General features: G+C 65.8%; 104 protein-coding genes and 5 tRNA genes. 53 read left to right on the forward strand and 56 right to left on the reverse strand.

What is annotated here, in order from left to right; genetic code table 11:
• The 7 genes from ACM14_RS12910 to ACM14_RS12940 form a co-directional block, all read right to left on the reverse strand.
• Positions 1–940: DUF1800 family protein (locus tag ACM14_RS12910; RefSeq protein WP_065346346.1), on the reverse strand; the 940-nt coding region annotated here is incomplete at its 3' end.
• A 57-nt stretch (positions 941–997) separates the two neighbouring features.
• Positions 998–1,555 carry a periplasmic heavy metal sensor gene (locus ACM14_RS12915; protein WP_254662048.1) on the reverse strand — a complete coding sequence of 186 codons (558 nt, stop codon included), beginning with the start codon at positions 1,553–1,555 and terminating at the stop codon, positions 998–1,000.
• Between the two features lie 2 nt (positions 1,556–1,557).
• Complete coding sequence (locus ACM14_RS12920) at positions 1,558–2,085, reverse strand: hypothetical protein (RefSeq protein ID WP_065346348.1); 528 nt, start codon at positions 2,083–2,085, stop codon at positions 1,558–1,560.
• A complete protein-coding gene (locus ACM14_RS12925; protein ID WP_065346349.1) occupies positions 2,082–2,696 on the reverse strand; it encodes an RNA polymerase sigma factor in 615 nt (204 codons plus the stop codon). The genes ACM14_RS12920 and ACM14_RS12925 overlap by 4 nt, the downstream gene beginning before the upstream one ends.
• A 42-nt stretch (positions 2,697–2,738) precedes the next feature.
• Positions 2,739–2,993, reverse strand: coding sequence for a hypothetical protein (locus ACM14_RS12930; RefSeq protein WP_043821406.1), 255 nt, complete (start codon positions 2,991–2,993; stop codon positions 2,739–2,741).
• Between the two features lie 209 nt (positions 2,994–3,202).
• Positions 3,203–3,276 (reverse strand) — tRNA-Gly (locus ACM14_RS12935).
• A 1,179-nt stretch (positions 3,277–4,455) separates the two neighbouring features.
• On the reverse strand, positions 4,456–4,707 hold the full coding sequence (locus ACM14_RS12940) for a DUF333 domain-containing protein (protein ID WP_013802146.1): 252 nt from the start codon (positions 4,705–4,707) through the stop codon (positions 4,456–4,458).
• A gap of 134 nt (positions 4,708–4,841) precedes the next feature.
• Here ACM14_RS12940 and ACM14_RS12945 point away from each other — a divergent pair, with 134 nt between their 5' ends.
• Both ACM14_RS12945 and ACM14_RS12955 read left to right on the forward strand, forming a co-directional pair.
• Positions 4,842–5,129 carry an H-NS histone family protein gene (locus ACM14_RS12945; protein WP_012205896.1) on the forward strand — a complete coding sequence of 96 codons (288 nt, stop codon included), beginning with the start codon at positions 4,842–4,844 and terminating at the stop codon, positions 5,127–5,129.
• Between the two features lie 1,024 nt (positions 5,130–6,153).
• Positions 6,154–6,942 (forward strand): class I SAM-dependent methyltransferase, encoded by a 789-nt coding sequence (locus ACM14_RS12955; RefSeq protein ID WP_065346351.1) that lies wholly within the window; start codon positions 6,154–6,156, stop codon positions 6,940–6,942.
• Positions 6,943–7,013: 71 nt separating this feature from the next.
• On the opposite strand, the gene ACM14_RS12960 is transcribed toward ACM14_RS12955, so the two are convergent.
• The 4 genes from ACM14_RS12960 to ACM14_RS12975 form a co-directional block, all read right to left on the reverse strand.
• A complete protein-coding gene (locus ACM14_RS12960) occupies positions 7,014–7,295 on the reverse strand; it encodes a hypothetical protein (RefSeq protein WP_065346352.1) in 282 nt (93 codons plus the stop codon).
• Between the two features lie 151 nt (positions 7,296–7,446).
• Positions 7,447–7,713, reverse strand: a complete 267-nt coding sequence (locus tag ACM14_RS12965; protein WP_065346353.1) for a hypothetical protein — start codon at positions 7,711–7,713, stop codon at positions 7,447–7,449.
• Complete coding sequence (locus ACM14_RS12970; RefSeq protein ID WP_225613976.1) at positions 7,710–7,892, reverse strand: hypothetical protein; 183 nt, start codon at positions 7,890–7,892, stop codon at positions 7,710–7,712. The genes ACM14_RS12965 and ACM14_RS12970 overlap by 4 nt, the downstream gene beginning before the upstream one ends.
• A 161-nt stretch (positions 7,893–8,053) precedes the next feature.
• Positions 8,054–8,464: a hypothetical protein gene (locus ACM14_RS12975; protein ID WP_013802153.1), complete on the reverse strand. Its 411-nt coding sequence runs from the start codon at positions 8,462–8,464 to the stop codon at positions 8,054–8,056.
• Between the two features lie 820 nt (positions 8,465–9,284).
• Here ACM14_RS12975 and ACM14_RS12985 point away from each other — a divergent pair.
• Positions 9,285–10,469, forward strand: a complete 1,185-nt coding sequence (locus ACM14_RS12985; RefSeq protein WP_065346394.1) for a heme A synthase — start codon at positions 9,285–9,287, stop codon at positions 10,467–10,469.
• Entirely contained in the window at positions 10,466–11,371 is a 906-nt protein-coding gene (gene cyoE, locus ACM14_RS12990; protein WP_012205889.1) for a heme o synthase, read from the forward strand. The genes ACM14_RS12985 and cyoE overlap by 4 nt, the downstream gene beginning before the upstream one ends.
• Positions 11,372–11,443: 72 nt before the next feature.
• Here the strand turns inward: cyoE and ACM14_RS12995 are convergent, their stop codons facing one another.
• The 7 genes from ACM14_RS12995 to cyoA form a co-directional block, all read right to left on the reverse strand.
• Positions 11,444–11,980, reverse strand: coding sequence for a response regulator transcription factor (locus ACM14_RS12995; RefSeq protein WP_013802156.1), 537 nt, complete (start codon positions 11,978–11,980; stop codon positions 11,444–11,446).
• Positions 11,981–12,009: 29 nt separating this feature from the next.
• A complete protein-coding gene (locus ACM14_RS13000) occupies positions 12,010–13,311 on the reverse strand; it encodes an ATP-binding protein (protein WP_013802157.1) in 1,302 nt (433 codons plus the stop codon).
• A 137-nt stretch (positions 13,312–13,448) separates the two neighbouring features.
• Positions 13,449–14,162, reverse strand: coding sequence for an SURF1 family protein (locus ACM14_RS13005; protein ID WP_065346354.1), 714 nt, complete (start codon positions 14,160–14,162; stop codon positions 13,449–13,451).
• A gap of 71 nt (positions 14,163–14,233) precedes the next feature.
• Positions 14,234–14,674, reverse strand: a complete 441-nt coding sequence (gene cyoD, locus ACM14_RS13010) for a cytochrome o ubiquinol oxidase subunit IV (RefSeq protein WP_065346355.1) — start codon at positions 14,672–14,674, stop codon at positions 14,234–14,236.
• On the reverse strand, positions 14,675–15,307 hold the full coding sequence (gene cyoC, locus ACM14_RS13015; protein ID WP_012205884.1) for a cytochrome o ubiquinol oxidase subunit III: 633 nt from the start codon (positions 15,305–15,307) through the stop codon (positions 14,675–14,677).
• Positions 15,300–17,306, reverse strand: a complete 2,007-nt coding sequence (gene cyoB, locus ACM14_RS13020) for a cytochrome o ubiquinol oxidase subunit I (RefSeq protein WP_013802159.1) — start codon at positions 17,304–17,306, stop codon at positions 15,300–15,302. The genes cyoC and cyoB overlap by 8 nt, the downstream gene beginning before the upstream one ends.
• A 66-nt stretch (positions 17,307–17,372) precedes the next feature.
• A complete protein-coding gene (cyoA, locus tag ACM14_RS13025; protein ID WP_012205882.1) occupies positions 17,373–18,419 on the reverse strand; it encodes a ubiquinol oxidase subunit II in 1,047 nt (348 codons plus the stop codon).
• 298 nt (positions 18,420–18,717) lie between these two features.
• Here cyoA and ACM14_RS13030 point away from each other — a divergent pair, with 298 nt between their 5' ends.
• On the forward strand, positions 18,718–20,055 hold the full coding sequence (locus ACM14_RS13030; RefSeq protein WP_013802160.1) for an MFS transporter: 1,338 nt from the start codon (positions 18,718–18,720) through the stop codon (positions 20,053–20,055).
• 56 nt (positions 20,056–20,111) lie between these two features.
• Here ACM14_RS13030 and ACM14_RS13035 read toward each other — a convergent pair whose 3' ends face one another.
• The gene (locus ACM14_RS13035; protein WP_065346356.1) at positions 20,112–20,453 is read right to left on the reverse strand and encodes a hypothetical protein; all 342 of its coding nucleotides are present in this window, start codon (positions 20,451–20,453) and stop codon (positions 20,112–20,114) included.
• Between the two features lie 393 nt (positions 20,454–20,846).
• Here ACM14_RS13035 and alaS point away from each other — a divergent pair, with 393 nt between their 5' ends.
• The 3 genes from alaS (at position 20,847) to ACM14_RS13055 (ending at position 25,911) form a co-directional block, all read left to right on the forward strand.
• Positions 20,847–23,471: an alanine--tRNA ligase gene (gene alaS, locus ACM14_RS13045; protein ID WP_065346358.1), complete on the forward strand. Its 2,625-nt coding sequence runs from the start codon at positions 20,847–20,849 to the stop codon at positions 23,469–23,471.
• 88 nt (positions 23,472–23,559) lie between these two features.
• A complete protein-coding gene (locus ACM14_RS13050) occupies positions 23,560–24,651 on the forward strand; it encodes an ABC transporter substrate-binding protein (RefSeq protein ID WP_065346359.1) in 1,092 nt (363 codons plus the stop codon).
• Between the two features lie 9 nt (positions 24,652–24,660).
• Positions 24,661–25,911, forward strand: coding sequence for a sensor domain-containing diguanylate cyclase (locus tag ACM14_RS13055; protein ID WP_065346360.1), 1,251 nt, complete (start codon positions 24,661–24,663; stop codon positions 25,909–25,911).
• Between the two features lie 22 nt (positions 25,912–25,933).
• Here ACM14_RS13055 and ACM14_RS13060 read toward each other — a convergent pair whose 3' ends face one another.
• From ACM14_RS13060 to ACM14_RS13080, 5 genes are all read right to left on the reverse strand, one after another.
• The gene (locus tag ACM14_RS13060; protein WP_013802165.1) at positions 25,934–26,956 is read right to left on the reverse strand and encodes a GGDEF domain-containing protein; all 1,023 of its coding nucleotides are present in this window, start codon (positions 26,954–26,956) and stop codon (positions 25,934–25,936) included.
• A gap of 34 nt (positions 26,957–26,990) precedes the next feature.
• Positions 26,991–27,770, reverse strand: coding sequence for a tRNA (guanosine(46)-N7)-methyltransferase TrmB (gene trmB, locus ACM14_RS13065; protein ID WP_065346361.1), 780 nt, complete (start codon positions 27,768–27,770; stop codon positions 26,991–26,993).
• A gap of 40 nt (positions 27,771–27,810) precedes the next feature.
• Positions 27,811–28,749: a tRNA glutamyl-Q(34) synthetase GluQRS gene (gene gluQRS, locus ACM14_RS13070; protein ID WP_065346362.1), complete on the reverse strand. Its 939-nt coding sequence runs from the start codon at positions 28,747–28,749 to the stop codon at positions 27,811–27,813.
• Between the two features lie 55 nt (positions 28,750–28,804).
• A complete protein-coding gene (locus ACM14_RS13075) occupies positions 28,805–29,932 on the reverse strand; it encodes an NAD(P)/FAD-dependent oxidoreductase (RefSeq protein ID WP_065346363.1) in 1,128 nt (375 codons plus the stop codon).
• A 134-nt stretch (positions 29,933–30,066) separates the two neighbouring features.
• Positions 30,067–31,005 carry a LysR family transcriptional regulator gene (locus ACM14_RS13080; RefSeq protein ID WP_065346364.1) on the reverse strand — a complete coding sequence of 313 codons (939 nt, stop codon included), beginning with the start codon at positions 31,003–31,005 and terminating at the stop codon, positions 30,067–30,069.
• 133 nt (positions 31,006–31,138) lie between these two features.
• Here ACM14_RS13080 and ACM14_RS13085 point away from each other — a divergent pair, with 133 nt between their 5' ends.
• The 3 genes from ACM14_RS13085 to ACM14_RS13095 all read left to right on the forward strand — a co-directional run bounded on the left by ACM14_RS13085 (position 31,139) and on the right by ACM14_RS13095 (position 33,022).
• Positions 31,139–31,840, forward strand: a complete 702-nt coding sequence (locus ACM14_RS13085; RefSeq protein WP_034394356.1) for a pirin family protein — start codon at positions 31,139–31,141, stop codon at positions 31,838–31,840.
• 44 nt (positions 31,841–31,884) lie between these two features.
• Positions 31,885–32,292, forward strand: coding sequence for a DoxX family protein (locus ACM14_RS13090; RefSeq protein WP_012205870.1), 408 nt, complete (start codon positions 31,885–31,887; stop codon positions 32,290–32,292).
• Positions 32,293–32,452: 160 nt separating this feature from the next.
• Complete coding sequence (locus ACM14_RS13095; protein ID WP_034394353.1) at positions 32,453–33,022, forward strand: flavodoxin family protein; 570 nt, start codon at positions 32,453–32,455, stop codon at positions 33,020–33,022.
• A gap of 20 nt (positions 33,023–33,042) precedes the next feature.
• On the opposite strand, the gene ACM14_RS13100 is transcribed toward ACM14_RS13095, so the two are convergent.
• From ACM14_RS13100 to ACM14_RS13115, 4 genes are all read right to left on the reverse strand, one after another.
• Entirely contained in the window at positions 33,043–34,383 is a 1,341-nt protein-coding gene (locus tag ACM14_RS13100) for an FAD-binding oxidoreductase (RefSeq protein WP_065346365.1), read from the reverse strand.
• Positions 34,380–35,135: an amino acid ABC transporter ATP-binding protein gene (locus tag ACM14_RS13105; RefSeq protein ID WP_063325444.1), complete on the reverse strand. Its 756-nt coding sequence runs from the start codon at positions 35,133–35,135 to the stop codon at positions 34,380–34,382. Before ACM14_RS13105 ends, ACM14_RS13100 begins: the two co-directional genes overlap by 4 nt.
• Positions 35,132–35,797 carry an ectoine/hydroxyectoine ABC transporter permease subunit EhuD gene (ehuD, locus tag ACM14_RS13110; protein ID WP_016451664.1) on the reverse strand — a complete coding sequence of 222 codons (666 nt, stop codon included), beginning with the start codon at positions 35,795–35,797 and terminating at the stop codon, positions 35,132–35,134. The genes ACM14_RS13105 and ehuD overlap by 4 nt, the downstream gene beginning before the upstream one ends.
• 87 nt (positions 35,798–35,884) lie before the next feature.
• A complete protein-coding gene (locus ACM14_RS13115) occupies positions 35,885–36,658 on the reverse strand; it encodes an ABC transporter substrate-binding protein (RefSeq protein WP_065346366.1) in 774 nt (257 codons plus the stop codon).
• A 235-nt stretch (positions 36,659–36,893) separates the two neighbouring features.
• On the opposite strand from ACM14_RS13115, the gene ACM14_RS13120 reads away from it, so the two are divergent.
• The gene (locus tag ACM14_RS13120) at positions 36,894–37,673 is read left to right on the forward strand and encodes an IclR family transcriptional regulator (protein ID WP_065346367.1); all 780 of its coding nucleotides are present in this window, start codon (positions 36,894–36,896) and stop codon (positions 37,671–37,673) included.
• Positions 37,674–37,773: 100 nt separating this feature from the next.
• On the opposite strand, the gene ACM14_RS13125 is transcribed toward ACM14_RS13120, so the two are convergent.
• From ACM14_RS13125 to ACM14_RS13140, 4 genes are all read right to left on the reverse strand, one after another.
• Positions 37,774–38,547, reverse strand: coding sequence for a sulfurtransferase (locus ACM14_RS13125; RefSeq protein WP_065346368.1), 774 nt, complete (start codon positions 38,545–38,547; stop codon positions 37,774–37,776).
• A gap of 65 nt (positions 38,548–38,612) precedes the next feature.
• Positions 38,613–39,482, reverse strand: a complete 870-nt coding sequence (locus ACM14_RS13130; RefSeq protein ID WP_013802173.1) for a MinD/ParA family protein — start codon at positions 39,480–39,482, stop codon at positions 38,613–38,615.
• A complete protein-coding gene (locus ACM14_RS13135) occupies positions 39,469–40,332 on the reverse strand; it encodes a GGDEF domain-containing protein (RefSeq protein ID WP_013802174.1) in 864 nt (287 codons plus the stop codon). Before ACM14_RS13135 ends, ACM14_RS13130 begins: the two co-directional genes overlap by 14 nt.
• The gene (locus ACM14_RS13140) at positions 40,283–42,028 is read right to left on the reverse strand and encodes a SulP family inorganic anion transporter (protein ID WP_065346369.1); all 1,746 of its coding nucleotides are present in this window, start codon (positions 42,026–42,028) and stop codon (positions 40,283–40,285) included. Before ACM14_RS13140 ends, ACM14_RS13135 begins: the two co-directional genes overlap by 50 nt.
• 150 nt (positions 42,029–42,178) lie before the next feature.
• Between ACM14_RS13140 and ACM14_RS13145 the strand changes: the two genes are divergently transcribed.
• From ACM14_RS13145 to ACM14_RS30630, 5 genes are all read left to right on the forward strand, one after another.
• Entirely contained in the window at positions 42,179–42,649 is a 471-nt protein-coding gene (locus ACM14_RS13145) for a BON domain-containing protein (RefSeq protein WP_013802176.1), read from the forward strand.
• Between the two features lie 100 nt (positions 42,650–42,749).
• Positions 42,750–43,979, forward strand: coding sequence for a PLP-dependent transferase (locus ACM14_RS13150; protein WP_065346395.1), 1,230 nt, complete (start codon positions 42,750–42,752; stop codon positions 43,977–43,979).
• Positions 43,980–44,077: 98 nt separating this feature from the next.
• Positions 44,078–45,829: an alkaline phosphatase gene (locus ACM14_RS13155; protein ID WP_065346370.1), complete on the forward strand. Its 1,752-nt coding sequence runs from the start codon at positions 44,078–44,080 to the stop codon at positions 45,827–45,829.
• Positions 45,830–45,941: 112 nt separating this feature from the next.
• Positions 45,942–46,751 (forward strand): DUF2189 domain-containing protein, encoded by an 810-nt coding sequence (locus tag ACM14_RS13160; protein ID WP_065346371.1) that lies wholly within the window; start codon positions 45,942–45,944, stop codon positions 46,749–46,751.
• Positions 46,752–46,815: 64 nt separating this feature from the next.
• Complete coding sequence (locus ACM14_RS30630) at positions 46,816–47,001, forward strand: hypothetical protein (protein ID WP_084027362.1); 186 nt, start codon at positions 46,816–46,818, stop codon at positions 46,999–47,001.
• 19 nt (positions 47,002–47,020) lie between these two features.
• Here the strand turns inward: ACM14_RS30630 and ACM14_RS13165 are convergent, their stop codons facing one another.
• Positions 47,021–47,686 carry an arylesterase gene (locus ACM14_RS13165; RefSeq protein ID WP_034398647.1) on the reverse strand — a complete coding sequence of 222 codons (666 nt, stop codon included), beginning with the start codon at positions 47,684–47,686 and terminating at the stop codon, positions 47,021–47,023.
• A 16-nt stretch (positions 47,687–47,702) separates the two neighbouring features.
• Here ACM14_RS13165 and ACM14_RS13170 point away from each other — a divergent pair, with 16 nt between their 5' ends.
• Positions 47,703–48,413 carry an ABC transporter ATP-binding protein gene (locus ACM14_RS13170; protein WP_013802182.1) on the forward strand — a complete coding sequence of 237 codons (711 nt, stop codon included), beginning with the start codon at positions 47,703–47,705 and terminating at the stop codon, positions 48,411–48,413.
• Between the two features lie 25 nt (positions 48,414–48,438).
• Here ACM14_RS13170 and sstT read toward each other — a convergent pair whose 3' ends face one another.
• A complete protein-coding gene (sstT, locus tag ACM14_RS13175) occupies positions 48,439–49,662 on the reverse strand; it encodes a serine/threonine transporter SstT (RefSeq protein ID WP_013802183.1) in 1,224 nt (407 codons plus the stop codon).
• A gap of 217 nt (positions 49,663–49,879) precedes the next feature.
• Here sstT and rlmB point away from each other — a divergent pair, with 217 nt between their 5' ends.
• Positions 49,880–50,671, forward strand: coding sequence for a 23S rRNA (guanosine(2251)-2'-O)-methyltransferase RlmB (gene rlmB, locus ACM14_RS13180; protein ID WP_012205857.1), 792 nt, complete (start codon positions 49,880–49,882; stop codon positions 50,669–50,671).
• On the opposite strand, the gene ACM14_RS13185 is transcribed toward rlmB, so the two are convergent.
• The 5 genes from ACM14_RS13185 to ACM14_RS13205 all read right to left on the reverse strand — a co-directional run bounded on the left by ACM14_RS13185 (position 50,668) and on the right by ACM14_RS13205 (position 53,005).
• Positions 50,668–51,069 carry a DUF1428 domain-containing protein gene (locus tag ACM14_RS13185; protein WP_034394298.1) on the reverse strand — a complete coding sequence of 134 codons (402 nt, stop codon included), beginning with the start codon at positions 51,067–51,069 and terminating at the stop codon, positions 50,668–50,670. The two genes, rlmB and ACM14_RS13185, sit on opposite strands and share 4 nt — an antisense overlap.
• Positions 51,070–51,094: 25 nt before the next feature.
• Positions 51,095–51,571, reverse strand: a complete 477-nt coding sequence (locus ACM14_RS13190) for an SRPBCC family protein (protein WP_065346372.1) — start codon at positions 51,569–51,571, stop codon at positions 51,095–51,097.
• Positions 51,572–51,579: 8 nt separating this feature from the next.
• A complete protein-coding gene (locus tag ACM14_RS13195; protein WP_013802186.1) occupies positions 51,580–51,963 on the reverse strand; it encodes a VOC family protein in 384 nt (127 codons plus the stop codon).
• 47 nt (positions 51,964–52,010) lie between these two features.
• Positions 52,011–52,433 (reverse strand): VOC family protein, encoded by a 423-nt coding sequence (locus ACM14_RS13200; RefSeq protein ID WP_034394280.1) that lies wholly within the window; start codon positions 52,431–52,433, stop codon positions 52,011–52,013.
• Between the two features lie 68 nt (positions 52,434–52,501).
• Entirely contained in the window at positions 52,502–53,005 is a 504-nt protein-coding gene (locus tag ACM14_RS13205; RefSeq protein WP_065346373.1) for a VOC family protein, read from the reverse strand.
• Between the two features lie 222 nt (positions 53,006–53,227).
• Between ACM14_RS13205 and ACM14_RS13210 the strand changes: the two genes are divergently transcribed.
• Complete coding sequence (locus tag ACM14_RS13210; protein WP_065346374.1) at positions 53,228–53,866, forward strand: TetR/AcrR family transcriptional regulator; 639 nt, start codon at positions 53,228–53,230, stop codon at positions 53,864–53,866.
• 55 nt (positions 53,867–53,921) lie between these two features.
• On the forward strand, positions 53,922–54,710 hold the full coding sequence (locus ACM14_RS13215; RefSeq protein WP_013802190.1) for an NAD-dependent deacylase: 789 nt from the start codon (positions 53,922–53,924) through the stop codon (positions 54,708–54,710).
• A 44-nt stretch (positions 54,711–54,754) separates the two neighbouring features.
• On the opposite strand, the gene ACM14_RS13220 is transcribed toward ACM14_RS13215, so the two are convergent.
• The 3 genes from ACM14_RS13220 to ACM14_RS13230 are packed head-to-tail and all read right to left on the reverse strand — an operon-like array spanning position 54,755 to position 56,998.
• Positions 54,755–55,735, reverse strand: a complete 981-nt coding sequence (locus ACM14_RS13220) for an aldo/keto reductase (protein ID WP_013802191.1) — start codon at positions 55,733–55,735, stop codon at positions 54,755–54,757.
• 46 nt (positions 55,736–55,781) lie between these two features.
• Positions 55,782–56,390 carry a chromate transporter gene (locus tag ACM14_RS13225; RefSeq protein ID WP_065346375.1) on the reverse strand — a complete coding sequence of 203 codons (609 nt, stop codon included), beginning with the start codon at positions 56,388–56,390 and terminating at the stop codon, positions 55,782–55,784.
• Positions 56,387–56,998, reverse strand: coding sequence for a chromate transporter (locus ACM14_RS13230; RefSeq protein ID WP_065346376.1), 612 nt, complete (start codon positions 56,996–56,998; stop codon positions 56,387–56,389). The genes ACM14_RS13225 and ACM14_RS13230 overlap by 4 nt, the downstream gene beginning before the upstream one ends.
• A 297-nt stretch (positions 56,999–57,295) precedes the next feature.
• Between ACM14_RS13230 and ACM14_RS13235 the strand changes: the two genes are divergently transcribed.
• Positions 57,296–59,110 carry an ABC transporter ATP-binding protein/permease gene (locus ACM14_RS13235; RefSeq protein WP_065346377.1) on the forward strand — a complete coding sequence of 605 codons (1,815 nt, stop codon included), beginning with the start codon at positions 57,296–57,298 and terminating at the stop codon, positions 59,108–59,110.
• Between the two features lie 28 nt (positions 59,111–59,138).
• On the opposite strand, the gene ACM14_RS13240 is transcribed toward ACM14_RS13235, so the two are convergent.
• Together ACM14_RS13240 and ACM14_RS13245 are read right to left on the reverse strand one after the other, a co-directional pair.
• The gene (locus ACM14_RS13240) at positions 59,139–60,563 is read right to left on the reverse strand and encodes a dihydrolipoyl dehydrogenase (protein WP_065346378.1); all 1,425 of its coding nucleotides are present in this window, start codon (positions 60,561–60,563) and stop codon (positions 59,139–59,141) included.
• Positions 60,564–60,800: 237 nt separating this feature from the next.
• Complete coding sequence (locus ACM14_RS13245; protein ID WP_065346379.1) at positions 60,801–61,295, reverse strand: hypothetical protein; 495 nt, start codon at positions 61,293–61,295, stop codon at positions 60,801–60,803.
• A gap of 294 nt (positions 61,296–61,589) precedes the next feature.
• Here ACM14_RS13245 and ACM14_RS13250 point away from each other — a divergent pair, with 294 nt between their 5' ends.
• From ACM14_RS13250 to ACM14_RS31530, 3 genes are read left to right on the forward strand one after another with little or no spacing between them, the layout of a single operon-like run.
• Complete coding sequence (locus ACM14_RS13250) at positions 61,590–62,804, forward strand: HAF family protein (protein ID WP_046239844.1); 1,215 nt, start codon at positions 61,590–61,592, stop codon at positions 62,802–62,804.
• Positions 62,805–62,844: 40 nt separating this feature from the next.
• Entirely contained in the window at positions 62,845–63,108 is a 264-nt protein-coding gene (locus ACM14_RS31525) for a hypothetical protein (protein WP_139093417.1), read from the forward strand.
• A gap of 13 nt (positions 63,109–63,121) precedes the next feature.
• Positions 63,122–63,304 (forward strand): hypothetical protein, encoded by a 183-nt coding sequence (locus ACM14_RS31530; protein ID WP_139093418.1) that lies wholly within the window; start codon positions 63,122–63,124, stop codon positions 63,302–63,304.
• A 349-nt stretch (positions 63,305–63,653) separates the two neighbouring features.
• Here ACM14_RS31530 and ACM14_RS13255 read toward each other — a convergent pair whose 3' ends face one another.
• Positions 63,654–64,604 (reverse strand): LysR family transcriptional regulator, encoded by a 951-nt coding sequence (locus ACM14_RS13255; protein ID WP_065346380.1) that lies wholly within the window; start codon positions 64,602–64,604, stop codon positions 63,654–63,656.
• Positions 64,605–64,738: 134 nt separating this feature from the next.
• Between ACM14_RS13255 and ACM14_RS13260 the strand changes: the two genes are divergently transcribed.
• A complete protein-coding gene (locus ACM14_RS13260; RefSeq protein ID WP_065346396.1) occupies positions 64,739–65,722 on the forward strand; it encodes a tripartite tricarboxylate transporter substrate binding protein in 984 nt (327 codons plus the stop codon).
• 10 nt (positions 65,723–65,732) lie between these two features.
• Positions 65,733–66,911, forward strand: a complete 1,179-nt coding sequence (locus ACM14_RS13265; RefSeq protein WP_065346397.1) for a M20 aminoacylase family protein — start codon at positions 65,733–65,735, stop codon at positions 66,909–66,911.
• A 21-nt stretch (positions 66,912–66,932) separates the two neighbouring features.
• On the opposite strand, the gene ACM14_RS13270 is transcribed toward ACM14_RS13265, so the two are convergent.
• Positions 66,933–67,532 (reverse strand): YigZ family protein, encoded by a 600-nt coding sequence (locus ACM14_RS13270; RefSeq protein WP_013802201.1) that lies wholly within the window; start codon positions 67,530–67,532, stop codon positions 66,933–66,935.
• Positions 67,533–67,728: 196 nt separating this feature from the next.
• On the opposite strand from ACM14_RS13270, the gene ACM14_RS32060 reads away from it, so the two are divergent.
• The 6 genes from ACM14_RS32060 to ACM14_RS13295 all read left to right on the forward strand — a co-directional run bounded on the left by ACM14_RS32060 (position 67,729) and on the right by ACM14_RS13295 (position 74,707).
• Positions 67,729–67,899, forward strand: a complete 171-nt coding sequence (locus ACM14_RS32060) for a hypothetical protein (RefSeq protein WP_012205835.1) — start codon at positions 67,729–67,731, stop codon at positions 67,897–67,899.
• A gap of 236 nt (positions 67,900–68,135) precedes the next feature.
• Positions 68,136–69,002, forward strand: coding sequence for a helix-turn-helix transcriptional regulator (locus tag ACM14_RS13275; RefSeq protein WP_065346381.1), 867 nt, complete (start codon positions 68,136–68,138; stop codon positions 69,000–69,002).
• Positions 69,003–69,103: 101 nt separating this feature from the next.
• Positions 69,104–70,840 (forward strand): FAD-dependent monooxygenase, encoded by a 1,737-nt coding sequence (locus ACM14_RS13280; protein ID WP_065346382.1) that lies wholly within the window; start codon positions 69,104–69,106, stop codon positions 70,838–70,840.
• Positions 70,837–71,076, forward strand: coding sequence for a DUF2783 domain-containing protein (locus ACM14_RS13285; protein ID WP_065346383.1), 240 nt, complete (start codon positions 70,837–70,839; stop codon positions 71,074–71,076). The genes ACM14_RS13280 and ACM14_RS13285 overlap by 4 nt, the downstream gene beginning before the upstream one ends.
• 67 nt (positions 71,077–71,143) lie before the next feature.
• Positions 71,144–72,136, forward strand: a complete 993-nt coding sequence (locus ACM14_RS13290) for an AraC family transcriptional regulator (protein ID WP_043822934.1) — start codon at positions 71,144–71,146, stop codon at positions 72,134–72,136.
• 75 nt (positions 72,137–72,211) lie between these two features.
• Positions 72,212–74,707: a YgiQ family radical SAM protein gene (locus ACM14_RS13295; protein WP_013802206.1), complete on the forward strand. Its 2,496-nt coding sequence runs from the start codon at positions 72,212–72,214 to the stop codon at positions 74,705–74,707.
• A gap of 13 nt (positions 74,708–74,720) precedes the next feature.
• Here ACM14_RS13295 and ACM14_RS13300 read toward each other — a convergent pair whose 3' ends face one another.
• From ACM14_RS13300 to ACM14_RS13310, 3 genes are all read right to left on the reverse strand, one after another.
• The gene (locus ACM14_RS13300) at positions 74,721–77,183 is read right to left on the reverse strand and encodes an EAL domain-containing protein (protein ID WP_013802207.1); all 2,463 of its coding nucleotides are present in this window, start codon (positions 77,181–77,183) and stop codon (positions 74,721–74,723) included.
• A 332-nt stretch (positions 77,184–77,515) separates the two neighbouring features.
• On the reverse strand, positions 77,516–78,514 hold the full coding sequence (locus ACM14_RS13305; protein WP_065346384.1) for a CoA transferase: 999 nt from the start codon (positions 78,512–78,514) through the stop codon (positions 77,516–77,518).
• A 192-nt stretch (positions 78,515–78,706) separates the two neighbouring features.
• Positions 78,707–79,903 carry an amino acid aminotransferase gene (locus ACM14_RS13310; RefSeq protein ID WP_012205827.1) on the reverse strand — a complete coding sequence of 399 codons (1,197 nt, stop codon included), beginning with the start codon at positions 79,901–79,903 and terminating at the stop codon, positions 78,707–78,709.
• A 128-nt stretch (positions 79,904–80,031) separates the two neighbouring features.
• On the opposite strand from ACM14_RS13310, the gene uvrB reads away from it, so the two are divergent.
• The 17 genes from uvrB to ACM14_RS13395 all read left to right on the forward strand — a co-directional run bounded on the left by uvrB (position 80,032) and on the right by ACM14_RS13395 (position 91,713).
• Positions 80,032–82,119 carry an excinuclease ABC subunit UvrB gene (gene uvrB / locus ACM14_RS13315; protein WP_065346385.1) on the forward strand — a complete coding sequence of 696 codons (2,088 nt, stop codon included), beginning with the start codon at positions 80,032–80,034 and terminating at the stop codon, positions 82,117–82,119.
• A 225-nt stretch (positions 82,120–82,344) separates the two neighbouring features.
• On the forward strand, positions 82,345–82,881 hold the full coding sequence (gene iscR, locus ACM14_RS13320) for a Fe-S cluster assembly transcriptional regulator IscR (RefSeq protein WP_012205825.1): 537 nt from the start codon (positions 82,345–82,347) through the stop codon (positions 82,879–82,881).
• Positions 82,882–83,016: 135 nt separating this feature from the next.
• On the forward strand, positions 83,017–84,237 hold the full coding sequence (locus ACM14_RS13325) for an IscS subfamily cysteine desulfurase (RefSeq protein WP_012205824.1): 1,221 nt from the start codon (positions 83,017–83,019) through the stop codon (positions 84,235–84,237).
• A gap of 43 nt (positions 84,238–84,280) precedes the next feature.
• Positions 84,281–84,679 carry a Fe-S cluster assembly scaffold IscU gene (gene iscU, locus ACM14_RS13330; RefSeq protein WP_012205823.1) on the forward strand — a complete coding sequence of 133 codons (399 nt, stop codon included), beginning with the start codon at positions 84,281–84,283 and terminating at the stop codon, positions 84,677–84,679.
• 1 nt (position 84,680) lies between these two features.
• Positions 84,681–85,004: an iron-sulfur cluster assembly protein IscA gene (gene iscA, locus ACM14_RS13335; protein WP_012205822.1), complete on the forward strand. Its 324-nt coding sequence runs from the start codon at positions 84,681–84,683 to the stop codon at positions 85,002–85,004.
• A gap of 117 nt (positions 85,005–85,121) precedes the next feature.
• Positions 85,122–85,640 carry a Fe-S protein assembly co-chaperone HscB gene (hscB, locus tag ACM14_RS13340; protein WP_065346386.1) on the forward strand — a complete coding sequence of 173 codons (519 nt, stop codon included), beginning with the start codon at positions 85,122–85,124 and terminating at the stop codon, positions 85,638–85,640.
• Positions 85,641–85,724: 84 nt separating this feature from the next.
• Positions 85,725–87,593, forward strand: coding sequence for a Fe-S protein assembly chaperone HscA (gene hscA / locus ACM14_RS13345; protein ID WP_063325423.1), 1,869 nt, complete (start codon positions 85,725–85,727; stop codon positions 87,591–87,593).
• 25 nt (positions 87,594–87,618) lie between these two features.
• Positions 87,619–87,957, forward strand: coding sequence for an ISC system 2Fe-2S type ferredoxin (gene fdx / locus ACM14_RS13350; protein ID WP_013802212.1), 339 nt, complete (start codon positions 87,619–87,621; stop codon positions 87,955–87,957).
• Between the two features lie 10 nt (positions 87,958–87,967).
• Entirely contained in the window at positions 87,968–88,684 is a 717-nt protein-coding gene (dnaQ, locus tag ACM14_RS13355; RefSeq protein WP_034394212.1) for a DNA polymerase III subunit epsilon, read from the forward strand.
• Between the two features lie 42 nt (positions 88,685–88,726).
• Positions 88,727–88,801 (forward strand) — tRNA-Val (locus ACM14_RS13360).
• Positions 88,802–88,838: 37 nt separating this feature from the next.
• Positions 88,839–88,913, forward strand: a tRNA-Val gene (locus tag ACM14_RS13365).
• A gap of 37 nt (positions 88,914–88,950) precedes the next feature.
• Positions 88,951–89,025 (forward strand) — tRNA-Val (locus ACM14_RS13370).
• A gap of 37 nt (positions 89,026–89,062) precedes the next feature.
• A tRNA-Val gene (locus ACM14_RS13375) sits at positions 89,063–89,137 on the forward strand.
• Positions 89,138–89,296: 159 nt separating this feature from the next.
• Positions 89,297–90,397 carry an NAD(P)/FAD-dependent oxidoreductase gene (locus tag ACM14_RS13380; protein ID WP_065346387.1) on the forward strand — a complete coding sequence of 367 codons (1,101 nt, stop codon included), beginning with the start codon at positions 89,297–89,299 and terminating at the stop codon, positions 90,395–90,397.
• A gap of 202 nt (positions 90,398–90,599) precedes the next feature.
• Entirely contained in the window at positions 90,600–90,911 is a 312-nt protein-coding gene (locus ACM14_RS13385) for a DUF883 domain-containing protein (protein ID WP_012205816.1), read from the forward strand.
• An 8-nt stretch (positions 90,912–90,919) separates the two neighbouring features.
• Positions 90,920–91,339 carry a phage holin family protein gene (locus ACM14_RS13390; protein ID WP_012205815.1) on the forward strand — a complete coding sequence of 140 codons (420 nt, stop codon included), beginning with the start codon at positions 90,920–90,922 and terminating at the stop codon, positions 91,337–91,339.
• Positions 91,340–91,341: 2 nt separating this feature from the next.
• Positions 91,342–91,713, forward strand: a complete 372-nt coding sequence (locus ACM14_RS13395; protein WP_065346388.1) for a hypothetical protein — start codon at positions 91,342–91,344, stop codon at positions 91,711–91,713.
• A 153-nt stretch (positions 91,714–91,866) separates the two neighbouring features.
• Here ACM14_RS13395 and ACM14_RS13400 read toward each other — a convergent pair whose 3' ends face one another.
• Entirely contained in the window at positions 91,867–92,913 is a 1,047-nt protein-coding gene (locus ACM14_RS13400; protein WP_065346389.1) for a quinone-dependent dihydroorotate dehydrogenase, read from the reverse strand.
• Between the two features lie 34 nt (positions 92,914–92,947).
• Here ACM14_RS13400 and rpiA point away from each other — a divergent pair, with 34 nt between their 5' ends.
• Entirely contained in the window at positions 92,948–93,640 is a 693-nt protein-coding gene (rpiA, locus tag ACM14_RS13405; protein WP_065346390.1) for a ribose-5-phosphate isomerase RpiA, read from the forward strand.
• A gap of 21 nt (positions 93,641–93,661) precedes the next feature.
• On the opposite strand, the gene ACM14_RS13410 is transcribed toward rpiA, so the two are convergent.
• From ACM14_RS13410 to ACM14_RS13435, 6 genes are all read right to left on the reverse strand, one after another.
• Positions 93,662–94,036, reverse strand: a complete 375-nt coding sequence (locus ACM14_RS13410; RefSeq protein WP_228676900.1) for a hypothetical protein — start codon at positions 94,034–94,036, stop codon at positions 93,662–93,664.
• Between the two features lie 40 nt (positions 94,037–94,076).
• Positions 94,077–94,772 (reverse strand): glutaredoxin family protein, encoded by a 696-nt coding sequence (locus ACM14_RS13415; RefSeq protein WP_065346391.1) that lies wholly within the window; start codon positions 94,770–94,772, stop codon positions 94,077–94,079.
• Between the two features lie 207 nt (positions 94,773–94,979).
• Entirely contained in the window at positions 94,980–97,028 is a 2,049-nt protein-coding gene (locus ACM14_RS13420) for a M3 family metallopeptidase (RefSeq protein WP_065346392.1), read from the reverse strand.
• Between the two features lie 75 nt (positions 97,029–97,103).
• Positions 97,104–97,958 carry a bifunctional methylenetetrahydrofolate dehydrogenase/methenyltetrahydrofolate cyclohydrolase FolD gene (folD, locus tag ACM14_RS13425; protein WP_065346393.1) on the reverse strand — a complete coding sequence of 285 codons (855 nt, stop codon included), beginning with the start codon at positions 97,956–97,958 and terminating at the stop codon, positions 97,104–97,106.
• A gap of 84 nt (positions 97,959–98,042) precedes the next feature.
• Positions 98,043–98,693 (reverse strand): response regulator transcription factor, encoded by a 651-nt coding sequence (locus ACM14_RS13430; RefSeq protein WP_012205807.1) that lies wholly within the window; start codon positions 98,691–98,693, stop codon positions 98,043–98,045.
• Positions 98,690–101,263 (reverse strand): PAS domain-containing sensor histidine kinase, encoded by a 2,574-nt coding sequence (locus ACM14_RS13435; RefSeq protein WP_012205806.1) that lies wholly within the window; start codon positions 101,261–101,263, stop codon positions 98,690–98,692. The genes ACM14_RS13430 and ACM14_RS13435 overlap by 4 nt, the downstream gene beginning before the upstream one ends.
• A gap of 320 nt (positions 101,264–101,583) precedes the next feature.
• Between ACM14_RS13435 and aceE the strand changes: the two genes are divergently transcribed.
• On the forward strand, positions 101,584–104,301 hold the full coding sequence (aceE, locus tag ACM14_RS13440; RefSeq protein ID WP_043820506.1) for a pyruvate dehydrogenase (acetyl-transferring), homodimeric type: 2,718 nt from the start codon (positions 101,584–101,586) through the stop codon (positions 104,299–104,301).
• A gap of 19 nt (positions 104,302–104,320) precedes the next feature.
• The coding region (locus ACM14_RS13445) for a biotin/lipoyl-containing protein (RefSeq protein WP_302621868.1) at positions 104,321–104,586 on the forward strand (266 nt) is incomplete at its 3' end.

Below are 104,586 nucleotides of genomic sequence, written 5' to 3' on the forward strand. Positions count from 1 at the left end.
CCCCGCCGCTGCGCTGGTAGGCGGCCGCAAGGCGCTGCACCAGCGCGGGCGGCGGATCGTCGGCGACGAAGTGCCGTGCCAGCTTGGTCGCGACATGGAGCGCGGTAGAGGGGGAGGCCGCCAGGTCGCGCAGGATGGCCAGCGCCTGCTCCTGCCCGCCTGCGGCATAGCTGCGGCCCAGCAGGCGGCGCGGTCCGGGCTCGTGCAATGCCGGGCGGTACTGGAAGCCGGCGCTGGCGGCCGGGCTGCCTGCGTCATTGCCCAGGCTCCAGCCGGTGAGCGCGCGGGCGAACTCGGTCACGTCCTGCTGGGTGTAGCCGCTGCGCACGCCCAGGGTGTGCAGCTCCATGATTTCCCGCGCCAGGTTTTCGTTCAGGCCGCGTGTCTTGTCCGGGTTGCGCCGGGCGGCGCGCTGTGCAGCGGGGCTGGCGGGTCCCACCGACTGGGCCTGGTCCAGATAGACGAGCATGGCCGGGTGGCGCACGGCGGCAAGCAACAGGTCCTCGAATCGGCCCAGCACGTGCGGGCGTATGGCCTCGGCCTCGTAGGCGCCGGCCAGGTCGAGCACCACAGGCTTTTCCACCGAGACCGCGAAGTGGTTCGACCAGAAGTGCACCAGGCGTTCCACAAACGGCGCGGGTGTGTCGATGGCGCTGGCCAGGCGCGCGTTCACTGCGTCCAGGTAGCCGCTGCGTGCGCCACGGCGCAACTGCTGGCGGGCGGCGGCGCGCTGGTCTTCAGGCAGGCTGCGCAGCTCGCGCTGCCGGGACTGGTAGTCGGACAGCAGCGCGTCCGTGTCCGCGTGACCGGCCCAGGCAGGGGGCTGTGGCTGGTAGCGCGCGAACTGGTCCAGCAGCCAGCGCTGCGGGTCGGCGGGCAGTGCTTCGTCGGGGCGGGCGCCCAGGCCGAAGCGGTTCAGGGCGATGGCGGCAGAATTCATGGCTTCACCTCGAAAAATCGCGGGCGGGGCGGGCGTGGCAGGCGTGTCCTGTGCTCCTCAGCGCCTGGCCGGAGATGCGGGCACATGGAAGGGGCCTTGCTGCGCTGCCAGCCCCTGCACCAGTGTCTGTCGCTCGGCCGGCGTGAGCTGGGCCGCGAAGTCAACCACGTGCGCCTCCACGCGCTCACGCACCGCCGTGTCGGCGGCCCGGGTGCGTGCCAATGCAGCCTCGACGGCAGCGCGATCGAACTGCGGCGCAGCCATCAGTCGAACCACCTCGGCGCGGCCTTCGCGGCTGCCTTGGGTCAGCGCAGCAGCCTCGCGCCGCACTTCACGCAGTCCTGTGCGGAAAGCCTGGCGCCGCTCGGGCGGCAGGCCGTCTGCGGCAAAGCGCAGTCCGCGCGCAGTGGCCGGGGAGCTGCCTGCCGGTGCTCCGGTGGGGGTTCCTGTCTGCGTGGACGTGGCTACCGACCTGGCCTCGGCCTGGTGCGCCCACCAGCGCCAGGTGCCACCGGCAATGCCGCCCACCAGAAACAGATTCAGCAGGGCAGAGGCCCACAGCCAGCGGCGCAGGTGCGTCGTGCGGGGGGCATCGCCGATGGGGGATTCGTTCATCGTCATTCCTCGCTTCCTTCCACCAAGGCGCTGCCCGTGTCGAAGGCGGTGCCGGGCCACCAGCCGCCTTCGGACTGTGCCGGCCGGGCCGTGGGCAAGGCTGTGCCTATCAGCAAGGCCACGGCCAGGGCGCCTGCGGCCACACCGGCCAGGCCCGCACCGGCGATGCTGGCGCCGGACCACCAGCCATGCCAGGGCTTGCGGCCGCTGGCGCGCACCGGCCGTGCGGGCGCGGTACCACGGGGCTGCGGCCATGCATGCGGCGATGGTTGGCCTGGCGCAGTCGCCAGGCCTGGGCGCGCTTGCAAGCCGGCCAGCACCGCGCTTGCCAGCGCTGCGCTGGGGGGCGCGACGGCATGGCTGCCCAGCAGCGTGTCGAGTTCATTTGCACGGGCGAGCAAGGCCTGGGCCGCAGGCGCAAAGGCCGGCTGTTCCATCAGCGCGCGTGCCGCAGCCTGCTCCTGTGCCGGCCAGCGCCGCAGGTCGGCGCCCCAGGCGTCGGCCAATAGTTCAAAGCGTTCTGGCGTCATGGCGGTGATCCTCCAGGGTCTGCGGGTGCGGGTGCAGCGATTGCGCTCGTGCTTGCGTCCTGCAGGCGGGCGCGCAAGCTGCGCCGCGCACGGGCCAGCAGGCTTTCCAGGGCATCCACGGAGACGCCCAAGAGTGCTGCCGCCTCGGTCTGGGGCAGCGCCTGGTAGTAGTGCAGCACCAGCGCCTCGCGCTGGCGCGGTGGCAGTGCATCCAGGGCTGCGGCGACCCGGGCGCTGTGCTGCGCGTGGTCCAGCTGCTGCTCCGGTGTGGGCCCGGGGTCGGCGAAGGCGGCGGCTTCGGCGTGCTCGTCCAGCGCTTCTTCGCGCCGCACCGCGCGCCGGCGGAGCCGGTCGCGGCACAGGTTGAGCACCACCTCATGCAGCCAGGTGTCAAAGCGGGCCTGCCCCGGCCGCCAGTGGCCCACTTGCTGCCAGGCGCGCACCAGGCCTTCCTGCGCCACCTCTTCAGCCTCGGCCCGGTTGCCCAGCAGGCGCTGGGCCAGACCCAGCATGCGTGGCAGCTTGCGCTCCACCAGTTCGCGGGCGGCCTGCGGCTCACCGCGGGCCAGTCTCGCCAGCAGGTCGGCATCCGGGTCATCGATTTCAGCCAAAGGGCATCGGTGTAGTGGCGGGGTCAGCCAGTGTCGCGCGGCTCAACGCCAGCCGCGATGCCAGCCGTAGACCGGATGGTGCCAGCCCCAGCCGTAGCGCGGGTGGTATTGCCATACGAAGCCGACGCTGGGCATCGGATAGGCAGGCGCCACATAGGCGACGCCCGGCGGCACCACATAGGGTCCAGGCGCAACAGGCGCTACCACGCAGCCGGCCAGCGCGGCCAGGCTGCCGGCGGCAAGCGCCAGCGCAAGCGGACGGACGGCGCGGCGAACAGTCAAACGCAATGAGGACATGAAAGACTCCTGCATCGGCCACACCAGGTGGCCTTATTGCGTTCAACGCGCGGGCAGCACAGATCCGTCGCGGGGGAGCGAAAAAATGTCGCGGAGAAAAGCGGGGGAGAGGTCGGAGGCGGGAGAGATCGGGCCCGCGCGGAAGGCGGTCCGTGGGATATCAGTGGCGGATGTGTATCCGGGACTGATGGACTTTGCTCCAGGAAATCTGGAGCGGGCGAAGGGAATCGAACCCTCATCATGAGCTTGGGAAGCTCAGGTCCTGCCATTGAACGACGCCCGCTTCTACTGGTGGATCAGCATCTTACGCGATGCCGGCATTTGACCCAATGCGGAGCGGTCCGCATCTTCAACATCCTGTCCTTCATGCCGCACCAGCACAAGCCTGTGCTTGGTCGCCTGAACCTTGGCGCCGCTGGCACTTCGCTGTGCGCACCCGATGTATGCCCACCTTGCATCTCTACAAAGCGGGCCAAAGCCGCAAGCGGCCCCCACAGAAAAGAAGCCTGCCAGCGGTGCTGCGAGCTTGTGAATGCCTGCGAAGTGCAGGCACGGGGAAGAAAAAGTCCGGTGCCCTTTTCAGGGCATGCCTATGAATTCCAGGAGGAGAACCATGAGTCAACCATAGGCCCGGCTGTTAACCGCATTTCAGCTCGTGACCGGGAACATCGGCCCTGCCAGCGTGGAGATGTACAGCGAGATGAGGGTCACGACGGACCAGAAAAATGTGAGGAAAATATGTCGCATCACAATCCCCTTCAAGTCATTGAACAAGTGCGCGAACCGCCCGAATGCAAGCCTTCGCAAAACGTCGCAAGGGGCTGCGAGATCTGGTGCTGCGCAACTGAATGAGCTGGTAGCTGCCCCTTACCGGAAAGGCATCCAGGAGACTCCGGTGGTAGCGGGCATCAGGGTCCGGATTGAAAGACTCACTCGGTACGACTTGACTCATGCTTATCTCCATCAGCAGGGCATTGCGGGTCTCGGGACTGACGCTATTTCAACTGCTTGTGAGGCTTCCCTGTGCGAGCCAAGTAAGGGTGCTCATGTAGGTCGAGCATGCCCCGTATGTATGAGTTCTTTCGACACGGTGTCCGCTTGGAGCTGCGGCCGTTGAAGGGGCAACGAAAAGGGCCCGCAAGCGGCGAAGCTGCGGGCCCTGGAAGAAAAATGCCGATGCCGTGGTGGCGTGCCTGGGGAAGGGATTTGAGAGGGAGGGAGGAGAAAGCTCCCAGGCTCGGCGGAATCCGTTGCTGGCCAGTATGCAGACCTTTTCTGAAGGAAAGCTTTACGTCGTGTAAAGAAGTTGCAGGTCTGCTGTGTGATGCAGTTGGGCCGTAGCTTGACGGCGGCCGTGTTCGCGCCTGCTCCGAGCGTATGGCTGTGCATTTGCGCTGTGCATCCGCGCAGTGACGGCGGGGCGTTAACGGCTTGCGTCTGATTCGTGCAGAGCACTATCCCACTACTTGGCCGGATGGTCCTTGCGGTACAGCGTCCACTCTTCCATTTCCGTGCCGTTCGGCAGCACGCAGATGCCTTCCTGGCCCTGGGGCGTCTTCTCCATCCGGACTTGTCCGCCGATTTCACCGCAATAGACCGATGCGGGATTGGCCATGCCCACGGAGGGTGCCAGCTTCTGTTGGGCGCATGCGCTGAGTGCCAGTGCCACCAGGGCCACCAGCGCGATTCCTGAGAGTTCCAGTGCTTTGTTCATTGCGCCACTCTATACCTCTGGAGGTTGAGAGTGTTGTTGCGTCCGCAACCTTCGGTTTGCGATGCAAAGGTATGTCAGCGCGGCATTTTGTGCATAGAATGCTGACTCGCTAGCATACAACCCAAGAAAAGTCCATGACACCTGATTACAAGACGCTCCTGCAGCAAAAGGCAGAGATCGAAGCACGCATTGCCGAAGTCCTGAAAGCCGAAAAAGGCGGGGCCATCGCCAAGGTTCGCGAGCTCGTCCAGCAATTCCAATTGACCCAGGAAGATGTGTTCAGCACGGGCAAGCGCAAGTCGCCCGTCGGTGCAGGCGTGCCCAAGTACCGTGATCCGTCCACTGGCGCAACGTGGACCGGCCGGGGCAAGCCTCCTGCGTGGATCAAGGATGCAGTGGACCGTACTGCCTTCGAAATCTGACCAACAGCCCGCACCCGCGGGCTTTGTCTTTTCTGGCCACTTGCGCTCAGTGGGCCCACGGCAGTTCACAAGCGTCACCTTGCGCCAAGGCCGACGCTCTTGTCATGCTCTGCGCTGATCGCCTTAGCTGTGCTTGTCCGACAGGGCCGGTCCCGGGCGGCGACCATGCTTGAGGCCATGAACAAACCTACTCCCAATACCCCGGGCCAAGTGCCCACCTCGTCGTCCCGCAACCGGTTCGCTACCAAGCGAACCATGTACATCGTTGCCGCTATCGTGGCTGTGGCACTGGTGATCATGTTTGTGCCCTGGTAGGCGCGCATCGACGTCCCGCTCCCGCGCCGCTCATGTCCGCAGGGGCATGAGAAAGCCCGCCATCTGGCGGGCTTTCGTTTTGGGGAATCGCTTGCCTCAGTGCGCGTGGTGCGCCGTGGGTGCTTGCGCCGGGGGGAGTTGGGCCAACTTCTGCGAGCAGTCGCTGCACACATGCCACGCGTGGAATTGGCGGGCTCCTGTGGCGGGTTTTTCCCGTTCGCACTGGATGCAGAAGACGGCGGGGGCCAGGTCCATGAGCCGGATCGGCTCTCGGCCTTTCTTGGGACTACGCATAGCTCTCCTTCAAAGTGTTGCTCCTCGGTATCCATTGGGCGCCGGGTTGGGAAAGGCCGGTCGTCAGCGGGCGCGCCATGGCGCAGCAGAAGCCAGCGCCATCGAGGGTGCGTATTCAACTTACAGCCAAGCCGTCTCACGGTTGTGACTTCCGCATGACCGTGTGGGGAACGCGCCGCAGTGGTTTGACAGTGCAATTTGCGCAGTCTTAGAATTTGCCTCTTCCATCCCTGCGACCGTTGCGAGCCTGACATGAACCTGTGACGCCTTCGGACCCTTGTCCGACCGATCCTCCCTAAGCCCATTCCCGGCCCACGGCGGACGCCCGCGTCACCACCTGCATGCCCGTTGACTGCTCCGCGTTTTCTGAACGCAACCTCGCGTCGCCGTGCGGCCTCTTTATGAAAGAGCGCCCATGACAGAACCCATCGATATCCTTGCCCACAACACCGCTGCCTGGAACCTGCAGGCAGCGAAAGACTGCGACTGGTCGCGCCCGGTCGACAGCGCTGAAATAGCCCGGGCCCGTGCCGGAAGCTGGCAGGCGCGGCTCACGCCCGGCCCCTTGCCAGCGGGCTGGCTGGATGATGTGCGCGGCCTGCGCATCCTCTGCCTTGCCGGCGGCGGCGGCCAGCAGGGGCCCATTCTTGCGGCGGCGGGCGCGCAGGTCACCGTGTTCGATGCCTCTGCCGGGCAGCTTGCACAGGACCGCCATGTAGCGCAGCGCGAAGACCTTGCGCTGACCTGCGTGCAGGGCGACATGCGGGATCTGGGCGTTTTTGCAGATGCCGGCTTCGACGTGATCTTTCACCCCATCTCCAACCTCTACGTGCCTGATGTGCGGCCCGTATGGCGTGAATGCGCGCGGGTGCTCGCGAAGGGTGGGCGCCTTCTGTCCAGCTTCTGGAATCCGGTGGTCTTCGTGGAGGACCGCGACCCCGCGTTGCGCGAGCAAGGGCTCATGCAGCCTGCGCGGCGCCTTCCGTATTCCGATGTGTTGGATTTGCCGCCCGCAGCGCTTGATGCCAAGCGGGAGCGCAATGAGGCGCTGGTGTTCGGCCATACGCTGGCCGATCAGATCGGCGGCCAGCTGGATGCGGGGTTGGTGCTGACGGGCTTTCATGAAGACTGGCAGCCCCATGCCCGTTTTGTGATCGAGAAGTTCGTGCCGACCTTCATTGCGACACGTTCGGTGAAACTCTGAAGGTACTGCGGCCTGGCCTTGACGCCCTCAGGTCGCCCTCAGGTCGGCCTTAGGTCGCCCTTAGGTCGCCCTTAGGTGCGCAAGGCCGGCGTCCAGGTCTGTTGCTGGGCGGGTTCGGTCACGGGCTGCGCCGGCTTCGGTCGGGGAGCCGGGCCCTTGGCCTGGGACGATGGCTGGGCCTGCCGTGCTTGCTCGGCGCCGGATTTGGCCAGCAGCATCATCACGGCCATGCAGACCAGCGTCAGCATGAGCACCACGCAGATGGGGCCCAGATCCACGGAGGCGATGTCCAGCCCCTTCAGCGACTGCCAGCGTTCTGAGCGTACTTCCAGTGGTTCTTCGGGATCGGCCATGGCACCTCCACTGCGTTGAGTGTGGACACATGCTAGGCGTAAGTGAGCATGCAAACAATATGGGGACTTCGCCAGGATGTGAGGGTATACAGCAGCACCGGCCCGGTTGGCTTCACGCTTGAAGGCTCTTTCCGCTGCTGCCGTGTGACAGCTACTTGACCCACATCAACTGCACCGCCACGGCCAGGGCGATGGCCAGCAGCCCCAGCAGCACGGCCACTGCCACGACGGTGACCACCCTGCGGCGCTTTGCCTTGCGGGGGTTGCGCAAACGGGGCGGGGTGGGAGGGGGTTGCGTGGCATCCAGAGCCGCAATTCTTGCCAGCCAGTCTTCGGCGGTGGGCAAGGTGGAGGTGGGCGATGCGCAGGGTGAGGCGGGGGGCGATGCGGGTGGTGAGACGGGCTTGCCACGGTTCATGGCCCCAGCTCCTGACGCATCTCTTCAAGCACCTGCACGGCGCCCTGGATCATGGCCAGCCTGTGCTGCAGCGCAGCCTTTTGGGCCTGCAGCCGGTCCAACTGCTCGGCGACCAGCGCCTCGTCGGCCCGCAGCTTCTTCAGCCGCTCCTGTATGGCCTCCATTTCCGGGGCGCTCATCTGCCAATCCTCCAGCATCGAAGGGCGCGGAGCGTGGCCCGGACCCTTCTCACAATTCACACGAATGCCGGCAATTATCTGTGCGCCTTAGTGATTGGCTATGAATGAATTGACATAGATTGTCATCGACCGGCGCAGAAGGCCGAAGGCTGTGCAGTTGTTCAAAGCAGCCAGGTCCTGTTGGGCCGGTTGCCGTCGATTTCCACAAGTCCTGCGTCCTGCAGTATGGGCAGGATGTAGGTGATCACCACGGCTGCGTTGTCGTTGGCCTGTTTGGCCGCAAAGCCCAGAAAGCCGGGCCGGTGCTGGCTGGAGGCCACGATGCAGGGCCGCTCGGCGCCGTGATGCTCCTGGGCCAGATGGCGCAGCACGGCGCCGAAGGCTTCCCGCCTTATGCGCACCGTGTTGCCCTTGTGCGTTCTGACTTCCAGGCCGCTGTCGCTGCGGCGGATGACAGTGAAGGACGCGGTGCGTCCCTTGTCGGGCGTCTTCAGGGGCTTGTCCTGGGCGATGCCGTCCCAGAAGGCATTGAAATCGTTGTTGGAGAGCACGCGCACGAAAAAGAGGTCCATTGCCTGGAGGTTTTCTTGGACGTGGAGTCTCCCTGGCTTCGACTGGCCGAAGATGAGCAAATCTGAGCAGTGCCGCTCAATGTGCGAGAAATTTGAGGAAGATCCGGCCTTGCCGCGTTCTGACCTCGGTCCCTTCGATAAAGCCCATCAGTCTGGCCGAACCGTCCATGGAGTACAGCGCCGGTCCATCGATGCGGTAGATGGGCCTGGTCCCGCAACGGACGAATTCATCGCCTTCGACACGCCCGATTTCGTTTCCGTGCCCATCAAGCACAGTCCACGAGCCTCCTGCAATCATGGCCTCACCCGGTAGTTGCCGGTCCCCAAGTGAAACCACCAATCTAAGGAAGGCGAGGTGTCTGAATCTGAGCGAATCTGAGCAGTCGTGTAAAGCTGGGCCGCCGACGCCTTGGGCAGGGTCCTGTGGAAATTCGTGTGCGCCAGGCCCAAGCCGCATCGCACCGGCCAAAAGAAGCTGGCTGCGATCTAGGGGCACTGCATGCGTGGGCGATTGAGCGGTTCGCAGCCAAGTAGAATTGTTTCATATCAAAGACATGCTGCTCTGAAAGTTGCAGCGACCGGGCCCGCTTGGCGGGCCTTGTGCATGGGGCGCGGTCCCGCAGCCGGTATCTGGGTGCATGTCCTGATTCTCTGTAGGCCCGGCCTGCGATCCAATCTCGCGCATGGGGCTGAGCCTTCTCGTCAAATTGCTCTCATTTATGAAGATCTGCTGTCGCCAACCGGATGCGCCTGCGGCATTGCCTTTCGGCTTGCCCGGGGACCATGCCGTGTGGTGCACGCCGCGCTGCGGAGGGCGGGCGTGAGCGAACAGGCGCTGTACGATCTGGCCCCCGTTCTGGAGCTGATGCTGCTGGGCCTGTTGCTGGCGCTGGGCCCCCTGGCCTGGGTGTGGGTGCGCAACCGCAGCGGCGGCTCGCTCAAGCGGCTGCAGGCGCTGTCGGTGCTCACGCTGTTCCTGACTTTCGATCTGGTGCTGTTCGGCGCCTTCACCCGCCTGACCGATTCCGGCCTGGGCTGCCCCGACTGGCCGGGCTGCTATGGCAGCGCCAGCCCCATGGGCGCCCGCGCGCAGATTGCCGAGGCCCAGGCCGCCATGCCCACCGGGCCGGTGACGCATGGCAAGGCATGGATAGAGATGGTCCACCGCTATCTGGCCACCACCGTGGGCGTGCTCATCATCGCCATGACCATCATGGCCTGGCGGCGCGCGCGGCGCCTGGGCAGGGCGGGTGGCGCAGGGGCCGAGGGCACAGGCGGTGCCCTGAGTCCGTGGTGGCCCACGCTGGCGCTGTTCTGGGTCTGTCTGCAGGGCGCCTTTGGCGCCTGGACCGTGACCATGAAGCTTTTCCCGGCCATCGTGACCCTGCACCTGCTGGGCGGCACGGGGCTGCTGGCCTTGCTGTGCGTGCCCGCCGTGGGGTTGAGCCGTGCTGCGCGCCAGCAAAGGGCGACCGTGATTTCGCCCGCGCTGCGCGCGGGGCTGTGGCTGGGCCTTGCGCTGCTGGTGCTGCAGGTGGCGCTGGGCGGCTGGGTCAGCACCAACTATGCGGTGCTGGCCTGCAGCAGTTTCCCGACCTGCCAGGGCAGCTGGTGGCCGGCCATGGATTTTTCGCAGGCGCTGCAGATCTGGCGGCCGCTGGGCCTGCTGCAGGACGGCAGCAACATCAGCTTTGCGGGCCTCACGGCCATCCACTATCTGCACCGCCTGGCGGCCTATGTGGTGGTGGCTGCGCTGGCCGGGCTGTGGTGGCGTTTGGGTGAAGTGCCCGCACTGGCGTCGCAGCGCCGCGTGCTGGGTGCGTTCTTGGTACTGCAGGTGCTGACAGGCCTGTCGAACGTGGTGCTCGATTGGCCGCTGGTGGCCGCGGTGCTGCATACGGGCGGCGCAGCTGCGCTGGTGACCGTGATTGTTTGGTGCCTGGCGGCCAGCCGCCCGGGCGCACTGCGGGACGGTCTGCCGGTTGCCCGTGGAGAGATTGCATGAGTAAACAAGCTTCCCTGAGTGTCGAGCCCTCGCGCTGGACACAGTTCTATGCCCTGACCAAGCCGCGTGTGGTGCAGCTGATCGTGTTCTGCGCACTGATCGGCATGGTGCTGGCCGTGCCCGGCTGGCCCAACGCCGACCAGTGGCTGCACATGGCGCTGGCCTGCCTGGGCATCTGGCTGGTGGCGGGCGCGGCTGCCGCCTTCAACTGCCTGGTGGAGCGCCATATCGATGCGCGCATGAAGCGCACCTCCTGGCGGCCCACGGCACGGGGCGAGCTGAGCAGCCAGCAGGCGCTGGCCTTCTCGGCCATCCTGTGCACGCTGGGCGCGCTGGTGCTGCTGCTGTGCACCAACCCGCTGACCATGTGGCTGACGCTGGCCACCTTCGTGGGCTATGCCGTGATCTACACGGTGATCCTCAAGCCTGCCACGCCGCAGAACATCGTGATCGGCGGCGCCTCCGGTGCCATGCCGCCCGTGCTGGGCTGGGCCGCGATGACGGGCCAGGTCGGTCCCGAGGCGCTGATCCTGTTCCTCATCATCTTCCTGTGGACGCCGCCCCATTTCTGGGCGCTGGCGCTGTACCGCGTGGAAGACTACCGCCAGTCCGGCCTGCCCATGCTGCCCGTGACGCATGGCAGCGAGTACACGCGGCTGCAGATCCTGCTGTACACGGTGATCCTGTTTGCGGCCTGCATGCTGCCCTTCATGTACGGCATGAGTTCCTGGCTGTACCTGGTGGTGGCCGTGGTGCTGAGCGTGGGCTTCTGTGCCTATGCCTTTGCACTGTGGCGCAATTACTCGGACCAGCTGTCGCGCAAGACATTCCGCTTCTCGCTGATCCACCTGAGCGTGCTGTTCCTGGCGCTGCTGATCGATCACTACCTCTGGCTGGGCTGATGGCCTGAGGGCCATGGCCGCGCAATGACAAACCGGGCCCTTGAGGCCCGGTTTGTCTTGGTGCCTGCCGCCTTACTTGATCTGCCGCTTTTCCAGCTTGCGCGCCAGCGTGCGCCGGTGCATGCCCAGGCGGCGGGCGGCTTCGGAGATGTTGAAATCGCTCTCGGCGAGGGTTTCGTGGATGTGTTCCCACTCCAGCGTCTTGATGGAGGTGGGGTTGCGTGACAGTTCCACGTCGGTGCGGCCTTCGAGGCGGCCGAAGGCGGCCTCGATATCGTCGGTGTTGGAGGGCTTGGCCAGATAGTGGCATGCGCCTAGCTTGACCGCCTCCACGGCCGTTGCAATGCTGGCATAGCCTGTGAGCACGACGATCAGCGCCTCGGGGCTGTGCTGGTGCAGCATCTGCACGCAGCTCAGGCCCGACGCGTTGCCCGCCAGCTTGAGGTCCATGACGGCGTACTGCGGCGAGTGCGTCTGCAGCAGCTCGCGCACTTCCTCGGCGCTGGCGGCCTGCAGCACGCGGTAGCCACGCCGCTCGAACGAGCGCGTCAGCGTGCGCGCAAAGGTCGCATCGTCTTCAACCAGCAGCAGGAGGCGGGAGCTGTCCATGGGCGATTCGGGTTCCTGTGGGCGCCGCTTCAGGCGCCGGGTTCAATGGCAATCGATGACAGGGGCAGGCGGATCTCCACCTCACTGCCCCGCGGCGGGGTGTTCCTCACCTGAACGCGTCCGCCCAGCGAGCGCGCCACGTTGAGCACCAGGAACAGGCCCAGCCCCCGGCCCGGGCGCTCCGTCTTGGTGGAGATATGGCGCTGGCCCAGCTGTTCCAGCACGGCGGGTGCAAAGCCCGGTCCCTTGTCGCGCACGGTGATGCACAGCATGCCAGTGCGCACGGCCAGGTGCAGCGCCACATGGCGGGGGGAGGCTTCGGCCGCATTGTCGAGCACATTGCAAACCATTTGCTGCAACGCGGTATCGGAAAGAATGGGGAAGTCCTCGTCGGCCTGGACATAGTCGAAATGCTCCACGGCGTGGCGTGACTGCCAGTGCGCGACCACGCCGTCCATGAAGGCGCGCAGCGTGGTGGCCTGTGGCGCATCGGCGCGGGTCTCGCCGGCCGACATGAGCACACTGGAGACGATGGACTTGCAGCGCAGCAGCTGCTGCTGCATTTCCTGCAGGTCGGCCAGCAGGTCGGGGTCTTGCGTGATGGCGGGCATGCGCTGCCAGTCGCCCAGGATGACGGACATGGTGGACAGCGGCGTGCCCAGCTCGTGCGCCGCGCCCGTGGCCAGCAGGCCCATGCGCACGATGTGCTCCTCTTCGCTGGCACGCTGGCGCATGTTGGCCAGCCGTGCGTCACGCCGGCGCAGGTTGGAGACGATGCGGCGCAGGAAGACGACCAGCAGCACCGTGGTCAGCCCGAAGCTGATCAGAATGCCGCTCACGTACAGGCCGGGCAGCCCGTCCGGTCCCGCCGCGCCAATGGGCAGGGGCCAGTGCACGATGGCCAGCACCAGGGTGCACAGCGAGGTGCTGGCAACGATGATCCAGGCGTGCACGGGCCGCAGCAGCACGGCGCCCAGAATGCCCTGCAGCAGGAACAGATAGATGAAAGGATTGCTGGCGCCGCCGCTCAAATACAGCTGTATGGCCAGGGCGAGCACGTCGGCCAGCAGGGCCAGGAACAGGTTGCGCGCCGAGATCTGGCGGCGGTGGCTGCGGTACCAGTAGATGTAGCCAAGATTGGTGAAGACGCTGGCCATCAGCACCAGAGCCATGGCCGGCAGCGGCAGGGTGATGCCGAAGCCGTAGTGCACCAGGGAGATGGTGATCACCTGCCCGACCACGGCAAACCAGCGCAGCTGTATCAGCAGCTGCATGTTCTGGCGTTCGGTGGTGCGCTCGACGCGGAACAGGGACTCTGAAGGCGAATTCACGCGGGCGATTGTGCGCTACCGCAGGCAGCCGTGGCGCGGCAGGGTCTTGTAGAGGACTGGCGTAAAAAAGGCCACCGATGTCATCGGTGGCCTTGTTGCCTGGAGCGACGGCTTTGCGGCTCTACGGCTCTACGGCTTTACGGCTTGCTGCTTGCCTGCCGGTCATTGCGCCTGACCAGCCAGGCCGCGCCGACCACCATCAGCGCCAGCCCGTACCAGGTCAGCGCATAGACCAGGTGGCTGTTGGGGAAGCGGATCACGGTCATGCCCGGGCGCGGCCAGGTGCCGTCTGCCACGGGCTGGCCCGGCAGGCCTGCGTCGATGAAGTAGGGGGCTGCATGGTCCAGGCCCTGGGCCTGTGCAATGGCCGCCACATCGCGCGAGAACCAGCGCTGCTGCGCGGGATCGTTCTCGCGCAGGAAGCCGCCGCGCGGCTCGCTGATGCGCAGCAGGCCGGCCACCGTCACCGGGTCCTGGGGCGCCTGTGCGGGCTGATCCTGCCAGCGCGCGCGCTGCGCTGTGGGAATGAAGCCCCGGTTCACCAGCACCTGGTTGCCGTCGTCCATCTGCAGCGGCGTCAGCACCCAGAAGCCGGCACCCAATTCGGTCACGGCCTGGGTCAGCACGGTCTTGCCGGCCAGCCAGTGGCCGCTGGCCTGCACGGCGCGGTACTCGTGGTCGGCGGCCGTGATCTGCGGCCATTCGGCGGGCGGGGGCAGGGCAGCGGGCGCGGCGTGCACGCGCTGGTCCACACGCTCTATCAAGTCCAGCTTCCAGGCACGGCGCTGGACCTGCCAGCTGCCCAGGAAGATGAAGCCCAAAAACAAGGCGATGCCCACCGAGATGAGCATCGCCTGAGCGAGTGGGCCACGCCGGCGCGATGCGCCGGCGTGGCTGGAGGGCCCGGAGTTTCCGGATGCGGTCAAGGCGTGACCGAGGCCGGAGCCGTCTGCGCGGCAGGGTCGGCCGGCATGGTGTGCTGGGGCATCATGTTGGTGTTCATGTGGAACATGACCCACAGGGTGCCCGCAATGCCGATGGCCACGAAGACCACGGTGAAGATGGTGGACAGCAGGGTCCAGCCGCCTTCGATCTTGCCGTTCATGTGCAGGAAGAAGACCATGTGGACCAGGATCTGCACCACGGCGAAGCCGCCGAGCACCATCACGGCCGTTGCACGGTCCGAGATGACATTGCTCATCACCAGCCAGAACGGAATGGCCGTCAGGATGATCGAGAGCACGAAGCCCCACATATAGCCCGAGAACGTGCTGTGCGGGCCTGCGTCGTGGTGGTGATCGTCATGGCCGTGCTGGTCGTGGTGACCGTGGCCATGGCCGGCGTGGATGTCGTGTGCAGCCATTTACAGCACCCCCATCAGGTAAACAAAAGTGAAGACGCCGATCCAGACCACGTCCAAGAAGTGCCAGAACATCGACAGGCACATCAGGCGGCGGTTGTTCTCGTGCGTCAGGCCGTGCTTGTTGATCTGGATCATCAGCGTGACCAGCCAGATCAGGCCGAAGCTCACGTGCAGGCCGTGGGTGCCCACGAGCGTGAAGAACGAGGACAGGAAGGCGCTGCGCTGCGGGCCTGCGCCCTCGTGCAGCAGGTGGGAGAACTCATAGAGTTCCAGGCCCAGGAAGCACAGGCCGAACAGGCCGGTGATGGCCAGCCACAGCTGGGTGCCGCCCAGCTTGCCCTGCTGCTTTTGCAGCATGGCGAAGCCGAAGGTGATGGACGACAGCAGCAGGAAGGCCGTGTTCATCGCCACCAGGGGCAGGTCGAACAGCTGGGCGCCCGTGGGGCCTGCAGCGTAGTTGCGGCCCAGCACGCCATAGGTGGCGAACAGCGCTGCAAAGATCAGGCAGTCGCTCATCAGGTAGAGCCAGAAGCCCAGAGCGGTGCCGTTTTCGGGATGGGGCTCCTCGGCGAGGTGGTACTCGCGCGGGGCCAGGGCGGCAGCGCCGCCTGCGGTGTAACGGGTATCAGACATGACGTGCCAGCTGTTGTGTGCGCAGTTCTTCCGTGGCCGCGACTTCTGCGGCGGGGATGTAGTAGTCGCGCTTGTAGTTGAACGTGTGGATGATCGACGCCAGCACGGTGGCGGCGAACGACGCAATGGCCAGGGGCCACATGTGCCAGATCATCGCGAAGCCGAAGACCGTGGACAGCGCGGCGATCACGACGCCGGCGCCGGTGTTGGACGGCATGTGGACGGGCTTGAAGCCGGTCAGCGGACGCTGGTAGCCGTGCTTCTTCATGTCCCACCAGGCATCGATCTCATGCACCACGGGCGTGAAGGCGAAGTTGTACTGGGGAGGGGGCGAGGAGGTGGCCCACTCCAGCGTGCGGCCTTCCCATGGGTCGCCGGTCACGTCACGCAGCTGGTCGCGCTTGAAGTAGCTGACCACCAGCTGGATCAGGAAGCTGCCGATGCCCAGTGCCACCAGGCCGGCGCCCAGGGCGGCGATCACGAACCAGATCTGCAGCGAGGGGTCCTCGAAGTGGTTGGCACGGCGTGTCACGCCCATCAGGCCCAGCACGTACAGCGGTGTGAAGGCGACCCAGAAGCCGACCAGCCAGAACCAGAACGAGCACTTGCCCCAGAACTCGTCGAGCTTGTAGCCGAAGGCCTTGGGGAACCAGAAGTTGATGCCGGCGAACACGCCGAACACCACGCCGCCGATGATCACGTTGTGGAAGTGGGCGATCAGGAACAGGCTGTTGTGCAGCACGAAGTCGGCCGGGGGAACGGCCAGCAGCACGCCGGTCATGCCGCCGATGGCGAACGTGCACATGAAGCCCACGGTCCACAGCATCGGCACCGTGAAGCGGATGCGGCCGCGGTACATGGTGAACAGCCAGTTGAAGATCTTGGCGCCCGTCGGGATCGAGATGATCATCGTCGTGATGCCGAAGAAGGTGTTCACGCTGGCGCCGGAGCCCATGGTGAAGAAGTGGTGCAGCCAGACCAGGTAGGACAGGATGGTGATACACACCGTCGCGTACACCATGGAGGTGTAGCCGAACAGGCGCTTGCGGCTGAAGGTCGAGACGATCTCCGAGAAGATGCCGAAGCAGGGCAGGATCAGGATGTAGACCTCGGGGTGGCCCCAGATCCAGATCAGGTTCACGTACAGCATGGGGTTGCCGCCCAGCTCGTTCGTGAAGAAGTTCGTGCCGACATAGCGGTCCAGCGACATCAGCACCAGGGCTGCGGTCAGGATGGGGAACGAGGCCACGATCAGCGCGTTGGTGCACAGGGCGGTCCAGGTGAAGACGGGCATCTTCATCAGGTTCATGCCGGGTGCGCGCATCTTGATGATGGTCACGATCAGGTTGATGCCTGACAGCGTGGTGCCGACGCCGGCCACCTGCAATCCCCAGATGTAGTAGTCAAGCCCGACCCCGGGGTTCTGCGCCCCCAGGTTGGACAGTGCCAGCCAGCCGGAGGTGGAGAACTCGCCCAGGAACAGCGAGATCATCACCAGCACGGCGCCGCCCGTGGTCATCCAGAAGCTGAAGTTGTTCAGGAACGGGAAGGACACGTCGCGGGCGCCGATCTGCAGCGGCACCAGATAGTTCATCAGGCCGGTCACGAAGGGCATGGCCACGAAGAAGATCATGATCACGCCGTGGGCCGTGAAGATCTGGTCGTAGTGGTGCGGAGGCAGGTAGCCCAGGTTGTCGCCGAAGGCCATGGCCTGCTGCAGGCGCATCATCAGCGCGTCGGCAAAGCCGCGCAGCAGCATGACCAGACCGAGGATCATGTACATGATGCCGATCTTCTTGTGGTCGATGCTGCACAGCCAGTCGCGCCACAGCGGGCCCCACAGGCGGAACTTGGTGAGCAGGCCCAGTACGGCAAGGCCGCCGAGCACCACGGCGATGAAGGTCGCCAGCACGATGGGCTCATGCGCCATCGGGATGGAGTCCCAAGTGATGCGTCCCAGCAGCCAGTGGGCCTGTGCCGGGGAGGTATGTTCAGACATATCGAGTCTCTTAGGTCGTGATGGGAGCGGGCGGCGGTCTGGCCGTCGTCCGCGTCCGCTAACTGCTTATTGCTGCGCAGCGGCTGCGGAGCCGTCGCGCTGGTCCAGGAAGGCCACGACGCGGTCGGCGTTTTGCACCGTGCACACATCCTGGGGCAGGTTCATGCCCACGGCCTTGAGATAGGCTTCGCCGCCGGCAGCGTCGATGGCCATCATGTGATGCATGCACATCTTGCCTTCTTCGACACAGCGGTTGAGCACCTTGTCGTACAGGCCTTCGTCCACCGTGGCGAAGCGCTCGACCGGGTTGCGCTCGCTGGGCTTGACCAGGTTCAGGTAGGTATCGCGCGTCAGGGCCTTGCCTTCGGACTTGGCCTTGGCAACCCACTGATCGAACTCTTCGTTGCTCAGGCCATGGAACTTGAACGTCATGCCCGAGAAGCCGGCGCCGCTGTAGTGCGATGCCAGGCCGTGGAACACGCCGGGCTTGTTGATCACGGCGTTCAGCTCGGTCTGCATGCCGGGCATGGCATAGATCATGCCGGCCAGGTCAGGCACGTAGAAGGAGTTCATCGTCGAGGTGGCGGTCAGCTTGAAGTGGATGGGACGATCCACGGGAGCGGCCAGCTCGTTGACGGTGGCGATGCCTTTTTCAGGGATGAAGAACAGCCACTTCCAGTCCATGGCCACGACCTGCACCTCCAGCGGCTTGACATCGGTGCTCAGCGGCTTGGTGGCCGAGACGCGGTCCAGCGGACGGTAGGGGTCCAGCTTGTGGGTGCTGATCCAGGTGATGGCGCCCAGCGCGATGATGATCATCAGCGGCACGGACCAGATCACCAGCTCCAGCGTGGTGGAGTGGTGCCATTCGGGGTCGTAGTGGGCCTCGGTGTTCGACTGGCGGTATTTCCAGGCGAAAAGCAGCGTGAGGATGATCACCGGGATGATGATGATCAGCATCAGCAAGGTGGCCGTGACCACCAGGTTGCCTTGCTGCGCGGCGATGTCGCCGGCGGGGTTGAGCACGACGGCTTTGCTGCAGCCAGTGAGACTGGCTGTCAAAGCGGCCGCGGTGAGCCACGCAGGCCCACGGAGTTCCTTGATTTTTAGCATGCTAGGGGCGCAACAAGAGCGCGTTTACATAGAAACGCGGATTACAAGATCCGGGCAAATGTATTACGAAGTATAAATTTGTCCATTGGACATTTTGTCCAACGTCAAGGAGAACCCGGGAACTTTCTGCTACCTGGGCGGGTGCACGGCAGGCGCCTGGCGGTCCGGAGGCCGCATTTTCGCGTCGCGCGCAGCAGGACAAACACCGAGGCCGGTCGAGGTGGAAACCGCCTTGCGCCAGATCAAGCGAGGGCGTAGAACAGAGCTGTCAGTGAGACGAGACAAGGAGCATCCATCTATGAGCGGCCTCGACACAACTGCAAGCTTCCCCGGCGGAAGCTATGAGAGCAAAGAATCTCTGTCCCGCGCCGACACCCACGAAGATGTCACGCCCAACGAAATCGCCGTCGGCGTGATCATCGGGCGATCCTCGGAGTACTTCGACTTCTTCGTGTTCGGCATCGCCTGCGTGCTGGTCTTCCCGGCACTGCTGTTTCCCTACCTTTCCAAGCTCGACGGCACGCTGATGTCGTTCGCCATCTTCTCGCTGGCCTTCGTGGCCCGGCCGCTGGGCACGGCGCTGTCCATGGCCGTGCAGCGGCGCTGGGGGCGGGCGACCAAGCTGACGCTGGCGCTGTTTCTGCTGGGCGTGTGCACCGTGGGCATGGCCTTCCTGCCCAGCTACCAGCAGGCGGGGGTGAATGCCATCATCGTGCTGGCGCTGCTGCGCATAGGCCAGGGCATTGCGCTGGGCGGCTCGTGGGACGGCCTGCCGTCGCTGCTGGCCATGTCGGCGCCCAAGAACCGGCGCGGCTGGTATTCGATGATGGGCCAGTTGGGCGCGCCGCTGGGCTTCGTGCTCGCGGCAGGGCTGTTTGCCTTCATCTACGCCCATGTGGGAGCCGACGAGTTCCTCAGCTGGGGCTGGCGCTATCCCTTCTGCGTGGCCTTTGCCATCAACGTCGTGGCACTGTTCGCCCGGCTGCGCCTGGTCGTGGGCCAGTCCTACACCGAACTGCTGCAGCAGCGTGAGCTGGAGCCCATGGGCGTGCTGCCGCTGATGCGCGACGAGGGACGCAACGTGGTGATCGGCGCGTTTGCCGCCCTGGCCAGCTTTGCGCTGTTCCACCTGGTGACCATCTTCCCGCTGTCCTGGATCTCGCTGTACTCGGACCAGTCGGTGACCCATGTGCTCGGGGTGCAGATCGTGGGCGCCTTCTGTGCGGCTGCCGCCATCATGGTCTCGGGCTGGCTGGCCGACCGTGTGGGCCGGCGCAACACGCTGGGCACCATGGCCTGCCTGATCGGCATCTTCAGCTTCCTGGCGCCCTGGCTGCTGGGCAGCGGAACGATGGGGAACAACGTGTTCATCATCGTCGGCTTCATCCTGCTGGGCCTGTCCTATGGCCAGGCGGCCGGCACGGTGACGTCCAACTTCCCCTCGCGCTATCGCTACACGGGTGCCGCGTTGTCCTCGGACATGGCCTGGCTGGTGGGCGCGGCATTCGCTCCGCTGGTGGCCCTGGGCGTGTCCTCGCGCTTCGGACTGGTGGCGCTGGGGATCTATCTGCTGTCGGGTGCGCTGTGCACGCTGGCGGCACTGGGCATCAACCGCGCCATCGAGACGCGCGACTGAACGGGCGCAGCAAATCAAAGGCCGGCTCTGCCGGCCTTTTTCGTTGTGACTTCGCCTCAGGGGTTTTCACCGTAGCGCTGCTTGAAGTCGAATTCGAGCCTGTCGCAGTCCTGCACCGATTCAAACTGCTGCGTCTTGCGCTCGGCCTCTGGCCGCGCGGTTTCCTTGCGGCAGATCTTGATGGTTTCGCGCTCCACCCAGCGCGCCTCGCCTTCGGGCGTGGACAGCAACTGGCCAGCCAGCATGAGCACAGCGAAGAAGGCCACGGGCAGGCCGATGAGCCAGGGCACGATGCGGCTTTTTGGCGGCTTGGGCGGTTTGGTCGGACCGGATCCGTTGGCGCTGGCAGCGGGGGACGGTTCGCTGGAATGGGGCTCGGGTGTCTGTGGTTGCGCCATGGTGTGCTTGCTGTGGTTCCGGCTGGCGATTATCCAGGGCGCCCATCGCGCGCAGTCTGAGCGGGATCAGGGAACGGCGAGATCGCCTGTGCTAGCCATCTCCCCCATCTCCTGCACCAGCCATTTCTCCAGCGCAAGAATGTCGGCCCTGCGGCCCGGATGGGGCGCCACCCACCGCTGCAGTCGCCGCGGACCGGCCAGTGACCGGCTGGAGATCGTGCTCAAGGGCGGGCAGATGGGAGGAGAGGCCTTCTTTGGCCACGTGCGTGATGGAGGCTAGGCAGGGCTCGCTGCCGCAACCATGGGGCAAACCTATAATGCGCGTTGGTCCCGACGGGACACCCTCCCGCCAGGGACAGCGCCCCGCGTGCGCGCTCCGAACTCCTAGACACCATGAGCACACCCACTTTCACCGTTGCCGACATTCGCAAGAGCTTTCTGGACTTTTTCGCATCCAAGGGCCACACCATCGTGGAGTCGAGCCCCCTGGTGCCCGGCAACGATCCGACGCTGATGTTCACCAACTCGGGCATGGTCCAGTTCAAGGACGTGTTCCTGGGCACCGACAAGCGCCCCTACAAGCGCGCCACCTCGGTGCAGACCTGCCTGCGCGCAGGCGGCAAGCACAACGATCTGGAAAACGTGGGCTACACGGCCCGCCACCACACCTTCTTCGAGATGCTGGGCAACTGGTCCTTCGGCGACTACTTCAAGCGCGAGTCGCTCAAGTGGGCCTGGGAGCTGCTGACCGAGGTCTACAAGCTGCCCAAGGAACGCCTGCTGGCCACGGTCTACGCCGAGGACGACGAGGCCTATGACATCTGGACCAAGGAAATCGGCCTGCCGCCCGAGCGCGTGATCCGCATCGGCGACAACAAGGGCGGCCGCTACAAGAGCGACAACTTCTGGATGATGGCCGACACCGGCCCCTGCGGCCCCTGCTCGGAAATCTTCTACGACCACGGCGCGCATGTGGCCGGCGGCCCTCCGGGCAGCCCTGACGAAGACGGCGACCGCTTCATCGAAATCTGGAACAACGTGTTCATGCAGTTCGACATGGACGAGCAGGGCAACGTCAAGCCGCTGCCCGCGCCCTGCGTGGACACCGGCATGGGCCTGGAGCGCCTGGCCGCCATCCTGCAGCATGTGCACAGCAACTACGAGATCGACCTGTTCCAGGCGCTGATCAAGGCCGCTGCGCGCGAGACGCACATCGCCGACATCGAGACCCCCTCGCTCAAGGTGATCGCCGACCACATCCGCGCCACCGCCTTCCTGGTGGCCGACGGCGTGATTCCCTCCAACGAAGGCCGCGGCTACGTGCAGCGCCGCATCGTGCGCCGCGCCATCCGCCACGGCTACAAGCTGGGCCAGAAGACCCCGTTCTTCCACAAGCTGGTCAAGGACCTGGTGGCCGTGATGGGCGATGCCTATCCCAAGATCCGCGAGCAGGAAGCGCGCATCACCGAAGTGCTGCGGGTCGAGGAAGAGCGCTTCTTCGAGACCCTGGCCAACGGCATGGAAATCCTGGACGCTGCGCTGGCCGGTGGCGCCAAGGTGCTGCCCGGCGACGTGGCCTTCAAGCTGCACGACACCTATGGCTTCCCCCTGGACCTGACCAACGACGTCTGCCGCGAGCGCGGCCTGAGCGTGGACGAGGCGGGCTTCCAGACCGCCATGGAAGAGCAGAAGAACAAGGCCCGCGCAGCAGGCAAGTTCAAGATGGACCGCGCCCTGGAATACACGGGCGATGCCAATGCCTTCACGGGCTACCAGAAGCTGGCCGAGGCCGCCAAGGTGGTGGCACTGTATGCCGAAGGCAGCGCCGTGCAGGAACTCAAGGCCGGCCAGAGCGGCGTGGTCGTGCTCGACACCACGCCTTTCTACGCCGAGTCCGGCGGCCAGGTGGGCGACCAGGGTGTGATCAGCACTGCGGGCGCACGCTTCGCGGTCGAGGACACGCTCAAGATCAAGGCCGATGTGTTCGGCCACCACGGCGTGCTGGAGTCCGGCAGCCTCAAGGTGGGCGATGCCGTGCAGGCCGAGGTGGACACGCAGCTGCGTGCGGCCACCATGCGCAACCACTCGGTCACGCACATCATGCACAAGGCCCTGCGCGAAGTGCTGGGCGATCACGTGCAGCAAAAGGGCTCGCTGGTCAACGCCGAGCGCACGCGCTTCGACTTTGCCCATAACCAGCCCGTGACCGCTGAAGAGATCCGCGAGATCGAACGCCGCGTGAACGCCGAGATCCTGGCCAACACGCCCACCGATGCGCGCGTGATGGACATCGAATCGGCCAAGGCCACGGGCGCCATGATGCTGTTCGGCGAGAAGTACGGCGACTCCGTGCGCGTGCTGGACATCGGCAGCAGCCGCGAGCTGTGCGGTGGCACCCACGTGCAGCGCACGGGCGACATCGGCCTGTTCAAGGTGGTGGGCGAAGGCGGCGTGGCCGCTGGCGTGCGCCGCATCGAGGCGGTGACCGGCGAGAACGCGCTGGCCTACCTGCAATCGCTGGAATCCACGGTGGACCAGGCCGCCGCCGCGCTGAAGGCGCCGACGGCCGAGCTGAACACCCGCATCGGCGGTGCGCTGGAGCAGATCCGCGCGCTGGAGAAGGAAGTGGCTGCGCTCAAGGGCAAGCTCGCTTCCAGCCAGGGCGACGAGCTGGCCGGCCAGGCCGTGGACGTCAAGGGCATCAAGGTGCTGGCCGCCAGGCTGGAAGGCGCCGACGCCAAGACCCTGCGCGACACCATGGACAAGCTCAAGGACAAGCTGGGCGCCGCAGCCATCGTGCTGGCCGCCGTCGATGGCGACAAGGTGCAACTGGCCGCAGGCGTGACCAAGGCCGAGACCTCGCGCATCAAGGCTGGCGATCTGGTGAACTTCGTGGCCAGCCAGGTCGGCGGCAAGGGCGGCGGCAAGCCCGACATGGCCATGGCCGGCGGCACGGACGCTTCGGGCCTGCCCGCGGCGCTGGCCGGTGTGCAGGCCTGGGTGGCAGAGCGCGTCTGACCCAGCTGCGCGGCAGATGATTCCTGCTGCCCCTTCTTCGGGACGCCCCGGTGGACTCCACCGGGGCGTCTTGCCGTGGGCGCTGCGTATGACCTGCATGGCCTGGGTGATGGGCGTGCTGGCGCAATCGGCCGCTGCCGCCGCGCAAAGCGTGGTCTTCATCAACCCCGGCCGGTCTGACGAGCGCTACTGGACCACGGTCAGCGAGGCCATGCAGGACGCGGCCAGCAGCCTGGGCATGCAGCTGCAGGTGCGCTATGCCCAGCGCGACCACCTGCGCCCCATCGAGATTGCGCGCCAGATTGCCGCCTTGCCCAAGGCGCAGCGGCCCCGCTACGTGATGTTTACCAACGACTACAGCGTGGCGCCTGAAATCCTGCGCACGCTGGAGGCCGCAGGCATCGACAGCTTCATGGCCTTCAGCGGCGTGCCCGAGACGTTGCGCGGCCAGACCGGCGTGGCGCGAGAGCGCTATCGCCACTGGCTGGGCAGCCTGGAGCCGGGCGCCGAGGAGGCCGGCTACCTGACCGCCAAGTCACTGTTCGCCGCTGCGCGGGCATCGGGCCAGGCGCGTGCGGCCGATGGCCGGCTGCACATGGTGGCCATTGCCGGGGACCGCTCCACGCCCTCCTCGGTGGAGCGCAATGCCGGCATGCGCCGTGCGGCGGCCGAGGCCAGCGACGTGGTGCTGCAGCAGGAAGTCTTTGGCGAATGGCGCCGCGAACGCGCCGAGCAGCAGGCGGCCGTGCTGTTCCAGCGCTATCCCGAGGTGCGCCTGGTCTGGGCGGGCAACGATGAGATGGCCTTTGGCGCCATGCAGGCCTGGCGCGCGCGGGGCGGCTCGCCGGGGCGTGACGCCTTCTTCAGCGCCATCAATTCATCGGCCGCCGCCATGACGGCGCTGCGCACGGGCGAGCTGTCGGCGCTGGCGGGCGGCCATTTCCTGACCGGCGCCTGGGCCCTGGTCATGCTCTACGATCATGCGCACGGCACCGATTTCGCCTCCGAAGGGCTGGAGCAGGTGCGGCCTATGTTCACGCTGCTGGACAAGTCCCAGATCGACCGCTACGAGCACAGGATCAGCGCGCCGCTGGCCCCTCTGGACTTTCGCAGCTACAGCAAGCACCTCAATCCCCGGCTGCGGCGCTACGGATTCGAGCTCAAGCACCTGCTGCGCTGAGCGCCTTCCATGCCCCGCTTCCGTTCGATCGCCTCCCTGCTGATCCTGCGCATCATGCTGCTGGCCGTGGCCTGCATGCTGGTGTTTGGCGGCGCCCACGCCTGGTGGGAGTACCGCAAGGGGCAGCAGGAGTTTCGCCGCTCCATGGAGACGCTGGTGGCCAACAGCATGATCTCGCTGTCCGCCGCGCTGTGGGACATAGAGCCGGCCCTGGTGCGCGAGCAGGTGCAGTGGCTGGGCAAGCTGCCCCTGGTGGGACATGTGCAGCTGCGCGTCACCTCCACGGGCGAGATGTACGAGGCGGGCGAGCCCAGGGATGGCCGCGCGCCCGCCGTGTCCATGCTCATTCCGGCACCGCGTCACAGCCAGTCCAGCCTGCCGCTGGGCGAACTGCAGGTCTGGGAGAACCGGGGCCACTACCTGGAGGTGCTGCGCGACTCCACGCTGCGCGTGCTGCTGGGCTATGCGCTGTTCACGGCCCTGGTCTGCCTGATGGTGGCCTGGGTGATGCGCAGGGAGCTGCGCCAGCCGCTGCAGCAGATTGCGGGCTTTGCGGCCAACCTCAAGCCCAATGAGTTGTCGAGGCCCTTGGTGCTGGAGCGGGCGCGGCGCGGGCAGCGCGACGAGATCGACATGGTGGTGCAGGGCTTTGGCCAGTTGCAGCATGACCTGCGCGGCCACATCGAGCATTTGGACCTGCTGGTGGCCCAGCGCACGGCCCAGCTGGAGGAGCTGGTGGAAGAGGTCAAGCGCATGTCGCTGACCGATGCGCTGACCGGATGCCTCAACCGCCGCGCCATGGACGAGCGCCTGGCCTCCGAGGTCGCCCAGGGCCAGCGCCTGGGTGCGGCCCTGAGCGTGATGTTCGTGGATGTGGACCGCTTCAAACAGGTCAATGACAGGCACGGCCATGCCGCAGGCGATGCCGTGCTGCGCGAAGTGGCACTGCGTTGCCGGCACGCACTGGAGCGGGAGCCTTCGGCGCAATGGATGGCGCGCTATGGCGGTGAGGAGTTCCTGATCGTGATGCCCGGTGTGGCTGCGGCCCAGGCCTGGGCGCTGGCCGGGCAGCTGCGCGAGGCCATACGCTCCACGCCCATACAGGTCCATGGCCTGGAGCTGGCGGCGACGGCCAGCTTTGGCGTGGCGCAACTGCAGGGCGCCGAGAGCGCGCAGGAACTGCTGCAGCGCGCCGATGCCATGCTCTACGAGGCCAAGCACGCCGGGCGCGACTGCGTGCGCGTGGCCGGCCTCGCCTGAACGGCACGGCGCCAGGGCCGACTCAGAACAGTTCGATATCGTTGCTGTTCACCTGGGGGGCCAGCAGCCCCTGGGTGATCAGATCACCGTAGTACCAGGTCTGGTTGCGGCCATGCTCCTTGGCGTGGTAGAGGGCCTGGTCGGCATGGCCCAGCACCTCCACGGGTGCGCCCGTGCCCATGGCGGCAAAGCCCGTGCTCACGGTGATGCGGCCGACCTGGGGGAACTCGTAGCTCTCCACGTCGTGGCGCAGGCGCTCCAGCGCCTTGCGGGCATTGACCAGGCTGACCGAGCGCAGCAGCACCACGAATTCCTCGCCGCCGAAGCGGAAGACACGGTCCTTGGCGTCGAAGCAGCTGCGCAGGATGTTGGCCACCAGGATCAGCACCTCGTCGCCATACAGGTGGCCAAAGCGGTCATTGATGCGCTTGAAATGGTCGATGTCGATGGCGGCCAGCCACTGGCCGGGAACGTCTTCCGTGGCCACGCCCGGCATGGCCATCGGCGCCTCCTGCAGCGACAGGCGCAGGAACTGCTCGTCGAAGGTCTTGCGGTTGAGCAGGCCGGTCAGCGCATCGCGTTCGCTGTAGTCCAGCAGGCTCTGGTAGTTGTGATAGACGCCGAAGATGCCCTGGATCACATCGAGCCGGCTGGGCGAGAAGGCCGTGGACTGCGTGATCTCCAGGCAGTGGTAGGCCGTCTCCTGGCGCCACAGCGGCAGCCACAGCACGTGCTGGCCATCGGGCTGCACGGCCGAGGCGATGAGGGCGCGCTGCTGCAGAGCCTGCTGCAGCGCGGGCATGGAGGCCAGCTCCACGCTTTGCGGGTCGTACAGGGCCTCGGCATCGGTGGACATGACCTGATCGCCCTGGCTCCAGGTGCGCGCACGCACGCAGTGCCTGCCGTCGGGCATGGCGAACAGCTCCAGCGCCCGCACCTGCACCACGCCATTGAGCTTGAACAGGGTGGACAGCACCGAGATTTCCAATCGCAGATGGTCCCTGTGGGCCGTCATCTCGACCAGATTCTGTAGCAATGGCTGCATGCGAGGCCTTGTATTGGAAGAGGGCGCGACCGGCTCAGCGGCGCTCAAACACCAGATCCCACACACCGTGGCCCAGGCGGATGCCACGGTTTTCGAACTTGGTCAGCGGCCGGTAGTCGGGCTTGGCGGCATAGCCTTCGGCCGTGTTGGTCAGCAGGGGTTCCGCGCCCAGCACTTCCAGCATCTGCACCGCATAGGGCTCCCAGTCGGTGGCGCAGTGGATGTAGCCACCGGGACGCAGCCGGCGTGCCAGCTTGGCCACCAGAGGCTCCTGGATCAGGCGGCGCTTGTTGTGCTTTTTCTTGTGCCAGGGATCGGGGAAGAAGATGTGGATGCCGTCCAGGCTGGCCTCGGGCAGCATGTTGTCGATGACTTCGACGGCGTCGTGCTGCAGGATGCGGATGTTGGTGATGTCCTGCTCGCCAATGCGCTTGAGCAGGGCGCCCACGCCGGGCTCGTGCACCTCGCAGCACAGGAAGTTGTCATCGGGGCGCACGCGCGCAATGTGCGCCGTGGCCTCGCCCATGCCGAAGCCGATCTCCAGGATCAGGGGTGCCTGGCGGCCATAGGTGGCCGAGGCATCCAGCGGCGCGGCCTGGTAGTTCAGCACGAAGCGCGGACCCAGCTCCTCGAAGGCCTTGGCCTGGCCTGTCGTGGTGCGGCCGGCGCGGCGCACATAGCTCTTGATGGTCTTGGGATGGGCCACGCCCTCGGGCGGCTGGCCGGTACGGGCGGCCGCAGGTGTGGAGGGCGAAGAGGAATCGTGCGGCGCACCGGGGGCAGCGGACATGGTGTTCGGGGTATCGCCGTCCATGGACTGCTCGGCTTGGGGGGAAGAAATTGGGTTCACGGGCTCAATTGTATGTATGGCGCCAGCCCCTGACCCAGAACTGCAGCGCTTCGCCCAATGCGGCCTGGGGTGATGGCTGGGGCAGTCCCAGGTGGGCGGCTGCGGTACGCAGCGCGGTCACGGGGGCGCTCAGGTCCAGTGCAGGGGCGCCGTGCTGCTTGGAAAGCTTTTCGCCGTCGGGCATGAGCACCAGCGGCGTGTGCAGGTACTGCGGGTGACCTATGCCCAGGGCGCGCTGCAGCAGCATCTGGCGGGGCGTATTGTCGGCGAGGTCGGCGCCGCGCACCACATGGGTGATGCCCTGCAGGCCGTCATCGACGACCACGGCCAACTGGTAGGCCCACAGGCCGTCGGCCCGGCGCAGGACAAAGTCGCCCACGCCGTGGATCACATCCTGCTGCTGGGCGCCCAAGCGGCGGTCCTGCCAGTGCAGCACGGGGTCGTGGCGGGTGAAGCGGTCCAGCGCAAAGCGCCAGGCCCGGGCGCTCTTGCCGTGCAGGCCGTCGCGGCAGGTGCCGGGGTAGGGCCGCTCCACATGGCGCTCATGGGCCCAGCCCAGGTTTTCCCAGGCTGCCTCGATGTCCTTGCGCGTGCAGCCGCAGGGATAGGCCAGGCCGCCGGCCTTGAGCCGCTCCAGTGCGCTTTCGTAGAAGGTGTGGCGGCGGGATTGCCAGACAGGCTCTTCGTCCGGCAGCAGGCCGCAGGTGGCAAGCTGGTTCAGGATGGCGGTGTCGGCACCGGGCTGGCAGCGCGGAGGGTCTATGTCCTCGATGCGCACCAGCCAGCGGCCGCCATGGGCGCGTGCATCCAGCCAGCTGGCCAGCGCCGCCACCAGGGAGCCGGCATGCAGCAGGCCCGTGGGTGAGGGCGCAAACCGGCCGACATACGGGGATGGGGCGGGTGCGGAGCCGGTCTCGGCGGATTCAGGGGCGGCGGGAATCATCGGGGCCGGATGTTAAGGCCTTGCGCCGCCCCCTGCCAGGACCTGGTGGCCTGGTTCAGTCTGCAACCAACGCCAGGGCCATTTCCAGTCCCGAGACAAAGGCATCCTCCACGCGGCGGCCAATGCACCAGTCGCCGCACAGGCCCAGGCCCGCATCCTTGTTGCGCAAATGGCTGCGGCCCAGCGGCGACAGGGTCTGCGCATGGGGCCAGAGGTAGACGCTGGCATGGCGGGGAGGGATGCGGATGCGCGTGATCTCGCCAAAGGCCTTCTGCATCTTGGCCAGCACGCGCGGGGCGTCGTCGGCGCGGTGCTCCTGCGACCATTGGGGGCTGGCCAGCACGGTCCAGCGTTCGCTTTGGGAGCGGCCCGGCTTGGAGGATTCACGTGCCACCCAGACCGCGCGCTCATGCGTGGTGCGGGCCGCATTCCACTGCGGCCCCAGGGTGGACAGGCCGGCCTCGGTGGCCATGGGGTAGGACAGCGTCAGCGCCCAGCAGGGCGCCATTTCCACGGCCGCCATGCCCTGCACCAGCGACAGGGCCAGGGGCGTGGTCTGCAGCAGCTGGCGCGCCTGGGGCGCGGGCAGGGCGAGTATCACTTCATCGAATCCCGTGCGGATCTGCGTGGTCGGCTCGGTCGTCTCCACATGCAGGCTCCAGCCCTGCGATCCGGGCTGGCGTTCGAGCTTGGTCACGCGCTGGCCCAGGTGCAGGCGGTCCGCATCCCACAGCGGCGCGGCCCAGGCCAGCGGCAGGGCCTGCATGTCGGGCGTGGCCACCCAATGGGCTTCGGTGGGTGCGGGGGCGGCGCTGGACTGGCGGCCCTGCGCATCCAGCACGCGCAGCGTGCTCACGCTCCAGGGGCGGCACAGGCCGGGCACGGTCTGCAGGGCCAGCTCGAAGCGCTTGTCGCGCACGGTGAAATACTGCGCGCCGATGTCGAAGGCGCCATGCGCGGCGTTGACCGAGCGCATGCGCCCGCCCACCTGGGGCAGCCGCTCGTAGACATGGACATCGTGGCCGGCCTGCATCAGCGTGCGTGCGCAGGCCAGGCCCGCCATGCCGGCGCCAATCACGGCAATGCGGCGTGCGCCGGCCTTGGGGCGCGCCTTGGAGGCTTCGGGGGGCTTGGTGGCCTTTTTCTTGACCGTGGACTTGGAGGCAGCGCGGGAAGCGTTCATGGAGCAGACCTTTGCGGGCAGTGGCAGATTCCGGGAAGCATGTCCTTTCCGGCCTGTTGCACCGCAGCGGCGTGGCAGGCCGGGACCTGTAACCACTCTACACCCGCGAAGACCGCCCGGCGGCGTGCGCCAGCTCAATGTCGGTGATGATTTTCCATGAGAGCGCGGCGCGTGGCGGGGCTCTCCAACTGCTGCAGCCACCACTGCAGCGCACGTGGCGGAACCTGCTGCGGCGGGCAGGACCATGCGTAGTGCACGCGCACATTGCGCGAGGGCCGGGCGACCTGGCGCGTCACCAGCAGGCCGGCCTGCACATACACATCGGCCATGAAATGGGGCAGGAAGCCGCAGCCTATGCCGCGCACCTGGGCCTCGATCTTGGCCTGCATGGAGTCCACGGTGAAGATGTCCTGGCCGCTGAGCAGGCCCATGCTGGCGCTGTCGCGCAGGCCTGAATCGGCCACGGCGATGATGCGGTGCTGCAGCAAGGTGGCGTCGGTGATGGGCTCGGGCGCCGTGGCCAGCGGATGGTGGGGCGCCACGGCAAAGACAAAGTCCAGCTCGCCCAGCTCGCAGGCCTGCAGGCCCGCCACGTTGCTGGAGTTGACCGCCACCCCGATGGCCAGGTCGGCCCGGCCCGAGGTCAGCGTCTCCAGCGTGCCGGTGAGGATGCCGTCGCGCAGCTTCAGCCGCGTGGGTGGCTGCATGGCGTAGAAGGCCTCGACCAGCTCCAGCATCGGCGTGCGCGCCACGGCACCATCGACCACGATGGTCAGGTGCGGCTCCCAGCCCGTGGCCACGCGGCGCACGCGATGCGCCACGGTGTCGATCTCATGCAGCAGGCGCACCCCCTCGCGCAGCAGCTCCCGGCCGGCCTCGGTGGGCTGGGCGTGGCGCGAGCGTCGGTCGAACAGCAGCACGTCCAGCGCATCTTCGATTTGGCGCACACGGTAGGTCAGGGCACTGGGCACCAGGCCCAGCTGGCGTGCAGCGGCGGCAAAGCTGCCGGCCTCGGCAATGGCCTGGAGCATGGCCAGGCTGTCGGGGGTGAGCACGTCGCGGGGGCTGGGCATGGGGCGTTATGGCTTCAAAAGCTTTGAATGATGCCATCAATCCTGCTGCGCCTTGCCTGCGGCAGCGGCTTCTACAGTGGAGCCATCGACGCAAGAGTTTCGAAGATCTGACATGTTGGAAAGGGACAAAAACATGATCGCCCTGCGCAAATCCCGGGAACGCGGCCATGCCGACCATGGCTGGCTGCGCTCGCACCACAGCTTCTCGTTTGCGGGCTACCATGATCCGCGCCACATGGGCTTTGGCAACCTGCGCGTGATCAACGAAGACCACATCGCCCCGGGCACGGGCTTCGGCTCCCATGGCCACAAGGACATGGAGATCATCAGCTACGTGCTCGAAGGCCGGCTCTCGCACAAGGACAGCATGGGCAACGAGCAGACCATCTCGCCCGGCGAGGTGCAGCGCATGAGCGCCGGCTCGGGCGTGGTCCACAGCGAGCACAACCATGCGCCGGGCCAGACCACGCATTTCCTGCAGATATGGCTGCTGCCCAGCGAAACGGGCATTGCGCCCGGCTATGCGCAAAAAGCCTTTGCCGACGAGGAAAAGCGCGGCCGGCTGCGCCTGGTGGCCTCGCCCGATGGCGCCGAGGGCTCGGTCAGCGTCCATGCCGATGCCCGGCTGTATGCCGGGCTGTTCGACGGCGATGAGCAGGCCGAACTGGAACTGCCCGCCGGCCGCAAGACCTATGTGCACCTGGTGCGCGGCGCGCTGAGCGTCAATGGGCAACGGCTGACAACGGGCGATGCGGCCCTTGTGGAGAATGAACCGCGACTGCGCCTGCACGACGGGGAACAGTCCGAGGTCCTGGTCTTCGATCTGCAAGCCTGAGAGCGTGCACAGCACGCTCTGAAGATTCACGAGGAGTACCCATCATGTTGAACCGTCTGAGCAACCCGCTGGCGCTGGCCGGCCGCATCCTGATCGCGCTGATGTTCGTGCCTGCGGGTTTTCAGAAAATCGGAGGCTTCGCCGGGACCGTGGGCTATGCCGCATCGGTAGGCATGCCCATGCCGCAGATCGGCGTGGCCATTGCCCTGGTGGTGGAGATCGTCGGCGGCCTGGCCTTGCTGCTGGGCTGGTGCACGCGCTGGGCGGCCCTGGTGCTGGCGTTCTTCACGCTGGTGGCCAGCTTCTTCTTTCACACCTACTGGAGCGTGCCGGCCGACGCGGCCATGATGCAGCAGCTGCTGTTCTGGAAGAACATCGCCGTGACTGGCGGCCTGCTGGGCTTTGCCGCCCACGGTGCCGGCGGCTGGAGCGTGGATGCGCGCCGCCATTGAGTGGGTCGGGCAGCGTTGGCCATGCCCTGATTTTTGTTAGGCTACTGCCTTGAGTGGGCCCCGCAGCAGCGCTGCGGGGCCCTTTGGCGTGGATGGATTGATGAATGCGGCGCTGGCTGGCCTGTGGCTGCGCAGGGCGTCCGAGGATTGGATTTCTTGTATGGCAGATATCGTGGTGGTCTACCACTCGGGTTACGGACACACCCAGCGCATGGCCCAGGCCGTGGCCGACGGCGCAGGCGCGCGCATGCTGTCGATCGACAGCGACGGCCAGCTGCCTGCGGGTGGCTGGGAGTTGCTGGCGGCGGCAGACGCCATCGTCTTTGGATCGCCCACCTACATGGGCGGACCGAGCTGGCAGTTCAAGCGCTTTGCCGATGCCTCTTCCAAGCCGTGGTTCGTGCAGGCCTGGAAGGACAAGCTGTTCGCCGGCTTCACCAACAGTGCCAGCGTCAACGGCAACAAGCAGACCACGCTGGACTACCTGTTCCAGCTGGCCATGCAGCATGGCGGCCTGTGGGTGGGCAGCGGCATGCTGCCGTCCAACGCGCGCGCCGCGCAGCGCAATGACCTCAACTGGATAGGCGCCTTCAGCGGTGCCATGGCGCAATCGGCCTCGGATGCCTCGGCCGCCGAGATGCTGCCGGGCGACCTGGAGACGGCGCGCGTGTTCGGCGAGCGCGTGGCGCAGCAGGCGCTGCGGCTGATGCGCCAGGCCGGCGCGGCTTGATCGGCCGTCCCCACTGAACCTCACGCCCCCAGCCGGTCCAGCAGGCTGTACCAGGCCACTCCCGCCGCTATGTACAACCGTTGCAGCCCATGCAGCGGTATCGGCTGAATCGGCGTTACCGGAAAGGGGCAGGCCGGCGCATTTCCGCCGGCCATCAGCGCGGCCGCCTCCCGCCCCAGCAGGGTGGCCATGGCAATGCCGCGGCCGTTGTAGCCCAGGGCCATGGTGATGCCGGGGGCAGGCTGGTGCAGGTGGGGCATGAAGTCGCGTGTGACGGCGATGCGCCCAGCCCAGCGGTACTCGTATTGGAGGGGGCCCAGGCCGGGAAACATCAGCGCCACGGCGCGTTCCAGATGGGCATAGTCGCCTGCGCCCTGCGGGTCCGCAAAATGGCCGCGCCCGCCCATGAGCAGACGGCCTTGTGCGTCCTTGCGAAAGTACAGCAGCAGGCGCTGCGAGGTCGAGCCTGTCTCGCCCCCGGGCAGGATGTGCGTGCCCGCCTTGCCCAGGGGCTGCGTGGCCACGATGAAGCTGTTGGCTGCCAGCACCGTGCGCGCCAGACCAGGCCACAGGCCATCGGTATAGCCGTTGGTGCCCAGCAGCACCTGCCTGGCCTGTATGCGGTGACCCTGGGCCGTGGTGGCGACCCAGTGGTCCGTGCCCTGGCGCTCCAGTGCCAGCACGGGCGATTCGCTGTGAACCTGCACGCCCAGGGCCTGTGCGGCGCGCACCAGTCCGCGCACGTAGGCCAGGGGCTGTATGGCGCCGGCGCGTCCATCCAGCCAGCCGCCGGCAAAGGCGGGCGTGCCTGTGCGTGCTGCCGTGGCAGCGCGGTCCAGCAGTTCCACGCGCACGCCGCGCCGTTCCCACTGCCGGGCGCGTGCGTGCATGCCGTCCACCGCCTGCTGGGTGTATCCGACCTGCAGCCAGCCGGCACGCACGGGCGCGCAGTCGATGCCGTGCCGTTCGATCAACCCGTACACAAGGTCGGCCGAGCGGGAGACGGCGTCGATCAGCCGCTCGCCACGAGCGGCGCCGTGGATGCGCTGCAGTTCGTCGGGGTCGTACTTGAGGGTGGGGTTCACCTGGCCGCCATTGCGGCCCGACGCACCCCAGCCGGGAGCATGGGCGTCAAGCACGCACACGCTGGCGCCGCTTTCGGCCAAATGCAGTGCTGCCGACAGGCCGGTATATCCCGCGCCGATCACCAGCACGTCGGTGGTGGTCAGCGGTGCCGCCAGCGGTGGCGTGGGCGGTGCGGCGGGTGCGGTGGCTGCCCACAGCGATGGCGCTGACGGGTGCGACAGCACGGGGCGTACCGACGAAGACGATGCGATGGAGGCGGTAGCTGCCTTCGTCATGCCGCACCTTCTGATGGCGCACAGTGCTGGTGCAGCACGCGCCGCAGGAAGTCCTGCGTGCGTGCATGGCGCGGTGCGCCCAGCACCTGGGCCGAAGGGCCTTCCTCCACGATGGTGCCGCCATGCAGAAAGCACACGCGGTCGGCCACCTCGCGAGCAAAGGCCATCTCGTGCGTGACCACGATCATCGTCATGCCTTCTTCGGCCAGCTGGCGCATCACGCCCAGCACGTCGCCCACCAGTTCTGGGTCCAGGGCCGAAGTGGGTTCGTCGAACAGCATGGCCTCGGGCTTCATGGCCAGGGCGCGGGCAATGGCCACCCGCTGCTGCTGTCCGCCCGACAGCTGTGCGGGCCAGGCCTGTGCCTTGTCTGCCAGGCCTACCTTGCGCAGCAGCTCCAATGCCTCGGCATGGGCCTGGCCGGGAGCCTGGCCCTTCACATGGATGGGGCCTTCCATCACGTTCTGCACCACGGTGCGGTGCGGGAAGAGGTTGAAGCGCTGGAAGACCATGCCCATGCGGCTGCGCAGCGCGTGGATGGACGGCGCGCGTGTGTCCACGCACTCCCCGAAGGCACGCACCTCGCCGCCCTGGTACGACTCCAGGCCGTTGATGCAGCGCAGCACCGTGGACTTGCCTGATCCCGAAGGGCCGATCAGGCACACCACTTCTCCACGTGCCACGCGCAGGTTGACGCCCCGCAGCACGCGATGCTCGCCGTAGGCCTTTTCCAGGTGGTCGATCTCGATCATGGCGACTTCCTCCCCGCTCCAAAGCGCTTCTCCAGACGCCTGAGCCCCCATACCAGCGGCAGGCTCATGGCCAGGTAGAGCAGGGCGACCAGGGTGTAGACCGTCATGTTCTGGAAGGTGGACGCTGCGATCAACTGGCCCTGGCGCGTCATCTCGGCCACGGTGATGGTGGAGACAAGGGACGAGTCCTTGAGCATCATCACCAGGGTGTTGCCGTAGGGCGGCAGCGCAATGCGGAATGCCTGCGGCAGCACCACGCGGCGCATGAGCAGGGCGGGTCGCATGCCCATGGCCAATGCGGCTTCCCGCTGGCCTGGGTCCACCGCCTCGATGCCGGCGCGGAAGTTCTCTGCCTGATAGGCCGAATAGGCAATGCCCAGGCCGATCACGCCGGCCTGGAATGCGGTGAGCTGGATACCGACCTCGGGCAGCACGAAGTAGATGTAGAACAGCTGCACGATGATGGGCAGGCCCCGTATCACATTGACCACGGTCGATGCGGCCCACGAGACGGCGCGCACGGGTGAGAGCTTGCCCAGCGCCAGCACCAGTCCGATCGCGCTGGACAACAGGAACGACAGCGCGGTGACCTGCACCGTGACCACCGCTCCTTGCAGCAGGATGGGCAGGAACTCTCGCGCGTGCTGCACAAATGCTTGCATGGCGTACTTTCCTCGAAGGTGTCATTGCCGTGCATTGCGCGGCAAGGGGGGTGATGCGCGAGGCGATCCGGTGGGCGTCCGATGTCCTCAGATGCCCCACTTCTTGACGATCTGGGCCAGGGTGCCGTCTGCCTTGATGGTGGCGATGGCCTTGTTCAGGCGGGCCAGGGTTTCGGTGTCACCCTTGCGCACCACCAGGCACACATCCCCCACGTTGGAGGGCTTGTAGCTTTCGGCCAGCTTCACGCCCTGGAAGCTGTGCTGGCGTATCTGGTAGGCAATGATGGGCTGGTCACCCAGCCCTGCCTTGATGCGGCCAAGCGCCAGATCGCGCGTCATGTCGGCTACCGAGTCGTAGCTGCGCACTTCCCTGAAGATGCCCTTTTTCTGCAGCAGGTCGTAGAACACCGTGCCCACCTGGGCACCGACGACCTCGCCCTTGAGGTCGTCCAATGACACATAGGCCTTGGCATCGTCGGCCTTGACGATCAGGCCCTCGCCGTAGGAGTAGACCGCATCGCTGAAATCCACCACCTGCTGGCGTGCGGCGGTCTTGAGCATGGCGACCGAGATGATGTCGATCTTGCTGGATGTGAGCGAGGGGATCAGCGCCGCAAAGCTGGTCTGCTGCACATGGGCCTGGAAGCCTCCCGCCTTGGCCACGGCCTGCATGGTGTCGACCATCATGCCCTGGATGCTGTTGCTCTTGACGTCCAGAAAGGTGAACGGAATGCCGGTGGGCGTGGCGCCCACGTTGTAGCTGGCCGGGGCGCTGCCGCCTTGCGCTGCAGCCAGCGCGACGGCGCCGGCGGCACACATGCCCAGGGCGAGGTGGAGGACGCGGTGGACAAAACCTGGCATTGCCTGACTCCTTGGCGTGAACGACGGAAGGAAACAGCAGGGACAGGTCACCTTGGGGGCAGCCCCTCGCCTGCAGTGGAGAATTCTCGGAACCGCGCCAATGATCAATGTGGATGAATCTTTAGGAAATAAGAGAAAACCACTAAGCAATTCAAAGAAATCGATATGCGATTCTTTGGAAGTGGATGCCTATACTTGCGCCATGCAAGCAACGCCTCAACCCGCTTCGTCACCGATGGATGACGACACCAACCCACTGTTCAACCAGTCGCTGGAGAAGGGCCTGGCCGTGCTCTGCGCCTTCAGCGCGCAGCACCGGAGCATGACGCTGGCCGATGTGGCTGCCGCTGCGGGCATCAACAAAAGCTCGGCGCAACGCATGGTGTTCACGCTGGAGCAACTGGGCTATGTCCGCAAGCATCCGCAAACCCGGCGCTACCAGCTCGCGCCGCGCGTCATGCGCGTGGGCTACAACTACCTGGCGGCCAATCCGGTGATCGACCTGGCCAATCCGTATCTTTCGGAGCTGACCAAGATCACGACCGAGACCACCTGTCTGACCGAGCCCGACGGGCTGGAGATGGTCTACGTGGCACGCTTCATCAGCGCCCAGTTTGTGCCGGTGCACATGCCCATTGGCAGCCGCATCCCCATGTACTGCACTGCCTCGGGGCGAGCCTGGCTGAGCGCACTGCCCGATGAAGAAGCCCTGGCCCTGCTGCGCCAGAGCGAGCGAACCGCGCACACACGTTTCACCATCACGGACGAGGCCGCCATCCTCGATGAGCTGGCCCAGGCGCGTCGGCGCGGCTATGCCATCAACCGGGAGGAACTCTTTCTGGGCGACATGACGCTGGGCGCGCCCGTCATCGGCAGCCATGGCCGCCCCGTGGCTGCCGTGCACATCGTCGCGCCGACCAGCCGATGGACGGTGGAGGAAGCGCAAGCCCGCCTGGGCCCAGGGCTGCTGGCCTGCGCCCGCTCGCTCAGCAACTCGGTGCGTGCCCTGGGTTGAACAGCGGCCGATGCGGCGGTCGGTGCAGCTGCATTGGTGTCGCACGCCGCAAGCGTGGCGTGCATGCCCCGGGGCTTCAAGTCAGGGCTGGGGGACCGGTCTATGGAGACGGAGTCTCCTGGGCCTTCGGATGCTCCAGCTGGGGTGCGGCCGACAGGTCCGCGTCCACGGCCCGGCGCTCGTCAAAGACGAAGCAGCCGCCGTCATAGAAGGCGCCGTCGGTTTCCTCGAAGTACTTGAGGATGCCGCCTTCCAACTGGTAGACATGCTCCAGGCCTTCGTCCCGCATCAGGATGGCGGCCTTCTCGCAGCGTATGCCGCCCGTGCAGTAGCTGACCACGGTCTTGTCGGCCAGCTCGGCCTTGTGGGCGCGCAGCGCGGGCGGGAACTCGGTGAACTTGGTGATGCGCCAGTCGATGGTGTCCTTGAAGGCGCCGGCATCGACCTCGAAGTCGTTGCGCGTGTCCAGCGTCACCACCTCGCGGCCCTCGTCATCGTGGCCCTGTTCCAGCCAGCGGCGCAGCGTGGCGGGGCTGACCGATGGCGCGCGGCCCTCTGCCGGGCGGATGGTGGGGTGGTCCATGCGGATGATCTCGCGCTTGACCTTGACCAGCATCTTGCGAAACGGCACGGTGTCGGACCAGCTCTCCTTGGGGGCCAGGTCGGCAAAGCGCTCATCGGCGCGCAACTGGTCAACGAAGCTGTGAACCGCCTGGGCGGGGCCGGCCAGGAAGAAGTTGATGCCTTCCTCGGCCAGGAGGATGGTGCCCTTGAGCGCCAGGGCCTGGGCGCGTTCGGCCAGGGTGTCGCGCAGCGCCGCTGCATCGGGCAGCGGCGTGAACTTGTAGCAGGAAATATTGAGGATGTCGGACACGGGCAGGCAGGCGGGTGCGGCACAGGCCGCGGGTTGGATCGGGGCGCCGGCGAGAGGCGACCCGATCAGCCGCCCGACACCAGCAGGGCCTTGATTTTATTGGCCAGCTGGGCCACTGCCAGCGAAGCCGGTGCGCCGGGCATGGACTGCAGCAGCAACTGGCGGCGCATCACCGCCTCGCGCACGGCCGGGTCGGATGGAATATCGCCCAGGTGCGTGAGCCGCAATGGCTCGCCGGAGGCCGTGTTGACAAAGCGGTTGAGCACCTGCTGCAGCTGGCCCGTGATGGCGCGGCCATCTCCGGGGCGTGCCGCCTGGTTGATGGCCAGGCGGATCTGCTGGCGTTTTTGCTGGATGGCCAGCACCTTGATGGCCGCATAGGCATCGGTCAGCGAGGTGGGCTCGGGCGTGGCGATGACCAGCACCTCGGTGGCCATGGACACGGAGAACAGCACCACGTCCGAGATGCCTGCGCCGGTGTCCAGCAGCACGATGTCGTAGCGCGGGGCCAGTGTCTCGATGGTGTGCGTGAACTGCTGGCGGATCTCGGGCGTGAGCCGCGAGTACTCGATCATCCCGGAGCCGGCCAGCAGCACCGAGTAGCCGCCGGGCGCGGGCAGGATGGCTTCCTCCAGCGAGGAACGGCCGGTGAATACATCGTGCAGCGTGACCTTGGGGTAGAGGTTGAGCACCACATCCAGGTTGGCCAGACCCAGGTCGGCGTCAAGCACCAGGACCTTGAGGCCATGGCGTGTCAGCGCTGCGGCCAGATTGGCCGAAACGAAGGTCTTGCCCACGCCGCCCTTGCCGCTGGTCACGGCGATGATGTGTCCGCGCGGCTTGGCGCGCACGGCATCGCTCATCGGAACGGCAGCGGGCAGGGAGGGGTGGGGAATGGCGTTGTCGCTTACCACCTGGCTATCAGCGGAGTCCATCTTCGGGGTCCACATCGGTTGCAATATCTGGATTCAGCCCATTGTCAAACGGGGACGGGGCATACAAAGGTCCGAAAAGCAGGCTTTTTTCCTCCGCGCTTACCGTACTGTCAGGTTGTTCTTCAATGTGCACGCGGTTGCGGCCGGCGGATTTGGCCAGGTACAACTGTTTGTCGGCACGCTCGGTCCACAAGGTTGTGGTGCTGCGTATCCACTGCAGCGCATAGGCGCCGCCGATGCTGATGGTGATCTGCAGTGTCAGCGTGGGTGAGATGACCACCGGCATGCGCTCGATGGCGCTGCGTATGCGTTCGGCCACGGAGACACCGAAGGTCGCAGGGCAGGCGGGCAGCACGATGGCGAATTCCTCTCCTCCGTAGCGGGCCAGAGTGTCCATGGGGCGCACGCAATTGGTCAGGGTACGGGCCACCGACTGCAGAACCCGGTCGCCCACGATATGGCCGTGCTGGTCGTTGATCTGCTTGAAATGGTCGATGTCCAGCATCAGCATCAGGGCCGCTTCGCCAGACCGCGCCACGCGGTCGATCTCGCGCTCTGCAATGGTGCGGAAATGGCGGCGGTTGGCCAGCCCCGTGAGCGGGTCGCGCAGCGACAGCGAGCACAGTTCATCGATCAGCGCCTGCAGATATCGCGTCGGCGAATCCGTGGGCAGATGGACCGCCCCACCAGCGTGGGTAACCAGCGCGTGGGCTGTGGCCAGGCGCAGGTCGCGCAGGTATACGGATTGGTGGGATGCGGGGGCAGTCACGGAGGGCTGAATGAAAAGCCAGTGAAGTGTATCAGTGTGTAGGCTCGATTGTCGCCGCGCCGGCATCGACTTTTGCACCATCGGAGGTAACAGATGTTGATCCTGGTGCAGGCACGAACGGCGGCAGGGCAAGGGCGGCGAGGAATTCCGCATCGGTGCGGTACAGCCGCAGGTGCGGTCCGCGGTGCAGGGCGCCCGCCCGCAGCAGCACCTGTTCGGCCGGCAGCTTCAGGCCCACCACATGCAGCACGCCGCTGCGCTTGGCCGCCAGCAGTTGCAGGCGCACGAAGGTCTCCACGCCCGTCACGTCGATGCGGTTGATGGGCTGGGCCAGCAGGCACAGATGGTGTGTCTCCGGGCGCAGCGCCCATTCGTCACCGATACGACGCTCCAGGGCCGAGGCCGAGCCGAAGTCCAGCTCGGCATCCATGCGCAGGGCCAGCAGGCCCGGCGCCAGCGGCGGCAGTTGCCAGAGGTTGCGGTCGCGCAGGCTGCCGTCGGGATGCTGGCCCACTTCGATGATGCGCGGATGCAGGCGCTGGTAGAGGAAGTAGCCCAGGCTCAGCACAATGCCCGCGAACACGCCCCAGTACATGCGCGGCGCCGTGACGATGGTCAGCAGCAGCGTGGCCAGCGCAATGCTGCCCTCCACGCGCGACACCTTGAACAACTGCAGCAGCACGCGCGGCTTGACCAGGTTGACCACGGCCGTGATCACGATGGCCGCCAGCGCCGCCTTGGGCACGTGGTACAGCGCCGGGATGAACCACAGCACCACGATGACCACCAGCAGGATGGAGAACACGTTGGACCAGCCTGTCTTGGCGCCGGCCAGCAGGTTCACGGCCGAGCGCGAGAACGAGGCGCTGGTGGCAAAGCTGCCGAACAGGCCTGCACTGATCTTGGACAGCCCCTGGGCGACCAGGTCCTGGTTCTCGTTCCAGCGCGTGCCGGCCTGCTGATGCTCCACCTGGGCGCTGGAGGCCGTCTCCAGAAAGCTCACCAGCGAGATCACCAGCACCGGCATCACCAGGGCGCCGAACTCGTCCCAGCTCAGCAATCCCGGCAATTGGAAGCTGGGCAGGCCTGCCGGCAGGTGGCCGACCACGGCGCCACCGTTATCGGCAAAGTCCGTGGCCCAGCTGATCACGCCGGTCAGCGCAATGATGAAGATGGCCGAGGGAAAGGCCGCACGCCAGCGCTTGGCCAGCACCAGCAGCGCAATGCTGGCAATGCCGTAGAGGATGGACTGCCAGTCGAAAAGCTGCAGCGAAGGCGTGTTCCAGACCGCGCTCCAGGTCGAACGCAGTCCCAGCAGGGTGGGCAACTGCGAGGCCAGGATCAGCAGCGCTGCCGCCTGTGTGAAACCCGTGAGCACGGGCGAGGTCACCAGGTTGAGCAGCCAGCCGGCGCGCATCAGGCCCAGCGACCACTGCACCAGGCCCGAAAGAATCGCCATCCAGGCGGCCAGGGCCACCCAGTGCGCGGAGCCGGGTTCGGCCAGGCCCGTGAGGGAGGCGCCGATCAGCAGTGCACTCAAGGCGGTGGGCCCCACACCCAGGCGCGGCGAGCCGCTGAACATCACGGCCACCAGGGCAGGGACGATGGAGGCGTAAATGCCGGTGATCAGCGGCATGCCGGCAAGCGCTGCATAGGCCACGCCCTGGGGCAGAAGCATCAGACCAACGGTGAGACCTGCCCAGAACTCCCCGCGCAGCACGGCTGCCGAGGGTTTGGGCCATGCCAGGAAGGGAAACCAGCGCGCCAGGGAATGCATGGCCGCTATTGTCATGCTAACTGGATGGTGCCGGGATGTTCGGGCTTGTCCTACAGGCGCTTGCGTCGGCGTCGTATGGGTTTGTCCCAGGGCCATAAATAAAGTCGAGGCCTGTGTTGACCGCCTCACAACTATTCAAGGAGTAACCGCATGACTTTCATCACCCAACGCTGCTGCCACATCCTCGCCGTGTCCGCCCTGGCCTTCGGCCTCGCCGCATGCGGCAAGACCGAAGACACTGCCGGCCAGAAGCTCGACTCCGCCGTCCAGCAGTCCCAGCAGGCCGCGCAAAGCGCAGGCCAGAAGATCGACAACGCCATGAGCAGCGCCGGCACCAAGATCGAGGAAGGCGCGATGAAGGCCGAAACGGCCACCAACAACGCCATGAGCCAGGCAGGCGCCGCGCTCGACGATGCAGGCATCACCGCCCAGATCAAGGCCGACCTGATCAAGGAACCCGATATTTCCGCCCTCAAGATCGACGTGGACACCAAGGCCGGCGCCGTCACGCTGACCGGCTCGGTGCCCAGCGATGCGCTCAAGATGCGCGCCGGCGACATTGCCAAGGCCGTCAAGGGCGTGAACAACGTCAGCAACATGCTGGAGATCAAGGCCAGCTGATCGCAGCCACCGGCTTTGCTCCCCCAATGAAAACCAGGCGCTTCGTCCGCCTGGTTTTTTTATGCCTGAACGCCGTGGCCCAGCGCATAAGATGCGCTGCATGAGCACACCCGACCTGCAGATCAGCACCCATCTCATCCACCATCCCTACCAGCCGCCCGAAGGCTTTGTCGCACCGCAGCCGCCGGTGCACAAGGCCTCGACGGTGATCTTCGAGAACGTGGCGGCCATGCGCCGCCGCCAGTGGCTGGACAAGAGCAGCTACACCTACGGCCTGCACGGCACGCCCACCACCTTCTTGCTGGAAGAGCGACTGAGCGCGCTGGAAGGCGGCCTTCAATGCCTGCTGGTGCCCAGCGGCCTGGCGGCCATCGCCACCACCTCCCTGGCCCTGCTGCGCACCGGCGACGAGATGCTGCTGCCCGACAACGCCTACGGTCCCAACAAGACCCTGAGCGAGGGCGAGCTGGCCCATTTCGGCGTGCGCCACCAGTGCTATGACGCCATGGATGTTGCCGACCTCGAAGCCAAAATCACGCCCAAGACGCGTTTGGTCTGGCTGGAGGCGCCGGGCTCGGTGACCATGGAGTTCCCTGACCTCATCGCCATGGTGCGCCTGTGCCGCGCGCGCGGCATCACCACCGTGCTGGACAACACCTGGGGCGCGGGCCTGGCCTTCAATCCCTTCGACCTGCTGGGCGACGGCTCGCACAGCCTGGGGGTGGACGCCACCGTCCATGCGCTGACCAAGTACCCCAGCGGCGGCGGCGATGTGCTCATGGGCAGCATCATCACGCGCGACCAGGCGCTGCACATGCGCATCAAGCTGGCCCATATGCGCCTGGGCCTGGGCGTGGGCGGCAACGACACCGAGGCCGTGCTGCGCTCGCTGCCCAGCATTGCGCTGCGCTATCACGCACAGGACCGCGCCGCGCGCGAGCTGGCGCGCTGGCTGCAGCAGCAGCCGGCCGTGGTCCAGGTGCTGCATCCCGCGCTGGAAGGCGCTCCGGGCCACGAGAACTGGAAGGCCCTGTGCGGAGCCGCCGGCGGCGGCGAGGGCGTGGCGGCCGGCCTGTTCAGCGTGGTCATCGACCCGCGCCACGGCCAGCCGGCCGTGGACCGCTTCTGCGACAGCCTGCGCCTGTTCAAGATCGGCTACAGCTGGGGCGGTCCCATCAGCCTGGTCGTGCCCTATGAGCTGCCGTCCATGCGCAGCTGCCCCACGCCCCAGCTGCGCAGCGGCACTGTGGTGCGCTTTGCCATCGGCCTGGAGGCCGTGCAGGACCTGCGTGCCGACCTGGAGCAGGCCCTGGCCGCCGCGTTCGCATAGTTGAGCGCCAGGCGCCGGTGACATGCGCCTGTCACCGGCAACACCGATGCTCGTTGGCTTCATACCATCCCACGGGGGCCTCCAGGCCCTGGTCCAGCATGAAGCACAAAGAGAGCATCACCAATATCCTGCAGCACGCGAAGACCGCGTCCAATGGGTCCGGCATCGTGGCCAGCCGCCGCCATTTCGTGCGCGGCATGGGCGCATCGGCCCTGGCGCTGCCACTGGCCGGCTGCGGCGGCTCCGATGGCGACAGCAGCATTCCCGTCGAGTTCCGCCACGGCGTGGCCAGCGGCGACCCGTTGAGTGACCGCGTCATCCTCTGGACCCGCGTGACGCCACCCCAGGGCCATTCCAGCGACATCGAGGTGGAGTGGGAGCTGGCCTCGGACGCCGACTTCAAGACCATCGTGGTGTCGGGCAAGGCCATGGCGCGCGCCACCCAGGACTTCACCTTCAAGGCCGACGCCACGGGCCTCAAGCCGGCCACGCGCTACCACTACCGCTTTCGCTGCCAGGGCATGACCAGCGCCACGGGCCGCACGCGCACCCTGCCCGTGGGCGCCGTGCAGCAGGTCAAGCTGGCCGTGTTCTCCTGCGCCAACTACCCGGCGGGCTACTTCAACGTCTACGCGCATGCCGCGCGCCAGGGCGACCTGGATGCCACCGTGCACCTGGGCGACTACATCTATGAGTACGCACGCGGAGGCTATGCCAATGGCAAGGCCGAAGCCATGCAGCGCCAGAGCCTGCCGGCCAACGAAATCGTCAGCCTGGCCGACTACCGCCAGCGCCATGCCCAGTACAAGAGCGATGCCGACCTGCAGGCCCTGCATGCGGCAGCGCCCATGATCGCCGTCTGGGACGATCACGAAGTCTCCAACGACACCTGGATGCACGGCGCCGAAAACCACCAGCCGGCCACCGAGGGCGATTTCGAACTGCGCAAGGTGGCCGCGCTCAAGGCCTATCACGAGTGGATGCCCACGCGCAACGCGCAGCCCGAGATCATCTACCGCAGCTTCGCCTTCGGCGACCTGCTGGCGCTGCACATGCTGGATACGCGCGTCATCGGCCGCGACAAACAACTGGACTACGCCGACTACTTCACCGCCCAGGGCCTGGACGCGGCACGCTTCACCTCCGACATGGCCAATCCTGCGCGCCAGCTCATGGGCGTCACCCAGACCCAGTGGCTGGGCCAGCAGCTGGCGGCCTCGCAGGCCACCTGGCAGATGCTGGGCCAGCAGGTGCTGATGGGGCGCATGGAGCTGCCGGCGCCCTTGCTGATGGACATACTCAGCCCCGGCAGCGGTGTTTCGCTGCCGGCCTACGCGGCGCTGCTGACCAAGGCGCAGGCGAACCCGGCCAGCCTGACGGCGGCGGAAAAGGCCATCCTGGCCCAGCCCAGCATTCCCTACAACCTCGATGCCTGGGACGGCTATGCCGTGGCACGCGAGACCGTGCTGGCCACGGCGCGCAGCCTGGGCAAGAACCTGGTCGTGCTGGCGGGCGACACCCACAATGCCTGGGCCAGCGAACTGCGTGACCGCAGCGGGCAGGCCGTGGGCGTGGAGTTCGCCACCTCGTCCGTCAGCTCGCCGGGTTTCGAGGAATATCTGTCGGGCCAGGACCCGTCCCAGTTGCGTGGCGCGCTGCTGCAATTCATCTCCACGCTCAAGTACTGCGATACCTCGCGCCGTGGCTACATGATCGTCACGGCCACGCCGCAGGCCTGCCAGGCCGAGTGGATCTACGTGGACACCGTGTTCAGCCGCCAGTACCAGGCTGTGCGCGATGCGGCCTGGAAGGTGCTGCCCGGCCAGCCGGGCAAGCTGGTCCAGGCCTGAGTGCAGACTCGGGTACAGACCTGGGTGTCTGGGCGGGCCTCGGTAGTTTCCGCCATGGCAGCAGTGCCATGGCTGCGATAACTTTGGACTCGCTGATCCAGGAGGTCCAGGCATGCAGGCATCCCCCGCTCCCGAGAAAGCTTCCGACAACCCGGCGGGCATGCTGCAGGTGCAACTGCTGCGCATGGCCGATCCCTGGCGCTGGCTGGCCCTGGGCTGGCGCGATCTGCGGCGTGCGCCCGGCGTGGCGCTGTTCTACGGCCTGTGCTTCTGGGCCATGGCCCTGCTGATCGGCTGGGTGTTCCGCGCCAGCCCGGAATACAGCATGGCCATGGCCAGCGGCTGCCTGCTCATCGGCCCCTTCCTGGCCATGGGCCTGTACGACACCAGCCGCCGGCTGGAGCGGGGCTTGCCGCCCCAACTGAGCAGCTCGCTGACCTGCTGGGACACGCAGATGGGCAGCATGGGCATGCTGGTCATGGTGCTGCTGGTGCTGGAGATGCTCTGGGCGCGCGCCTCCATGGTGGTCTTTGCCGTGTTCTTCGATACCGGCATGCCGACCACGGCCGGCATGCTGCAGGCCGTGGCGCGGCCCGAGAACTGGGAATTCCTGGCCATCTACCTGCTGGTCGGCGGCGCCTTCGCGGCCCTGGTATTCGCCAGCATGGTGGTGGCGCTGCCGGCCATGCTGGACCGGGGCTGCGATGCGCTCACGGCTTGCATCACCAGCATGCGCGTGGTCGGCCTGAACCTGGCCGTCATGCTGCAGTGGGCCGCGATCATCACCGTGCTGGTGGCGGTTTCCCTGTGGTGGCATGGCGCGGGCCTGCTGCTGGTGGGGCCTTTGCTGGGCTGTGCCAGTTGGCATGCATACCGTTGCAGCGTGGGCGATTCCGCCGTGCCTGCGTCCACCATATCCTGAGGTTTTCCTGGCAGGCCCCGTCTTGCGGCTACAGTGGGGCTTGCAACAACAGAGGAGTCCACCTGTGGCGACACCCAATTACGCCTATGAAAAACGCCAGCGCGAACTGGCCAAGAAGCAGAAGAAGCTAGAGAAGGAGAAGGCCAAGGCTGAAAAAAGACCCGACGACCATGAGGGCGGCGGCTCAGAAGGTAATGCGCAGGCATCTCCTGCAGCAGCCCGTCCCGGCGAGGAAGGCCGCAGCAACTGACACCCTGCCTGCCCTGAGCTCAGGGCAGCAGCTTGCTGAGCTGGGGCCAGACGTTGTCCAGCATGCGCGGCTGGGCCTTGGCCGTGGGGTGGATGCGGTCGGCCTGGAACCACTGGGCCGAATCGGCCGCATCACCGATGCCGGCCAGCAGGAAGGGCACCAGCGGCACCTTCTGCTCCTGCGCCACCTTGGCAAACAACTGCTCGAACTGGCGCGTATAGCCGCTGCCATAGTTGGGCGGCACCTGCATGCCCACCAGCAGCACCTTGGCTCCGGCATCCCGGGCCGCGCGCACCATGGCGTCCAGATTGCCCTGCGTGCTTTGCAGCGGCAGACCCCGCAGCGCATCGTTGCCACCCAATTCGATCACCACCACCGATGGCTTGTGCTGCTTGAGCAAGGCAGGCAGGCGAGAGCGGCCGCCCGAGGTGGTCTCGCCGCTCACGCTGGCGTTGACCAGCGGCACATTCTTTGGGCTCTCCTGCAGGCGCTTTTGCAGCAGTGCCACCCAGCCCGTGCCACGGGCCAGTCCGTATTCGGCACTCAGCGAGTCGCCCAGCACCAGCAGCGGGCCCGTCTCGGCTGCCCACGTGGACGTGGCCGTCCAAGTACCCAGCAGGCCGAAGGCCAAGCCGGCCGATATAAAGTGGCGGCGTCGGCGCATTGCGCGCAGCTTGTCTTGCATCGTCTTCCCATCCTCCATGTCACAAAGCACTGCCCAGCCCCTGATCGAAGTCGAGCATGTCTTCAAGTCGGTCAGCGATTCGACCGGAACACTGGATATTCTGCGGGATATCGATCTGCGTTTTGCCGCAAGGGAAACCGTGGCCATCGTCGGTGCCTCGGGCTCGGGCAAAAGCACGCTGCTGTCCATTCTTGCCGGCCTGGATACGCCCACGCGCGGCACGGTGCGGCTGCAGGGCCAAGACATGTTCGCGCTGGATGAAGATGCACGCGCCGCCGTGCGCGCGCAAAAGCTCGGCTTTGTGTTTCAGAGCTTCCAGCTGCTGGGCAATCTGACGGCGCTGGAGAACGTGATGCTACCGCTGGAGCTGGCAGGCAGCCGCGAGGCCCGCCGCCGCGCCACCGAGATGCTGGAGCGCGTGGGCCTGGGCCAGCGCCTGGGTCACTATCCCAAGCTGCTGTCGGGCGGCGAGCAGCAGCGCGTGGCGCTGGCCCGCGCCTTCGTGGTCGAGCCCGCCGTGCTGCTGGCCGACGAGCCCACGGGCAGCCTGGACTTTGCGACCGGCGAAACCATCATGGAGCTGATGTTCGCGCTCAACCGCGAACGCGGCACGACGCTGGTCATGGTCACTCATGACCGAGCCATCGCCGCGCGCTGCGAGCGCCGCGTGACCATCGAGGCCGGCCGCGTCGCCAGCATCGAAGAGGGGCAGGCGCTGGCGGCCTGATCGGGGCGCCAGCAAGGGGTGGCGCTCAGGCCGCCACGGCCTCACGGCGCCCGGCTGCCTCGCAGGCAGCCGCCGTGAAGATCACGTCGGTCGAGGAGTTCAGCGCGGTTTCGGCCGAGTCCTGGATCACGCCGATCACAAAGCCCACGCCAACCACCTGCATGGCCAGATCGTTGGAGATGCCGAACAGGCTGCAGGCCAGTGGAATCAGCAGCAGCGAGCCGCCGGCCACGCCCGAGGCGCCGCAGGCGCAGACCGCGGACACCACGCACAGCAAGATGGCGGTCAGCAGATCGACCTCGATGCCCAGCGTATGGGCCGCAGCCAGCGAGAGCACGCTGATGGTGACGGCGGCGCCGGCCATGTTGATGGTGGCGCCCAGCGGGATGGAGACGCTGTAGGTGTCCTCATCCAGGCCCAGGCGCTTGGCCAGCGCCAGGTTCACCGGAATGTTGGCGGCCGAGCTGCGCGTGAAGAAGGCCGTCACCGCGCTCTCGCGCAGGCAGGTCAGCACCAGCGGATAGGGGTTGCGGCGCGTCTGTGTCCAGACGATGAGCGGGTTCACCACCAGGGCCACGAAGAGCATGCAGCCCAGCAGCACGGCCAGCAGGTGCGCGTAGTCCAGCAGCTTTTCCAGGCCCGACTGGGCAAAGGTGCCTGCCACCAGGCCGAAGATGCCCAGCGGCGCCAGACGGATCACGCCCTGGATCACGCGGGTGATGGCCTGGCCCAGGTCCTGCATCACGGTGCGCGTGGACTCCGAGGCATGACGCAGGGCCATGCCCATGGCCAGTGCCCAGGCGAGGATGCCGATGTAGTTGGCATTCATCAGCGCACGCACGGGGTTGTCGAAGGCGCTTTGCACCAGGGCCATCAGCACTTCGCCAATGCGCCCGGGCGCGCCCTGGGCCGGGGCGGCATCCTTGAACTGGATGGTGGAAGGGAAGGCCATGCTGGCCGCCACGGCGACCACGGCCGCCGCAAAGGTGCCCAGCACATACAGCCACAGGATGGGGCGGATCTGCGTGGCCTGGCCAGGCCGGTGGTTGCTGGTGGCCGAGACCACCAGCAGCAGCACCAGCACGGGCGCCACGGCCTTGAGGGCGGAGATGAACAGCGTGCCCAGCAGGGACACGGACTGGGCGGCCTCGGGCCAGAGCCAGGCCAGCAGGCCGCCAGCGACCAGGCTGATGGCGATCTGGCCGACCAGGCTGGTGCGGGCAAGCCGGGCGAAGAGGGCTTTGAGCATGATGGTTGGCAAAGAAAAGGAAAAAACTCAAGCGATGGAAAAATGCAAAGCGGCATGCCCGTGGCTACGGTGCATGCCGCAATGTGCAGGGCTGCTGGAAGGCGGCCAAGCCGCGCAGTGTAGCGGCTACGTAAAAACCACAGGAGCCGTTGCGCGCAGACGGGCTTCGCAAGGCGGGGCCCGGGGCACCGCTCAATTGGCGGGATAATTGCGCCCCATGTCGTCCCCCAAAGTTCTCTTCGGCTTCCACGCCGTCGGCGTGCGCATGAAGACCGCGCCCCAATCCATCATCGAGGTCTACTACGAGGCCACGCGCCGCGATGCGCGCATGCGGCAGTTCCTCGACCGCGCCAAGTCGGCCGGCGTCCGGCTGATCGAGGCCGACGGTGAACGCCTAGCCAAGCTGGCTGGCAGCCATGGCCACCAGGGCGTGGCCGCGCGCGTGGAGGCCGTGGCCCAGGTGCATTCGCTGGACGAATTGCTGGAGCAGCTGGAGGCTGACGGCATCAGCAAGCCCCTGCTGCTGGTGCTGGACGGCGTGACCGATCCGCACAACCTGGGGGCCTGCCTGCGCGTGGCCGATGGCGCCGGCGCCCATGCGGTGATTGCGCCCAAGGACCATGCGGTAGGCGTGAACGCCACCGTGGCCAAGGTGGCCAGCGGCGCGGCCGAGACCGTGCCCTATTTCATGGTCACCAACCTGGCGCGCACGCTCAATGAGCTCAAGGAGCGCGACATCTGGATCATCGGCACCAGCGACGATGCGCCCAAGACCCTGTACGAGGTGGACCTCACGGGCCCCACGGCCCTGGTGCTGGGCGCCGAAGGCGACGGCATGCGCCAGCTCACGCGCAAGACCTGCGACGAGCTGATCGGCATCCCCATGATGGGCGCCGTCTCCAGCCTCAACGTGTCCGTGGCCAGCGGCGTGTGCCTGTACGAAGCGCTGCGCCAGCGCGGCCAGGGCACCACGCCTGCCGTGTCTGCCGCCCCGGCTGACCAGATCTAGGCCGGCGCGCCGCTGGCGCCCGCACTTGCACCCTCACCCGTGCCCAGTTCCACCACGCTCTCGAAGCCGCCCCAGAACATGCGCTTGGCGTCGAAGGGCATGGTGGCCGGGTCCATGGAGGCAATGCGCGGGTCCTTCATGACGGCGGCATTGATGCGGTCGCGCTCCGCGCGCGACGCATAGATGATCCATGAGAAGAACACGATCTCGCCTTCCTTGAGCTGCACGGCCTGGGGAAACGAGGTCAGCTTGCCCATGGGCACGTCGTCGCCCGCGCATTCCCAGTACTGCAGCGCGCCGTACTCCATCCATACCTTGCCTGCGGCCTGCGCCACCTCGCGGTAGGCCTGCAGGTTGGCCCGGGGAACGGGCAGCACGAATCCGTCGATGTAGTGCATGGCTCTCTCCTGGTGAAATCCGGCTTCAGAGCCGGGCTGCGAGCTCGGCCAGCTGGTCCGTGCACTGGCCCCAGCCGGTGTGAAAACCCATGGCCTCGTGCTGGGCGCGGTCGGCGGCATTCCAATGGCGCACCCGGGCGGTATAGCGGGTCTGGCTGCCTTCGGGGTCGAAGGTGACGATGCCCGTCATGAAGGGCTTGTCGGCTGGCACCCAGCCTTGGGTGAAGGCGTCGGTGAAGACCAGGCGCCGGGTGGGAATGACTTCCAGGTAGACGCCGCTGCCGGGCATCTCCTGGCCTTCAGGGCTGCGCATGACGATGAGGCTGTGGCCGCCGGGCCGCACATCGTTGTCCACGCGGGACACGCTCCAGGGGCTGGGCGCAAACCATTGCTGGATCAGCGCGGGTTCGGTCCAGCAGCGGTAGAGCCTGTCGGCAGGAATGTCCAGCAGGCGCGTGAGCACCAGGTCGTTGGCGTGTTCGGGAAGGTCTTGTGCTGTCATGGCGCTCCTCATTGCATGGAATGCAGGCCGATTCGGTTGCCCTCGGTGTCCACCACGACGGCGCAGTGCCCGTGGGGGCCTATGGAGAATTTGGCCTGCTCGATGCGCCCGCCTGCGGCCTCGACGCGGCCCTGTTCGATGGCGCAGTCCTCGCAGCCGAAATAGACCAGGGTGCCGCCGCCGCCGGAAGGTGCGCCGTCCATCCGCACCAGCATTCCGCCCGCGCCGGGGCCTGTCATGTCCATCGGAAAGGACAGCATCTCCTGGCTGTCGGAGCCATCGGGCGCGGGCAGATGCTCCAGCTTGCCCTGGAAGACGGTTTCATAGAACCGGCGCGCACGCGCCATGTCCTGCACATGGATCTCGAACCAGACGACTGGGTTGGCGTTCATGAAGACTCCTTCTTGGGTGACAGAGGCAATGTGTCGGCCGGCCTTGTTCAGGCCTCGCCCTTGACGTTGACCATCCAGGGTGTGTTGAAGCGGTCCGTCACCATGCCAAAGCCCGGCGACCAGAACGTGGCCTGGAAGGGCATGGTCACCTTGCCGCCTTCAGCCAGCGCGTTGAAGATGCGGCCGCCTTCGGTGGCGTCGTCCACGCCGATCGAGATCCACATGCCCTGGGCCTGCTGGTAGCCGCCGCCACCGCAGTTGTCGGTGGCGTCCGAGGCCATCAGCGCCTGGTCCTTGATCTGCAGGTGGGCATGCATGATGAGCCCCTTGGCGGAATCGGGCATCTGCTCCATGCCCGGTGTCTCGCCAAAGGTGCTCTGGTGCACGATGGTGCCGCCGAACAGCCTGGCGTAGAAGGCAAAGGCCTCGGCGCAGTTGCCGTTGAAGTTCAGATAGGGAATGAATTGCATGGGACGCTCCTGAAGTGGATGGTGGCGAGGGGCGGGGGAGAGGAGTGGGAGGATGGGCGCAGGAGGCCTCAGCGGCCGTCATGCGCGCGCTCAAGAGCGGCGATGTCCAGCTTTTGCATGCCCAGCAGGGCCTGCATCACGCGCTGGGCGGCGGCCATGTCGGGGCCCCCCATCCAGCCCGCCATCTGGGCCGGAACGATTTGCCACGACAGGCCATGGCGGTCCTTGAGCCAGCCGCATTGACGCGCCGCCGGGTCGCCGCCCTCGGACAGGGCGCCCCAGTAGTGGTCTATCTCGTCCTGCGTTTCGCAACTGACCATCAGCGAGACGGCCTCGTTGAAGCGGAACATCGGGCCGCCGTTGAGCGCCAGAAAGGGCTGGCCGTCCAGCTCGAATTGCACTGTCATCACGCTGCCCGCCGGCCTGCCGTGGATGTCGTGGCCGGCTTCGCCATAGCGGGCAATGGCCGTGATGCGGGAATCGGGAAAGACTTCCGTATAGAAGCGCGCCGCCTGCTCGCCCTGGTTGTCAAACCAGAGGCAGGGCTGGATGCGGCCGGTGTGCAAAGCCATGCTTGTCTCCTTGGTGACGGTGAAAACCGTTTTTGCCGTTCGATGCCGGCTTTTTATCGATTTCTGCCCGGCGTGTGTACGCCGTTCACATATGCTAGGGACTAAAATGGACGCTGTCCACATCAGGCGCTGTCAGCTTCGGTGTCAAGCTGTAAATCGGCGGGGCAAGGCTGTCGTCCCTTATGTGTGACGTGGTCATGCAGAAAAAAAGGAAGCAAAACAGTGACGCAGCGACGTGTCAGGCGTGAGTCATACCACCACGGCGACCTGCGCCAGGCCCTGGTCGAGGCTGGCCTGGCACTGGCGCGTGAAGGTGGTCCCCAGGCCATCGTGCTGCGCGAGGCTACGCGCCGGGCGGGCGTGGCGCCGAATGCCGCCTATCGCCACTTTGCCAATCGCCAGGCCTTGTTTGACGCCGTGCGCGCTGCGGCCCTGGGCGCACTGGCCGCGGCCATCGAGGCCGAAATGGTCCAGGCCCGTGCCCTGCCCGATGCGCTGCAGCGCTCACGCGCCTTGCTGGCTGCCGTGGGCCGGGGCTACCTGGGCTTTGCCCAGACGGAGACCGGCTGGTTCCGCACGGCCTTTGCCTCCATCGAGTACGACGTGGACCTGCCGCCCGACACCACGCGTGCGGCGGCCATGGGCCTGAACCCGTTCGAGCTGCTGGGCTACGCGCTGGACAGCATGGCCGAGGCCGGCGTGCTGCCGCCCGAGCGCCGTCCCCAGGCCGAGTTCCTGGCCTGGTCGGCCGTGCACGGCATGGCCTTGCTGGTGATCGACGGCCCGCTGCGCCGTGCCACACCCGAGCAGCGGCGTGCGCTGGCGCTGCGCCTGTTGGAGATGGTGGAAAAAGGAATTTGATGCGCCCTGGGGCGGCGCTGCCGCACAATGGCCTGCTTTTTTCCTTCGCCCTCCAATGCCCGACGAACCTTCCCCCACTTCGCTGCCTGCGGCTGCCGCTGAACTGCCCGGCCAGGGTGAGCTCCACGAGCTGCGCGAGCGCATCGCGCATGCAGCGCACATCGCCGTGCTCACGGGCGCAGGCGTCAGTGCCGAGTCCGGCGTGCCCACGTTCCGCGATGACAAGAACAGCTACTGGGCGCAGTTCAACCCGCAGGACATGGCCAGCGAGGCGGGCTTTCGCGCCCATCCGCAGCGCGTGTGGCAGTGGTATGCGCACCGGCGCGAGGCCGTGGCGGCAGTGCAGCCCAATGCAGGCCACCATGCGCTGGCGCAGTGGGCCTTGCAGCACCCGGGCCGCATGACCCTGGTCACGCAGAACGTGGATGGCCTGCACCAGCGCGCGGGCAGCCCCGGCGTGCTGTGCCTGCATGGCGAGTTGATGCGCGACCGCTGGCTCGAGCGGCCCCGCGCCTGCTGCGACCTGGCCGGGCAGAACCCTGGCGAGCCTCCGCAGTGCCCTGTTTGCGGCAACCTGGTGCGCCCGGGCGTGGTCTGGTTCGGCGAGTCCCTGCCCATGGGCGTATGGCAGGCCGCCGAGGCTGCCGTGCAGCGCTGCGAGGTACTGCTGGTGGTCGGCACCTCGGGCGCCGTGTATCCGGCAGCGGGGCTGGCCCGAATCGCGCGCCGGGCAGGCGCGCACGTGGCCGTCATCAACCCGGCACCTTCCGAGCTGGATGACGCAGCGCACCAGTGCCTGCGCGGCCCATCGGCCCAGATCCTGCCCGCGCTGCTGGCGGGCTGAGAGGCCCTGGGCCAGGGCGGGCAGGCTGCCCTGGCCTGCGCAGGTCAGTCCCTTGCGCCTTCTTCCTGACTGGCCTGGTTGAGCTCGGCCACGTCCTGAGCCGACAGCTGCAGGCGCGTGGCCTGCACCAGTTGCTGCAACTGGGCCAGCGAGGTCGCGCTTGCGATGGGCGAAGTCACAAACGGGCGCTGCATCTGCCAGGCCAGGGCCACGCACGCGGGCTGGCTGTTCAGGCGCGCGGCCACGGCGTCCAGGGCCTGCACAATGCGCAGGCCGCGCGGGTTCAGGTAGGTGGCCACGGTCTTGCCGCCGCGCGCACTCTTGGCTGCGTCTTCGCTGCTGCGGTACTTGCCCGTCAGAAAACCTGCTGCCAGCGCATAGAAGTTGATGATGCCCACCTGCTCGGCCGCGCACAGCGGCGCCAGATCGCGCTCGAGCACGGCGCGGTCGTACAGGTTGTACAGCGGCTGCAGGCTCTCGTAGCGCGGCAGGCCCAGCTCGGCGCTGGTGCGCAGGGCCTCGGCCAGGCGCGGCGCGCTGTGGTTGGAGGCGCCGATGGCCCGCACCTTGCCTGCGGCGATCAGGTCTGCAAAGGCGCCCAGGGTATCGGCCAGCGGCACGCTGGCGTCGTCGTCATGCGACTGGTACAGGTCGATGTAGTCCGTCTGCAGGCGCTGCAGCGAGGCATCCACGGCCTGGCGGATGTACTCGGGGCGCAGGCCCACCCGGCCCTCGCCCATGTCCTTGCCGACCTTGGTGGCCAGCACGATGTCGGCGCGCCGTCCGCTGCGCCTGAGCCATTTGCCGATCACGGTCTCCGACTCGCCGCCCGCATGGCCCGGCGCCCAACGCGAGTACACGTCGGCCGTGTCGATGAAGTTCATGCCGGCATCCAGCCAGGCGTCGAGCAGCGAGAACGACGTGGCCTCGTCCACGGTCCAGCCGAAGACATTGCCGCCAAAGCACAGCGGCGAGACCTGCAGGCCGCTGCGGCCCAGGGAACGAAGGGAAGGGGCTTGCGCCATGTACGGCTCCTTTTGACGAAAAAACCAGGGTAGTCCTCAGGACCTCTCAGATCCAGCCCAGCGCACCCAGCAGCGCGCCCGCACCCAGCAGCCACAGCAGGTGGATGCGCGTGCGCCACACCAGCAGGGCGCAGGCCAGGGTCAGCAGCCACAGGCGCCAGTCCTGTGCCGGGCGGCCGCTGGCGCTGCCCAGCAGCCAGCCCGTGGCCAGCAGCAGCCCGATGACCAGCGGCCCCATGCCCTGCTTGAAGGCACGTACGCCGCGCCGGTTCCTGTTGCGCTGGCCCCAGCGCGAGGCCTGCCAGGCCAGCAGGGAGCTGGGCAGCAGGATGCCGACCATGCAGATGGTCACGCCCAGCGCGCCAAAGGTCCATGCCAGCGGCCCGGTGCCCCCGCCCGCGTTCAGGCCCAGGTTCCAGCCCAGCAGGGCGATGAAGAGAACATTGGGCCCGGGCGCCGCCTGGGCGATGGCGATGGAGCTGCTGAACTGCGCCTCGCTGAGCCAGCCGTGGCCATCGACCAGAAAGCGGTGCATGTCGGGCGCCGTGGCAATGGCGCCGCCCACGGCCATCAGCGACAGCGTCAGGAAATACAGCAGCAACTGCAGCCAGTCGGCGGGCTGCAGGTTCAGGGCGATCTGTTGGGCGGCGTTCATGGGGCGAGCTTTCTCCAGGTCAGCACGCAGCCGGCACCGCCGACCACCAGCAGCACCCAGGCCAGCGGCACGCGCAGCACGGCCATGGCAATGAACGAGGCCAGCGCCAGGGCCGCGCTGCACCAGCGCCCCAGCGGGTGTCGGCTCAGCGTGCTGGTCAGCTTCAGCCCCATGCCCGCCACCAGGCCGGCCGCGACGGCGCCCATGCCGCGCAGCGCCCCGGCCATGGCGGGGTGGTCGGCCAGCTGCGAATAGATCACGGTCAGCGTCAGCACCAGCAGCATGGGAAAGCACAGCATCCCGCACACGGCCACCACGGCACCACGCCAGCCGAAGTAGCGCTCGCCAATAGTGATGGACAGGTTGACCACATTGGGCCCGGGCATGATCTGGGCCACGGCCCAGTCCTCCATGAACTCGTCGTTGGTCAGCCAGCGCTTTTTCTCGACCAGCTCGCGCTGCACCACAGCCAGCACGCCGCCAAAGCCCTGCAGGGCCAGCCAGGTGAAGGACCAGAACAGGTCGCGCAGGTTGGCGGGGGCGGGGCGCTGTGCAGGCGCATCGGCGGTGTCGTGTGGCGGGGAAGCCTGGGGCGGCGATGCGGGCATGTTCTGGCTTGTATCTGGGCCGCCCGGGCAGGGCCCGGGGACGGCATCGCTGTTGTCATGGGGTGGAACCGTGCGGGCCGATCCTGTCTCCGTGCCTGCCTCGGGGTGGCACGCACGGAATATTAATCCTGCGCAGCGGCCTCGTCGGCAGCGGCCCCATCGGCAACGGCGATGGGGGCATTGCAAGCGCAGATGGCTTGCTGCCGGCATGCACCCGGGCCTGCCCGCCGGCCTGCCTGCCTGCCTGCCTGAACAGGAGTAGATTCTCTCCACCCACACAACCCGAGGATCTCCGGCATGGACATGGATTGGAGCAAGGCGCTGCAGGAAAGCCTGGTCTGGCTGGCGGCGGCATCAGTGATCACCGTCGTGGCTTTCGCGGCCGTGGCGCTGCTGGTGGTGCGATTCACCCGCTGGGGTCGGCAGTTCTGGCAGCTGGCCGGCCCGTTCCTGCACCCCAGAAACAGCTGGTGGCCGCTGCTGGTGTTCATGCTGGTGCTGGCCCTGGTCTCTGTGCGCATGAACGTGCTGTTTTCCTACTGGTACAACGGGTTCTACAGCGCGCTGCAGGAGCTGGACCAGAAGGGCTTTTGGCGATTTCTGGGCATCTTCGCGGTGCTGGCCACCATCCACATCCTGCGCGAGCTGTTCAATTTCTATGTGAACCAGGCGTTCCGCATCCGCTGGCGGGTCTGGCTCAATGAGCGCGTGACCACCGACTGGATGCGCGGCGATGCCTACTACCGCAGCCACTTCCTGGACGAGCCGGTGGACAACCCCGACCAGCGCATCGAGCTGGATGTGAACACCTTTGTCTCGAACTCGCTGACCCTGGCGCTGGGTGCCGTCAGCGCGGTGGTCTCGCTGGTAGCGTTCACGGGCATTCTCTGGGGGCTGTCCGCGCCCATTGCCGTGGCGGGCGTGGAGGTTCCGCGGGCCATGGTCTTTGCGGTCTACGTCTATGTGATCGTCGCCACGCTGATCGCCTTTCGCCTGGGCCAGCCGCTGATCCGGCTGAACTTCCTGAACGAGAGGCTCACCGCCAACTTCCGCTACGCCCTGGTGCGCGTGCGCGAATACGCGGAGAACATCGCCTTCTACCAGGGCGCGGCCATCGAACGCAACACGCTTTTGACGCGCTTCTCGGCATTGATCGCCAATGTCTGGGCGCTGGTCTACCGCAGCCTGAAGTTCGACGGCTTCAACCTCACCGTCAACCAGGTGGCCGTGGTCTTTCCCTTTCTGCTGCAGGCGCCGCGCTTTTTCAGCGGTGCCATCAAGCTCGGTGATGTGATGCAGACCTCGCAGGCCTTTGGGCAGGTGCAGGATGCGCTGTCCTTCTTCCGAACCTCCTACGACACCTTCGCCCAGTACCGCGCTGCGCTGGACAGCCTGTGCGGCTTTCTGGATGCCAATGCCCAGACCCGCGAACTGCCCCAGGTCGTCCACAGAGAGCAACCCGGCGCCCTGGACATCGAGGACCTGCAGGTCAGCCGCCCTGATGGCCACCACCTGCTCAGCGGCCTGCAACTGAAGCTCATTCCCGGCCAGGCGCTGCTGATCAAGGGGCCTTCGGGCAGCGGCAAGACCACCTTGCTGCGGTCCATTGCCGGCCTGTGGCCGCACGCCGAAGGCACGGTGGGCCGCCCGGGTGGCCACCAGGCGCTGTTCCTGTCTCAGCGTCCGTATCTGCCGCTGGGTGACCTGCGCACGGCTATTGCCTATCCCGCCGATGCATCGCCGCAGGATGACGAGCGGCTGCAGCAGGCGCTGCGCCAGGTCAGCCTAGCCCATCTGGCGGACAAGCTGGATGTGAACCAGGATTGGTCCCGCATCCTGTCGATTGGCGAGCAGCAGCGCCTGGCCTTTGCCCGCGTGCTGTTCAACCGGCCCGCCATCGTCTTTCTCGATGAATCCACCTCGGCCATGGATGAGGGCCTGGAGCATGCGCTGTACACCCTGCTGCGCGAGCAGATGCGCTCGACCATGCTGGTGAGCGTGGGCCACCGCAGCACGCTGGCGGGTTTCCATACCCACGCGCTGGCGGTCGATGGCAATGGCGGGTGGACGCTGTCGGAAGGAAGCGCACCGCAGAGCGCGCCCCGGGCTTGATCCGCGTGCGGCCCTGGGCCGCGCGAGATCAATCGTCCATGGGCAAGGGATCGCAGTTGCCCAGGTCGGACGGCGGCGGCTCGCGCAACTGGCTTACCGCGTCGCGCAGGGCGGTGCGCAGGCCCTCTTCCAGCACGGGGTGGTAGAAGGGCGCACGCAGCAACTCGTGCACGGTCAGTTGCTGCTGCACGGCCAGGGCCAGCAGATGGGCCAGATGCTCGCCGCCCGGTGCACACATTTCCGCGCCCAGCAGCAGGCCGCTGGCCGGGTCCGCATAGACATGAAGCAGGCCCGCGTTGCGCTGCGCAGCGCGTGCACGCCCCTGGTGCGCAAAGTCCACGCGGCCCACCACGAAGTCCTGCCCCAGCAGCGCCTTCATGGGCTGGCCCACCACGGCCGCGTTGGGCGAGCTGAAGACAATGGACAGCGGCGTGCGCCGCTCAAAGCAGGCCACGTTCTCTGCCATGGCGTTGGTGCCTGCGATATGGCCTTCGTCCACGGCCTCATGCAACAAGGGGCGGTCGCCATTGGCATCGCCCGCGAGGAACAGCGGCAGCTCGCCGACTTGCAGTGTCTGCCGGCTCACGGGCGGCTGCCCGTGCTCGTCCAGCTCAAGCCCCAGTGTCTCAAGGCCCAGGCCTTCGAGCTGCGGGCGCCGGCCCATGGCGGCCACCACATGGTCCACGACGATGCGGGTGTCGCCTGCACGCACGACGATGCTGCTGTCCGGGCCCTTGCTCAACTGCACTTCATGGTCGGTGATCACCGTCATCTCTTTCTCAAGCAGATGCCGCAATGCGTCGGTGACATTCGGGTCGGACAGGCCGGCAAGCTTCGGGCCGCGTCCCAGTGCGGTGACCTCCAGTCCCAGCCGTGCCAGCGCCTGTGCAATCTCCACGCCCAGCGGACCCAGGCCGACGACGGCCACGCGCGGGCCCAGCGTCTTGCGTTCGAACAAGGTGTCCGTGGTCAGGATGCGCTTGCCAAAGCGCTTCCATTCCTCCGGCACCACGGGGCTGGAGCCCGGAGCGAGGATGAGCTTGCGCGCAGCCAGCACCTTGCCGTTGACCTCGATCCGATTGGCTGCCAGCAGCCTGGCACGCCCGTCGATGGCCCGCCAGCCCAGGCCCTCCGTGGCCTTGATCGTGCTTGCCACGAACTCGTCGCGCAGCTTGCGCACGCGGCGCAAAACGGCGGGCAGGTCCAGCTGCAGCCCGCTCGCACCGCGTATGCCGAAGGTATCGAAGTGATGGCGTGCATGGAAGGCGTTGGCCGCCTCGATCAGCAACTTGGACGGCATGCATCCCACCCGCGCACAGGTCGTTCCCCAGGGCCCGTCGTTGACGATGGCGAAATGCTCCGTGTGCTTGCGCACCTCGCGCAGCGCCGACAGTCCGGCCGAGCCGGCACCGACGATGATCACGTCGAGGGCGGTGGTGGGTGGGTTTTTCATGCTGTCTGATTCCTTTGACTGTGGCACCAGGTCCCGTGGAGGTCTCCGCTGCCGGTGGATGTGCCGAAAGGTGTGCCGACGGGAGTGCCGACTGAAGTGCCGACAGATGGTCGAGATGACTGCCTCGCCTGCCATGGGACATGCGTGCCAGTCTGCATGCTGGCGCTCGCGGCAGTCGTAGGCGAAGGGCCGAAACCGCTGCTGGACATTCAGCGCCCGGCCCGTGCCGCGCAGGGGCTAGCCGGATGCCCAGTGTTGCCATGCCGCGTCCGTGCGGCTGCCTGATGCGCCGACATCCGCTTCCCGCGCAAAGCGCCTGAGAGATGTCTCGGTAACCCTCAAATGGCTGACACGGCACAAGCGGCTTTGCGCCGTCTGCAGCCAGCGGCGCAGGGACCAATCAAGCTGCGCCACCACCCCGCCATGCACCTGTGCGCTGTGCAGGCGCAGGCGGCCATCGAGGATGAAGGCCTTCACCGTCCGGGCGGACAACTGCAGGTCCTCGCAGACCTGCCGCAGCCCGACGCCCTCGCGGACCCGGGTGCTCAGGCCGCGCCTGTGCATCTGGCAGCGAACGGAGCGTTCGCTGCGGTTCAGCCGGCGGCAGATCACCTGCACGGGCAGGACGCCGGCCCAGCGTTCGAGTGCAAGCAGTTCTGCGGGACTCCAGCGGCGGCGAATTGCGCCATTCGGCCATGCGCTGTCGGATGTCAGGCAGTGTCTGATTGCCATGGAAAGCTCCCATTCATATGGCGCTGCGCTGTGGCATGGCCTGAATCCCGGATGCCGATGAGACAATTATTGATGGGGGATTCTTGTGCAAGCCTTTGATTTTGTTGATTGTTTTTGTTGTTTTGATTGCTGCTCGGATGGACGGCTCCATACCGCGATGCCTATCGTGGGGCCGGGACGCGGATCACGGAAATAGCGTCTGCACCGGCGCGCATATGCCAAGCCCCATGCGGATTTCCTGTTCGGCGCCCGATTTCCATGAACGACTTCTTTGCTTTTTCAGGAGAACCCTTCATGCGCCTTCAGCCAAAGCATTTGAATTTTTCCGTTGCGTGCCTTGCGTTGCTGGCACTGCCGGCCGCGCAGGCCCTGCCCATGCAGGACGTGGGCACGTCGGCAGGCCCGCAATGCGTGGGCCTGGACATCAACAACAGCGGCCATGTCGTGGGCGCCTGTGCAGAGAGCGACGGCTCGTCCGCAGGCTTCGTGTCGCTGGCACCGGGCAGTGCGGCAGACCTTGTGCGCCTGTCGCCGGGGCGCAACTGCAACGCGGCGGCCATCACCAACAGCGGCCAGGTGGTGGGCAGCTGCCTGGACGGCAATTCGGTGTCCGTGGGCGTGTTCTGGAATGCGGCCACGCCGGCCACGGTGCAGACACTGCAGCCGCTGACGCTCGATGTGCGCAGCATGCCCACGGCATTCAACCAGGGCGGCTATGTGGCAGGCGTCAGCCTGAGCGGCAGCAACACGGCCCGCCCTGTCATGTGGCGCAACAATGAAACCACGGCACGCGCGCTGCCGGCGGGTCTGCTGGGCCTGAACAGCACCAACTGCATTCCGTCCGATGTGGACAATTTCGTGGTGGGCGGCAACATGCCGGGCATCGTGGGCAACTGTCCCGACAACAGCGGGCATCCGCGTCCTGTCTATTGGTCTGCCGCAGTTCTGGGCGGCTATATGGCCACGGCCCTGAACCTGCCTCTCAATGCCGTCTTCTGCCGCGCAAAGACCGTCGTCAATACCCGCATCATGGGCTACTGCGATTTCGGTGCCCAGGGTGGACGCACCGTCGTCTGGCTCAACTCGTCCTCCAGTCCGCAGGTGCTGTCCATATCGTCCCCGCCCGCGCGAAACAGCGGCGTCGATCTCAACATCCTCGGCGAGGTGATTGGGCACTACCAGTTGGCAGACGGGCGCAGCATGCCCTATTACTGGAACAGCCAGACCGGTGTCATCCGCGATATTCCTCCGCTGCCTGGCGGCATGAATGCACGTGTGGTGGATATCGGTGACAACGGAACGGTGGCGGGCCACAGCGAACTGGCCGACGGAAGTTCGCACGCCATCACCTGGACCCCCTTGGGCGGCACCGTGGACCAGGGAACCCTCGCAGGCGGCGAGAACAGTGCGGCCTCGGCACTGAGCCAGGATGGCTGCTACATGACAGGAAGGAGCGAAGTCGCGCAATTGGCCACGCATGCCTTCGTGCAGAACCTGTGCACGCCATGAAGGCGCAGCCTCATCTCGCACCGTGCATAAAGGAAATACCATGAATATGCGATATCCAAGACTTGCAACCCCACTGGCAATTGTTGTGTGCGGGCTCTGGGTCCCTGCTGTGCAAGCGAATGGCATTTCATTCGAGGATTTTTCCTCCTCCAATGCGGCACAGGCTTTTGTAGGATCATACGGTATGATGCCCCTAATGATTAGGGCGCAAACGAGCGAGTTGGCGAAATTGATGGAGATGATGGCTGCGAATACAGGTAAAACCGAACTACTGCCATTTATGATGATGGCGAAAGGATTATGAACATGTTTGCGGTATGAATGCGCCTGTGGTGAATATAGGCGATACCTCAATGGTGGCTTGCTACAGCGAACTGGGCGATGAAAGCTTTCGCGCCATCATCTGGGCGTCCACAGACAACGCGTGCTGTGTGCAGAATCTGTGGACTCCTGCTCGTCAGTATCAATTCAAAAACGATGAGATAAAGGGGCTGAAATGAGAGTTCGATATGAAAAATCATTGTCCACTATGGTGGTATTTATTGTTTTAATGTCCTCCTCCGCGCTGCATGCGAAGAATATTTATTTTTCGGAAGATGGTCTAATAAATTTAGAAAATAGCAGCCTGCATGCGAATGATGGTTTAGTTAAATCTATCATTTGTGACACTATTTTGCTATTGTTAACTGACGAGCTGCTAGTTGGTTATTGCCTGAGGTAGTCCTTTGGGAAATTTCATTAATCGGACCTTGAGAACAGGCTGTGCTAACTATTTAATTTCACGTGACTCATTGTCCCGGCTTGCCATTTTGCATTGAGGGTAGTCGATGGGTAATCACCAGTATCAAATCAGTCTGGCAATGTCATGCGGCCCAGCCTTCCGCCATGGCTGGGCGCCCGTTCCGGCGCAGGGGCATCGTCGGCCATCAACTTCCCCATCAGGCCTCGCAGGATTGCCAGCGTCGGCGCCTCGCTGCGCTGACGCAGCGTGACCAGCCCGAAGCGGGCGGTGCTGCGCATGGGCGGGTCCATGGGCAATTCGGCCAGGTCCGGTGCGACGGCGCGCACGGCCAGCAGCACGGTGTCGCTGTTGCGCGCAACGTCCACGAGGCTGGGCAACTCCTCGCACTGCAGTGTGACGAACCGCGCCGGGTGGGCCGTGGCGCCATAGGTTTCCACCAGCAGCCAGGCCACTTGGTCGCTCAGCGGGGTGGAGGCGACGGGGTAGCGCTGCACATCCTCGAAGCGCAGATCCCGCTGCAGGCGGGCGAGTGGATGGTCGGTGCGGCACATGAAGGCGGCGCGCATTTCGTGCACGACGTCCAGCGCAAGGTCGGGTGCGGGCCGCAGCGCGCGCAGGTCCACGACCAGGGCGTCGAGCAGGCGCTCGCGTAGCGAGTGCACCAGCAGATCGGTGCTGCCGCGCGCCACCTCGGTTCGCACGCCGGGGTGGTGCACGGTCATGTGCTGCAGGAACGGCGTCATCAATATTGCGCCGGGGCCCGATCCCAGGCCCACACGCACGGTGCCGGCCGCACCCTCGCGCAATTGGCGCCCCCTGTCACGCAGCTCGTCGGCCTCGGTCACCAGGGCGCGCGCCCGTCCCAGCATCTCGCGGCCGAAGGCTGTGAGTTCGCTGTGGCGGCCGATGCGGTCGAACAAGGGTATGCCCAGCTCCTGCTCCAGCGCGCGCACGCTGCGGCTGAGGGCCGGCTGTGTCAGATGCATGGCCTCGGCCGAGCGGCTGAAGGAGCCGGTCTGCGCCACCGATATGAGATGCCTGAGCTGCACCAGCGTCATGATTTTTCGCGCCCTGAAGTCTGCATGAAACTCATGCTAATGCAGCCAACAATGCATTGGACGTTCGATGACCCGGCTCCTAGGATGCCGCGTATCCGGCCGACCGAGCCGGAGCCATCCACCAAGGAGACATGATGAGATTTTTGTTCCAGCGCGTTTGGCTGACGGGCGCCGGCTTGCTGCTGAGCGCGGGCCTGGCCTGTGCGCAGAGCCCGTCCTCCAGGCCCGTAAGCCTGATGGTTCCCTATCCGGCCGGCGGCCCTTCGGACGCCATTGCCCGCATCTTCAGCGTGCCGCTGGCCAAGGCGCTGGGCCAGCAGGTCATTGTGGAGAACCTGGGCGGCGTCAGCGGCGCCATGGCCGCGCAGAAAGTGCTGGCCGCTCCGCCTGATGGGCACTTTGTCTTCCAGGGCTCGCCCAACGAGGTGATCCTGTCGCCGCTGGCCAATGCCGCCGTGCGGCTCAAGGCGGAGGATTTCCGGCTGGTCCATCCCGTGGCCGAGGCCGTGATGGTGTTTGTCGCCCGCAAGGACCTGGAGGCCGGCAACGTGGATGAGCTGATCGCGCTGGCCCGCAAAAGCGCCAGCCGGCCGCTGTCTTACGGCAGTGTCGGCATTGGCTCGCTCTACCACCTGATTCTGGAGAAGGTGCAGCAGGACGCTGGCATACAACTCATGCATGCGCCCTACAAGGGCAACGCGCCGCTGCTGCAGGACATCGGTAGCGGACAGGTCGATTTCGCTGTGCTCGTCTACAGCGCTGCCATGGGCGCGCTGGCCGAGCAGGGCCGGCTCAAGATCCTGGGCCAGCTGGGGGAGCAGCGATCGGAGCTGCTCAAGAATGTGCCCACGGTGCGTGAGGGCCGGGAGCTGAAAAACTTCGCCTACAAGACCTGGACCAGTTTCCTGGTGCGCAAGGACACGCCGCAGGAGGTGGTGCAAAGGTTGCACCAGGCGATAGGTGCCATGCTCAAGGACCCGGGCGTGCGCGAGCAACTGGCCCTGCAGACGCAGCTGGCCGCGGCGCCCATGTCGCTGGCCGAGGCGGCGCAGTTCTATGAGGCCGAGACCGCCCGCTACCGCAGCATTGCCCGCTCCATCCGCCTGCAACCTCAGTGAGATGCCGCACATGAACACTCTTTTGGACACTTTGCGCGGCTCGGCCGCAGCCTTCGTCGAGGTGCGCCGCGACATCCACAGGCACCCCGAGCTCGGCTTCGAGGAACATCGCACCAGCGCCCTGGTCGCGCGGCAGCTGGAGCAATGGGGCTACGAGGTGGAGCGCGGGCTGGGCGGCACGGGCGTGGTGGGGCGGCTGGTGCGCGGCAGCGGCCACCGGCGTCTGGGCCTGCGCGCCGACATGGACGCGCTGCCCATCACCGAGGCCAATGCCTTCGCCCACGCCAGCACGCATGACGGCGTGATGCATGCCTGCGGGCATGACGGCCATACAGCCATGCTGCTGGCGGCGGCCCGGCATCTTGCCCATGACGGCGCTTTTGACGGGACCTTGACGCTGATCTTCCAGCCTGCGGAGGAGGGCGGCGGCGGTGCCCTGCGCATGATGGAAGATGGGCTGTTCGAGCGCCACCCCTGCGACGCCATCTTCGCCATGCACAACATGCCGGGCATGCCCCAGGGACGGCTGGCGCTGCGCGAGGGCGCAGCCATGGCGTCCTCCGACTACGCCACGCTCACCCTCACCGGCGTGGGAGGGCACGGTGCCATGCCGCACCGCACGGCCGATCCCATCGTGGCGGCTGCCAGCATCGTCATGGCCTTGCAGACCATCGTCTCGCGCAACATCGATCCGCTGCAGATGGCGGTGGTGACCGTGGGAGCCATCCACGCAGGCAAGGCCAACAACGTGATTGCCCACAGCGCTGCGCTGGAGTTGAGCGTGCGTGCGCTGGATGCCGATGTGCGCAGGCTGCTGGAGCAGCGCATTCGCGACCTGGTGAGTGCGCAGGCCGAGAGCTTCGGCGTGCAGGCGCAACTCGACTGGCGACCCGGCTACGCGGTGCTGGTCAACACGCCCAAGGAGACGGACTTCGCGCGCCAGATCGCGCTTGAGCTGCTGGGCCCGGAACATGTCACGCTGCAGGCGCCGCCCTTGCCGGGCAGCGAAGACTTCGCCTTCATGCTGCAGCGCGTGCCAGGCAGCTATCTGCTGATTGGCAATGGCGAGGGAAGCGAGCAAGGCGCCTGCATGGTGCACAACCCGGGCTATGACTTCAACGACGACAACATCGCCGTGGGCGCCGCCTACTGGGTGCTGCTGGCGCAGCGGTTTCTGGTGGCCGGTTGAACTGCTTGAGCCCGGCGCATCTCATTCGCCGGGGTGGACTTCCATCCAGCCCACGCGTCCTTGACCGCTCTCGTTGAGGCGGCTCACAAAGCCTTCAGCCTGCGACTGCGGCAGGCGCAGATCGAACTGCACCAGCGATCCATGCTCGACCTGGAGCAGCTCGGCGCCTGCTGCATCGATCTCGCGGCGCACCAGGCCTTCCAGCGCATAGGGCACGGCGCAGCGCAGCGATTGCATGCGCTGCAGTGTCACTTTCTCGGCGGTCAGCAGGGCCTGGGCCACGGCATCGGTGTAGGCGCGCACCAGGCCACCTGCGCCCAGCTTGACACCGCCGAAGTAGCGCACCACGGTGGCCAGCACGCCTTCCAGGTCCTGGTGGCGCAGCACGTCCAGCATGGGGCGGCCTGCCGTGCCGCTGGGCTCGCCGTCATCGACGGCTGCCGACTGGCCGCCTGCCAGCAGCGCCCAGCAGACATGGGCGGCGCCGGGGTGCTCGCGCCATAGCGCATCGACCACCGCCTGGGCGCTGGCGCGGTCGGCCATCGGCTGCACGCAACCGATGAAGCGGCTTTTCTTGATGATGAGTTCGCTGTGCGCGGGCGCACGGAGTGTCTGTGGCATGGAGGGCGGCAAGCTTACCCGATCGCCCCTGGCCCGGTGTTTGGCGCATGGATTCATTACGCCTTTATTACGAAGCGCTACACATTTGTGAGCATGCGTACCTTGTGTCATTTCAGCTTCAGAGGGTTGCATCCAGGTTTGTCCTACAGAAATCGTGAAAGATTCGCAGTAAGCTTTCTGTCAAGGAGGCGCAATCATGAACACCCCACCTTCCCGCGATCCCGTTCTCACCGAACACACCTTTGGCCGCGATCATTTCAGTCCCCCGCCCATGGCGCTGGAGCAAGCTGGTCAGGACCACGAAGCCGCTGGCGGCGGCATTCCTCTGGATCTGGACCAGCGCATCCGCAACGTCGGCGAATGGTGATGGCAGGTGCCGCCTGGCCAAGGGCCTGCAGCGGCACCAGTGCTGTCAGGTCCGGCTGGACCGTGCAGCGGCCCGCCGACAGGCGGTGACCCTCAAGCGAACAGGCCGCGAACCAGGCGCAGCAGGCTCTTGCCTCGCTGCGCTGGATTTATCATTTCCAGTTTCCAATTTCCACGTACCTACCCACCCAGGCCGGCTGCGCGAAGCGCCGGCCTTTTTGCATTCCTGCAGGAACCATGAGCACTGACACAGGGCGCAGCCATTGGCTGCTGGCGCCTGCCTCCGCCAGCGACGCCAGCCTGCCCGTGCCCCTGGGCGATGTGACGGCGCTGCTGGGGCAGGTGGGCCGCTCCAGCGCCAGCAGCGATGAGGTGGCCGGGCAGTTGCTGCATTTGCTGGGCCGGCACGTGCCGCTGGCGCAGTGCACCATCTTCTCGTTCCAGGGCCGATCACGGCCGCGCATCGTGGGTTTTGGCGACCGGGCACGAACGGGAGCGCTGCCCATGATTTCGCAGGACTACAGCGAGCGCTTCTATCCGCTCGACGGCGCACAGCGCGTGATGCAGGCGGAACTTGCGCGGCAGCAGCGCGACCCCCAGGCTCCCGCGCGCGTGTGGCTGCACCGCCAGCGCCCCTGCGATGTCAGCCATCCCGAGTACCGCCATGTCTGCTATGGGTTGCCGCGCCTGGTGGAGCGGCTCTCGCTGCTGACCCTGCAGCCTGGCGCGCGGTGGCTGGCGGTGAACCTGTACCGGGGCGAGGAGCACGGCTGCCTTGATGCGCAGTCCATCGCACGCATCGAAGCCTTTGCGCCCCTGGTCATGCAGGCCATGCGCCTGCACTATGCGGGCCAGGCACTGCAGGACGATCTGGCGGGGCTGGTGCTGGCGCGCCTGGCCGGGCGCTTTGCCCATCTCACGCAGCGCGATCTGGACGTAGTGCGCTGCGTGATTGAGGGGCTTGATGCCGAGCGGCTGGCGCAGCGCCTGGGCATCACCGTGTCCAGCGCGCGCACCTATCTCAAGCGGGTCTGCGCCAAACTGGGCGTGCAGGGGCAGCGTGAGCTGTTTGCCTTGTTGATGGCGCCCGAGGCGCTGTCCTGAGCCCCGGAGGCGGGCGCCGCAGTCTGTCCCCATCTGGGGACATCGCCACGGCCGGTGCTGCCTACACTGCGCCCTGAACAAGACGCACGACGGAGACCCCCATGCACCAGCCCCATGCCCAGCCCAGGCAGTCCATCTACTACCGCTATCAGGTGCATCGGCCCTGGCTGCCATCGGAGCATCCGGGGGTGCAGCGGCACCCCGTCGTCATCGTCGGAACGGGGCCGGTAGGCCTGACCACGGCACTGGAGCTGGCGCGCCACGGGCAGCGATGCGTGCTGCTGGAGTCCGAGCTGCAGGTATCCGAAGGCAGCCGCGCCATCGTCTTCACGCGCCGCTCCATGGAGATCCTCCAGCAGGTGGGCGTGGCCGGGCGGGTCAGCGACAGCGGGCTGCCATGGCGCTTTGGCAACTCCTTCTACCGGGGCCAGCGCGTGTTTCGCATGGAAGCACCGCACAGCGAGGACGACCGCTTCTTCCCCATGACCAACCTGCAGCAGCAGTACCTGGAGGAGTACCTGGTCGATGCCGTGCTGGCCCATCCGCTGATCGAGTTGCGTTGGGGCAACCGCGTGGAGCGGGTGGAGCAGGCTGGCGAAGGCGCCGCTGCAAAAGCGCGGCTGCAGGTGGACACGCCCGAGGGGCCGTATGCGCTGGAAGCCGACTGGCTGGTCGCAGCCGATGGCGCACGCTCGGGCATACGCACGGCCATGGGCCTGGTCATGGAAGGGGCGTCATACGAAGGCCGCTTCGTGATTGCCGACATCCGCATCGACCTGCCGCTGCCCACCGAGCGCCTGGCTTTCTTCGATCCGGTGTGGAACCCCGGCAACACCATCCTCATGCACCGCGAGCCGCACGGCATCTGGCGCGTGGACTACCAGTTGCCTGCGGGCGAAGATCCGCAGCAGGCACTGAAGCCCGAATCGCTCAAGGCGCGCATCGACGCGCAACTGGAGATGATCGGCTTTGGCGGCACGCCCTGGGAGATGGACTGGAGCTCGGTCTACTCGGCACGCGCGCTGACCTTGCCGGACTACGTGCATGGCCGCGTGGTCTTCACGGGCGATGCGGCCCACCTGCTGCCCATCTTCGGGGTGCGCGGCGCCAACACCGGTTTCCAGGACGCCCAGGCCCTGGCCTGGCGCCTGGCCCTGGTGGCGCGCGGCGTGGCGCCGGCCCGCTTGCTGGACAGCTACAGCAGCGAGCGCGTGGGCGCGGCGCGCGAGATTGTCGAAGAGGCCGGCAAGAGCACGCGCTTCATGGCGCCGCCTTCGCGCGGCTTCCGGCTGCTGCGCGATGCCGTGCTGTCGCTGTCGCTCACCCAGGCCTTCGTGCGCCCGCTGTACCACTGGCGCACATCACGCCCCCATGAGTACGCCCGCTCGCCCCTCAACAGCAGGGACGACGACAACCATTTGTTCAAGGGCGGCCCCGCCCATGGCGCGCCGCCGCAGAACGTGTGCCTGGCGCCGGACGACTATCTGCTGGACCACCTGGGCGGCGGATTCGACCTGCTGTATTTCACCGATGGCTCGGCCGTGCCGCCCGCGTTGAGCGAGGTTGCCCGCGTGGTGCGCGGCCGCGGCGTGGGCCTGCGCATCGTGGCCATCTCCAGCCAGGCGCAGCCGCAGCCAGTTCAGGGCGCTGACCTGACCCTTTCCGATGGTCAGGGCCGCTGCCGCGAACGCCATGGCGTGCCCGCTGATCCACCTTCTGGCGCCGCCTACCTGCTGCGGCCCGACCAGCATGTCTGCGCACGCTGGCTGGCGCTGGATGCGCGGCGTCTGCAATCCGCACTCGACAACGCCACCTGCACGCAAGGAGCCCAGGCATGAGCCAAGCACACACATCGCCCGACACGCTTGAATCGCCCGGCACCCTGGATATCGCCGGTCTGGAGGCCGTCTACGACCAACTGGCCACGGCCATTGACGCGGCAGGCCCGCAGCAGTCCGAGCTGTTTCTTGTCAAGCTGGCGCTGCTGGCGGCCGAGCGTCTCGGCAGCGCCCAGCAGTTCTCCGAGCTGGTGCAGGCGGCGCAGCAGGATCTTCAGCCTAGGGTAAACAGCTAGCCCTGCCGGGTGGTTGCGTGGCCGGCGCTGGCTAACATCGGCCCGGAATCAAGGATGCCACGACCCCATGGATGTGCTGAGCGAAGTTCTCGATATTTGCCGGTCAGAGCGCGCCGTGACGGCGCGTTTTGCGCTGACCGCGCCGTGGAGCCTGAAGTCCACGGGCGTCACGGGCGCCATGATCCGCATGGCGCGCGGCGCGCCTTACTGGATACAGGTGGAGGGCATGCAGCCGCTGAGGGTCGAGCCCGGCGATCTGGTCATGCTGCCCATGGGTGCGGCACATGTGGTGGCCTCGGACCTGGGCATGGCCTGCGAGCTGTTCTCGCGGCTGATCTCCCGCCATGCCGAAGGCCCGCAGGACGAGAATCCGCTGGTCTTCAGCCATGGCGGCGGGGGCGAGGCGACCGACATGTTTTCGGCCCTGCTGTGGTTTTCAGCCTATTGCCGGCATTCGGTGTTCCGCATCCTGCCGCCGCTCATCCACATCCGTGCAAGCGATCTGCCGCTGGCCGATTGCCTGGCCGCCACCATGCAGTCGCTCACGCTGGAGACGCTGGCGCGGCGCCCTGGTTGGCGCCTGTCGGCCGCGCGCATGGGCGAGTTGCTGCTGGTCAACATCCTGCGCGAGCATCTGGCGCGCGAGGCCGCCGTGGGTGAAGGCTGGCTGCGGGGCCTGGGCGATGCCTGCATTGCCCGCGCCATCGTCTGCATGCACCGGGAGCCGCAGCGCAGCTGGAGCGTGGAGACGCTGGCGGCCGAGGCCGGCATGTCGCGCACCCGCTTCAGCATGCGTTTCAAGCAGCTGGTGGGCGCCACGCCCATCGGCTACCTGACGGCGCACCGCATGGCGCTGGCCGCCCAGCAGATGGAGGCCGGCGGGCTGTCATCGGCCCGCATCGCAGAGAACGCGGGCTACGACTCTCCCAAGGTGTTTGCGCGGGCGTTCCGCCGCTGGTCCGGGCATACGCCCAAGGCCTATCTGGCGCAGGAGGCCGCAAAGAGGTCGGGCTGGCAGCAGCAGGAAGGCCGTATCAGGGGGCTGGAGCAAGACCCTTAGCCAGCAGGGTTGAGTGCCGAAACGTACACTGGCCGGTTCCTTCCGCACAGGCTCCCAGAAGCCGAACCGCCCATCATGAACGCCCCCGTTGACGTTTCCTTTTTCCATCGCGCTGCCAAGCCGCTGACCAGCTACCGACCGTACTGGGCCAAGCGCTTCGGCACGGCCCCGTTCCTGCCGATGAGCCGGGCCGAGATGGACCAGCTTGGCTGGGACAGCTGCGACGTGATCCTGGTGACGGGCGATGCCTATGTGGATCACCCCAGCTTCGGCATGTCGGTGATCGGCCGGGTGCTGGAGGCGCAGGGCTTTCGCGTGGGCATCATCGCCCAGCCCGACTGGCAGAGCGCCGAGGCCTTCAAGGCCCTGGGCCGTCCCAACCTGTTCTGGGGCGTGACGGCGGGCAACATGGATTCGATGATCAACCGCTACACGGCCGATCGCAAGATCCGCTCCGACGATGCCTACACGCCGGGCGACGTGGGCGGCAAGCGCCCTGACCGCGCAGCCATTGTCTACAGCCAGCGCTGCCGTGAGGCATACAAGGACGTGCCCATCGTGCTCGGCGGCATCGAGGGCAGCCTGCGCCGCATCGCCCACTACGACTACTGGAGCGACAAGGTGCGCCGCTCCATCGTGGTGGACAGCAAGTGCGACATCCTGCTGTACGGCAACGCCGAACGCGCCCTGGTCGAGGTGGCCCACCGCCTGGCCGCGCGCGAGCCCGTGGAAAGCATTACCGATGTGCGCGGCACGGCCTTCTTCCGCCGCGAGTCGGAAGCGGGCTGGTTCGAGCTGGACTCCTCCGTGGTGGACGAGCCCGGCGTGGTCGAGCCCCACATCAACCCCTACATGACCACCAGCGAGCAGGCCGAGGCCCAGGGCCAGACCTGCTCCAAGGAAGAGGGTGATGCCGCCGCGAAGCCGGACGGTGCCTCGGTCGCCGCCGTTCAGACCATCCAGTTCGTGCCCAATCCGTCGCTGCGCGGCAAGGGCAAGCAGCCGCCGCGCGACAAGACCGTGCTGCGCCTGCCCAGCTACGAGCAGGTCAAGGCCGATCCCATCCTGTACGCCCATGCCAACCGCGTGCTGCACCTGGAGACCAACCCCGGCAACGCCCGCGCCCTGGTCCAGGCCCACGGCGAGGGCGTGACCGCGCGCGATGTGTGGCTGAACCCGCCCCCCATTCCGCTGACCACGGCCGAGATGGACTGGGTCTTCGGCCTGCACTATGCGCGCAGCCCCCATCCCAGCTATGCCGACGCCAGCGGCAGCCATGAAGGCGAGACCAAGATCCCGGCCTGGGAGATGATCCGCACCTCGGTCAACATCATGCGCGGCTGCTTCGGCGGCTGCACCTTCTGCTCCATCACCGAGCATGAAGGCCGCATCATCCAGAGCCGTTCCGAGGAGTCCATCATCCAGGAGGTCGAGGACATCCGCGACAAGGTCAAGGGCTTCACCGGCACCATCTCCGACCTGGGCGGCCCCACGGCCAACATGTACCGCCTGGGCTGCAAGAGCCCCGAGATCGAGGCCGCCTGCCGCAAGCCCAGCTGCGTGTTCCCCGGCATCTGCCAGAACCTGCACACCGACCACGCCCCGCTGGTCAAGATCTACCGCCGCGCGCGCAATCTGCCGGGCATCAAGAAGATCCTGATCGGTTCGGGCCTGCGCTACGACCTGGCCGTGAAGTCGCCCGAGTACGTCAAGGAGCTGGTGCAGCACCATGTGGGCGGCTACCTGAAGATTGCGCCCGAGCACACCGAGTCCGGGCCGCTGACCAAGATGATGAAGCCGGGCATCGGCAGCTATGACCGCTTCAAGCAGATGTTCGAGCAGTTCAGCGAGGAAGCGGGCAAGAAGCAGTACCTGATTCCGTACTTCATCGCGGCCCACCCGGGCACCAGCGACGAGGACATGATGAACCTCGCCATCTGGCTGAAGAAGAACGGCTTTCGCGCCGACCAGGTGCAGACCTTCTATCCCAGCCCCATGGCCACGGCCACGGCCATGTACCACTCTGGCCGCAACACGCTGACCAAGGTGCGCCGCGAGATGCGCGACGTGAACGAGGAGTCGGTGGACATCGTGCGCGGTGAAAAGCGCCGGCGCCTGCACAAGGCCTTTCTGCGCTACCACGACCCGAACAACTGGCCGCTGCTGCGCGAGGCCTTGAAGGCCATGGGCCGTGCCGACCTCATCGGCAACGGCAAGCAGCACCTGATCCCCACCTTCCAGCCCCTGGTCGATGGCGGCTACCAGAGCGCGCGCCGCAAGAACAGCACGCAGGGCACGGGCGTGGCCGCACGTGCCGTGGTATCCCAGCAAGGCAAGGCCTACGCCCTCAACAAGGCCGGTGGCAAGAATGCCGGGCCGGGCAAGGTGCTGGCAGAGTCGCGCGAGCCTGCGGGCGATGTGCGTTTCCGTTCCAGCCAGCCCCAGCCGGGCCGCATGCTGACCCAGCACACGGGCCTGCCGCCGCGCCCCGGTGTGGGTGGTCCTTCCCGTTCTGCGGGCGCTGCCGGTTCGGGCCGCAAGGCGGCGCCGGGCGGTCGCAAGCCGCGCTGACGCGCCTTTGCCTCTAGCTGGCGGCCGGCGCCAGCGTGCCCTGCCATTCGCGGCGGGCGGCCTGGGCGCCGCTTTCAAAGTAATGCGTGTCCAGCGGCACGGGCCGTGCCAGGGCAAAGCCCTGTGCATAGTCCACGCCCACGGCCTGAAGGGCCTGGGCGATCTCGCGGGTTTCCACATACTCGGCCACGGTGCGCTTGCCCAGAATGTGGCCTATGCGGTTGATCATCTCCACCATGGCGTGGTTGCTGGGGTCCTGGAGCATGTCGCGCACAAAGCCGCCGTCGATCTTCAGATAGTCCACGGGCAGCTGCTTCAGATAGGTCAGCGAGGACATGCCCACGCCAAAGTCATCCAGCGCAAAGCGGCAGCCCAGGGTGCGCAGGGCCTGGATCAGCCTGGTAGCACTGGACAGGCTGGCGATGGCGCTGGTCTCCGTGATCTCGAAGCACAGCAGCTGCGGCGCAATGCCATGCGTGCTCAGCTGTTTCTGCACGAAGTCCAGCAGCCCGTCGTCATCCAGGCTGGGGCCTGACAGGTTGATGGCGCAGGTGTCGATGTGGCGCAGTGCGGCCGGATGCTGGGCCAGCGTGGCCAGCGTTCTGGCGATCACCCAGCGGTCCACCGTGGGCATGATGCCGTAGCGCTCGGCCGCGGGAATGAAGGTGGCCGGCGAGATGATCTGGCCCTGCTCGTCGCGCAGCCGCAGCAGCACCTCGAAATGCAGGCCTCGCTGGCCGTCGGGCTGCAGCGGTGCAATGCTCTGGGCGTACAGGCAAAAGCGCTCCTGCTCCAGCGCCATGCGTATGCGTGTCACCCATTCCATCTCGCTGACGTGGCGGGTGTACTCCCCATCGTCGCTGCGGTAGACGTAGATGCGGTTGCGGCCGCGCTCCTTGGCGCGGTAGCAGGCCATGTCGGCCATGCGCAGCAGGTCCTGGGCCGACTGGACCTCGCCGCCGATGTGCACCAGGCCGATGCTCAGCCCCGTGCGCAGCACCTGCTTGCCCCAGTGCACGTGCAGGGCCTCGGTCGCCTGGCGCAGCTTCTCGGCAATGCGCAGGGCGGGCTCGGGCGGGCAGTTCTCCAGAAGAACGCCGAATTCATCTCCGCCCAGCCGCGCGAGGGTGTCGGTCTCGCGCAGGTTGTGCAGCAGCAGGCGGCTGACCTCGCACAGCATCTCGTCGCCCGCCGGGTGGCCGCAGGTCTCGTTGATGAGCTTGAACTGGTCCAGGTCCATGTACAGCACGGCCGAGGGCCGCAGCCTGTGCTGGCCCTGGTTGAGCAGGCGCTGCAGGCGGCGCTCGAACTCGACGCGGTTCTCCAGCCCGGTCAGCCCGTCGTGGCTGGCATGCCAAGACAGTTGGTCCAGATACTGCTGCTCGCGCGAGACATCCCTGAGCACGATCACCGCACCGGCCGGGCGCTCCCCGCCGCCGCTGATGGCCGACCCCATGAGCTTGACCGGCACGATGCTGCGGTCATGGCGCCGCAGCCAGCGCGTATGCTCCTCGCGCAGTTGCTGGCCCGACAGCAAATGGGCCAGCAGGCTTTCCGCGGTCTGGGTGGTGTCAATGCTGTTGAAATGCAGGCCCTTGGCCAGGTGCTGGCCCTTGAGCTGTTGCTCGCTGCTGCCCAGCAGGCCCAGCGCGGCGGGGTTGGCATAGTCCACCACGCCCTGGGCGTCCGTGGTGATCACGGCGTCCCCCAGCGAGGCCAGCGTGGTCTGGGCCCTTTCCTTTTCCGTCAGCAGGTCGTTTTGCACCTGCTGGCGCTGCTGCAGCATGCGCCGCGTATGCCAGAGCGCCACCAGGATCAGCGCCACACCCAGCACCAGATGGATGCCCTGCAGCCACATCACCATCTGCCGTGAACTGCGGCCCAGCGAGGCGCTGAACTGCTGGGTGGCCGGTGTGACGCCGGCGTTGATTTGCTCGATCTCGCGCTTCCAGGTGATGGCGTCCTCGGCGCTGACGCTGCCCACGGCGTGGCGCTGCTCTATCTCCTGGGCCAGCCTGTCGAGCTGCTGCAGATACTGATCGCCTTGTTTCCAGTAGCGATAAGGCTCTTCCAGAAGCTCGACATGACGGAAGGTCTGCATGAGCCAGATCAGCGCCTCGGCATCGTCAGGGTGGTTGCCTCCCAGAAGAATGCCGGCACGCGCATCCTTGACCCTGGCTGGCACATCGTCCAGCGCCATGCGCGCCTGCCAGTCGCCCGCGGGAATGGCCATGGCCTGCTCGAAGCGCGCCATATCGCGCGCCGAGCCGCTGTCCACATAGCGGCTCAGGGCGTAGATGGCGTCCTTCTGTGCCTTGGACCACAGGCTTTCTCCGGCCACGAAGGCGCGCACGGCAGACACCAGGTATAGGCTGCCGCTGGCCATGACCACCAGCACCACGACCACCAGCACCAGGGGCCAGATGCGCTGCACCAGCTGCAGTACCGGCACATGGGCTGGGGGCTGGCTTTGCATGGGTGGAGCAGGGGAGGGTTGGCCGTGTGGGCGGCTCAGGCGCTGGCGCCAATGCGCCGCAGAACTGGCGCCGAATGGCTGGGTGGCTGACGCGTCCCGGATATCCGGGCGGTTGATGGATGTTCTCGAACCATGGGGCTGCCTCCAGATAAGCCGATTATGGGTGTTTCCAGATGTGTTCGGGTTGTCCGGTTGTATGCGCAACTCCGATTTAAGAGGAGCGGGCTATTACGGTAAAGAGGGTCATTGGCCGCAGCATGCCCGCATGCTGCGGCCAGCCATGACCTGCGCGGCTTGTAGGTTGCGGACAGGTGGTGCTTTTAGGTGTCCGCCTACAAGCGAGGCCGTGCCTGGGGTGGGCCGGGAAGAGGGTGCAGGGGCAGATCGTCCTGCTCGGCCAGGTCTGCCAGCTCGGCGCAGGACAAGGGGGCCAGGAAGGCTTGCAGGGCTGCATGCATGGCGGGGCTGCGCATGCTGGCGATGCTGCCATCGCCATTCACCGACGCCACGGCGCACAGGCGGGCCGCGAAATGCGGCTCCAGGGCCGCCACGGCCACCGATCCATCGGCGCAGGCGTAGACGCGATAGCCTGCGTGCGCACCGCCCACATCGCCGTCGGGCCGGGTCAGGCCCCAATGCCAGGGCAAAGCCAGCCACTGCGCGGCCTGGGCCAGGCCTGTTTCCTGGAGACTGCCGTGGCCGCTGCGCTGGCGCAGCAGCCAGGCCTTGAGCACGGCTTCGCTGGCCATCAGCGCACCGGCCATGTCGGCAAACAGGCTGGGTGGCATGGCGCCGCCCTGTACCAGCCCCGCCTCGGCCTGGTAGGTCAGGTCATGGCCCGGCACGTCGGCCAGGGCTCCCGCGCTGCCGACGATGCGCACCAGCGACAGCTGAGGATGGCGCTGCTGCAGCGACGCCCAGTCCAGCCCCAGCTTGGCCAGTGCGGCGGGGCGGAACGAGGTGAGCAGGATGTCGGCCGCATCCAGCGCATCGTGCAGCGCCGTCTGTCCTTCCTCGCTCTTGAGCTGTGCCTGCCAGACCGCAATGCCCTGGTGCATATCGGCATAGGCTTGCGGGCTGTAGTGCGCCATCGGGTCTGCACCGGCCACACCGGCTGTACCGGCCGCACCGGCCGCGGCGGGCTGTGCAGCCGGAGGCTCCAGCTTGCTGCACTGCGCGCCCATGGCGGCACAGCGCATCAGGGCGGCGGGGCCGGGCAGATTCAGGGCCAGACTCAGGATGCGCACGCCCGACAACGGCAGCCCGTTGGTGGGGGAAGAGGAGAGGGGCGCGTGTAGCGCAATGGGTTCAGGAGGCGCGTGATCGGGCATGGGAATGGAGCGTCTCGTTGTGCATTCGGTTTTCAACTGCACGCATGATCGCACCCATGCCTCCAAGGGCCTGGCGCATACCGGACGGTGAGGATGCAAAAGCCGCCCGGAAAAAGAAAATGCCGCCAGGGCAATGCACCGTTGGCGGCATGTCTGCAAACCCGGCGCATGGCCGGGCAGCCGGGGTGGGGGTCAGACCACCTTGGCGATCGACTGGCAGACGTAGTCGATGTTCTTGCTGTTGAGCGCGGCCACGCACATGCGGCCCGTATCCGTGCCGTAGACGCCGAACTCGGTGCGCAGGCGCACCATCTGGTCCTTGCTCAGGCCGGAGTAGCTGAACATGCCGATCTGGGTGGTGATGAAGCCCATGTCCTGCTGGACACCGGCAGCCTTCAGGCCATCAACCAGCTTCTGGCGCATGGCCTTGATGCGCACGCGCATCTCGCCCAGTTCCTTTTCCCACAGGGCGCGCAGCTCGGGGTTGTTCAGCACGGCGGCCACCACGGCTCCACCATGGGTGGGCGGGTTGGAGTAGTTGGTGCGGATGACGATCTTGAGCTGGCTCAGCACGCGGGCCGCTTCTTCCTTGTCGTTGGCCACCACCGACAGCGCGCCCACGCGCTCGCCGTACAGGCTGAAGCTCTTGGAGAACGAGGTCGAGACGAAGATGTTCAGGCCGGCGGCCACGAACTTGCCGATCACGGCGCCGTCTTCGGCAATGCCGTGGCCAAAGCCCTGGTAGGCCATGTCGAGGAAGGCCACCAGACCCTTGGCCTTGACGGCGGCGATCACCTGGTCCCACTGCTCGGCCGTGATGTCATAGCCGGTCGGGTTGTGGCAGCAGGCGTGCAGCACCACGATGGTGCCGGCGGCCGCTGCGTTCAGGTCGGCCAGCATGCCTTCGAAGTTCACCTTGCGGTTGACCGCGTCGTAGTAGGCATAGGTGCCCACTTCGAAGCCTGCATTGGTGAAGATGGCCTTGTGGTTTTCCCAGCTCGGGTCGGAGATCAGCACCTTGGCGGCGGGGCTGATCTTCTTGAGGAAGTCGGCGCCGATCTTCAGGCCGCCGGTGCCGCCGATGGCCTGCACCGTGGACACGCGGCCGGACTTGACGACGTCGGACTCGGCGCCGAACACCAGGCCCTTGACTGCGGCATCATAGGCAGCGATGCCGTCGATGGGCAGGTAGCCGCGGGCCGTGGGCTTGTCCATCATCGCCTTCTCGGCGGCCTGCACGCATTCGAGCAGGGGCAACTTGCCGTTGTCGTCGAAGTACACGCCCACGCCCAGATTCACCTTGCTGGGGTTGGTGTCGGCAGCGAACTGCTCGTTCAGACCCAGGATGGGGTCGCGGGGGGCCATTTCGACGGCGGTAAACAGAGACATGAAGCGTCCTTGGGATGTCTTGGGAGGTGGAAAAAACGCGGCTAGCCCCAAGCTACGGTAGGCTTTCGGGTTAACCCATGAATTCTAGCGATCTCGCCGGCCGATACTCACTTTTGCGAACCCACGTCATGCACGAAGTCTCTGATTCCTCTCCAGCACCTGAGGCCTCCGGCCAGTTCGTGCATTTCGCGGACTCCCCCTTCGAGCTGTTCCAGCCCTATCCGCCGGCCGGCGATCAGCCTGCCGCCATTGAAAAGCTGGTCGAAGGCATCCAGGATGGCGAATCCTTCCAGACCCTGCTGGGCGTGACGGGCTCGGGCAAGACCTTCACCATGGCCAACGTGATCGCCCGCCTGGGTCGCCCGGCCATTGTCTTCGCGCCCAACAAGACGCTGGCAGCGCAGCTGTACAGCGAATTCCGCGAGTTCTTTCCCAAGAACTCCGTCGAATACTTCGTCAGCTACTACGACTACTACCAGCCCGAGGCCTATGTGCCCCAGCGCGACCTGTTCATCGAAAAGGACAGCGCCATCAACGAGCACATCGAGCAGATGCGGCTGTCGTGCACCAAAAGCCTGATGGAGCGGCGCGACGTGGTCATCGTCGCCACGGTCTCGGCCATCTACGGCATCGGCGAGCCCGAAAGCTACCACCGCATGATCATGACGCTGCGCACCGGCGACCGCATCAACCAGCGCGACGTCATCGCGCAACTGATCCGCATGCAGTACCAGCGCAACGACCAGGACTTCAGCCGGGGCAAGTTCCGCGTGCGCGGCGACACCATCGACGTCTTCCCCGCCGAGCATTCCGAGCTGGCCATTCGCATCGAACTGTTCGACGACGAGGTTGAAAGCCTGCAGCTGTTCGATCCGCTGACGGGCCGCGTGCGCCAGAGCATTCCGCGCTTCACCGTCTACCCCAGCAGCCACTACGTCACGCCGCGCGACAAGGTTCTGGCCGCCGTGGAAACCATCAAGCTGGAGCTGGCCGAGCGGCTCAAGCAACTGGTGGGAGACGGCAAGCTGGTCGAGGCCCAGCGCCTGGAGCAGCGCACACGCTTCGATCTGGAGATGCTCACCGAGGTCGGCCACTGCAAGGGCATCGAGAACTACACCCGCCACCTTTCAGGCGCCGCACCCGGCGAGCCGCCCAGCACCCTGACCGACTACCTGCCCGGCGACGCCCTCATGTTCCTGGACGAGAGTCACCAGATGATCGGCCAGCTCAACGCCATGTACAGCGGCGACCGCTCGCGCAAGACCACGCTGGTGGAATACGGCTTTCGGTTGCCTTCGGCGCTGGACAACCGGCCGCTCAAATTCGAGGAATTCGAGCAGCGCATGCGCCAGGTCATCTTTGTATCCGCCACGCCGGCAGACTACGAGAAGACCCACTCGGGCCAGGTCGTGGACCAGGTCGTTCGCCCCACAGGCCTCATCGATCCTGAAATCGAAGTACGCCCGGCCACCAATCAGGTGGACGACGTGCTGCAGGAAATCCGCCTGCGCGTCGAACGCACGGAGCGTGTTCTCATCACCACGCTGACCAAGCGCATGGCCGAGCAACTCACCGACTACCTGAGTGAAAACGGCGTCAAGGTGCGCTATCTGCACTCCGACGTGGAAACGGTGGAGCGCGTGGAGATCATTCGTGACCTGCGCCTGGGTGTCTTCGACGTGCTCGTGGGCATCAACCTGCTGCGCGAGGGGCTGGACATCCCCGAAGTCTCGCTGGTCGCCATCCTCGATGCCGACAAGGAAGGCTTTCTTCGCGCTGAACGCAGTCTCATCCAGACCATCGGCCGCGCCGCGCGCAACCTGCATGGCAAGGCCATCCTCTATGCGGACCGTGTCACGGAGTCCATGAAGAAGGCCATTGGCGAGACCGAGCGACGCCGTGCCAAGCAAATATGCTTCAACGAGGAAAACGGAATCGAGCCCAAGCAGATTGTCAAGCGGGTGAAAGACCTGATTGATGGTGTCTACAGCGAAAAAAGTGGCAAGGAAGCGGAACGCCTGCAGGCCAATCAGCTCGAAAGAGCGCGTGTCGAGGACATGTCCGAAAAAGATGTGGCCAAGGAAATCAAGCGTCTGGAGAAGCAGATGCTCGAACATGCGCGCAGCCTGGAGTTCGAACAGGCTGCGCGGGTGCGCGATCAGCTGGCGCTGCTCAAGGAGCAACTGTTCGGGGGCTCATCCGTGCAGGTTTCCTGAGGCGGCGCCTAGCCTGAAGCCCGTTAGCTCCTGTTACCCGACAAAATTGATGGGGAATGTGGTACACTAAGGGTCAACACTCAACAACAACAAAAACTTCGATGAAAAGAAGGGCTCTGAACCTTTTGAACAGGACGGAGTAAGGGCGGAGACTGTGCCCAACTCCAGTCAAATCGCTGGAGCGGGTGTTTCTGTAACGTACAAGCCTGACTGAAGGAGCTCGTAATGCGTCTCACCACCAAAGGCCGTTTTGCGGTCACTGCCATGATCGATCTGGCCCTGCGCCAGAACAATGGCCCTGTCACGCTGGCAGCCATCAGCCAGCGGCAACAGATTTCCCTGTCGTATCTGGAACAGCTGTTCGGCAAGCTGCGCCGCCATGAACTCGTCGAGTCCACCCGTGGACCCGGCGGCGGCTACACGCTCGCCCGCAAGGCCGGCGACATCACCGTGGCCGACATCATCGTCTCCGTGGACGAACCCATTGACGCCACCCAGTGTGGCGGCAAGGAAAATTGCCTGGGCGAAGCCGGCCGCTGCATGACGCATGAGCTGTGGGCCGCACTGAACCAGCGCATGGTCGAGTTCCTCGATTCCGTGACGCTGCAAAAGCTTGTGGACGAACAACTGGCCAAGGGCATCCAGATCGAGGACAAGCCCGTGGTGCGTCGCGCGATTTCCACGGCTCCCGTGGTCAAGCCCATCCGTGTGAATGCCCCGAACTCGGTATTCGCGCTGGGCAACGCCTTCGCCAAGTCCTGATCGACTTTTGACACCCTGAGGGCAGGGCACCGCCGCGCATGGCTGTGTGGCGCGGTGTTGTCCGCCTGGATGGATTCACCGGAGTTCATCGCCTTCCCGATTTTTTGCCAGCCTGAACCTTGATAAGAGCCAGTCATGGACATGACCCCGCATTTCCCCATCTATCTCGACTATGGCGCGACCACCCCCGTGGACCCTCGCGTGGTGGACGCCATGATTCCTTGGCTGCGTGAGCATTTCGGCAACGCCGCATCGCGCAGTCATGCCTGGGGTTGGGAAGCCGAGGAGGCCATCGAGAAGGCCCGCGGCCAGGTCGCAGACCTGATCGGCGCGGATCCCCGTGAGATTGTCTGGACCAGCGGTGCCACCGAGTCCATCAACTTGGCCATCAAGGGCGCGGCGCATTTCTACCAGGGCAAGGGCAAGCACCTGATCACGCTCAAGACCGAGCACAAGGCCGTGCTCGACACTATGCGTGAACTCGAGCGCCAGGGCTTTGAGGTGACCTACATGGACGTGCAGCCTGATGGCCTGCTCGACATCGAGGCATTCAAGGCCGCGCTGCGCCCCGACACCATTCTGGTCAGCGTGCTCTTCGTGAACAACGAAATCGGCGTCATCCAAGACATTCCCACCATCGGCGCGCTGTGCCGTGAGAAGGGCATCTTGTTCCATGTGGATGCCGCGCAGGCAACGGGCCGCGTGGAGATCGACATGTCCAAGCTGCCGGTGGACCTGATGAGCATGACCGCACACAAGACCTATGGCCCCAAGGGCGTGGGTGCCCTGTATGTGCGCCGCAAGCCACGTGTGCGTCTGGAAGCGCAGATCCACGGTGGTGGCCATGAGCGCGGCATGCGCTCGGGCACGCTGCCTACGCACCAGATCGTCGGCATGGGCGAGGCCTTCCGCATTGCCAAGGAAGAAATGGCTGAAAGCAACGCCAAGGCCTACGCGCTGCAGCAGCGTCTGCTCAACGGCTTGAAGGACCTGGAGCAGGTCTTCATCAACGGCAGCATGGAGCACCGTGTGCCGCAGAACCTGAATATGAGCTTCAACTTCGTCGAAGGCGAGTCGCTCATCATGGGCATCAAGGGTCTGGCGGTGTCCTCGGGATCGGCCTGCACGTCGGCCAGCCTGGAGCCCAGCTATGTGCTGCGTGCACTTGGCCGCAGCGACGAACTGGCGCACAGCAGCCTGCGCATGACGATCGGCCGCTTCACGACCGAAGAGGAAATCGACTACGCGATCAGCACCATCCGCACCAATGTGGTCAAGCTGCGCGAACTCAGCCCGCTGTGGGAGATGTTCAAGGACGGCATCGATCTCAGCACCATCCAATGGGCGGCTCACTGAGCATTGGCCGGCACGCGAATCAAGTATTGAAGAGGTAGACATCATGGCTTATTCCGACAAAGTGGTAGACCACTACGAAAATCCCCGCAACGTGGGCTCGTTCGACAAGAACGACGAATCGGTGGGCACCGGCATGGTCGGCGCTCCTGCCTGCGGCGACGTGATGAAGCTGCAGATCAAGGTCAACCCCGAAACCGGCGTCATCGAGGATGCGCGTTTCAAGACCTATGGCTGCGGTTCCGCGATTGCCTCGTCTTCGCTGGTGACAGAGTGGGTCAAGGGCAAGACGCTGGATGAGGCGGCTGCGCTGAAGAACAGCCAGATCGCCGAAGAGCTGGCTCTGCCTCCCGTCAAGGTGCACTGCTCCATCCTGGCCGAAGACGCCATCAAGGCAGCGGTCGATGACTACCGTGCCAAGCGCACTGCGGTGGTGGCCGCCTGATATGGCGATCTCGCTGACCGATTCTGCGGCACGCCACGTGAGCCGCTACCTGTCGCGCCGCGGCAAGGGTATCGGCGTGCGCCTCGGGGTCAAGACCACGGGCTGCTCTGGCCTGGCCTACAAGCTGGAGTATGTGGACGAGCAATTACCCGAGGACGTGATCTTCGAGGACCACGGCATCAAGGTGCTGGTCGATCCCAAGAGCCTGGCCTATATCGACGGCACGGAGCTGGATTTCGTGCGTGAGGGCTTGAACGAAGGCTTCAAGTTCCACAACCCCAACGAGCGTGATCGCTGCGGTTGCGGCGAGAGCTTTCGCATCTGACCGGCATTTGCCGGGCGCCCGGGCCTTTGTGGCTTGGAGGCACGCCCGGCAGGCCCTGATTTCTTCTACTCCCTCAAGAGGCCGCCTTCGCTTCGGTGCTGGCGGCTTTTTATCGACATGAACCTGCAATCGGACGATTTCGAGCTGTTTGCGCTGCCGCGCCAATTTGCGCAGGAGCGCAGCACCATTGACGCGCGCTGGAAGGAGTTGCAGCGCGAGGCCCACCCTGACCGCTTTGCTTCGCAGGGAGCCGCCGCGCAGCGCGTGGCCATGCAATGGTCGGTGCGCATCAACGAGGCCTACCAGCGGTTGAAAGAACCACTCAGGCGCGCAGCGTATCTCTGCGAATTGCAGGGTGCACCCGTGCGTGCCGAGGACAACACGTCCATGCCCACCGCCTTTCTGATGCAGCAAATGGAGTGGCGCGAGGCGTTGGAAGAGGCGCAGGACGAGGCCGCCCTGGATGCGCTGGACGACGAGGTGCTGCAGGCGAGAAAGAACATGCTGGCTGAATGCGGTCGTCAGCTGGATGAGCTGCACGATGCGCAGGCGGCTGTGCAGCAGGTCAGAGCCCTCATGTTTGTTGCGCGATTTGCGCAGGACATAGAGCGTCGCCGCGATCAACTGGGACAATAACCCGCGATCCGCACCTCCCACGAGAGACCCTCATTCACAAGGCAGGCCGGCCGGCCCGGACCTGCAATTTCCCCGAGTATTTTCATGGCGCTTTTGCAGATTTCCGAACCCGGTCAGTCCCCCGATCCCCACCAGCGGCGCATTGCCGTGGGCATCGACCTGGGCACCACGCATTCGCTGGTCGCCGCTGTCCGCAATGGCGTGGCCGAATGCCTGCCGGATGACCAGGGCCGAGTGCTGCTGCCTTCTGTCGTGCGCTATCTGCCCCAGGGCCGCCGAGAGATCGGCCACGCCGCCCAGGCTGCACTGTCTACCGATGCGGGCAACACCATTGCCTCGGCCAAGCGCTTCATGGGCCGCACGCTGGCTGACATCGATTCGCCGGAAAAGCTGCCTTACCGCTTTGCGGAGCAGGAGGCCGGCCGTGGCGTGATCGGGATCGAGACCGTCGATGGCACCAAGACAGCCGTGGAGGTCAGTGCCGAGATCCTGGCCACTCTGCGTTTCCGTGCCGAAGACACCTTCAATGACGACATCCATGGCGCCGTCATCACCGTGCCCGCCTACTTTGACGATGCACAACGCCAGGCCACCAAGGATGCGGCAAAGCTCGCCGGCATCAACCTGCTGCGCTTGATCAACGAGCCCACGGCTGCAGCCATTGCCTACGGCCTGGACAACGGCTCCGAAGGCGTCTACGCCGTCTACGACCTGGGTGGCGGCACTTTCGATATTTCTATCCTGCGTCTGTCCCAGGGTGTGTTCGAAGTCGTCTCCACTGGCGGCGATTCGGCCCTGGGGGGTGACGACTACGATGCGGCTTTGGCCGAGTGGGTGGCCCAGCAGACCGGCGTGGTTCCCCAGACGGCCGAGGACAAGGCCCGCTGGCGCATGGCGGCACGCCTTTGCAAGCAGGCATTGACGGATGCACAGGTCGCAACGCTCACGGCCGAGCTGTCTACCGGCGCTGTGCATTTCGATGTAAAGCGCAGCGATTTCGATGCGAGCACGGCCCATCTGACGGCACGTTCGCTGGCGGCCGTGCGCCGCGCGCTCAAGGACGCAGGGCTGGCGCGCGACGAAGTGCAGGGCGTGGTGCTGGTCGGCGGTTCCACCCGCATGCCCCAGGTGCGCGAGGCCGTGGCCGAGTTCTTTGGCCGCGATCCTCTCATCAATCTCAACCCCGACGAAGTCGTCGCGCTGGGGGCCGCCATCCAGGCCAACCAGCTCGCTGGCAACAGCTCCAGCGGCGACATGCTGCTGCTCGACGTGATTCCTCTGTCCCTGGGCGTGGAGACCATGGGCGGCCTTGTCGAGCGGATCATCAGCCGCAACGAGACCATTCCCACAGCCCGTGCCCAGGACTTCACCACCTACAAGGATGGTCAGACGGCCCTGGCCGTCCATGTGGTGCAGGGCGAGCGCGACCTGGTGGCGGACTGCCGCAGCCTGGCGCGTTTCGAGCTGCGCGGCATCCCGCCCATGGCGGCCGGCGCAGCCCGCATCCGTGTGACCTTCACCGTGGATGCCGATGGCCTGCTGTCGGTAGGCGCCAAGGAGCAGACCAGCGGCGTCGAGGCCCATATCCATGTCAAGCCGTCGTACGGCCTGTCGGACGACGAGGTTGCCCGCATGCTGCAGGACGGCTTTGCCACGGCCCAGCAGGACATGCAGGCCCGCGCACTGGTGGAGGCGCGTGTCGACGCAGATCGCATGCTGATGGCCACCGAAAGCGCTCTGCAGGCCGATGGCGATGTGCTCGCCGCGGACCAGCGCGCAGCCATCGATGCGCTGATCGACGCCCTGCGCGCCAGCGTGGGCTCCGAGGATGCCGCCGTCATCGAGGCCGCGACACAAGCGCTGGCCAAGGGCACGGAGTCCTTCGCCGCCGAGCGCATGAACCGCAGCATCCAGCAGGCCCTGGCCGGCAAGAGCGTGCAATCCCTTTCCTGATTTCTGATCCGACAGCAGATCCGTCATGCCCGTTATCAAAATACTCCCCCACGCCGAATACTGTCCCCAGGGTGCCGAAATCGAGGCGCCCGCCGGAACCTCGATCTGCGAGGCCTTGCTGGACAACAACATCAAGATCGAACATGCCTGCGACATGAGCTGCGCATGCACCACCTGCCATGTGGTGGTCAAGGCGGGCTACAACTCGCTGAACGAGGCCGAGGAAGAGGAAGAAGACCTGCTGGACCGCGCCTGGGGTCTGCAGCCGCAGTCCCGCCTGTCCTGCCAGGCCATCCTGGCACGCGAGGACGTGACCATCGAGATTCCCAAGTACTCGCTCAATCACGCCAAGGAAAACCACTGAGGGCCAGCGCATGTCGCGTCAAATCATTCTCGACACTGAAACCACTGGCCTGTCAGCCGACAACGGCGACCGGCTCATCGAGCTGGGCTGCGTGGAGATGGTCAACCGCAAGCTGACCGGCAACAACCTGCATCTGTATTTCAATGCGGGGCGCGACAGCCATCCGGACGCGCTGCGCGTGCACGGCATCACCACCGAATTCCTCAAGGACAAGCCGCGCTTCGAGCACAAGGTCGAGGAGATCTGGGAGTACCTGCAGGGCGCCGAGCTCATCATCCACAACGCGCCCTTTGACCTGGGGTTCCTGAACAAGGAGCTGGAGCTCGCCAACCGCCCGCCGATACGCCAGTGCGTGAGCGGGGTCATCGACACCCTGGTCATGGCCAAGGAGATGTTCCCTGGCAAGCGCAACTCGCTCGATTCGCTGTGCGATCGCCTGGAGGTGGACAACTCCGGGCGCACGCTGCACGGCGCCTTGCTGGATGCGGAGCTGCTGGCCGATGTCTACATCAACCTCACGCGGGGCCAGGAGGCCCTGTTGATGGCGGAAGAGCCTGTCCAGTCCGAGGGTGGGCTGGTCGTGGCGCAGGTGGATCTGGCCAGCTTCAAGCTGCGCGTGGTGCACGCCAATGATCAGGAGCTGGCCGCACACGAGGATGTGATGGTGCAGATGGACAAATCGAGCGGCGGCAAGACAATTTGGCGCGGCTTCGAAAATCAGTCCTAGAAGTTATGACATAATCTAAGTCTTGTCGCAGTAACGACATATGGGTGATTAGCTCAGCGGTAGAGCACTGCCTTCACACGGCAGGGGTCACATGTTCGATCCATGTATCACCCACCATTTTTTCCAAAGAGGTTGGCCTAGCAGCCAGCTTCGCGGGTGATTAGCTCAGCGGTAGAGCACTGCCTTCACACGGCAGGGGTCACATGTTCGATCCATGTATCACCCACCATTTTTTCCAAAGAGGTTGGCCTAGCAGCCAGCTTCGCGGGTGATTAGCTCAGCGGTAGAGCACTGCCTTCACACGGCAGGGGTCACATGTTCGATCCATGTATCACCCACCATTTTTTCCAAAGAGGTTGGCCTAGCAGCCAGCTTCGCGGGTGATTAGCTCAGCGGTAGAGCACTGCCTTCACACGGCAGGGGTCACATGTTCGATCCATGTATCACCCACCAATCAAGCCCTCCTGAAATCTGTTCAGGAGGGCTTTTTCATTTCCGCTCGGTGCATGGTTTTCAGGCCCTGGAAATTCCAATGCGTCCAGATGATCTGTGGCGCATTCGTGTCTGACGCCGTCTGATAATCGGCTGCTGGACGGCGAAAGGGCAGACAAGATGAGCGAACAGGTCGATTGCGTGGTGGTGGGTGCGGGCGTGGTGGGGCTGGCGGTGGCCAGGGCGCTGGCGTTGCAGGGCAGGGAGGTCATGGTGCTGGAGGCGGCTGAAGCCATTGGCACGGGCACCAGCTCGCGCAACAGCGAGGTCATCCATGCCGGCATCTACTATCCCGAAGGTTCGTTGAAAGCCCGTTTGTGCGTCGAAGGCCGGCAGCGTCTATACGCCTACTGCGGTGAACGTGGCATTGCCCATCAGCGCTGCGGCAAGCTCATCGTGGCAACGGATGAGGCGCAGCGCGGCCAGCTCCAGGCCATTGCACGCAAGGCCGAAGCCAATGGTGTCCACGACCTGCGCTGGCTTGAAGGCGCCGAGGCACGTGCCATGGAGCCCGCGCTGCACTGTGCGGCGGCACTGCACTCCCCCAGCACCGGCATCATCGACAGCCACGCACTGATGCTGGCCTTGCAGGGCGATCTCGAAAACGCAGGCGGCATGGTGGTCTGCCATGCCGAGGTGCAGGAGGCAGCCATCCATCCAGGCGGCGTGTGGCTGCGCACGGCCGATGGGACGGAACTGACGGCCCGCACCCTGGTCAATGCGGCAGGTCTTCATGCGCCATTGCTGGCGGCCCGTTTGCAGGGGTTTCCGCAGCAGTTTGTTCCGCAGGCCTTCTATGCCAAGGGCAACTACTTCACGCTGTCCGGGCGGGCACCGTTCTCGCGCCTGATCTATCCCGTGCCCGAGGCGGCGGGCCTGGGCGTGCATCTCACGCTGGACATGGGTGGCCAGGCCAAGTTCGGCCCCGATGTGCAGTGGGTCGAGAGCCCAGGTGACCTGCAGGTCGATCCCGTGCGCGCCAACGCCTTCTACGCAGAGATCCGCCGGTATTGGCCGGGTCTGGCCGATGGCGCGCTGGTGCCCGGCTACGCCGGCATCCGCCCCAAGATCAGCGGCCCCGGCGAGGCCGCCGCAGACTTCGTGATTCAGGGGCCTCAGACCCACGGCGTTGCGGGCGTGGTGCAACTGCTGGGCATCGAGTCACCGGGATTGACCAGCTGCCTGGCCATTGGCGCGCACGTGGCGCAATTGCTGGCCTGAGGATCTGCCGGTTCACGACACACGGCCACGGCAGGCCTTGTCTGACAAGGCTCAGGCCCTCTCGCTTCCCGGAAGCCCCGGAACAATTGGATAAGATGCTTGCATGTAACAAGGGCCTTGCCCATGTTGCGTGACAGGTATCGGGCGACATGATTGCCTGCTCCCCGCTGTATTTGTTTTCACCTCAATAGAAAGGCTCATCATGACGAAATCGATCACTGACACCGTCTCCACCGCACAAGCCGATCTTGAAAAACTGGTCGGCGACCTGCGTGGTCTGCTGTCTGCCAAGGAGCTGGATGCCGTGCCGGAAATCCATATGCTGCGCCAGCGTATCGATGATGGCATGTCCAATGTGCGTGAGTCCGCGGTGCGTGCGGCGCAGGAAGCGGCCCGCCAGGCCAAGGATGCCGCCTACGCTGCCGATCGCTACGCCCACGATGAGCCGTGGCGCGTCGCAGGCGCTGCCCTTGCCATGGGCGCCTTGCTGGGCTTCCTGCTGGGTCGTCGCTGATCAGCGGCATGCCTGACCAGAAAAGGATGCCTGTGAATTGGATTTCCCTTCTGGGTTTGGATGCCTGGGTGGCGCGCTGGCGCGCTTCCGTGATCGAGCTGGCCATTGCCGCAGAAGACCGCACGGACCTCGCGCGGCTTGAATGGGCCGAGCACAAGCGCAGCATGCAGACGGTGGTCGTGCTGCTGATTGCGCTTGCTGGACTCAGCGTCGTGGTCATGCTCACGCTGTCGGTGGCCTTGCTCGTGCAGTTCTGGGACACCGAGCACCGCGTGCTGGTGGGCTGGCTGGTGGGCGGTGGCTGGCTGGCGGTCTGGGCCATTGCCCTGTGGCAATTGCTGGCTGCCGTGCGCCGCCTGGCCCGCCCCTTCATCCTTACCCGCAACGAGCTGAGCCAGGACTGGCAGGCGCTGAAGAAGAGGCTGTAGCCATGGTCGATGCTTCCAACGCTTCCCCGTCCCGCAACGCTGTCACGCCGCCCGCGCCCACGGGGCTGAATGCGGAGCTCTGGGCCACATCCACCGTTGAGCAGCAGCAGGTGATGCAACGCATTGCCCAGCAGCGCGAGCGCCTCAAGGCGCGCTCTGCGGCCGTGGCCCAGGCCCGGGCATTGAGCCGCTCTGCCACCCATGTGCAGCCCGATGCACCGCTGGTGGAGCGTGCCATCACCTTTGCGCGTCTGCATCCCGTGGCCGTGGCCGTGGCGGCCGGTGCCGCACTGATGGTGGGCCCGCGCAAGCTGCTGCGATTCGGCACCACCGTCATGCCCTTGATCCTGCGCTGGCAGCAGCGCAGGGGTTGAGGGCCGAGAAGCCTGCTTCTCTCCCAAAGAAAACGCCCGGCATGCCGGGCGTTTTCGCGTTCTGCGTTCAGTGCGCCAGCACTGGCTATGTGGTGTCTTGACTCAGCTGCCTTGGCTCGAAACGGTCAGGCAGCCACCTGTCTGGCACGCGCCTCAACGCAGCTGGGCTATGGCGCGTGCGGTCTCGGGCACCAGGGCAGGGCCTCGGTAGATCAGGCCGCTGTAGATCTGGACCACGTCGGCGCCTGCGCGGATTTTGCTGACGGCATCTTCGCCGCTGAGAATGCCACCCACGCCGATGATGGGGTAGCGACTGCCCAGGGCGGAACGCAGCTGGCGGATGACCTGGTTGCTGGCCTCCAGCACCGGCGCACCGGACAGGCCCCCCGTTTCCTGCGCGTGAGGCAGGCCCTTGACGGCTTCCCGGCTGATCGTGGTGTTGGTGGCGATCACACCATCCATGCCATGGCGCTGCAGTGTGGCGGCGATGACGCCGACCTGCTCTTCATCCAGGTCGGGTGCGATCTTCACGAACGCCGGCACCCGCTTGCCATGCTGCGTGGCCAGTTGCTCGCGGCGCTCGGCAATCGCACCCAGCAGGGCGTCCAGCGCTTCGTCGCTTTGCAGGGCGCGCAGGTTCTTGGTGTTGGGCGAGCTGATGTTCACCGTCACGTAGTCGGCATGCGGGTACACGCCGTCCAGCGCCTTGAGATAGTCGCTGGTGGCATCTTCGATGGGAGTGGTGGCGTTCTTGCCGATGTTCAGCCCCAGCAGCATGGGTTTGCCCTGGGCGCGGGCCTGCGAGCGCTTGACGTTGCTCAGGAAGGCATCCAGGCCTTCGTTGTTGAAGCCCAGGCGGTTGATCAGCGCATTGCGTTCGGGAATGCGGAACATGCGCGGCTTGGGGTTGCCCGGCTGCGGGCGGGGTGTCACGGTGCCCACCTCGACGAAGCCGAATCCCATGGCGGCCAGCGCGTCGATGCAGCGCGCGTTCTTGTCCAGACCCGCTGCCATGCCCACGCGGTTGGGGAACTTGAGGCCGGCAAGCTCGACGGGGTCACTCACCATGGGCTGTGCCCACGCCTGCTGCAGGAGCGTGTTCTGCCCCTTTGCCATCAGGTTCATCGTGAGATCGTGGGCGGATTCGGGGTCCATGCCGAAGAGAAAGGGACGGGTCAGGGCGTAGGGGATCAGAGACATGGGGATAATCAAAGGATTACCTGGATTTTCCCTCATGACGACATCTGCTGCCTCTTTTTCCCAAGATGAACTCAAAGCCCTGGTCGGGCAAGCCGCTCTGGCCTATGTGATGCCCGGCGAAATCGTCGGCGTTGGCACCGGCTCCACGGTCAACAAGTTCATCGATGCACTGGCCACCATCAAGGACCAGATCCCGGGCGCCGTGTCCAGTTCCGTGGCCAGCACCGAGCGCCTGAAGGCGCTGGGCATCAAGGTGCTGGATGCCAACGAAGTCGCCAGCCTGTCGGTCTACATCGACGGAGCCGACGAGATCGACGGCCGCGGCTACATGGTCAAGGGCGGCGGCGCCGCGCTGACGCGCGAGAAGATCGTCGCTGCGCTGGCCGAGCGCTTTGTCTGCATTGCCGATGCCTCCAAGCGCGTCGAGGTACTCGGAGACTTTCCGCTGCCTGTGGAGGTGATTCCCATGGCCGCTGCCCAGATTGCGAACCGCTTCAAGGCCATGGGTGGTCGCGCCGAGATCCGCATGAAGGACGGCGCGCCCCTGGTGACGGACAACGGCCAGCACATTCTTGATGTGCGTGGCCTGAAAATCGCCGAGCCGCTGGCCTTCGAGTCCGACGTCAACCAATGGCCTGGCGTGGTGACCGTGGGAGTGTTTGCGCACCAGAAGGCATCGGTCTGCCTGCTGGGCACGCCCGAGGGCGTGCAGACGCTCAACTATTGAGCGAAGGCCCTCCGGCCTCGGCTAGCCGAGGCTCTCGAACGCCACGGCGCCTGTGATCCACGCGAGCAGGGCCAATGCACCCAGGCACAGCGCGCGCAACGAAGCTTGCGCGCGCTGTTTTTTGTGGCGCTGCATGAGCAGGGCGATGGCCGCCAGCCCCGTGTAGATGGCAAGGAACGCAGCCGTCGCCATGTAGTAGGCCAGACGGTTGAGGCCATTGCCCAGGCCTCCGTCATGCATGAACCACAGCGTGATCAGGCAGGGCACCAGCGCCAGGCTGGCCAGCCTGAAAGGCTCGCGCCATGAAGGTCTTGCAACCAGGGTCCACGCGATGAGCGCGGGCAGGCCGACAAGCGTGGCAAGCCTTGCCATGGTCCAGACCACATCGGACAGCATGGAATCCACTGTCGGGCTCCTGATTGCGGCAGGCGCTTGCCTAGAAGCTCAGGCCTGCGGGGTTGTCGTTGGTGCGTGCACCAGGCGTTGGGGCGGGCATGGGGGGGCGCCGGCTGCCCGGGTCCTCGGCAGCGGCGGGTGCTGCTGCGGGCGCCGATGCCGCCGCCGATGCAGCGGGCGTAGGCGGGGTCAATGGCTGTGCCGATGGCCGCTTGTACTGGGCAGGCAGTTGCGAGGTCGCAGGATAGCCTGCGGCATCCAGGTATTGGGTCCATTCGCTGGACGAGAAGCCGCTCAGGAACTGCTTGCCAACGGTGGCAAACGGCAGGCTGTTCTGGCCGCTGAGCTTTTGCAGGGCAGCGGCGTCCGCCTCGGTCTGCACCAGGCGTTCGGCATAGGGAATGCCTCTGGATTGGAGCAACTGGCGCGCGCTGTCGCAGGGCGCGCAGTCGGATGAGGTGTACAGCGTCACCGGAAAGCGGCCTGCGATCTGGCGCAGCGCATAGGGCAGGTTGGCATTGCTGTCAGCGGTGCCCGCGACTGACGGGGCGGCAGGCGCTGCCTGCTGCTGGGCGCTTTGGGCCGGGCGGTCCGAGAAAGTGACTTTTCCATCGGGGCCGACGATGCGGTACACCTGCTGCGCACCGGCCGGCAGTGCGGCGGCAAGGCAGACGAGGGCGAGGCATGGCATCAGGTGGCGCAGGGCGCCGCGGCCAAGGCTGGGAGAAGACTGCATGGACGATCTCAGTTTCGGAAGAAGGGTTTCGTGCCGGGGGCCACCACTCGTCGGATGGATGCCCGCACAGGAGTGCCTGCAAGCATAGCGTGCCATTCATCCTGGGCCATCTTCTGGAGCCACAGGATGTGGCTGCGCGCATCCGATGGGGTGGCCGGGCCAGGAAAAAGCGCCCCGTCGGGGCGCTGCAGACCTGGGGCCGGGCTCTCAGGCCTGGGCCATGCCCTGGTGGCGCAACAGCGCATCCAGCTGGGGTTCGCGGCCACGGAAGGCCTTGAACGACTCCATGGCCGGGCGGGCCCCCCCGGCCTCCAGAATCGCCTCACGGTAGCGGCGGCCTGTCTCGGGATTGGGGGTTCCATCGGCCAGCATGGTTTCCTCGAAGGCCGCATAGGCATCTGCCGAGAGGACTTCAGCCCACTTGTAGCTGTAGTAGCCGGCTGCATAGCCGCCTGCAAAGATGTGGCTGAAGGTGTGGGCCGAGCGGCTGTAAGGAGTCGACGGCAGCACGGCCACCTCGGCGCGCACGCGGGCCAGCAGCGGCATGATGTCTGCCTTCGGATCGTGCTCGGTATGCAGCAGCATGTCGAACAGCGAGAACTCGATCTGGCGCAGCGTCTGCATGCCCGACTGGAAGTTCTTGGCCGCGATCATCTTGTCGTACAGGGCGCGCGGCAGCGGCTCGCCGCTGTCCACGTGGGCGGTCATGTGCTTGAGCACTTCCCATTCCCAGCAGAAGTTCTCCATGAACTGGCTTGGCAGCTCCACGGCATCCCATTCCACGCCCGCGATGCCTGAGACGTCGCGCTCGTTGACCTGGGTCAGCATGTGGTGCAGGCCGTGGCCGGTTTCATGGAACAGCGTGATCACGTCATCGTGCGTGAGCAGCGCAGGCTTGCCATCGACGCCGCTGGCAAAGTTGCAGACCAGGTGAGCGACCGGCGTCTGCAGCCTGTGGTTGTCGGGGCGCAGCCAGCGGGTACGCACATCGTCCATCCAGGCTCCGCCACGCTTGCCCGATCGCGCCGGCTGGTCCAGGTAGAACTGGCCGACCAGCTCAGGGCCTTGCGGCGTGCTGCGCTCGATGCGGTAGAACTCGACGGCGGGATTCCAGACCGGCGCCGCGTCGCGGCGGATGGCCACGTCGAACAGCGTCTCGACGATCTTGAACAGGCCGGCCAGCACCTTGGGCGCAGGGAAGTACTGCTTGACCTCCTGCTCGCTGAAGGCATAGCGTGCCTCCTTGAGCTTTTCGGAGACATAGGCCCAGTCCCAGGGCTGGGGATCGGCCAGGCCCAGTTCATCGCGTGCGAAGGCGCGCAGGTCGGCGACATCCTTCTCGGCATAGGGGCGGGCCCGGTGCGCGAGATCGCGCAGAAAGTCGATCACCTGCTGTGGCGAATGCGCCATCTTGGGAACCAGCGAAATCTCGCCGAAATTGCGGTAACCCAGCAACTGCGCCTCTTCCTTGCGCAGGGCCAGGATCTCCGAGATGTTGGCCGTGTTGTCGAAGCGGATAGCATCGCCCTCGGCCTGGTCGGAGGCGCGTGTCACATAGGCGCGATAGAGCTTCTCGCGCAGCGCACTGCTGGCCGCGAACTGCATCACGGGCAGATAGCAGGGCATCTTCAGCGTGAGCTTGAAGCCTTGCTTGCCTTCGGCCTCGGCGGCGGAGCGGGCTGCCTGGCGCACATCCTGCGGCACGCCGTCCAGCTCTTCGGCCGTGGCGTAGTAGGCGAATGCATCGGTGGCGTCGAGCGCGTTCTCGCTGAACTTCTGCGTCAGTTCGGCCGAGCGTTCCTGGATCTTGGCAAAGCGCAGCTTGTCCTCGCCCCGCAGCTCGGCGCCGGAGAGCACGAAGTTGCGCATGGCATGGTCCCAGGCCGCACGCTGCTCGACATTGAGCGTGGCGGGGTCAATGGCCTTGTACTTGGCGTAGAGGCGCTCGTCGGCACCCAGACGCGTCCAGAATTCGGTGACCTTGGGCAGGGACTCGTTGTAGGCGGCGCGCAGCTCGGGCGTATCGGCCACGCTGTTGAGGTGGCTGACGGCGCCCCAGGCCGTTCCCAGCTTCTCGGTGGCGACATCGAGCACGGCCGAGATCGAATCCCAGCGCGCCGGAAAGTCGGGTGCCGTGACGGTCTCCAGGGCCTCTGCGGCCCCGGTCAGCAGGATATCGATGGCCGGGCCGACATCGGCAGGGCGTATGCGATCGAACAGGGGCAGGTCGGAGGATTCGAGGAGGGGATTGCTCATGCGTGTCAGATGCCGTCGGGTGCATTGAAATCAAGCGGCTCTCCAGGGAGACGCCCGATGCTTGTCAGCTCCTGGTCAGCCGGCGGCGCGCTCGGCCGCCTCCATGGTGTTGACCAGCAGCATGGTAATCGTCATGGGGCCGACACCGCCGGGTACGGGCGTGATGAAGCCGGCCACTTCCTTGACGCCGTCAAAGTCCACGTCGCCGCAGAGCTTGCCTTCGTCGTTGCGATTCATGCCCACGTCGATGACCACGGCGCCAGGCTTGCACATGTCTGCAGTCAGCACATTGCGCTTGCCCACGGCGGCGACCACGATGTCGGCCTGGCGCGTCATTGCGGCGAGATCGGCCGTGCCGCTGTGGCAGATGGTCACGGTGGCATTGGCGGCCAGCAGCATCATGGCCATGGGCTTGCCGACGATGTTGGAGCGGCCGATGACCACGGCGTGCTTGCCGCGCAGGTCCGTCATGCCGATGGATTCCAGCATCTTCATGCAGCCGTAGGGAGTGCAGGCCTTGAAGCCGACTTCACCCACCATCAGCGCGCCTGCACTTGCCACGTGAAAGCCATCCACGTCCTTGAGCGGCGAGATGGTCTCGATGACCTTGTGGTCGTCGATGTGTGCGGGCAGCGGCAGCTGGACCAGGATGCCGTGGATGCTGGGGTCGTTGTTCAGCGCCTCGACGCGGGCCAGCAGTTCGGCCTCGGTCATCGAGGCATCGTACTTCTCCAGCACCGAATGAAAGCCCGCGTCCTCGCAGGCCTTGACCTTGTTGCGCACATAGACCTGGGAGGCAGGGTTGTCGCCGACCAGGACCACGGCCAGGCCGGGCGTGGTGCCGCGGGCCTTCAGGGCGGTGGCGCGCTGGGCGACTTCGGCACGCAGTTGGCGGGAGAGGGCGTTGCCGTCGATGAGTTGGGCTGTCATTGCAGTGAATACCAATAAAAATGCTGCTAGGGCTTGTTGATCAAGCGCTAGCAGCTCTTTGAAAAAAAGCGGTGGTGTCTTGGCTTATCCGGCGACGGCTGCCTTGGCCGCTGCAGCGGTCTGGCCCTGGCCCAGGGCGATCTTGAGCAGATCGGCCACGGTGTTGGCGTTGAGCTTTTCCATGATGTTGGCGCGGTGCGCCTCCACCGTCTTGATGCTGATGCCAAGATCATCGGCGATCTGCTTGTTCAGCCGGCCGGCGACGATGCGCTCCAGCACCTGGGCTTCACGGCTGGTCAGCTTGGCCAGCAGCGCGTCGCGGCTGGCGGCCTGCTGGTGGCCGGCAAAGGCTTCGCGGGCATGGTCCAGCATGCGCTCGACCAGGTTCAGCAGTTCCTCTTCGTTGAACGGCTTCTGGATGAAGTCCAGTGCGCCCTTCTTCATGGTGTTCACCGCCATGGGCACGTCGCCGTGGCCGGTGATGAAGACGATGGGAAGGGGGGACTTGCGTTCGATCAGGCGGTCCTGCAGTTCCAGGCCCGTCATGCCGCCCATGCGGATGTCGACGATGAGGCAGGCAATCTCGCGTGGGTCGTAGCGCGAGAGGAAGGTCTCGGCCGAGTCGAAGCAGCGCACACGATAGTCCTTGCCCTCCAACAACCATTGCAACGAATCACGAACCGCTTCGTCGTCATCAACTACGTACACAGTGCCTTTTTTCGGGATCAAGCTCATGCAATCGTCCTTGTTGTGGGTTCAATGGTCGCTGCCGGCGTTGTCGCGTCGCCCGGCGGGGCCAGCGGCAGCCAGAATGAAAACCGGCAGCCGACAACCTCGGAACCATTGTAGAGGTTCTCGGCACGCATCCGACCCTGGTGGGACTCGACAATGCTGCGGCACAGATTCAGCCCCATGCCCATGCCTTCGCTCTTGGTGGTGAAGAAGGCCTCGAAGAGGCGTTCCAGCACCTCGGGCGGCAGGCCCTTGCCGGTGTCCTGCACGTTGAATTCGATGACGCGCTGGTCCTCGATGGTGCGCGGCACCACGCGCAGCTCCACATTGCGCTGGTGGCTGGGGCGGCCCGACTGCTCGATGGATTCGGCGCCGTTCTTCATGAGGTTGACCAGCACCTGCTCGATGAGGATGGTGTCGGCCATGATGGCCGGCATGCGCTCGGCCACGTGGTAGGTCAGCTGCACATTGCGGCGGCGCAGCTCGATCCCGGCCAGCTCCACGGCCTCGCTGACCATGTCGGTGACCTGGGCCAGGGTGCGGTTGGGCTCGCTGCGCTTGACGAAGGAGCGTATGCGCAAAATGATCTGCCCCGCGCGCTGCGCCTGGTGGGCGGTTTTCTCCAGCGCGAACTTCATCTGCTCTTCGGTCAGCGTGCCCTTTTCAAGTCGGGTGAGCATGCCGCTGCAGTAATTGCTGATGGCGGTCAGCGGCTGGTTGAGCTCATGGGCGACGCTGGAGGCCATCTCGCCCATGGTGATCAGGCGGCTGACGGACTGGGCGTGCTCGGCCTGGCGATCGGCCTGCTCCTCGGCCAGGCGGCGCGGCGTGATGTCGGTGGCGATCACCATCTGGGCCAGGCGGCCGTCCACCCAGCTCAGATAGCGCGATCGCACTTCCAGCCACTTGCCCAGTTCGGGCAGGTAGATCTCGGCGTTTTCGCTGCGTGCGCTGGTCAGCGAGTCGGTGGGCAGGCCCATGAGGCCGTCCTCGTCGTCCATGCCTTGCGGCTGCGAGCGCACGGGCAGCACGCCGGCCTGGGCGACGAGCTGCAGGTGGCCATCGGTCTGTGAGCCAAACCATTGCCGGTACAGCTTGTTGGCGAACAGCAGCTCCGCGCTGCCCAGCGGGGCGACGGACACCGAGGCGTCCAGCGCCTCCAGCACGATGGTGAAGCGCTCGTAGGAGGCAGACAGTTGCTCGCGGATGCGGTTGGGCTCGGTGATGTCGGTCATGGACGACATCCAGCCCGTGTGCTGGCCATGGGCGTCGATCAGCGGCGAGACATACAGGCGCGCATCGAACTGCGTGCCGTTCTTGCGCTGCACGCGCACCTGAAAGCCCCCGACGATGGTCTTGCCCGAAAGCTCTTCGCGCAGCTTGGAGTGCAGGTTGTCGTAGTCGTTGTCGGGCCAGTAGGAGTAGGGCGGCATCTGGCCGACCAGCTCTGATTCGCTCCAGCCCGTCATCTGGCAGAAGGCGGCATTCACATAGGTGATGCGGCCTTGCAGGTCCAGCGCGCGCATGCCGGTGAGCACGGAGTTTTCCATGGCGCGGCGGAAGTTGGTTTCCGCGACCAGGGCCTCTTGGGCGCGCTGGCGGCGGCGCGTGTGGCGCCAGGTGGCCAGCAGCAGCCAGGCCGTCATCGCACTGAGCGTGCCCACCAGCCAGAACAGGCCGCTGCCGACCACGCCCAGCGAGGTGCGATAGGCCTGGGCACGCAGCACCAGGCTGTTGCCGACGGGGGCGACGGGTGCCTCGTCCTCGTTGGCAACGGTGCGCCAGCGCAGCAGTTCGGTGGCGGTCTGCTTGCGCGGTGTCAGCGGCGTGCCTGCCAGCACCTGGCCCCGGCTGTCGAGCATGGTCATGGCGTAGCGGGCCATGATTTCGGTGGGCGTTCCATAGCGCAGCAGGCTGTCGATGGAGTACTCGCCCAGCAGCTCGCCGATGTAGCGGCCGTCCTGTGCCAGCGGCACATGCAGTTGCAGCAGCGGCGCGGCTTCCCCCTTGTGGGCAAGTCCCTGCACGTAGATGGGTTGCTGCATCTCGCGCGCGAGCTGGTAGGCCTCCAGCGCGTCTCCGGCGCGCAGCACTTCACGCGGGATGCGCAGCTGCTCGCTGCTCACTGTGGGGGCGGACTGGCTGGCCAGGATGCGCCGCTGTGCATCGATCCAGGTGATGGACTGCAGTTCGGGGTATTGGCTGATGAGTGCTTCGGCGCGGCTGGCGAAGTCGGACTCGCCCAGGTCGTGGTTGCCGATGTCGCGCGCCATGCGCATCAGTTGCTCCTGGCGCTCCAGCAGGCGCAGGCGCACGCGTTGCTGGGCATATTCCACGTCGCGGTGCAGCGCTTCCTTCTCGCGGTCGATCTCCTCCATGCGCAGGTACCAGAAGGAGGCCACGATGGCCGCCATGAACATCAGTACGGCCGCGAGGGGGGCGAGCGCCGCGAAGCGGTCCTGGCGCGTGGGAGAAAGACTGCGCCACCAGCTGCGCCACCAGCGCACTGGCGCGGCCACGCCTGCCATGGGGGCAGGGCTGTGCGTGCCGTGCTCGGAAGGGGAGGATTGCATGCGCCCAGTGTAGGGGAGAGTCTGACTGTTTTTAAGGAGTATTGGAGTCGCCGCCGAGGCGCTTCGGCGACGTTCTTTGGGGTCTTCACTGTATGTGCGTTTGCAGCAAAATTTCAAATTATGAAATCAAAAAGCACCATTTGAAATTCGAAAAAAGTATGCGACACTCGCCGAGCATTGAGGCAGTGAATCGGTATTTTCAAGTTCGCCAGACAGGGTCTGTGCCGCGCAAGGCGTGGTGAACTACCCGCCTGCGTTGGCGCGCTGCGCCGCTCACTGGTTCGACCCCAAGACGCTACCTTCTGCAAGGAGACATTCCCATGACAGCTCAGACTGACCCGCAAGGCAATGCAGGCGTTCCCGCCGGCCTGGACCAACAAGAATCGCGCGAATGGATGGACGCCCTGTCGGCCGTCATCGACCGTGAAGGCGCCGAATACGCGCACAAGCTGATCGAGGACCTGCTCGAACACGCACGCCAGAACAGCGTGGACATGCCTTTCTCGGCCAACACCGGCTATGTGAACACCATCGAGACCTCGCAGGAAGCCCGCTGTCCCGGCAACCTGGAAATCGAAGGCCGTCTGCGCGCCTACATGCGCTGGAATGCCATGGCCATGGTGGTCAAGGCCAACCGCCTGCACCCGCCCGAAGGCGGTGACCTGGGCGGCCACATCGGCTCCTTCGCTTCGCTGGCCAACATGTTCGCGGCCGGCTTCAACCATTTCTGGCACGCCGAAAACGAGAACCACGGCGGCGACTGCCTGTACATCCAGGGCCACGTCTCGCCCGGCATCTATGCCCGCGCCTACCTGGAAGGCCGCATTTCCGAAGAGCAACTGCTGAACTTCCGCCAGGAAGTGGACGGCAAGGGCCTGTCCAGCTACCCGCACCCCAAGCTGATGCCCGAGTTCTGGCAGTTCCCCACGGTGTCCATGGGCCTGGGCCCGCTGATGGCCATCTACCAGGCGCGCTTCCTCAAGTACCTGCATGCCCGTGGCATTGCCGACACCGAAAGCCGCAAGGTCTGGGTTTTCTGCGGCGACGGCGAAATGGACGAGGTCGAGTCGCTGGGCGCGATCTCGCTGGCCGCGCGCGAAAAGCTGGACAATCTGATCTTCGTGATCAACTGCAACCTGCAGCGCCTGGACGGCCCGGTGCGCGGCAACGGCAAGATCATCCAGGAACTCGAAGGCGAGTTCCGCGGCTCCGGCTGGAACGTCATCAAGCTGCTGTGGGGCAAGGGCTGGGACGAGCTGCTGGCCAAGGACAAGGACGGCGTGCTCAAGAAGATCATGGCCGAGTGCAACGACGGCGACTACCAGTCGTTCAAGGCCAATGACGGCGCCTACGTGCGCAAGAACTTCTTCGGCCGCGATCCGCGCGCGCTGAAGATGGTCGAGCACATGAGCGACGACGAGATCTGGAACCTGCGCCGCGGCGGCCACGATTCGCAGAAGGTCTACGCTGCCTTCCACGCTGCCAATTCGCACAAGGGCCAGCCCACCGTGCTGCTGGTCAAGACCGTCAAGGGCTTCGGCATGGGCAAGATCGGTGAAGGCAAGAACACCGTTCACCAGACCAAGAAGCTGGGCGACGAGGACATCAAGGCCTTCCGCGACCGTTTCAACATTCCCATTCCCGACAGCCAGATCGCCGACCTGCCTTTCTACAAGCCGGCCGACGACACCCCGGAAATGCGCTACCTGCACGAGCGCCGCAAGGCGCTGGGCGGCTACCTGCCGCACCGCCGCGTGAAGGCCAGCGAGCAATTCACGGCGCCTGCGCTGGATACCTTCAAGGCCATCCTCGAACCCACGCCCGAAGGCCGTGAGATCTCGACCACCCAGGCCTATGTGCGCTTCCTCACGCAGCTGCTGCGCGACAAGGAAATCGGTCCGCGCGTCGTGCCCATCCTGGTGGACGAGGCACGTACCTTCGGCATGGAAGGCCTGTTCCGCCAGATCGGCATCTACAACCCCGCTGGACAGCAGTACACCCCGGTCGACAAGGACCAGGTGATGTACTACCGCGAGGACAAGGCCGGCCAGATCCTGCAGGAAGGCATCAACGAAGCCGGCGGCATGAGCAGCTGGATCGCGGCAGCCACGAGCTACAGCACGAGCAACCGGATCATGATCCCGTTCTACGTGTACTACTCGATGTTTGGCTTCCAGCGCATCGGTGACCTGGCCTGGGCGGCCGGCGACATGCAGGCGCGCGGTTTCCTGCTGGGCGGCACTTCGGGCCGCACCACGCTGAACGGCGAAGGCCTGCAGCACGAAGACGGCCACAGCCACATCCTGGCCAACACCATTCCCAACTGCGTGAGCTACGACCCGACCTTTGCCCACGAAGTCGCCGTGATCATGCAGGACGGCCTGCGCCGCATGGTGCAGAACCAGGAAAACGTCTTCTACTACATCACGCTGCTCAACGAGAACTACGCCATGCCCGGCCTCACGCCCGGCACCGAGCAGCAGATCATCAAGGGCATGTACCTGTGCAAGCCCGGCCAGAAGGTGCCGGAAAGCGGCCTGCGCGTGCAACTGCTGGGTTCGGGCACCATCCTGCGCGAATCCTTCTTCGCCCAGGAACTGCTGCTGGCCGACTGGGGCATTGCCGCCGACGTGTGGAGCTGCCCGAGCTTCAATGAGCTCACCCGCGACGGCCAGGACGCCGACCGCTGGAACCTGCTGCATCCGCTGGACACCCAGAAGGTGCCCTTCGTCACGCAGCAGCTGCAGTCGCACAATGGCCCGGTGATCGCATCCACCGACTACATGAAGGCCTACGCCGAGCAGATCCGCCCCTACATGCCCAAGGGCCGCACCTACAAGGTGCTGGGCACCGACGGCTTCGGCCGTTCGGACTTCCGCCGCAAGCTGCGCGAGCACTTCGAAGTGGATCGCCACTACATCGTGGTTGCCGCACTGCGCGCGCTGGCCGAAGAAGGCAAGATCAACGCCACCACCGTGGCCGAAGCGATCGCCAAGTACGGCATCAAGGCCGACAAGATCAACCCGCTGCACGCTTGAGTAAGAACGGGAGACACATATGGCATTGGTAGAAATTCAAGTCCCCGATATCGGTGATTTCGACGAAGTTGCTGTGATCGAAGTGCTGGTCAAGGCCGGCGATCAGATCAAGGCCGAGCAATCGCTGATCACAGTGGAGTCCGACAAGGCCTCCATGGAGATCCCCTCCAGCCACGCTGGCGTGCTCAAGGAGCTGCGCGTCAACATGGGCGACAAGGTCAAGCAGGGCAGCATCATTGCCGTGGTCGAGTCGGCGGAAGCCGCTGCCCCGGCGCCTGCAGCCGC

It is taken from the genome of Delftia sp. JD2, from assembly GCF_001682645.1.
In the GTDB taxonomy this organism is placed as follows: domain Bacteria; phylum Pseudomonadota; class Gammaproteobacteria; order Burkholderiales; family Burkholderiaceae_C; genus Comamonas; species Comamonas acidovorans.

What these genes read in the sequence shown, in the direction of transcription:
- ACM14_RS13240 (WP_065346378.1), bottom strand. Translation starts at nt 60,563, where the DNA reads ATGAAAAACCCACCCACCACCGCCCTCGACGTGATCATCGTCGGTGCC.
- uvrB (WP_065346385.1), top strand. Translation starts at nt 80,032, where the DNA reads ATGCACGAAGTCTCTGATTCCTCTCCAGCACCTGAGGCCTCCGGCCAG.
- ACM14_RS13420 (WP_065346392.1), bottom strand. Translation starts at nt 97,028, where the DNA reads ATGAGCAATCCCCTCCTCGAATCCTCCGACCTGCCCCTGTTCGATCGC.
- ACM14_RS13055 (WP_065346360.1), top strand. Translation starts at nt 24,661, where the DNA reads ATGCCCCGCTTCCGTTCGATCGCCTCCCTGCTGATCCTGCGCATCATG.
- hscA (WP_063325423.1), top strand. Translation starts at nt 85,725, where the DNA reads ATGGCGCTTTTGCAGATTTCCGAACCCGGTCAGTCCCCCGATCCCCAC.
- ACM14_RS13270 (WP_013802201.1), bottom strand. Translation starts at nt 67,532, where the DNA reads ATGCCACAGACACTCCGTGCGCCCGCGCACAGCGAACTCATCATCAAG.
- iscU (WP_012205823.1), top strand. Translation starts at nt 84,281, where the DNA reads ATGGCTTATTCCGACAAAGTGGTAGACCACTACGAAAATCCCCGCAAC.
- ACM14_RS13430 (WP_012205807.1), bottom strand. Translation starts at nt 98,693, where the DNA reads ATGAGCTTGATCCCGAAAAAAGGCACTGTGTACGTAGTTGATGACGAC.
- gluQRS (WP_065346362.1), bottom strand. Translation starts at nt 28,749, where the DNA reads ATGATTCCCGCCGCCCCTGAATCCGCCGAGACCGGCTCCGCACCCGCC.
- hscB (WP_065346386.1), top strand. Translation starts at nt 85,122, where the DNA reads ATGAACCTGCAATCGGACGATTTCGAGCTGTTTGCGCTGCCGCGCCAA.
- ACM14_RS31530 (WP_139093418.1), top strand. Translation starts at nt 63,122, where the DNA reads ATGAATGCGCCTGTGGTGAATATAGGCGATACCTCAATGGTGGCTTGC.
- ACM14_RS13380 (WP_065346387.1), top strand. Translation starts at nt 89,297, where the DNA reads ATGAGCGAACAGGTCGATTGCGTGGTGGTGGGTGCGGGCGTGGTGGGG.
- ACM14_RS13060 (WP_013802165.1), bottom strand. Translation starts at nt 26,956, where the DNA reads ATGCAGCCATTGCTACAGAATCTGGTCGAGATGACGGCCCACAGGGAC.
- ACM14_RS12920 (WP_065346348.1), bottom strand. Translation starts at nt 2,085, where the DNA reads ATGACGCCAGAACGCTTTGAACTATTGGCCGACGCCTGGGGCGCCGAC.
- ACM14_RS13190 (WP_065346372.1), bottom strand. Translation starts at nt 51,571, where the DNA reads ATGACAGCACAAGACCTTCCCGAACACGCCAACGACCTGGTGCTCACG.
- ACM14_RS13260 (WP_065346396.1), top strand. Translation starts at nt 64,739, where the DNA reads ATGAGATTTTTGTTCCAGCGCGTTTGGCTGACGGGCGCCGGCTTGCTG.
- sstT (WP_013802183.1), bottom strand. Translation starts at nt 49,662, where the DNA reads ATGCTCAAAGCCCTCTTCGCCCGGCTTGCCCGCACCAGCCTGGTCGGC.
- ACM14_RS13200 (WP_034394280.1), bottom strand. Translation starts at nt 52,433, where the DNA reads ATGCAATTCATTCCCTATCTGAACTTCAACGGCAACTGCGCCGAGGCC.
- ACM14_RS13390 (WP_012205815.1), top strand. Translation starts at nt 90,920, where the DNA reads ATGCCTGACCAGAAAAGGATGCCTGTGAATTGGATTTCCCTTCTGGGT.
- ACM14_RS13140 (WP_065346369.1), bottom strand. Translation starts at nt 42,028, where the DNA reads ATGCATTCCCTGGCGCGCTGGTTTCCCTTCCTGGCATGGCCCAAACCC.
- ACM14_RS13245 (WP_065346379.1), bottom strand. Translation starts at nt 61,295, where the DNA reads ATGGCAATCAGACACTGCCTGACATCCGACAGCGCATGGCCGAATGGC.
- ACM14_RS13195 (WP_013802186.1), bottom strand. Translation starts at nt 51,963, where the DNA reads ATGAACGCCAACCCAGTCGTCTGGTTCGAGATCCATGTGCAGGACATG.
- ACM14_RS13290 (WP_043822934.1), top strand. Translation starts at nt 71,144, where the DNA reads ATGGATGTGCTGAGCGAAGTTCTCGATATTTGCCGGTCAGAGCGCGCC.
- cyoA (WP_012205882.1), bottom strand. Translation starts at nt 18,419, where the DNA reads ATGCTAAAAATCAAGGAACTCCGTGGGCCTGCGTGGCTCACCGCGGCC.
- ACM14_RS13205 (WP_065346373.1), bottom strand. Translation starts at nt 53,005, where the DNA reads ATGGCTTTGCACACCGGCCGCATCCAGCCCTGCCTCTGGTTTGACAAC.
- ACM14_RS12970 (WP_225613976.1), bottom strand. Translation starts at nt 7,892, where the DNA reads ATGAGCGCCCCGGAAATGGAGGCCATACAGGAGCGGCTGAAGAAGCTG.
- ACM14_RS13155 (WP_065346370.1), top strand. Translation starts at nt 44,078, where the DNA reads ATGAAGCACAAAGAGAGCATCACCAATATCCTGCAGCACGCGAAGACC.
- ACM14_RS13095 (WP_034394353.1), top strand. Translation starts at nt 32,453, where the DNA reads ATGGCAGATATCGTGGTGGTCTACCACTCGGGTTACGGACACACCCAG.
- ACM14_RS12915 (WP_254662048.1), bottom strand. Translation starts at nt 1,555, where the DNA reads ATGAACGAATCCCCCATCGGCGATGCCCCCCGCACGACGCACCTGCGC.
- ACM14_RS13100 (WP_065346365.1), bottom strand. Translation starts at nt 34,383, where the DNA reads ATGACGAAGGCAGCTACCGCCTCCATCGCATCGTCTTCGTCGGTACGC.
- ACM14_RS13435 (WP_012205806.1), bottom strand. Translation starts at nt 101,263, where the DNA reads ATGCAATCCTCCCCTTCCGAGCACGGCACGCACAGCCCTGCCCCCATG.
- ACM14_RS13085 (WP_034394356.1), top strand. Translation starts at nt 31,139, where the DNA reads ATGATCGCCCTGCGCAAATCCCGGGAACGCGGCCATGCCGACCATGGC.
- alaS (WP_065346358.1), top strand. Translation starts at nt 20,847, where the DNA reads ATGAGCACACCCACTTTCACCGTTGCCGACATTCGCAAGAGCTTTCTG.
- trmB (WP_065346361.1), bottom strand. Translation starts at nt 27,770, where the DNA reads ATGGACGGCGATACCCCGAACACCATGTCCGCTGCCCCCGGTGCGCCG.
- ACM14_RS13235 (WP_065346377.1), top strand. Translation starts at nt 57,296, where the DNA reads ATGGACATGGATTGGAGCAAGGCGCTGCAGGAAAGCCTGGTCTGGCTG.
- ACM14_RS13225 (WP_065346375.1), bottom strand. Translation starts at nt 56,390, where the DNA reads ATGAACGCCGCCCAACAGATCGCCCTGAACCTGCAGCCCGCCGACTGG.
- ACM14_RS13385 (WP_012205816.1), top strand. Translation starts at nt 90,600, where the DNA reads ATGACGAAATCGATCACTGACACCGTCTCCACCGCACAAGCCGATCTT.
- rpiA (WP_065346390.1), top strand. Translation starts at nt 92,948, where the DNA reads ATGACGACATCTGCTGCCTCTTTTTCCCAAGATGAACTCAAAGCCCTG.
- iscR (WP_012205825.1), top strand. Translation starts at nt 82,345, where the DNA reads ATGCGTCTCACCACCAAAGGCCGTTTTGCGGTCACTGCCATGATCGAT.
- ACM14_RS13090 (WP_012205870.1), top strand. Translation starts at nt 31,885, where the DNA reads ATGTTGAACCGTCTGAGCAACCCGCTGGCGCTGGCCGGCCGCATCCTG.
- ACM14_RS13300 (WP_013802207.1), bottom strand. Translation starts at nt 77,183, where the DNA reads ATGCAAAGCCAGCCCCCAGCCCATGTGCCGGTACTGCAGCTGGTGCAG.
- ACM14_RS13160 (WP_065346371.1), top strand. Translation starts at nt 45,942, where the DNA reads ATGCAGGCATCCCCCGCTCCCGAGAAAGCTTCCGACAACCCGGCGGGC.
- cyoC (WP_012205884.1), bottom strand. Translation starts at nt 15,307, where the DNA reads ATGTCTGATACCCGTTACACCGCAGGCGGCGCTGCCGCCCTGGCCCCG.
- ACM14_RS13230 (WP_065346376.1), bottom strand. Translation starts at nt 56,998, where the DNA reads ATGCCCGCATCGCCGCCCCAGGCTTCCCCGCCACACGACACCGCCGAT.
- cyoB (WP_013802159.1), bottom strand. Translation starts at nt 17,306, where the DNA reads ATGTCTGAACATACCTCCCCGGCACAGGCCCACTGGCTGCTGGGACGC.
- folD (WP_065346393.1), bottom strand. Translation starts at nt 97,958, where the DNA reads ATGACAGCCCAACTCATCGACGGCAACGCCCTCTCCCGCCAACTGCGT.
- rlmB (WP_012205857.1), top strand. Translation starts at nt 49,880, where the DNA reads ATGTCGTCCCCCAAAGTTCTCTTCGGCTTCCACGCCGTCGGCGTGCGC.
- dnaQ (WP_034394212.1), top strand. Translation starts at nt 87,968, where the DNA reads ATGTCGCGTCAAATCATTCTCGACACTGAAACCACTGGCCTGTCAGCC.
- ACM14_RS13050 (WP_065346359.1), top strand. Translation starts at nt 23,560, where the DNA reads ATGACCTGCATGGCCTGGGTGATGGGCGTGCTGGCGCAATCGGCCGCT.
- ACM14_RS13075 (WP_065346363.1), bottom strand. Translation starts at nt 29,932, where the DNA reads ATGAACGCTTCCCGCGCTGCCTCCAAGTCCACGGTCAAGAAAAAGGCC.
- ehuD (WP_016451664.1), bottom strand. Translation starts at nt 35,797, where the DNA reads ATGCAAGCATTTGTGCAGCACGCGCGAGAGTTCCTGCCCATCCTGCTG.
- ACM14_RS13080 (WP_065346364.1), bottom strand. Translation starts at nt 31,005, where the DNA reads ATGCCCAGCCCCCGCGACGTGCTCACCCCCGACAGCCTGGCCATGCTC.
- ACM14_RS13305 (WP_065346384.1), bottom strand. Translation starts at nt 78,514, where the DNA reads ATGCCCGATCACGCGCCTCCTGAACCCATTGCGCTACACGCGCCCCTC.
- ACM14_RS13130 (WP_013802173.1), bottom strand. Translation starts at nt 39,482, where the DNA reads ATGGACTCCGCTGATAGCCAGGTGGTAAGCGACAACGCCATTCCCCAC.
- ACM14_RS12940 (WP_013802146.1), bottom strand. Translation starts at nt 4,707, where the DNA reads ATGAACAAAGCACTGGAACTCTCAGGAATCGCGCTGGTGGCCCTGGTG.
- aceE (WP_043820506.1), top strand. Translation starts at nt 101,584, where the DNA reads ATGACAGCTCAGACTGACCCGCAAGGCAATGCAGGCGTTCCCGCCGGC.
- ACM14_RS13145 (WP_013802176.1), top strand. Translation starts at nt 42,179, where the DNA reads ATGACTTTCATCACCCAACGCTGCTGCCACATCCTCGCCGTGTCCGCC.
- ACM14_RS12955 (WP_065346351.1), top strand. Translation starts at nt 6,154, where the DNA reads ATGACAGAACCCATCGATATCCTTGCCCACAACACCGCTGCCTGGAAC.
- ACM14_RS13250 (WP_046239844.1), top strand. Translation starts at nt 61,590, where the DNA reads ATGCGCCTTCAGCCAAAGCATTTGAATTTTTCCGTTGCGTGCCTTGCG.
- ACM14_RS13120 (WP_065346367.1), top strand. Translation starts at nt 36,894, where the DNA reads ATGGATGACGACACCAACCCACTGTTCAACCAGTCGCTGGAGAAGGGC.
- ACM14_RS13220 (WP_013802191.1), bottom strand. Translation starts at nt 55,735, where the DNA reads ATGGCGCAAGCCCCTTCCCTTCGTTCCCTGGGCCGCAGCGGCCTGCAG.
- ACM14_RS13105 (WP_063325444.1), bottom strand. Translation starts at nt 35,135, where the DNA reads ATGATCGAGATCGACCACCTGGAAAAGGCCTACGGCGAGCATCGCGTG.
- ACM14_RS13215 (WP_013802190.1), top strand. Translation starts at nt 53,922, where the DNA reads ATGCCCGACGAACCTTCCCCCACTTCGCTGCCTGCGGCTGCCGCTGAA.
- ACM14_RS12965 (WP_065346353.1), bottom strand. Translation starts at nt 7,713, where the DNA reads ATGAACCGTGGCAAGCCCGTCTCACCACCCGCATCGCCCCCCGCCTCA.
- ACM14_RS13265 (WP_065346397.1), top strand. Translation starts at nt 65,733, where the DNA reads ATGAACACTCTTTTGGACACTTTGCGCGGCTCGGCCGCAGCCTTCGTC.
- ACM14_RS13295 (WP_013802206.1), top strand. Translation starts at nt 72,212, where the DNA reads ATGAACGCCCCCGTTGACGTTTCCTTTTTCCATCGCGCTGCCAAGCCG.
- ACM14_RS31525 (WP_139093417.1), top strand. Translation starts at nt 62,845, where the DNA reads ATGAATATGCGATATCCAAGACTTGCAACCCCACTGGCAATTGTTGTG.
- ACM14_RS13310 (WP_012205827.1), bottom strand. Translation starts at nt 79,903, where the DNA reads ATGTCTCTGTTTACCGCCGTCGAAATGGCCCCCCGCGACCCCATCCTG.
- ACM14_RS13325 (WP_012205824.1), top strand. Translation starts at nt 83,017, where the DNA reads ATGGACATGACCCCGCATTTCCCCATCTATCTCGACTATGGCGCGACC.
- ACM14_RS13285 (WP_065346383.1), top strand. Translation starts at nt 70,837, where the DNA reads ATGAGCCAAGCACACACATCGCCCGACACGCTTGAATCGCCCGGCACC.
- cyoD (WP_065346355.1), bottom strand. Translation starts at nt 14,674, where the DNA reads ATGGCTGCACACGACATCCACGCCGGCCATGGCCACGGTCACCACGAC.
- ACM14_RS13005 (WP_065346354.1), bottom strand. Translation starts at nt 14,162, where the DNA reads ATGCTCATCTCGGTGGGCATCGCCTTGTTTTTGGGCTTCATCTTCCTG.
- ACM14_RS32060 (WP_012205835.1), top strand. Translation starts at nt 67,729, where the DNA reads ATGAACACCCCACCTTCCCGCGATCCCGTTCTCACCGAACACACCTTT.
- ACM14_RS13415 (WP_065346391.1), bottom strand. Translation starts at nt 94,772, where the DNA reads ATGCAGTCTTCTCCCAGCCTTGGCCGCGGCGCCCTGCGCCACCTGATG.
- ACM14_RS13395 (WP_065346388.1), top strand. Translation starts at nt 91,342, where the DNA reads ATGGTCGATGCTTCCAACGCTTCCCCGTCCCGCAACGCTGTCACGCCG.
- ACM14_RS13275 (WP_065346381.1), top strand. Translation starts at nt 68,136, where the DNA reads ATGAGCACTGACACAGGGCGCAGCCATTGGCTGCTGGCGCCTGCCTCC.
- ACM14_RS13170 (WP_013802182.1), top strand. Translation starts at nt 47,703, where the DNA reads ATGTCACAAAGCACTGCCCAGCCCCTGATCGAAGTCGAGCATGTCTTC.
- ACM14_RS13115 (WP_065346366.1), bottom strand. Translation starts at nt 36,658, where the DNA reads ATGCCAGGTTTTGTCCACCGCGTCCTCCACCTCGCCCTGGGCATGTGT.
- ACM14_RS13165 (WP_034398647.1), bottom strand. Translation starts at nt 47,686, where the DNA reads ATGCAAGACAAGCTGCGCGCAATGCGCCGACGCCGCCACTTTATATCG.
- ACM14_RS12930 (WP_043821406.1), bottom strand. Translation starts at nt 2,993, where the DNA reads ATGTCCTCATTGCGTTTGACTGTTCGCCGCGCCGTCCGTCCGCTTGCG.
- ACM14_RS13135 (WP_013802174.1), bottom strand. Translation starts at nt 40,332, where the DNA reads ATGGTGCAAAAGTCGATGCCGGCGCGGCGACAATCGAGCCTACACACT.
- iscA (WP_012205822.1), top strand. Translation starts at nt 84,681, where the DNA reads ATGGCGATCTCGCTGACCGATTCTGCGGCACGCCACGTGAGCCGCTAC.
- ACM14_RS12995 (WP_013802156.1), bottom strand. Translation starts at nt 11,980, where the DNA reads ATGGACAGCTCCCGCCTCCTGCTGCTGGTTGAAGACGATGCGACCTTT.
- ACM14_RS13400 (WP_065346389.1), bottom strand. Translation starts at nt 92,913, where the DNA reads ATGTCTCTGATCCCCTACGCCCTGACCCGTCCCTTTCTCTTCGGCATG.
- ACM14_RS13185 (WP_034394298.1), bottom strand. Translation starts at nt 51,069, where the DNA reads ATGCACTACATCGACGGATTCGTGCTGCCCGTTCCCCGGGCCAACCTG.
- ACM14_RS12960 (WP_065346352.1), bottom strand. Translation starts at nt 7,295, where the DNA reads ATGGCCGATCCCGAAGAACCACTGGAAGTACGCTCAGAACGCTGGCAG.
- ACM14_RS13035 (WP_065346356.1), bottom strand. Translation starts at nt 20,453, where the DNA reads ATGGCGCAACCACAGACACCCGAGCCCCATTCCAGCGAACCGTCCCCC.
- ACM14_RS12945 (WP_012205896.1), top strand. Translation starts at nt 4,842, where the DNA reads ATGACACCTGATTACAAGACGCTCCTGCAGCAAAAGGCAGAGATCGAA.
- ACM14_RS13410 (WP_228676900.1), bottom strand. Translation starts at nt 94,036, where the DNA reads ATGCTGTCCGATGTGGTCTGGACCATGGCAAGGCTTGCCACGCTTGTC.
- ACM14_RS13150 (WP_065346395.1), top strand. Translation starts at nt 42,750, where the DNA reads ATGAGCACACCCGACCTGCAGATCAGCACCCATCTCATCCACCATCCC.
- ACM14_RS13255 (WP_065346380.1), bottom strand. Translation starts at nt 64,604, where the DNA reads ATGACGCTGGTGCAGCTCAGGCATCTCATATCGGTGGCGCAGACCGGC.
- ACM14_RS12975 (WP_013802153.1), bottom strand. Translation starts at nt 8,464, where the DNA reads ATGGACCTCTTTTTCGTGCGCGTGCTCTCCAACAACGATTTCAATGCC.
- ACM14_RS13030 (WP_013802160.1), top strand. Translation starts at nt 18,718, where the DNA reads ATGAGCGGCCTCGACACAACTGCAAGCTTCCCCGGCGGAAGCTATGAG.
- fdx (WP_013802212.1), top strand. Translation starts at nt 87,619, where the DNA reads ATGCCCGTTATCAAAATACTCCCCCACGCCGAATACTGTCCCCAGGGT.
- cyoE (WP_012205889.1), top strand. Translation starts at nt 10,466, where the DNA reads ATGAGTAAACAAGCTTCCCTGAGTGTCGAGCCCTCGCGCTGGACACAG.
- ACM14_RS13280 (WP_065346382.1), top strand. Translation starts at nt 69,104, where the DNA reads ATGCACCAGCCCCATGCCCAGCCCAGGCAGTCCATCTACTACCGCTAT.